Source organism: Streptomyces scabichelini (assembly GCF_011045015.1).
Taxonomy (GTDB): domain Bacteria; phylum Actinomycetota; class Actinomycetes; order Streptomycetales; family Streptomycetaceae; genus Streptomyces; species Streptomyces scabichelini.
Map to the genome: position 1 here is coordinate 1 of NZ_JAAKZY010000016.1, position 84,475 is coordinate 84,475.

At 69.4% G+C, this 84,475-nt stretch carries 79 protein-coding genes and 6 pseudogenes; 54 read left to right on the plus strand and 31 right to left on the minus strand.

Annotation, left to right across the window (positions count from 1 at the left end; translation table 11 throughout):
- The first annotated feature begins 211 nt into the window (after positions 1 to 211).
- From G5C60_RS07430 to G5C60_RS07495, 14 genes are all read left to right on the plus strand, one after another.
- Positions 212 to 1,213, plus strand: a complete 1,002-nt coding sequence (locus G5C60_RS07430) for an RNA polymerase sigma factor (RefSeq protein WP_241266574.1) — start codon at positions 212 to 214, stop codon at positions 1,211 to 1,213.
- A gap of 107 nt (positions 1,214 to 1,320) precedes the next feature.
- The gene (locus G5C60_RS07435) at positions 1,321 to 2,268 is read left to right on the plus strand and encodes an ABC transporter ATP-binding protein (protein ID WP_165255980.1); all 948 of its coding nucleotides are present in this window, start codon (positions 1,321 to 1,323) and stop codon (positions 2,266 to 2,268) included.
- The gene (locus G5C60_RS07440; protein ID WP_165255982.1) at positions 2,265 to 3,035 is read left to right on the plus strand and encodes an MlaE family ABC transporter permease; all 771 of its coding nucleotides are present in this window, start codon (positions 2,265 to 2,267) and stop codon (positions 3,033 to 3,035) included. Before G5C60_RS07435 ends, G5C60_RS07440 begins: the two co-directional genes overlap by 4 nt.
- A gap of 3 nt (positions 3,036 to 3,038) precedes the next feature.
- Positions 3,039 to 3,875 carry an MlaE family ABC transporter permease gene (locus tag G5C60_RS07445; protein ID WP_165255985.1) on the plus strand — a complete coding sequence of 279 codons (837 nt, stop codon included), beginning with the start codon at positions 3,039 to 3,041 and terminating at the stop codon, positions 3,873 to 3,875.
- 5 nt (positions 3,876 to 3,880) lie between these two features.
- A complete protein-coding gene (locus G5C60_RS07450; protein WP_165255987.1) occupies positions 3,881 to 5,143 on the plus strand; it encodes an MCE family protein in 1,263 nt (420 codons plus the stop codon).
- Positions 5,140 to 6,192 (plus strand): MCE family protein, encoded by a 1,053-nt coding sequence (locus G5C60_RS07455; RefSeq protein WP_165255989.1) that lies wholly within the window; start codon positions 5,140 to 5,142, stop codon positions 6,190 to 6,192. The genes G5C60_RS07450 and G5C60_RS07455 overlap by 4 nt, the downstream gene beginning before the upstream one ends.
- Before the next feature lie 98 nt (positions 6,193 to 6,290).
- Entirely contained in the window at positions 6,291 to 7,271 is a 981-nt protein-coding gene (locus G5C60_RS07460) for an MCE family protein (RefSeq protein ID WP_165256107.1), read from the plus strand.
- The gene (locus tag G5C60_RS07465; protein ID WP_241266575.1) at positions 7,268 to 8,422 is read left to right on the plus strand and encodes an MCE family protein; all 1,155 of its coding nucleotides are present in this window, start codon (positions 7,268 to 7,270) and stop codon (positions 8,420 to 8,422) included. The genes G5C60_RS07460 and G5C60_RS07465 overlap by 4 nt, the downstream gene beginning before the upstream one ends.
- An 11-nt stretch (positions 8,423 to 8,433) precedes the next feature.
- Positions 8,434 to 9,735 carry an MCE family protein gene (locus G5C60_RS07470; RefSeq protein WP_165255992.1) on the plus strand — a complete coding sequence of 434 codons (1,302 nt, stop codon included), beginning with the start codon at positions 8,434 to 8,436 and terminating at the stop codon, positions 9,733 to 9,735.
- On the plus strand, positions 9,732 to 11,015 hold the full coding sequence (locus G5C60_RS07475; RefSeq protein WP_165255994.1) for an MCE family protein: 1,284 nt from the start codon (positions 9,732 to 9,734) through the stop codon (positions 11,013 to 11,015). The genes G5C60_RS07470 and G5C60_RS07475 overlap by 4 nt, the downstream gene beginning before the upstream one ends.
- Before the next feature lie 206 nt (positions 11,016 to 11,221).
- Positions 11,222 to 11,668: a hypothetical protein gene (locus G5C60_RS07480; protein ID WP_338145725.1), complete on the plus strand. Its 447-nt coding sequence runs from the start codon at positions 11,222 to 11,224 to the stop codon at positions 11,666 to 11,668.
- 88 nt (positions 11,669 to 11,756) lie between these two features.
- Complete coding sequence (locus tag G5C60_RS07485) at positions 11,757 to 12,566, plus strand: hypothetical protein (protein ID WP_165255996.1); 810 nt, start codon at positions 11,757 to 11,759, stop codon at positions 12,564 to 12,566.
- 187 nt (positions 12,567 to 12,753) lie between these two features.
- The gene (locus tag G5C60_RS07490) at positions 12,754 to 13,611 is read left to right on the plus strand and encodes a TIM barrel protein (RefSeq protein WP_165255999.1); all 858 of its coding nucleotides are present in this window, start codon (positions 12,754 to 12,756) and stop codon (positions 13,609 to 13,611) included.
- Positions 13,612 to 13,656: 45 nt separating this feature from the next.
- On the plus strand, positions 13,657 to 14,565 hold the full coding sequence (locus tag G5C60_RS07495) for a 2-hydroxy-3-oxopropionate reductase (RefSeq protein ID WP_165256001.1): 909 nt from the start codon (positions 13,657 to 13,659) through the stop codon (positions 14,563 to 14,565).
- A 441-nt stretch (positions 14,566 to 15,006) separates the two neighbouring features.
- Here G5C60_RS07495 and G5C60_RS07500 read toward each other — a convergent pair whose 3' ends face one another.
- Together G5C60_RS07500 and G5C60_RS07505 are read right to left on the minus strand one after the other, a co-directional pair.
- Positions 15,007 to 16,143, minus strand: coding sequence for an endonuclease/exonuclease/phosphatase family protein (locus G5C60_RS07500; RefSeq protein WP_165256003.1), 1,137 nt, complete (start codon positions 16,141 to 16,143; stop codon positions 15,007 to 15,009).
- A 23-nt stretch (positions 16,144 to 16,166) separates the two neighbouring features.
- Complete coding sequence (locus tag G5C60_RS07505; protein WP_206439206.1) at positions 16,167 to 16,823, minus strand: M15 family metallopeptidase; 657 nt, start codon at positions 16,821 to 16,823, stop codon at positions 16,167 to 16,169.
- 87 nt (positions 16,824 to 16,910) lie between these two features.
- On the opposite strand from G5C60_RS07505, the gene G5C60_RS07510 reads away from it, so the two are divergent.
- Positions 16,911 to 17,624, plus strand: a complete 714-nt coding sequence (locus G5C60_RS07510; protein ID WP_165256005.1) for a response regulator transcription factor — start codon at positions 16,911 to 16,913, stop codon at positions 17,622 to 17,624.
- The gene (locus G5C60_RS07515; RefSeq protein ID WP_338145726.1) at positions 17,617 to 18,726 is read left to right on the plus strand and encodes a sensor histidine kinase; all 1,110 of its coding nucleotides are present in this window, start codon (positions 17,617 to 17,619) and stop codon (positions 18,724 to 18,726) included. The genes G5C60_RS07510 and G5C60_RS07515 overlap by 8 nt, the downstream gene beginning before the upstream one ends.
- A 57-nt stretch (positions 18,727 to 18,783) precedes the next feature.
- Here the strand turns inward: G5C60_RS07515 and G5C60_RS07520 are convergent, their stop codons facing one another.
- The 7 genes from G5C60_RS07520 to G5C60_RS07550 all read right to left on the minus strand — a co-directional run bounded on the left by G5C60_RS07520 (position 18,784) and on the right by G5C60_RS07550 (position 24,474).
- The gene (locus G5C60_RS07520) at positions 18,784 to 19,071 is read right to left on the minus strand and encodes an ATP-binding protein (protein WP_165256008.1); all 288 of its coding nucleotides are present in this window, start codon (positions 19,069 to 19,071) and stop codon (positions 18,784 to 18,786) included.
- 61 nt (positions 19,072 to 19,132) lie between these two features.
- A complete protein-coding gene (locus G5C60_RS07525; RefSeq protein WP_206439207.1) occupies positions 19,133 to 19,282 on the minus strand; it encodes a hypothetical protein in 150 nt (49 codons plus the stop codon).
- A 73-nt stretch (positions 19,283 to 19,355) separates the two neighbouring features.
- Positions 19,356 to 20,255 (minus strand): aminoglycoside phosphotransferase family protein, encoded by a 900-nt coding sequence (locus tag G5C60_RS07530; RefSeq protein ID WP_165256010.1) that lies wholly within the window; start codon positions 20,253 to 20,255, stop codon positions 19,356 to 19,358.
- Positions 20,256 to 20,457: 202 nt separating this feature from the next.
- A complete protein-coding gene (locus G5C60_RS07535; protein ID WP_165256013.1) occupies positions 20,458 to 21,432 on the minus strand; it encodes a hypothetical protein in 975 nt (324 codons plus the stop codon).
- A 314-nt stretch (positions 21,433 to 21,746) separates the two neighbouring features.
- The gene (locus G5C60_RS07540) at positions 21,747 to 22,385 is read right to left on the minus strand and encodes a hypothetical protein (RefSeq protein ID WP_165256015.1); all 639 of its coding nucleotides are present in this window, start codon (positions 22,383 to 22,385) and stop codon (positions 21,747 to 21,749) included.
- A 145-nt stretch (positions 22,386 to 22,530) separates the two neighbouring features.
- Positions 22,531 to 23,304 carry a hypothetical protein gene (locus G5C60_RS07545; protein ID WP_165256018.1) on the minus strand — a complete coding sequence of 258 codons (774 nt, stop codon included), beginning with the start codon at positions 23,302 to 23,304 and terminating at the stop codon, positions 22,531 to 22,533.
- A gap of 528 nt (positions 23,305 to 23,832) precedes the next feature.
- A complete protein-coding gene (locus G5C60_RS07550; protein WP_165256021.1) occupies positions 23,833 to 24,474 on the minus strand; it encodes a TetR/AcrR family transcriptional regulator in 642 nt (213 codons plus the stop codon).
- A 105-nt stretch (positions 24,475 to 24,579) separates the two neighbouring features.
- Between G5C60_RS07550 and G5C60_RS07555 the strand changes: the two genes are divergently transcribed.
- The gene (locus tag G5C60_RS07555; protein ID WP_165256023.1) at positions 24,580 to 25,302 is read left to right on the plus strand and encodes an SDR family NAD(P)-dependent oxidoreductase; all 723 of its coding nucleotides are present in this window, start codon (positions 24,580 to 24,582) and stop codon (positions 25,300 to 25,302) included.
- A 107-nt stretch (positions 25,303 to 25,409) separates the two neighbouring features.
- On the opposite strand, the gene G5C60_RS07560 is transcribed toward G5C60_RS07555, so the two are convergent.
- Positions 25,410 to 26,921 (minus strand): glycosyltransferase family 39 protein, encoded by a 1,512-nt coding sequence (locus tag G5C60_RS07560; RefSeq protein WP_165256025.1) that lies wholly within the window; start codon positions 26,919 to 26,921, stop codon positions 25,410 to 25,412.
- Between the two features lie 700 nt (positions 26,922 to 27,621).
- On the opposite strand from G5C60_RS07560, the gene G5C60_RS07565 reads away from it, so the two are divergent.
- Complete coding sequence (locus tag G5C60_RS07565; RefSeq protein ID WP_165256027.1) at positions 27,622 to 28,770, plus strand: serine hydrolase domain-containing protein; 1,149 nt, start codon at positions 27,622 to 27,624, stop codon at positions 28,768 to 28,770.
- A gap of 112 nt (positions 28,771 to 28,882) precedes the next feature.
- On the opposite strand, the gene G5C60_RS07570 is transcribed toward G5C60_RS07565, so the two are convergent.
- Complete coding sequence (locus G5C60_RS07570; protein ID WP_165256029.1) at positions 28,883 to 29,038, minus strand: hypothetical protein; 156 nt, start codon at positions 29,036 to 29,038, stop codon at positions 28,883 to 28,885.
- Positions 29,039 to 30,095: 1,057 nt separating this feature from the next.
- On the opposite strand from G5C60_RS07570, the gene G5C60_RS07575 reads away from it, so the two are divergent.
- Positions 30,096 to 30,491 carry a MerR family transcriptional regulator gene (locus G5C60_RS07575; protein ID WP_165256117.1) on the plus strand — a complete coding sequence of 132 codons (396 nt, stop codon included), beginning with the start codon at positions 30,096 to 30,098 and terminating at the stop codon, positions 30,489 to 30,491.
- Positions 30,492 to 30,632: 141 nt separating this feature from the next.
- On the opposite strand, the gene G5C60_RS07580 is transcribed toward G5C60_RS07575, so the two are convergent.
- Entirely contained in the window at positions 30,633 to 30,803 is a 171-nt protein-coding gene (locus tag G5C60_RS07580; protein WP_206439208.1) for an SDR family oxidoreductase, read from the minus strand.
- Positions 30,804 to 30,869: 66 nt separating this feature from the next.
- Positions 30,870 to 31,448, minus strand: coding sequence for a dihydrofolate reductase family protein (locus G5C60_RS07585; protein WP_165256031.1), 579 nt, complete (start codon positions 31,446 to 31,448; stop codon positions 30,870 to 30,872).
- A 946-nt stretch (positions 31,449 to 32,394) separates the two neighbouring features.
- Here G5C60_RS07585 and G5C60_RS07590 point away from each other — a divergent pair.
- From G5C60_RS07590 to G5C60_RS07605, 4 genes and pseudogenes are all read left to right on the plus strand, one after another.
- Positions 32,395 to 33,048 (plus strand): annotated as a pseudogene (locus G5C60_RS07590) (cation:proton antiporter domain-containing protein); the annotation flags it as partial.
- Positions 33,035 to 33,244 (plus strand): CBS domain-containing protein, encoded by a 210-nt coding sequence (locus G5C60_RS07595; protein WP_165256035.1) that lies wholly within the window; start codon positions 33,035 to 33,037, stop codon positions 33,242 to 33,244. The pseudogene G5C60_RS07590 and the gene G5C60_RS07595, both read left to right, overlap by 14 nt.
- Positions 33,241 to 34,539: an SLC13 family permease gene (locus tag G5C60_RS07600; RefSeq protein ID WP_165256037.1), complete on the plus strand. Its 1,299-nt coding sequence runs from the start codon at positions 33,241 to 33,243 to the stop codon at positions 34,537 to 34,539. The genes G5C60_RS07595 and G5C60_RS07600 overlap by 4 nt, the downstream gene beginning before the upstream one ends.
- A 58-nt stretch (positions 34,540 to 34,597) precedes the next feature.
- A complete protein-coding gene (locus G5C60_RS07605; protein WP_165256039.1) occupies positions 34,598 to 34,897 on the plus strand; it encodes a hypothetical protein in 300 nt (99 codons plus the stop codon).
- Positions 34,898 to 34,917: 20 nt separating this feature from the next.
- Here G5C60_RS07605 and G5C60_RS07610 read toward each other — a convergent pair whose 3' ends face one another.
- From G5C60_RS07610 to G5C60_RS07635, 5 genes and pseudogenes are all read right to left on the minus strand, one after another.
- Positions 34,918 to 35,301 (minus strand): hypothetical protein, encoded by a 384-nt coding sequence (locus G5C60_RS07610; RefSeq protein ID WP_165256041.1) that lies wholly within the window; start codon positions 35,299 to 35,301, stop codon positions 34,918 to 34,920.
- Positions 35,301 to 36,527: a hypothetical protein gene (locus G5C60_RS07615; protein WP_165256043.1), complete on the minus strand. Its 1,227-nt coding sequence runs from the start codon at positions 36,525 to 36,527 to the stop codon at positions 35,301 to 35,303. Before G5C60_RS07615 ends, G5C60_RS07610 begins: the two co-directional genes overlap by 1 nt.
- Before the next feature lie 36 nt (positions 36,528 to 36,563).
- On the minus strand, positions 36,564 to 37,058 hold the full coding sequence (locus G5C60_RS07620; protein WP_165256045.1) for a DUF1682 domain-containing protein: 495 nt from the start codon (positions 37,056 to 37,058) through the stop codon (positions 36,564 to 36,566).
- A 485-nt stretch (positions 37,059 to 37,543) separates the two neighbouring features.
- Entirely contained in the window at positions 37,544 to 39,109 is a 1,566-nt protein-coding gene (locus G5C60_RS07630; protein ID WP_165256047.1) for an oxidoreductase, read from the minus strand.
- 99 nt (positions 39,110 to 39,208) lie between these two features.
- A pseudogene (locus G5C60_RS07635) lies at positions 39,209 to 39,433 on the minus strand (SPFH domain-containing protein); the annotation flags it as partial.
- Positions 39,434 to 39,640: 207 nt separating this feature from the next.
- Here G5C60_RS07635 and G5C60_RS07640 point away from each other — a divergent pair.
- The gene (locus G5C60_RS07640; protein ID WP_165256049.1) at positions 39,641 to 40,087 is read left to right on the plus strand and encodes a hypothetical protein; all 447 of its coding nucleotides are present in this window, start codon (positions 39,641 to 39,643) and stop codon (positions 40,085 to 40,087) included.
- A gap of 53 nt (positions 40,088 to 40,140) precedes the next feature.
- Positions 40,141 to 40,980 (plus strand): transposase family protein, encoded by an 840-nt coding sequence (locus G5C60_RS07645; RefSeq protein ID WP_165256051.1) that lies wholly within the window; start codon positions 40,141 to 40,143, stop codon positions 40,978 to 40,980.
- A 496-nt stretch (positions 40,981 to 41,476) separates the two neighbouring features.
- Here G5C60_RS07645 and G5C60_RS07650 read toward each other — a convergent pair whose 3' ends face one another.
- Complete coding sequence (locus G5C60_RS07650; protein ID WP_165256053.1) at positions 41,477 to 41,869, minus strand: nuclear transport factor 2 family protein; 393 nt, start codon at positions 41,867 to 41,869, stop codon at positions 41,477 to 41,479.
- 125 nt (positions 41,870 to 41,994) lie between these two features.
- Here G5C60_RS07650 and G5C60_RS07655 point away from each other — a divergent pair, with 125 nt between their 5' ends.
- On the plus strand, positions 41,995 to 42,570 hold the full coding sequence (locus tag G5C60_RS07655) for a PadR family transcriptional regulator (protein ID WP_165256055.1): 576 nt from the start codon (positions 41,995 to 41,997) through the stop codon (positions 42,568 to 42,570).
- Positions 42,571 to 42,642: 72 nt separating this feature from the next.
- Here G5C60_RS07655 and G5C60_RS07660 read toward each other — a convergent pair whose 3' ends face one another.
- The 4 genes and pseudogenes from G5C60_RS07660 to G5C60_RS07675 form a co-directional block, all read right to left on the minus strand.
- Positions 42,643 to 42,984, minus strand: a complete 342-nt coding sequence (locus G5C60_RS07660) for a hypothetical protein (RefSeq protein WP_165256057.1) — start codon at positions 42,982 to 42,984, stop codon at positions 42,643 to 42,645.
- A 69-nt stretch (positions 42,985 to 43,053) separates the two neighbouring features.
- Entirely contained in the window at positions 43,054 to 43,860 is an 807-nt protein-coding gene (locus G5C60_RS07665; RefSeq protein WP_165256059.1) for a GDSL-type esterase/lipase family protein, read from the minus strand.
- 158 nt (positions 43,861 to 44,018) lie between these two features.
- Positions 44,019 to 44,316, minus strand: a pseudogene (locus G5C60_RS07670) (SPFH domain-containing protein); the annotation flags it as partial.
- Positions 44,317 to 44,447: 131 nt separating this feature from the next.
- Entirely contained in the window at positions 44,448 to 45,194 is a 747-nt protein-coding gene (locus G5C60_RS07675) for a phosphotransferase family protein (protein WP_165256061.1), read from the minus strand.
- Between the two features lie 202 nt (positions 45,195 to 45,396).
- Here G5C60_RS07675 and G5C60_RS53565 point away from each other — a divergent pair, with 202 nt between their 5' ends.
- On the plus strand, positions 45,397 to 45,627 hold the full coding sequence (locus G5C60_RS53565; protein WP_338145730.1) for a hypothetical protein: 231 nt from the start codon (positions 45,397 to 45,399) through the stop codon (positions 45,625 to 45,627).
- Here the strand turns inward: G5C60_RS53565 and G5C60_RS07685 are convergent.
- A pseudogene (locus G5C60_RS07685) lies at positions 45,569 to 46,086 on the minus strand (sigma-70 family RNA polymerase sigma factor); the annotation flags it as partial. The gene G5C60_RS53565 and the pseudogene G5C60_RS07685 overlap by 59 nt on opposite strands.
- Between G5C60_RS07685 and G5C60_RS07690 the strand changes: the two are divergent.
- Positions 46,031 to 46,555 (plus strand): MFS transporter, encoded by a 525-nt coding sequence (locus tag G5C60_RS07690; RefSeq protein WP_165256063.1) that lies wholly within the window; start codon positions 46,031 to 46,033, stop codon positions 46,553 to 46,555. The pseudogene G5C60_RS07685 and the gene G5C60_RS07690 sit on opposite strands and share 56 nt — an antisense overlap.
- On the opposite strand, the gene G5C60_RS07695 is transcribed toward G5C60_RS07690, so the two are convergent.
- The 3 genes from G5C60_RS07695 to G5C60_RS07705 all read right to left on the minus strand — a co-directional run bounded on the left by G5C60_RS07695 (position 46,446) and on the right by G5C60_RS07705 (position 49,668).
- A complete protein-coding gene (locus G5C60_RS07695) occupies positions 46,446 to 46,940 on the minus strand; it encodes a TfoX/Sxy family protein (RefSeq protein ID WP_165256065.1) in 495 nt (164 codons plus the stop codon). The genes G5C60_RS07690 and G5C60_RS07695 overlap by 110 nt on opposite strands.
- Before the next feature lie 371 nt (positions 46,941 to 47,311).
- Complete coding sequence (locus tag G5C60_RS07700; protein ID WP_165256067.1) at positions 47,312 to 48,607, minus strand: MFS transporter; 1,296 nt, start codon at positions 48,605 to 48,607, stop codon at positions 47,312 to 47,314.
- Positions 48,608 to 48,723: 116 nt separating this feature from the next.
- Complete coding sequence (locus G5C60_RS07705; RefSeq protein WP_165256069.1) at positions 48,724 to 49,668, minus strand: LysR family transcriptional regulator; 945 nt, start codon at positions 49,666 to 49,668, stop codon at positions 48,724 to 48,726.
- Between the two features lie 129 nt (positions 49,669 to 49,797).
- On the opposite strand from G5C60_RS07705, the gene G5C60_RS07710 reads away from it, so the two are divergent.
- From G5C60_RS07710 to G5C60_RS07755, 10 genes and pseudogenes are all read left to right on the plus strand, one after another.
- The gene (locus G5C60_RS07710; RefSeq protein ID WP_165256119.1) at positions 49,798 to 50,802 is read left to right on the plus strand and encodes a fumarylacetoacetate hydrolase family protein; all 1,005 of its coding nucleotides are present in this window, start codon (positions 49,798 to 49,800) and stop codon (positions 50,800 to 50,802) included.
- The gene (locus tag G5C60_RS07715; RefSeq protein ID WP_165256071.1) at positions 50,799 to 51,779 is read left to right on the plus strand and encodes a cyclase family protein; all 981 of its coding nucleotides are present in this window, start codon (positions 50,799 to 50,801) and stop codon (positions 51,777 to 51,779) included. Before G5C60_RS07710 ends, G5C60_RS07715 begins: the two co-directional genes overlap by 4 nt.
- Before the next feature lie 103 nt (positions 51,780 to 51,882).
- A complete protein-coding gene (locus G5C60_RS07720) occupies positions 51,883 to 53,031 on the plus strand; it encodes an FAD-dependent oxidoreductase (protein WP_165256073.1) in 1,149 nt (382 codons plus the stop codon).
- On the plus strand, positions 53,028 to 54,062 hold the full coding sequence (locus tag G5C60_RS07725) for an amidohydrolase family protein (RefSeq protein ID WP_165256075.1): 1,035 nt from the start codon (positions 53,028 to 53,030) through the stop codon (positions 54,060 to 54,062). Before G5C60_RS07720 ends, G5C60_RS07725 begins: the two co-directional genes overlap by 4 nt.
- Positions 54,063 to 54,073: 11 nt before the next feature.
- A complete protein-coding gene (locus G5C60_RS07730; RefSeq protein WP_165256077.1) occupies positions 54,074 to 55,024 on the plus strand; it encodes a VOC family protein in 951 nt (316 codons plus the stop codon).
- A 14-nt stretch (positions 55,025 to 55,038) separates the two neighbouring features.
- The gene (locus G5C60_RS07735; protein ID WP_165256079.1) at positions 55,039 to 56,004 is read left to right on the plus strand and encodes a fumarylacetoacetate hydrolase family protein; all 966 of its coding nucleotides are present in this window, start codon (positions 55,039 to 55,041) and stop codon (positions 56,002 to 56,004) included.
- Between the two features lie 11 nt (positions 56,005 to 56,015).
- Entirely contained in the window at positions 56,016 to 56,753 is a 738-nt protein-coding gene (locus G5C60_RS07740) for an SDR family NAD(P)-dependent oxidoreductase (protein ID WP_420907349.1), read from the plus strand.
- Positions 56,754 to 56,787: 34 nt separating this feature from the next.
- A complete protein-coding gene (locus G5C60_RS07745) occupies positions 56,788 to 57,570 on the plus strand; it encodes a 3-oxoacid CoA-transferase subunit A (protein ID WP_165256083.1) in 783 nt (260 codons plus the stop codon).
- Positions 57,567 to 58,202 (plus strand): CoA transferase subunit B, encoded by a 636-nt coding sequence (locus tag G5C60_RS07750; protein ID WP_165256085.1) that lies wholly within the window; start codon positions 57,567 to 57,569, stop codon positions 58,200 to 58,202. The genes G5C60_RS07745 and G5C60_RS07750 overlap by 4 nt, the downstream gene beginning before the upstream one ends.
- A gap of 179 nt (positions 58,203 to 58,381) precedes the next feature.
- Positions 58,382 to 58,702: pseudogene (locus tag G5C60_RS07755) on the plus strand (aldehyde dehydrogenase family protein); the annotation flags it as partial.
- 336 nt (positions 58,703 to 59,038) lie between these two features.
- On the opposite strand, the gene G5C60_RS07760 reads toward G5C60_RS07755, so the two are convergent.
- Together G5C60_RS07760 and G5C60_RS07765 are read right to left on the minus strand one after the other, a co-directional pair.
- The gene (locus tag G5C60_RS07760) at positions 59,039 to 60,412 is read right to left on the minus strand and encodes a hypothetical protein (RefSeq protein WP_338145727.1); all 1,374 of its coding nucleotides are present in this window, start codon (positions 60,410 to 60,412) and stop codon (positions 59,039 to 59,041) included.
- 187 nt (positions 60,413 to 60,599) lie between these two features.
- Positions 60,600 to 60,947, minus strand: coding sequence for a hypothetical protein (locus tag G5C60_RS07765; protein ID WP_241266577.1), 348 nt, complete (start codon positions 60,945 to 60,947; stop codon positions 60,600 to 60,602).
- Positions 60,948 to 61,657: 710 nt separating this feature from the next.
- Here G5C60_RS07765 and G5C60_RS07770 point away from each other — a divergent pair.
- From G5C60_RS07770 to G5C60_RS07795, 6 genes are read left to right on the plus strand one after another with little or no spacing between them, the layout of a single operon-like run.
- Positions 61,658 to 62,989, plus strand: coding sequence for an ABC transporter substrate-binding protein (locus G5C60_RS07770; protein WP_206439210.1), 1,332 nt, complete (start codon positions 61,658 to 61,660; stop codon positions 62,987 to 62,989).
- 4 nt (positions 62,990 to 62,993) lie between these two features.
- Positions 62,994 to 63,764 carry an ATP-binding cassette domain-containing protein gene (locus G5C60_RS07775; RefSeq protein ID WP_206439211.1) on the plus strand — a complete coding sequence of 257 codons (771 nt, stop codon included), beginning with the start codon at positions 62,994 to 62,996 and terminating at the stop codon, positions 63,762 to 63,764.
- Positions 63,761 to 64,516, plus strand: a complete 756-nt coding sequence (locus G5C60_RS07780) for an ABC transporter ATP-binding protein (RefSeq protein ID WP_165256087.1) — start codon at positions 63,761 to 63,763, stop codon at positions 64,514 to 64,516. The genes G5C60_RS07775 and G5C60_RS07780 overlap by 4 nt, the downstream gene beginning before the upstream one ends.
- The gene (locus G5C60_RS07785) at positions 64,513 to 65,385 is read left to right on the plus strand and encodes a branched-chain amino acid ABC transporter permease (RefSeq protein ID WP_165256089.1); all 873 of its coding nucleotides are present in this window, start codon (positions 64,513 to 64,515) and stop codon (positions 65,383 to 65,385) included. The genes G5C60_RS07780 and G5C60_RS07785 overlap by 4 nt, the downstream gene beginning before the upstream one ends.
- Positions 65,382 to 66,422 (plus strand): branched-chain amino acid ABC transporter permease, encoded by a 1,041-nt coding sequence (locus G5C60_RS07790; RefSeq protein ID WP_206439212.1) that lies wholly within the window; start codon positions 65,382 to 65,384, stop codon positions 66,420 to 66,422. The genes G5C60_RS07785 and G5C60_RS07790 overlap by 4 nt, the downstream gene beginning before the upstream one ends.
- A 45-nt stretch (positions 66,423 to 66,467) precedes the next feature.
- Complete coding sequence (locus tag G5C60_RS07795; RefSeq protein WP_206439213.1) at positions 66,468 to 66,980, plus strand: MarR family winged helix-turn-helix transcriptional regulator; 513 nt, start codon at positions 66,468 to 66,470, stop codon at positions 66,978 to 66,980.
- A gap of 133 nt (positions 66,981 to 67,113) precedes the next feature.
- Here the strand turns inward: G5C60_RS07795 and G5C60_RS53570 are convergent, their stop codons facing one another.
- Together G5C60_RS53570 and G5C60_RS07805 are read right to left on the minus strand one after the other, a co-directional pair.
- On the minus strand, positions 67,114 to 69,852 hold the full coding sequence (locus G5C60_RS53570; protein ID WP_165256091.1) for a patatin-like phospholipase family protein: 2,739 nt from the start codon (positions 69,850 to 69,852) through the stop codon (positions 67,114 to 67,116).
- A gap of 264 nt (positions 69,853 to 70,116) precedes the next feature.
- Positions 70,117 to 70,860 (minus strand): annotated as a pseudogene (locus G5C60_RS07805) (phosphotransferase family protein); the annotation flags it as partial.
- 506 nt (positions 70,861 to 71,366) lie between these two features.
- Here G5C60_RS07805 and G5C60_RS07810 point away from each other — a divergent pair.
- From G5C60_RS07810 to G5C60_RS07855, 10 genes are all read left to right on the plus strand, one after another.
- Positions 71,367 to 71,699 carry a hypothetical protein gene (locus tag G5C60_RS07810; RefSeq protein WP_165256095.1) on the plus strand — a complete coding sequence of 111 codons (333 nt, stop codon included), beginning with the start codon at positions 71,367 to 71,369 and terminating at the stop codon, positions 71,697 to 71,699.
- Between the two features lie 42 nt (positions 71,700 to 71,741).
- Entirely contained in the window at positions 71,742 to 72,053 is a 312-nt protein-coding gene (locus tag G5C60_RS07815; protein ID WP_165256097.1) for a pore-forming ESAT-6 family protein, read from the plus strand.
- Between the two features lie 103 nt (positions 72,054 to 72,156).
- A complete protein-coding gene (locus tag G5C60_RS07820; RefSeq protein ID WP_338145728.1) occupies positions 72,157 to 72,546 on the plus strand; it encodes a DUF6507 family protein in 390 nt (129 codons plus the stop codon).
- Positions 72,543 to 75,368 carry a hypothetical protein gene (locus tag G5C60_RS50965; protein WP_206439214.1) on the plus strand — a complete coding sequence of 942 codons (2,826 nt, stop codon included), beginning with the start codon at positions 72,543 to 72,545 and terminating at the stop codon, positions 75,366 to 75,368. Before G5C60_RS07820 ends, G5C60_RS50965 begins: the two co-directional genes overlap by 4 nt.
- A 1-nt stretch (position 75,369) precedes the next feature.
- Complete coding sequence (locus G5C60_RS07830; RefSeq protein ID WP_338145729.1) at positions 75,370 to 76,230, plus strand: pentapeptide repeat-containing protein; 861 nt, start codon at positions 75,370 to 75,372, stop codon at positions 76,228 to 76,230.
- Between the two features lie 54 nt (positions 76,231 to 76,284).
- Positions 76,285 to 76,563, plus strand: coding sequence for a hypothetical protein (locus tag G5C60_RS51645; RefSeq protein WP_165256099.1), 279 nt, complete (start codon positions 76,285 to 76,287; stop codon positions 76,561 to 76,563).
- A 66-nt stretch (positions 76,564 to 76,629) separates the two neighbouring features.
- Positions 76,630 to 77,967: a type VII secretion integral membrane protein EccD gene (eccD, locus tag G5C60_RS07840; protein WP_338145731.1), complete on the plus strand. Its 1,338-nt coding sequence runs from the start codon at positions 76,630 to 76,632 to the stop codon at positions 77,965 to 77,967.
- Between the two features lie 9 nt (positions 77,968 to 77,976).
- Positions 77,977 to 79,218 carry a CpaE/TadZ family protein gene (locus G5C60_RS07845; protein WP_165256101.1) on the plus strand — a complete coding sequence of 414 codons (1,242 nt, stop codon included), beginning with the start codon at positions 77,977 to 77,979 and terminating at the stop codon, positions 79,216 to 79,218.
- Positions 79,215 to 83,216 carry a type VII secretion protein EccCa gene (eccCa, locus tag G5C60_RS07850; protein ID WP_165256103.1) on the plus strand — a complete coding sequence of 1,334 codons (4,002 nt, stop codon included), beginning with the start codon at positions 79,215 to 79,217 and terminating at the stop codon, positions 83,214 to 83,216. The genes G5C60_RS07845 and eccCa overlap by 4 nt, the downstream gene beginning before the upstream one ends.
- Positions 83,213 to 84,475 (plus strand): DUF6177 family protein (locus tag G5C60_RS07855; RefSeq protein WP_165256105.1); only part of this gene is annotated, 1,263 nt, incomplete at its 3' end. The genes eccCa and G5C60_RS07855, both read left to right, overlap by 4 nt.

The following is an 84,475-nucleotide window of genomic DNA, read 5'->3' on the forward strand; positions in this document are numbered from 1 at the left end:
GTGTACCAACACCGGGCCGTATGCCCACCCTGCGACGGGCTGACGCACCGGCCCACGACCCCGCACCCCCCACCGGACCCCAGGGGCGCGGGGAACTGCGCGACCAGCCACCCACACACCCGCACCCAACAACGAACACCCCCTCCACAACCCCGGATACTGGACGGTAATGTCGCCACCCGCCGGACGGCGACAGCGCGAAGGGGCCCTCATGGCGACGGACACCGACCGATGGCAGCGAATGTGGAGCCACCGCGAGCACCTGCTCAAAGTGGCCCGGCGCAGGTCGATGAGCCTGGAGGACGCCGAAGACGCCGTACACGAAGCGATGCTGCGCGCCGCGGAACGCCCGGACCTCGACGACGAACGCCTCGCGGCCTGGCTGACGACGGTGACGATGCGCCTGTGCGTCGACCGCCACCGGCAGGTGAACCGCGAGGCCGAGGTACGCACCAGCCCCATCCTGATCGCCCCCGGACCGATACCGGTCGAGGAGGCGGTATGCGACCGCGCCGAGGCCAAGTGGCTAGCGGTACGCAGCGGCGAACTGCCCGCCCGCCAAGCGGAAGCGCTCCGCCTGAAGTCCGAGGACCTGGACGTCGGTGAGGTCGCCCTGAAGATGGGTCTGAGCTACCGAACGGTCGAGTCACTGCTGGCCCGAGCCCGAAGAACGCTGCGCAACTCGCTGGCCGGAACCCTCGGCCTCGCCCTGTTCCTGTGCGGCCGCGGCAGGCCCCGAGCCGGCGGGCACGCCCAGGCCGTGGCGGTGGCGTCCACGGCGGCGACCCTGGCGGTGGCGGGCCTGGTCCTGCCGCACGCGAACGACTGGAGCGGTGACCGCCCGCAACCGCAGCCCGCCGTCTCAGAGCCCGCGGAGGCGCTCCGGCCGGACGGCGACGGCGAGAGCCGGACGCAGAATCCGGGCGGCGCGCGCGAACATTCGGCCACGACAGCGTCGGGCCCAGAGAGCACGGACTCACCCGACGACCGGCCACTCGTACCGCTGCCCGTGTCCGTGCCATCCCTGCCGGAGGTCTCACTCTCACCCCTGCCCGAACTGCCGGCCCCGGAGGTGCCCCGACTGCCACAAGCACCGCGACTGCCATCGGTACCGAGCGCGAGCGCGCCCGACGCCCCGGACCTGCCGGAGATACCCGCACCGACCGACGCACCCACGCCCAGCGGCGTACCCACCCTGACCACACTCCCGTAGACCCCGTTAGGCCTCGTCAAAAAAATCTCCCCCTCACCGCGACGGACCCCCCGCCCCTCCCCGTAGAGCAGATGTCGGAGCTGCTCCACGGCTGAAGGGCGGAACGGATGGGTGTCGAGATCTGTGTGGAAGGGCTGACCAAGTCCTTCGGGCACCAGGTCATCTGGCAGGACGTCTCGCTGACGCTGCCCGCCGGGGAGGTCTCGGTCATGCTCGGCCCCTCGGGGACGGGCAAGTCCGTGTTCCTCAAGACGCTCGTGGGGCTGTTGAAGCCGGAGCGGGGCTCCATCACGGTCCAGGGCCGGGACATCACCAGGCTCCGCGAGCACGACCTGTACGAGGTACGGAAGCTGTTCGGCGTGCTGTTCCAGGACGGCGCGCTGTTCGGCTCGATGAACCTGTACGACAACATCGCCTTCCCGCTGCGCGAGCACACCCGTAAGCCGGAGAGCGAGGTCCGGCGGATCGTCCTGGAAAAGATGGACATGGTCGGGCTGATCGGCGCCGAGGGAAAGCTGCCCGGCGAGATCTCGGGCGGCATGCGCAAGCGCGCGGGGCTCGCCCGAGCCCTGGTCCTCGACCCCGAGATCATCCTCTTCGACGAGCCGGACTCGGGCCTCGACCCCGTACGCGTGGCCTACCTCAACCAGCTGATCGTCGACCTCAACGCCCAGATCGACGCGACCTTCCTGATCGTCACGCACGACATCGCCTCGGCCCGCCAGGTGCCGGACAACATCGGGTTGTTGTTCCGCCGCGAACTGGTCATGTTCGGGCCCCGCGAAAAGCTGCTGACGAGCGACGAGCCGGTCGTACGGCAGTTCCTGAACGGCCGGATGCAGGGGCCGATCGGCATGGCGGAGGAGAAGGACGCCGCCCAGGTGGAGCAGGAGCTGGCGCAGCTCGGTGACCACCAGGGCACAGAGACACCCGGCAGTCAGGTCATGACTCCCCGCCTGCTGCCGGGCCCAGGCATCATCCGCCCACCCCGCTGGCAGGCGATCGCGAGACGCGAGGCGGAGCTGAGCCGGCGCAGGGAGGTGGCCGACGCATGAGCCTGTCGCCGACCGGAGCGCTCAGGCAGTCCGGCAACCTGTTCGCGATGGCCCTGGACGTCCTGCGGACCATGCCCCGACGGCCCTTCCAGGCAAGGGAGTTCATCCAGCAGGCCTGGTTCGTCGCCAGCGTGACCATCCTGCCGACGGCCCTCGTCTCGATTCCGTTCGGGGCGGTCATCGCGCTGCAGATCGGCAGCCTGACGCGGCAGTTGGGCGCCCAGTCGTTCTCGGGTGCCGCCTCGGTGCTCGCCGTGCTGCGCGAGGCCTCGCCGATCGTGACCGCGCTGCTGATCGCGGGCGCGGGCGGCACGGCGATCTGCGCGGACCTCGGGGCCCGCAAGATCCGCGACGAGATCGACGCGATGCAGGTGCTGGGCATCGACCCGATCCACCGCCTGGTCGTGCCGCGCGTGCTGGCCTCGATGCTGGTCGCCGTGCTGCTCAACGGGCTGGTGTCGGTCGTCGGCGTCGCGGGCGGCTACTTCTTCAACGTCATCCTGCAGAACGGCACACCGGGCGCGTACCTCGCCTCCTTCACCACCCTCGCCCAGCTCTCCGACCTCTGGGCGGCCGAGATCAAGGCCCTCGTCTTCGGAGCGATCGCCGCGATCGTCGCCTCGTACAAGGGACTGACCGCGAAGGGCGGGCCGAAGGGCGTCGGCGACGCGGTGAACCAGTCGGTGGTGATCACCTTCATGTTGCTGTTCGTGACGAACTTCGTGATGACCGCCGTGTACTTCCAAGTCGTCCCGCAGAGGGGGTAGTCGATGCGGCTCATACGAATCGTGCGACGCCCCCTCGACCGCCCACTCCGCTCCCTCGAAGAGCTGGGTGCCCAACTCGTCTTCTACGGCCGCTCGTTGGCGTGGACGGGCCGCACCCTGCGCCGCTACAAGAAGGAGATCCTGCGGCTGCTGGCCGAGGTGAGCTTCGGGCGCGGCGCGCTCGCCGTGGTCGGCGGCACGGTCGGTGTCATCGCCTTCCTGTCGTTCTTCACCGGCACGGAGGTCGGTCTTCAGGGGTACGCGGCGCTCAACCAGCTCGGCACGTCCAACTTCGTGGCGTTCCTGTCGGCGTACTTCAACACCCGGGAGATCGCTCCACTGGTGGCCGGGCTGGCGTTGTCCGCGACGGTCGGCGCCGGGTTCACGGCGCAGCTCGGCGCGATGCGGATCAGCGAGGAGACCGACGCCCTCGAAGTCATGGGCGTGCCCTCGCTGCCGTTCCTGGTGACGACCCGGATGATCGCCGGCTTCGTCGCCGTCATCCCGCTGTACGTGGTCGGGCTGCTGTCCTCGTACTTCGCCGCCCGAACCATCACCACCGGCTACTACGGGCAGTCGGCGGGCACGTACGACCACTACTTCCAGCAGTATCTGCCGCCGGTCGACGTGTTCTGGTCCTTCGGCAAGGTGATCGTCTTCGCCGTCCTGATCATCCTGGTGCACTGCTACTACGGCTACTACGCGAGCGGCGGCCCGGCGGGCGTCGGCGTCGCGGTGGGCCGCGCCGTGCGGACCTCGATCGTCGCCATCAACATCCTGGACTTCTTCCTGAGCCTCGCGATCTGGGGCGCCAACACGACCGTACGGATCGCGGGGTGAGCGCCATGAGAGTCGCGAGTGTCGCAAGGGCATGGCGGCTGCGGTTGTACGGGCTCGTGTTCCTCACCGTGCTCGCGCTGCTGCTGTCGCTCGCCGTGGCCGTCTACCAGCAGGCGTTCACCCCGGTCGTACGCGTCACGCTGGAGGCCGACAGCCTCGGCAACCAGCTCGATCCGCGCGCCGACGTCAAGCTGCGCGGTCTGCTGGTCGGTGAGGTGCGCGCGGTGCGGGCCGACGGCGAGAAGGCCACGCTGGACCTCGCGCTCAAGCCGGAGCACGTCGCGCACATCCCCTCGGACGTGCACGCGCGGCTGCTGCCCAAGACGCTGTTCGGCGAGAAGTACGTCGACCTCGTGGCGCCCCGGGGCGCGTCCGCCCGGCCCATCCGTGCCGGGGACGTCATCACTCAGGACCGTACGAAGGTCGGCATCGAGTTGCAGCAACTGCTGAACGATCTGCTGCCGTTGCTGCGTACCGTGCAGCCGGGCAAGCTCAACTCCACGCTCTCGGCGTTCTCCACGGCGCTGGAGGGCCGCGGGGACCGGATCGGCGACAACCTCGTCCGCGTCGAGGACTATCTGCGCCGCCTCAACCCGCACATGCCGTCCCTGAAGGAGGACATCGCACGGTTCGCCGACGTCGCCGAGGTGTACGGCGACGCGGCGCCCGACCTGATGAAGATCCTGCGCAACACCGTGACCACCAGCCGCACCCTCGTCGAGAAGCGGGACCAGCTGGCCGCCGCGCTCACCGCGACCACCGGCGTCGCGGGCACCGCGGACGACTTCCTCGACGAGAACGGCGACCGGCTGATCACCCTCGGCCGGGTCTCCCGCCCGACGCTGGCGCTCTTCGCCCGCTACTCGCCCGAGTACCCCTGCCTGTTGGAAGGCCTGGTACGGCAGGAGGAGGCCGCGGAGGAGGCGTTCCGGGGCGGCGAGATGCACATCACCCTCGAGGTCGTCCGGCAGCGGCCCGCGTACGAGCCGGGTGAGGAGCCGCGCTACGGCGAGCGGTCCGGGCCCGACTGCAGAGGTCTGCCTCATCCGCGGGTGCCCGCACCGCCCAGGAAGCTCAACGACGGTACGTCGTCGGGTAGTTCGAGCGGACTGCCCGGCGGGATCGATGTGTCCGCCACCGAGGCCGAGCAGCGCGCGGTCGGCTCGCTCGTGGCGCCCGTCCTGGGAGTGCCCGCCGACGAGGTGCCGCCGGTGGCGACCCTGCTGTTCGGTCCGATGGCGCGCGGGACGGCGGTGAGCGTCGCATGAGCACAGGACGTACGAAGGCGCCGGGAGCTCGGCAGGCCGCCGCGCCGCTCGTCAAGTTCAGCCTCTTCGCGGCGGTGACGATCCTGGCGACAGCCCTGCTCGCCGCCACCATCGTCAACATCTCCTTCACCCCCGAGCACACGTACCGCGCGGTGTTCAGCGACGTCACGGGCCTGGAGGAGGGCGACGACATCCGGGTGGCCGGGGTGCGGGTCGGCGAGGTCGAGGGCATCCGGATCAAGGACCGTACGCGGGCGGAGGTGAGCTTCACGGTCAGCGCGGACCGGCCGCTGCTGCGGAGCACCGGCGCGGTCGTCCGCTACCGGAACCTGGTCGGTCAGCGGTACATCGCGCTGACCGAGGGCGCGGGCGACGGGACACGGCTGCGGCCCGGCGGCACGATCCCGCTGGCGCGGACCCGGCCCGCGCTGGATCTCAACGCGCTGCTGAACGGCTTCAAGCCGCTGTTCGCCGCGCTCAGTCCGAAGGACGTCAACCAGCTCGCCACCGAGATCATCAAGACGCTTCAGGGCGAGGGCGGCACCGTCAACAGCCTGCTCGCGCACACGGCTTCGCTCACGACCACGCTCGCGGGCCGTGACCAGCTGATCGGCTCCGTGATCGACAACCTCAACACCGTGCTGAAGACGCTCGACAAGCGCGGCGCCCGCTTCTCCGGACTGCTGGGGCAGCTGCGGCGGGTGATCTCCGGGCTGTCCGCCGACCGCAAGCCCATCGGCGACTCGCTGGTGAGCATCGGCGATCTGACCGCGGCCACCTCGGGGCTGCTGGAGGACGCCCGCCCACCCCTGAAGGACGACATCACCGAGCTGACCGATCTGACCGGAACGCTGAACAGGAACGAGAAGACCGTGGAGGGCGTGCTGAAGCGGCTGCCGAACAAGCTCAACGAGCTGACGGGGACGGCGTCCTACGGCTCGTGGTTCAACTTCTACCTCTGTGACTTCGACGGCCGGATCGTGCTGCCGAAGACCAAGCAGGTACTCACTCCTGAGCTGCACGTGGCGAGGGCGAGGTGCGGCGCATGACCCGCAAGCACCGTCCGGAACCCCTGGTGAAGGTCCGCATCGACCCGCCGAAGCTGCCGAAGCCACGTCTTCCCCGCATACGGATACGTCGCCCGCGCCTGATCCCGTTCCGGGACCGGAACCCCGTCGTCATCGGCGCCGTCGGTCTCACCACCCTCGCCCTGCTGACCGCCGCCGCGTTCAACGCCGACAGCCTTCCGCTGATCGGCGGCGGCCGGACGTACAGCGCGGCCTTCTCGGAGGCGGGCGGGCTCAAGGCGGGCGACGAGGTGCGGATCGCCGGGGTCAAGGTCGGCAAGGTCGAGGAGGTCGACCTGGACGGCGACCACGTCAAGGTCACCTTCAAGGTCAAGGGCGAGCCGGGGTTCGGCACGGCGACCGGTGCGTCGATCCGGGTCAAGACGATCCTCGGCGCGAAGTATCTCGCGCTGCATCCGAAGGGGCCGGGGCAGCTGAAGCCCGGCAGCGAGATCCCGCTGCGGCGGACGGTCGCGGCGTACGACGTCGTGCAGGCCTTCAGCGATCTGACCACCACGACCGAGGAGGTCGACACGGAGCGGCTCGCGAAGGCGCTGGACACCATCTCCACCACGTTCCAGGACTCGCCCGCCGAGGTGCGGGCGTCCATCAAGGGGCTGTCGCGGATCTCCCGGACGGTGGCCTCGCGCGACAAGGCGCTGCGCGAACTCCTTGACCACGCGAACGGGGTCACAGGGGTGCTGGCCGAGCGGTCCGAGGACTTTTCCGCACTCGTCAAGGACGGCGACAAGCTCTTCAAGGAGATCAGCAAGCGGCGCAAGGCGATCCACAACCTGCTGAAGAGCTCCGCCGCACTCGGCATCGAGCTCTCCGGCCTGGTCGAGGACAACGAGAAGGAGATCGGGCCCGCCCTCAAGGGCCTCAACACCTTCGTGAAGATGCTCGAACGCAATCAGTCGAGCCTCGACCGGAGCGTCAGGCTGCTCGCGCCCTATGTGCGGGTGTTCAGCAACACCCTCGGCAACGGCCGCTGGTTCGACAGCTACATCCAGAACCTGGTCGCGGCTCCGGTGACGCCGCGGGCGGGAGGCTCCTCATGAAGACACCGCTGATGCATGGCAGTTCGCCGCTGACCCGCCGCCTGGCCCTGGTCATCACCCTGGCCGTGGTCGCCACGCTCGCCGTCGTGCTGTGGCCGCGCCCGGAGACCGTACGCGTGACCGCGTACTTCCCGCGCACTGTCGGCATCTACCCCGGCTCGGACGTCCGTGTCCTCGGGGTCCGGATCGGTGAGGTCAAGAAGATCACGCCGGAGGGCGAGCGGGTGCGGGTGGAGCTGGAGTACGAGGAGGGGCGCAAGGTGCCGGCCGACGCCAAGGCCGCGATCATCAACTCCTCGGTGGTCAGCGACCGTTACGTACAGCTGCTGCCGGTGTACCGGGAGGGCCCGGTGCTGCGGGACGGTGGCGTGATCCCCGAGTCGCGTACGGCCGTGCCGGTCGAACTGGACCGGATCTTCGACAGTCTGCACACCACGTCCGAGGCGCTCGGCCCGAAGGGGGCGAACGAAGACGGCTCGCTGTCACGGCTGTTGGGAGTGAGCGCCGACAACCTCGACGGGCAGGGCGCGAACCTGAACCGGACGGTCGAGGACCTTTCGAAGGCGGTCACGACCCTGTCCGACGGACGGGGGGACTTGTTCGGGACCGTACGGAACCTTCAGGTGTTCACGGCCGCGCTGGCGGCCGACGACAAGAGCGTGCGGTCGTTCAACAGCAGTCTCGCCAAGGTGGCGAAGCAGCTCGCCGGGGAGCGCAAGGACCTCGCGGCGGCGCTCAAGCACCTGGGGACGGCGCTCGGTGACGTGTCCGAGTTCGTGAAGGCGAACAAGAAATCGCTGACCTCGAACGTGAAGGGGCTCAGCAAGGTCACGAAGGTCCTTGTCGCTCAACGGGCCGCGCTGGAGGAGCTGTTGGAGGTCGCGCCGACCGGTCTCTCCAATCTCCAGAACGCCTACAACGCGTCCTCCGGCACCCTCGACACCCGCAACAACCCGGACGGGCCACAGGACCCGGCCGCACTGCTGTGCTCCCTGCTGAGGACGACCGGGGACGAGGCCGGCAGGAACCCCGACTGCGGGGACCTGGAGAAGCTCTTCGACTCCCTGCCCGAGGTGCCGCGGGCCCCGGCGGTGCCGAGCACGGGCACGGTCGACCGGACGCTCGGCGGGATTCTGGGGGCGAACGCATGAGAGGGCCGCGCATGAGCATGCCCCGCAAGGGCGGGGCCGTCGCCTGGGCGGCGATCGGTTCGCTGCTGCTGTCGGGCTGCGAGTTCAACGGCTGGTACGACGTGGAGCTGCCCGGTGGCGCCGCCGCGGACGGCCACGCCTATCACGTCACGGTCGAGTTCAGGGACGTACTCGACCTGGTGCCGCAGTCGGCGGTGAAGGTCAACAACGTCACCGTGGGCGCCGTCGAGAAGGTGGAGCTGGCCGGCTGGCACGCGCGGGTACGGCTGCGGGTCGCCGACTCGGTGAAGCTGCCCGGCAACGCGGTCGCCGAGCTGCGGCAGACCAGCATGCTCGGCGAGAAGTACGTGGCGCTGTCCGCCCCGCCGGACGCCGATCCCGTGGGCCGGCTCGGTGACGGAGACCGGATCCCGCTGTCCCGCAGCGGCCGCAACCCGGAGATCGAGGAGGTGCTGTCCGCCCTGTCCGCGCTCCTCAACGGCGGCGGAGTGGCCCAGCTCAAGACGATCACCGTGGAGCTCAACAAGGCTCTGGCGGGCCGGGAGAACCGGGTCAGGTCCCTGCTCAAGGAGCTGAACACGTTCCTCGGCGGCCTTGACGGGCAGCGCAAGGACATCGTGCGCGCGCTCAAGGGCATCGACCGGCTGGCCAAACGGCTCGGCAAGGAGAAGAAGACCATCGCCCGGGCCGTCGACACCATGCCGCCCGCACTGAAGGTCCTCGCCGACCAGCGACGCGATCTCACGAAGATGCTCACCGCGCTGTCGAAGCTCGGCAAGACGGGCACCAAGGTGGTCAACGCCTCGGGGGACGACACGGTCGCGAACCTGAAGCAGCTGAGGCCGATCCTGCAACAGCTCAACAAGGCGGGCGACGATCTGCCCAACTCCCTTGAGCTGCTGACCACTTACCCGTTCCCGCGCAATGCGGTGGACGCCGTCAAGGGCGACTACGTCAACCTCAAGGTGACCGCCGACCTCGACCTGGCGGGCATCTACGGCAACCTCGCCGACAAGCCCGGAGGGTCGGGCGAGGAGGACGAGGGCCGGGACGACGAGCCCGGGGTTCCGGACCTGCCAGGCCTCCCGGACGTGCCGGACGTACCACTGCCGACTGGGCTGCCGGACACCCCGGACACCCCTGATCTGCCGGATGCGCCCGTCGAGCCCTCTGCGCCCTCCGGCGGCGGCCCGCTGTGCCCACCGGTGTGCACCAGCAGCTATGCCGCCCACGGGACCTCGGGCTCAGACGGACTTCCGTCAGGGATCGACCTGGCGCTCGCGGAGCTCATGCTGAAGGGGATACAGCCGTGATCACACGTACGGTCAAGGCTCAGCTGCTCGCCTTCGCCACCGTCACCGCCGTCGGGGTGTCGTACGTCGGCGCCGAGTACACGGGCCTGGTGGACGAACTCCTCGACCGCGGTTACACCGTGCGGGCCGACTTCGCCGACTCCGGGGGCATCTTCCGCGGCGCCGAGGTCACATATCGCGGGGTGCCGGTGGGCCGGGTCGGCGCGCTGCGCTTGTCCGGCTCCGACGGCGTCTCGGTGTCGCTCGACATCGAGGGCGACGGGCCGCGCATCCCGGCGGACACCCTGGCCGTGGTGGCGAACCGTTCGGCGGTGGGCGAGCAGTACGTCGATCTGCAGCCGCGCGACTCCGGCGGCCCGTACCTGATGGACGGCAGCACGATCCCGCGCGACAGCACACGGGTTCCGCTGCCCGTCACGGACATGGTCCTCAGTCTCGACCGGCTGGTGACCTCGGTCGGCAAGGACGATCTGCGGGTCACCGTCGACGAGTTGGGCAAGGCCTTCTCCGGCACCGGACCGCCGCTGAGCAGACTGGTGGACTCGGGCAACTCGCTCGTCGAGTCGGCGTCCGACGCGCTCCCGCAGACGGTCTCGCTGATCGAGGACTCGCGGAAGGTCCTCAAGACACAGGCCGACCAGGGCTCGTCCATCAAGTCGTTCTCGCGCGATCTGGCGGCGCTCACCGCGGAGTTGAAGTCGAGCGACGGGGACCTGCGCAAGCTGATCGGGAATGCGACACCGGCCGCGCAGGAGGTCAACTCGCTGCTGAAGTCCACCAGTCCGGATCTGCCGGTCCTGCTGGCCAACCTGATCAGCGGCGGCCAGGTCACGCTGGCCCGGCTGCCCGGCGTGGAGCAGGCCCTGGTCACCTTCCCGGTGGTGGTCGAGGGCAGTTACACCGTCATCCCGGGCGACGGCACCACTCACTTCGGCCTGGTCGTGGGCGCCGACGACCCGCCGCCGTGCACCCAGGGATACGGGACGCGTCGGCGCGACCCCGCGGACACGAGCACGCGCCCGGCGAACACCGACGCGCGCTGCACCGCTCCGCGCGGCGGCGACACCTCGGTGCGCGGCGCGCAGAACGCCCCCGGTGCGTCGGCCGGTTCCGGTTCCGGCGGTGCGGGCCGGGCGGCGTACGTCGCGCCGTACGACCCGGAGACCGGCACCGCCACCGGCCCGGACGGAACGCCCGTCGAGATCGGCTCGACCGGCGGCCAACAGACCGTGTTCGGAAAGGAGTCGTGGCAATGGCTGCTAGTGGGACCGATGGCGTGATCGGGAAGCTGCGCGCGATGGGCGGGAGCGTCCTGGCAGCGGCCGGGCGGAGCGGGGCTGGGCGCTGCAGGGCGCCCCGTCAGGGGCGCGGGGCTGTGACATATGCGGCTCCGCCGCGTGGGCGCGACCAGCCACAGACGACCCGCACTCGTCATACCGCTCTTGCCGCGAAGCGCCCGCGCAGGGCCCTGTCGGCAGGACTCGCCGTGGCAACGGCAGTGACCACCGCGCTCACCATCTGGCTGAGCATCCAGTCGTACGAGCGGCACGAGGCGGACCAACGGCGCCAGGACATCCTCGCGGCGGCCCGCCAGTCCGCACTGAACTTCACCTCGCTCGACTACCGGCGCTACGACCGGGACAGCGGGAACGTGCTGAAGGGCGCCACCGGCGACTTCAAGGAGCAGTTCGCCGCGCAGACCGAGGAGTTGACCGCGCTGGTCGCCCGAAACAAGTCGGTGTCCGAGGGCCGTGTCCTCGATGCGGGCATCGTCCGGTCCGGCGAGCGCTCGGCCCGCGTTCTGGTGGTCGCCGACAGCAAGGTGACCAACACGGCCGTGCCCGACGGGGAGGCGCGCACCTACCGGCTGCAACTCGACCTCGTCCTCAAGGACGGTCGCTGGCTGACGTCCGACGTGGAGTTCGTCGGCTGACCGGGCTCCGCCCCGCCGTACAACCCGTGCCGTACGAACAGTGCCGTACGGCCAGTCCAGTGCCGTACGACCAGTAAGGAGCAAGACCGTGGCGAACCCGACCTCCCGAGCGCGCGGCACCGGCTCGCCCGCCCGCCGCACCCTGACGGCGGCCGCCCGCGCGGCGGCCAAGCGTGCGGAACGCGTCACCGGCGGCCCCGGGGCCCCGGCCACGGCCACGGCCACGGCCCCGACGGAAGCGGGCGCCGACACGACACCGCGACGGCCGACGGAGCAGAAGTCCGGGCCCACCTTGGTCATCGAGGCCCCGGACGGCTGGGACGACCCACCCGAGCCGTCACCGGAGTTGTTCGAGGGCGAGACCGAGAGCGGCTCCGGTACCGCGACAGGGCGATCCCGCGGGGGGCTGCTGACCGCGATCCTGTCCGTCCTGCTCGTGGCGGGTCTGGTCGCGGTCGCCGTGCTCGGGTGGCAGTACCGCGAGGGGCGGCGGGCCGAGGAGGCACGGGGGCAGGCGCTCACGGCCGCGCGCAAGGCGGCGCCCGTCGTGCTGTCGTACGACTACCGGCGTCTGGACCGTGACTTCACCGCGGCGCGCGCCCATCTCACCGGGGACTTCCGCGACGAGTACCGGAAGACCACGAAGACGGTGGTCGGGCCGACGGCCAGGAAGTACGAGGGGGTGGTGAAGGCCACCGTCGTGGAGCCCGTCGGCGGCGGCACTCCCGCGGCCTCGGTCGTGTCCGCCTCACCGGACAGGGCGGTGGTGTTGCTCTTCGTCAACCAGGTGACCAGGAGCACTCAGGTCTCGGGGCCGCGCGTGGATCTGAACCGGGTGCGGATGACGCTCGACCGCACCTCCGAGGGCTGGAAGGTGAGCGCCGTCGACGCGCTCTGAGCCCTCTCCCCGGCCATGCCCTCCGCGCAGCTCGCGCGGAGGGCATCTTTTTGCGACCGCTCTTGACAGGCCTCCCCCACTCCAGGCAGCCTTTCCATCAAGCAGAATTCATATTCCGTATTACGGAATCACAAATTTATCCTTTGGTCGGACCTCGATCTCGATACGGAAGGGAGCGCCGACCCCGATGCCGGGTTCTGAATGGGGCACAGCCGCAGACCAGCGCTTCAACGTCAACCTGTCGATCCTCTTCACGGAACTCCCGCTCCTGGAGCGCCCCGCGGCCGCCGCCGAGGCGGGCTTCACCGCGGTCGAGCTGTGGTGGCCCTGGGTCGACTCGCCCACCCCGGAGCGGTCCGAACTCGATGCCCTGAAGCAGGCGATCGAGGACGCGGGCGTCCGGCTGACGGGCCTGAACTTCTACGCCGGGCAGTTGCCGGGCCCGGACCGGGGCGCGCTGTCGATCCCGGGCGAGGAGTCGGAGAGGTTCCGCGCGAACGTCGACGTGGCGGCGGACTTCGCCCGGTCCCTGGGCTGCAAGGCGCTCAACGCGCTGTACGGCAACCGGGTCGAGGGCGTGGACCCGGCCGAGCAGGACGCACTCGCCCTGCGGAATCTCGTGCTCGCGGCCCGGGCTGCCGACCGGATCGGCGCGATCCTGCTGATCGAGACTCTCAACCAGCCGGAGTCGCCGTACTACCCGCTGGTGTCCGCCCCGGCCGGCATCGGCATCGTCGACAAGGTCAACGAGGCGTCCGGCCTCGGCAACGCCAAGTTCCTCATGGACCTCTACCACCTGTCCATGAACGGCGAGGACCTGCCGTCGGTGATCGAGCGATACGCCGCGAAGACCGGCCACGTCCAGATCGCCGACAACCCGGGCCGCGGCGCCCCCGGCACGGGAACGCTGCCGCTGGAGGACCTCCTCGGCCGGCTGAGGAAGGCGGGTTACGAGGGCTGGGTGGGCCTGGAGTACAAGCCGGGCGACCGCCCCAGCGCCGAGGCCTTCGGGTGGCTGCCGCGCGAGGCGCGCGCCGCCCGCTGAGCGGCAACTCACCGACGTAGCAAGGCATTTCAGAGAGGCACCCTCATGAGCAGCAATCTTCCCAAGGTCGCGCTTCCCAAGGTCGCGTGGATAGGCCTCGGCATCATGGGCTCCCCCATGTCCGAGAACCTGGTCAAGGCGGGTTACGACGTCACCGGCCACACCCTGGAGCAGGACAAGCTCGACCGTCTGGCCGCCGCCGGTGGGACCGCGGCCGGTTCCATCGCCGAAGCCGTGCGGGACGCCGATGTCGTGATCACGATGGTGCCGGCGTCACCGCAGGTCGAGGCCATCGCGTACGGCCCTGACGGCATCCTGGAGAACGCGAGGCCGGGCGCCCTGCTGATCGACATGTCCTCCATCACCCCGCAGACCTCCGTCGACCTGGCCAAGGCCGCGGCGGCGAAGGGCATCCGCGTCCTGGACGCCCCGGTATCCGGCGGCGAGGCGGGCGCAGTCGAGGCCGTGCTGTCCATCATGGTCGGCGGCGGGCAGGCCGACTTCGACGAGGCGAAACCGATCTTCGAGGCGCTCGGCAGGACCATCGTGCTCTGCGGCCCGCACGGCTCCGGCCAGACCGTGAAGGCCGCGAACCAGCTGATCGTCGCCGTGAACATCCAGGCTTGCGCCGAGGCCGTCGTCTTCCTGGAGAAGTCGGGCGTCGACCTGAAGGCCGCCCTCGACGTCCTGAACGGCGGCCTCGCGGGCTCCACCGTGCTGACGCGCAAGAAGGACAACTTCCTGAACCGCGACTTCAAGCCGGGCTTCCGTATCGACCTCCACCACAAGGACATGGGCATCGTCACGGACGCCGCCCGCAACGTCGGCGCCGCACTGCCGGTCGGCGCCGTGGTCGCACAGCTCGTCGCCTCGCTGCGTACGCAGGGCGACGGCGGCCTGGACCACTCCGCGCTGCTGCGCGCGGTCGAGCGCCTGTCCGGCGCGCGGGTCTGACACGCCGATACCGCCGGCCGATACGACCAGCCGATACCGCGACCCGATAGCGCCACCCGATAACTCCGGGCGGCGCCGCCGCCGACATCTGTCCTGTCGCGCCCAGGTGGCGGCGCCGCCCGGACCACACACCACATCACGCAGAGAGAGCGCCGAGCACGGACGGTTCCGTGTTCGGCGCTCCCTGTGTCCCGCCCGTACTCCACCGGGCGTACGCCGCCTACGGAACCCTCAAATCAAGCTCTGAACACTGCTCCGGGGGCTTCAACTCTCCCTGGGTCCGGGCACATCCTCAGCACATGAGGCCCGCCGGCACGGGGGCGGCGGGCCTCGGCTCGGGGGAGCCATGAGCAGCGGTGCGACGGCCACAGGGGAGTTGAAGCCCCTGCGCCGCCGCACCGCTGCGGTCGCTCCCGTCTTGTCACCAGCTGATTCCGGCTGTTACCAGCTGATTCCGGCCGCCACCGGCCGGTGGTCGCTGCCGGTGGCCGGCAGCACCCATGAGCTCTCCGACTCCACGCCGCGGACCAGGATCTGGTCGATCCGCACCACCGGGAACTTCGCCGGCCAGCTGAAGCCGAAGCCGTCCCCGGCCACGTCCTGGGCCGAGCGCAGCTGCGAGGTGAGGCCGTCGAACGCGCGGTCGTCCATGGTGCCGTTCAGGTCTCCGAGCACCACCACCCGCTCGTTCCGCTCGGCGGCGACGGCCTCGCCGAGCGCCTGCGCGTTTCTGTCCCGCCCGTCCGTCGAGAAGCCCGTTCTGGGATTCACCCGTGCCGACCCCAGGTGGGCCACATACACCGCCAGCGGACCCTGGTCCGTGGCCACCGTGGTGCGCAGCGCCCGGTTGTAGGCCATCTTGACCTCGGGCGGCTTGGTGTCCCCCAGCGGCCCGACGTCCTGCTCGATGTCGACCGGCCTGGTGTCCGACAGCGGCAGCTTGCTCCACAGCCCGACCGTGCCCTGCACCGTGTGGTACGGGTACGTCTTCGCCAGCTCCTTCTCGTACGTGCCCCTGGCCTGCTCGGTCATCTCCTCCAGGGCCAGCACGTGCGCGCCGGAGGCGGCCAGGTCGCGGGCGGTGCCGGCCGGGTCGGGGTTGTCGGCGCCGACGTTGTGGCTGGCCACGGTGAGGTCGGTGCCGGGGTGGGACTTGTCGATGAGCAGCGCGCCGAAGAGGTTCAGCCACACCATGACCGGCAGCAGCAGCGCGACCACCGCGGAGGCGGAGCGGCGCCACAGCGCCCCGGCCAGCAGCACCGGGATGAACAGGCCGAACCACGGCAGGAGGGTCTCCACCAGGCTGCCGAGGTTTCCGATCCCGTTCGGGATCTTGGCGTGCAGCAGCATGAACAGGGTGAGGAGCAACGCCAGTGCCGCGAGGACCAGGCCGCGCTTCCAGGGCCCCGGCCGGGAGCCGAGGTGGATCGCCCGGCGGATGCCCGCTGACAGCGCTTCGCGCCAGATACCGGAACCGGAGCCGGTGTCCCGGCGGTCGGCGCCGCCCTGTCCGGTCTGCTCCGCCGTGTCGGCCTGCTCCCCCGTGTCGGCCTGCGCCGCCGTGTCGGCGTGCGCCATCGACTGTCCTCGTTCACTGCCGGTCACTGCTGCATCCTCGGGTCCTGGGTGGGGTCGGCGTACATCTGCGGGCAGCCGGAGTCGATCGCTTCGGTGCGCAGTTCGTAGTGCCAGGGTTCGTTCTCGTAGATCTGGCACAGCCCGTACTCGGCGCCGTGCTCGGACAGCCACGCCGTCGCACCGGATTGCCCCATGTCGACCGCGTCGCCCGACACGTGAGGAGACGTCGCCGCGGTGGCCACCCATCGGGCGGCCTCGTCTTGGGACCCGTACTTGAAGATCGCCTGGCGAAGTAGCTGATTCTGGTACTCCGGGGAACGCCAGCCGCTGGTGACGGAGAACTCGACTCCGTCGTCCGCGGCGGCCGTTGCCGCCTGGCGGAGGGCCTTGAGCAGAGCTGGATCGAGCTTGGCCACAGCCGGAATCTCGTCGTCGAAGACCGTCACGCCATCGGGGACGACACCGTCGGCCTCGCCGAGCGGCCCACGGTGCTCACCGCGAGGAGCATTCGAGAGTGATGCGGCCGAGGAGGACGAGGGGAACGAGGAGGACGAGGAAGAATTCGACACCTGGTAGCCGAGGGCTGTGATGATCACTGCCAGGGCGGCTAACAGGCCGACGACAAGGAGCCGGCGTATGCGGCGGGTCGGTGTCCGTGCTGATGGTGGGGTTGGAGTCATACCGCCACTCAAGGCAGCGCGGTGTTGCCGGCCCGTATGCGGTTTTTGATACGCCGACGATATGCGGCAACTCGTAGCCTTATCACCATGCGTGTGCTGATCGTCGAGGACGAACCCTATCTGGCAGAAGCCATCCGCGATGGCCTGCGCCTGGAGGCGATCGCGGCCGACATCGCAGGTGACGGCGACACCGCTCTGGAACTGCTGAGCATCAACGCCTACGACATCGCCGTTCTCGACCGCGACATCCCCGGACCGTCAGGTGACGAGATCGCCAAACGCATCGTCGCCTCCGGCAGCGGCATGCCGATCCTCATGCTCACCGCGGCCGACCGTCTCGACGACAAGGCCTCCGGGTTCGAACTCGGCGCCGACGACTACCTCACCAAACCGTTCGAACTCCAAGAACTCGCGCTCAGGCTCAGAGCGCTCGACCGCAGGCGCGCCCACCACAGACCACCCGTGCGGGAGATCGCGGGTCTGCGCCTTGATCCGTTCCGCAGAGAGGTGTACCGGGACGGCCGCTATGTCGCGCTGACCAGGAAGCAGTTCGCGGTGCTCGAAGTTCTCGTCGCCGCCGAAGGCGGTGTCGTCAGCGCCGAAGAACTCCTGGAGCGGGCGTGGGACGAGAACGCCGACCCGTTCACCAACGCCGTGCGCATCACCGTCTCGGCACTGCGCAAACGGCTCGGCGAGCCCTGGCTGATCGCCACGGTGCCGGGCGTCGGCTACCGCGTCGACACGCAACCGGGGGCCGGAGACGCCGGCGACACCGGAGTCGAGGGAGGAAGCCGTGGATAGGGCACCCGGGTTGAGTGTTCGCCTCAAACTCACTCTCAGCTACGCCGGATTCCTCATGGTCTCAGGCGCCTTGCTGCTCGCGGCGGTGTGGGTGTTCCTCCTGCGTTATGTCCCCGATCGCGCGAAGCTCATCGACGCCGATGACGAGCCCGAGATCGGTGTTTTCCCCATCCGGTCCGTCCTCCTGGATGTTTTCGCTCCGAGAGCAGCCGCGGTACTGGTGTTCCTGCTGGTTTTCGGTCTCCTCGGAGGGTGGATCCTCGCCGGCCGGATGCTCGCCCCGTTGACCCGCATCACCGACGCCACACGCATGGCCACCAACGGATCGCTGTCCCACCGGATCCGGCTGCCGGGCCGCAGGGACGAGTTCCGCGAACTCGCCGACGCCTTCGACACGATGCTCGCGCGGCTCGAAGCACACGTCGCCGAACAGCGGAGATTCGCAGCCAACGCCTCGCACGAGCTGCGCACCCCGCTGGCCATCTCGAAGACGCTTCTCGACGTGGCCCGCACCGACCCGAACCACGACACCGGCGAAATCATCGACCGCCTCCACGCCGTCAACACCCGAGCGATCGACCTCACCGAGGCGCTGCTCCTGCTCAGCCGCGCCAACCAGCGGTCCTTCACCCGAGAATCGGTCGACCTGTCCCTCATGGCGGAAGAAGCCATCGAAACACTCCTCCCCCTCGCGGAAAAGCAAGGCGTCACCATCGAGACCAGCGGTGACGTCTCCCCCACGAACGGATCGCAAGCGCTCCTGCTGCAGCTCGCCACGAATCTCGTGCACAACGCGATCGTCCACAACCTGCCCGAACAGGGCACCGTGTGGGTCGATACCAGCGTCCGCCCCGAGACGGTGGTGCTCACTGTCGAGAACACCGGCGAGCAGCTCAGCCCTCAGCTGGCCTCGGCACTCACCGAACCGTTCCAGCGCGGCACCGAACGCATACGCGCCGACCACGCGGGCGTAGGCCTCGGCCTGGCAATCGTCAAAACCATCACCCACGCACACGACGGAACCCTCACCCTCACCCCGCGCTCTGCCGGCGGGATCCGCATCAGTGTGGAACTACCCGCGACAGTCCCCGCACATCTCTGAACGTTTGGAAACTGCACGCCAACCGGCGTGCTCTTGCCCGGCGCAGCCGCGCATGCGCTAAGGGTGCAGGGGCAGCAGGATGCGGAAGGTGGCGCCCGTGCCAGGGGCGGTGCGGATCTCCACCTGGCCATGGTGCGGCGCGATCACTCGCCAGGCATCGCCGCCGCTCTCGGCCGGGGCCTCGAAGGGATGTCCGCTGCGTACGTCGACCGCCGACGCGTCGAGCTTCGGCAGTTCAGGTGCACTGGCGGTGGCCGGCCGGAGGACTCGTAACACGCGCCCGTCCGAGTCGAGGTAGGCCAGATGGACGTCCCCCGTCAGCTCCCGTTCCACGGTGTCACGCACCTGTGGCGCCGTATCGCCCGGTGTGCCCCTCGGCGGCCATCCGCCGCATGAGCGAAGAACGTCACCCGGCCTCGGCAGGCCGAGGCACGATGGGCTCGGCCGCATCCTCGTCCAGGAACCACGCGCGCTGGGCGGAATCGCCGTAGCTCATCATGCCGAGACAGACCCGCGAGACCTTCAGCCCGGTGGAACCCAGCCTGGTGTACTTCATGCCGTTCTCTTCTCTCAATCTCGTCACCGGTGCCCTGGTTGGGCTGCCTGCTGGTGGAACGCTATGAGCCGGATCAGCCGATGAGAGCCTCGGTGATCTGACGGGTGGTCTGCGCGGCGACCCGGGGTTCGACAGCAGCGTAGGAGGTGTAGGCGTTCAGGCCGGTGGCCAGGGCCCAGCCTCGGCCTCGGGCCCAAGTGGCGTCGTCCACGCCGAGCGCGGCGCGGAAGGCGGCCCGGGGCCCGGCCGACATCAGGGTGAAGGCGATGGTCAGGTCGCAGGCCGGGTCGCCGATGCCGAGCTCGCCGAAGTCGATGACCGCGCTGAGGCGGCCGCCCGCGGTCAGCAGGTTGCCGGTGTGGAAGTCGCCGTGGAACCAGACCGGAGGTCGATCCCATGCGGGGGCGCTGATCGCCGCGTCCCACAGGTCAGTCATGGCCACGGTGTCGAACGCGCCGTCGACCTCCGCGATGGCGGCCCGCGTCGCCCGGTCCCGTGCGACCAGAGACCGGACGGTGAGATCCTCGCGGGCGCCCTCGGCCGGGATCTCCTCGGGTGTGAACCGTTGAAGGGCCGTCAGGAATCCGGCAAGTTCGACGGCAGCCTCGTACGAGTCGGCCAGTGCCTCGACGGTCGCCACCTCGCCGTCCAGCCAGCGGGAGACCGCCCATGGCCACGGGTAGCCGAAGTCGGGTTCCCCGACCGCTACCGGGACCGGGACGGCCAGGGGCAGGTGCGGGGCGAGCCGGGGCAGCCACTCGGACTCCTTCCTGGCCTGCCCGATGGCGTCGGCATGGCGGGGCAGCCGGACGGACAGCTCCTCGCCCAGCCGGTGGATCACATGGTCCGAGCCGGCCGGGTCGAGCAGTCGCAGAGGGAGCCCGGCCCACTGCGGGAACTGCGTATCGACCAGGCGCCTGACCAACGTGGCATCGATCGCGGGGCGGGCGTCCGGAATCCCCTCGGTTGCCAAGAGCAGCTCCTGAAGTCGGCCCGCTCACTCCGTGCGGCGGGGAGTCGGGGCCATCACAGTGCGTCGGACACTCGTCTGTCGACCGGATTTCTTCACCGCCGTCATCAGATGCGGCAGCCGTCGGCAGTGGTCAACTGACCGGCTTGCGGGGCGGGCGGTCGGGACCGGGACGCCGGCAAGTGCGGTGGCGGCCGGGTGGTCTTTACGACCGGTCCTCAAGGATGTCGTGGGCCTCGCGGACCGCGTCATGGTTCCAGCGGCGCTGTTCCTCGAGCTTCTTCCGGTTCTTGGCGACGAGCTGGTTCTGGATGCGTACGTCGACGGCGTGCACGATGCGGACATAGCCGGTCTGCCGTTTGCAGCGGGCGTCGGCGACCGCGGTCTTCTTGTCCAGGGCGGATGGCTGGGTCGGGTCGTACTGCGGGTCGGCCAGTCGTTCCTCCAGCTCCTGGCGGTCGCGGTCGGGGTCGTTCTCGGCAGCCCTGGGGGTGGCGTAGGGGTAGCCGGCTTTCCGCATGCAGGCCGACCATGCCTTGTCCGCTTTCTTCCAGGCGGGGTCCCGCCAGCCCTGCCGGAGGCTCTTGCTCTCCAGGTCCAGGACCGGGTCCTTGCGGTCCTGGGGGTTCGTCCCGTAGATCGTGCGGTCTGCCTCGCCGAGACAGCCGCGCTTCGGGATCCGGTGGCCGTGGACGGTCTTCGGGTCGTCCCCGACGAAGTGGCCGGTGAGCGCGAGGTGTTCGGACAGGGTCCACTTCTTTTCCGGGTAGCGGCGCTCGTACTCGGCCTGCGCCGCCTGATAGCCGTACCGCGCGGCCTGCTCGGGGTCCTGGATGCCGTAGCGGAAGTCGTCCGAGGCGTACACGGTGGCCAGCAGCACGCCCGTGCCGGAGGGGCGCTCTGGCCAGGCGGGTACGGGGTCGACGGCGAGGTTCTTCAGGCTGTCGAACCCGAGGCGGTCCATGCACTCCTTGGCGAGCGTCCACCGGGCCCTGCCGACCGTACGGCCGTCGTCGTCGGACATGTCGTACGCGGCCAGCGGCCAGAACCTCGGATCGTCCGACGAGGTGGGGCGCGCATCGGAGGCGGGCGGGTCGGCCTGTTGCCCACACGCCGCGAGGGCGAGACCTGAGGCGAGGACCAGTAAGAGGACCGGTAAGAGGGGGGCGGCTCTGCGCATCGGGCCAGCTCATCAGGGCCCTGGGGCACCCGACCATGGTGGAGGCCACACTTCCGGGTCACAGCCGCATCACAGGTCCGGCACCGGCGACCGAGGTGGGGACCGACGGGCCGATGCCACCCGCCCCCCGGTCTGCGCTTCCGGCCCGGCCGGGGGGCGGCATCGGCCCAGTGATAGCGGCCTGCCATAGCCCCGATAACGGCACCGCTTCCGCGCCCGTACAACATGACGGGCACGACCTTATGACGGGCACGACCTTGACTTCGGTCGAGGTGCCGAAGGCGGCATTCCAGGCCCACGTTGTGAAGGAGCGATCAGTTCTGGTCACGCATCGCCGCGAGACCAGACACCGGCACGATCAATGCGTCCACTCGGAATCCCAGCTTCGCAGCGATTTCACCTCGCAGTGGCGCGTATATCTGCTCATTGAGATGCAAGATCTGAGTTCCGCACCAGAACCGAGTACGGCTCTGGAAATCCGTTTGCGTGAGTCGTTCGATGTCCTGAACGGCACGGAAGTGGAATCGCCCTAACCGCACGGCCAGGCTGCCGTCGTTTTCGTCCGCTATGATCAGTTGGAAGTTTCCGGCGCGGTCGGCATGACTTTCCTTCTCGAAAAGCACTGACGCCCGATCAGCGTCCGGCAGGAGCGCAAGAGCCTTCAGCGCTGCGGCAGTCAGCTCTCGACTCCGCTCATCACTGACAGGGGAAAGGATGTCCTGGACCACCGTACTCATTCGGTAGGGAACTGAACGCGGACGATATTTTCCGAGCCCAGCATGCTCCTTGACAACCCATCCAACCCTTTCCAGGGTTTCCCCGTACACCGAATACCAGGCCTCTGCGTCCGTGTGCCGGCCATGCTTCCTGCCGGCCACCAACTGCGCCAGGAGAACAGAATGCAGGACGTCCCTGCGGTGTTCCTCGGAAACCGCCGCGAAGAAGACGGTCAAGCACCCTCCGTCGACTACGGCACTGTCACCTTCCGCGACCGGGAACAAAGGGGCCTGCGGTTCGGGTCCCAGATCCCACGCTGTAACGCCGCCCTCGAGCTCGTGCTCAGACTCGTGCATCTCGGTCTCCTGGCGCGGTCGTCGGCTAGATCTCCAGGTCGTCGATGAACGTGTTGGCGCGATCGCCGAGCTTGGTGATGATCGCGTCGCGGACCTGTGCGTACACGTCCTCGTTCAACGTCAGCGTCGTGCGCGACTGCTGCATGTTGGTGCTGGAGCGCGGGAAGCTGAAGAACAGCACCCGAGTGACGCGCTCGGTGGTGTTGAAGAAGAAGGCGCCCATCTTCATCACCACGGTGTCGCCCTGCGAGACGCCGCAGGACGCTATCTGGAAATTACCCAGCTTGTCGCTGTGAGCGTTGCTCTCGAAGAGCACCACACGTCGGTCCCTCTCCGGAAGGGACCTCAAGGCCTCGATCGCGGCCTTGGCCACCGAGATCTCACCCGGCGCAGCAATGGCCTGGAGCAAGGCGATCACCGCGCGGTCCACGGTGAACCGAGAGCCGGCCACCGTGAGCTTGGCGAAGGAGAAGGAGGGTACAACCCAGCCGACCTGCTCCAGCACCGAGCTGTAGAACTTGTACCACCTTATGGTGTCCTCGTCGCGGTCGAACTTCTTGTTCGCCGCCAACTGGGCCAGCAGCGTGGAATTGAGGACATCGGACTTCTGCTGACCATTCAGGCCGTCCGTGAAAGCGACGATGCTGCCGGCGACTACCGCCGCTGACTGCTCTTCCTGCAGCGCCACCCCAGGCGGCAGGTAACGCATTTCCGGAGCAGCGAGTTCCAAACCGTCGATGAACTGAAGCGAGTCCGCTACCCTCTGTTTCTCCTCGACCTCTAGGTCTGAAGACGTCATAGCGCCCCCTCTGTTGCGAAATGAAAGCTCCAACCGGAGCACCACAGGGTTGAGGCGCTGCACAAGCAAAAGGAATGTGATTCTCCCCGTAGCCCCGTAGCCCCGTAACCCCCACTGCGTCCTCAGTCGGAGAACGCTCACCCGTTGCTTTGCAGCCATGCTAAACCCAGACATGAGACCGTCAAGGGCGTGGACTCATGATTCATTCCCAGACGGTCCACGCTAATACTCCAGGTGCGTTTTCAGCCACTCACGCACGTTCCACGGCTACCCTCCGCCCCCTCGCAGCACACCTTTTCCAGAAATCCCCAAAAATCTATCGACTCCAAGTCGGGCGCCACATATCCGCGTCAGCGATTCATCATCCATTGCAGCATGAAATCGCTTTCTTTGATACATGAACTATCCACCGCGTGCCCGGACAGGCTCGACGGGGGCAACAGGCCCAAGCTCAAGCGACTGCTGAGCCAACCGGCCGCCCACCCGGCCCACACGCCGCCCGGCCGACATCGCAATGACCTGCGGAGATCACGCTTCGCAGGCCGCTCCCATGACGCGGGCCAACTCCTCGGGCCGCATGGGCGGTTCGGGCAGCGGATGGGCCGCCGAGGCGCGCATCCCGTCGAGCATCATGGCGAGGTGACGCCGCCACACCTCGGGCCGGACGCCCGCGGTCGCCTCGACCGTGCGTGCGGTCCCCCAGGTCACGAACGCCATGTCCTCCAGGGTGAAGTCGGACCGCAGCGCGCGACCATGCTTGGCCCGCTCGATGATCTGCTCCATCAGCTCGTACCCGCGCAGGTGACCCTCGGTCGGGGTGGCCTGCGGCATGCGCCGGGAGACCAGGTCGTTGTAACCGCGGTCGGCGGCCTGCAGCTCGCAGATCCGCTCCAGGAAGTGCACGAGGCCCGCCCATGGGTCGGGGATCGACAGGGCGTGCTCGGCGATCCGCACGACAGTCTCGGCGCGGTCGACGAACACGGCGTTCACCAGGTCCGCGCGGTTGGGGAAGTGGTTGTACAGCGTGCCGATGCTCACCTTTGCCGTGCGGGCGATCTCGTCGAGGGCGAGGTCGAGCCCGTGCACCGCGAACAGCTGCCGGGCGGCTTGGATCAGCTGGTCGCGATTGCGCTGGGCGTCCCTGCGGAGCGGCTTGGCGCGGGTGGTCATGGCAGCATCCCATCTAAGTTGAAGGCATCCTCAACTTGTGTGTACGCTCGGCGTAGTTGAGGAGTCCCTCAATTTACTGGATCCATGAAGGAGCTGACGGCTCGCATGCCCAAGACCCTTGCCATCTTCGGTGCCGGCCCCGTCTTAGGGCTGTCCCTCGCACGCCGCTTCGGGCGCGAAGGCTTCCGCGTCGCACTCGTCGCCCGGACCCGGGAAAACCTGGAAAAGCTCGTCACCGAGCTCGCGGGTGACGGCATCGAAGCGGCCGGCTTCACCGCCGACGTCTACGACCGCGAGCAGATCGCGGCCACCGTCGCGGCCATCACCAAGGCATACGGCCAGATCGACGCCGTGGAGTTCAGCCCTGGCGGCGGCAATATGGGCGAGGGCATCGAGTCCGTACTGGACGTGGATCCGGAGAACCTCCAGCTGATCCTCGACCGCTTCCTGCTGTCGGGCGTCGCCCTGGTCCGGGCCGTGCTGCCGGCCATGACCCAGCGCGGTGACGGCGCGATCCTGTTCACCGCAGGGCAGTCCGGTATCCACCCGACGCCGTTCCTCGGCAACGCGGGCATGGCCCAGGCGGCGCTGCGGAACTACTTCCACAACCTCAACAACGTGCTCGCGGACAACGGCGTGTACGTCGGCGCGGTCAACGTCGGCGCGCTGATCGAAGGCAGCGTGCCGCACCGGGCGATCGCGTCGGCGTCCAGCCCGCTGGAATTCGAGCCCGAGGTCATCCACCCGGACGTATTCGCGGAGAAGTTCTGGGAGCTGTACAGCAAGCGTGACAAACCCGAGGCGTTGGTCGGCAGCTTCGGCCGGTAAGCCTCCCGCAGATCCCGCAGCCGCGTGTCCACTCCTCACCTGCTTGATCACGCTTCGGACAGGCTCGTTCGGGAAAAACCCGAGGCTGGACGACACCGGGGCGGAGTTCAGGAGTCACGGACGTAGAGACGCACCGTCAGGCCCCATCCGGCTTCCTCGCGCACCAGGTGGAAGTCCTCCCTCAGTGTTTTCCTCTTGACGGCGCTCGTGGTTCTTCGGTCGGGTCGTCTGGTCGACGTCGCGCGTTCGACGACCCAGACCCGCTGCTGGGCGTCCAGCAGGTGGCGGATCCTGTGCGCCGGCACCTCCGCTCCGGTGAGCGTCGCGGATCGTGCCGGCGACTGCTGGAGCAACACGTCGTTCAGGCCCGCGAAGGCACGGCGGTATACGTACGCGACTCCTCGCTTGGTTCCGGGCAGGAACACCACCGCGTCACCATCGCGGCCGTGTTCCGCAAGCAGCCGGGCGGCCGCTGTCTGGTCGTCGGTGCGGGATTCGACAGTGCGCAGCCAGACATGGGTCGGCAGTTGGGCAAAGAGGAGGGCGGCGGGCACGCCCAGGCCGAGCGCGGCTGCCAGCACCCTCCTCGGTAATCCCTGCGGTAATCGCTGCGGTAATCGCTTCACCACGTTCCTCGGCGCGGTCCGCCGGTGCTGTGCCACCAAGGCCGTAGCGCCGCAGGCCACGGCGTTCAGGCCGCCGGCGACCAGCAGTGCCAGCGCTGGGAGCGAATACAGCACATACCGCTCGTTGTAGACCGGCTGGATCAAGGAGAAAGTGAGGAGCGCGCTGGGCGGCAGCAGCAGCCAGGGCAGGGCAAAGCCCCGGATCCGCGCCGATCCTGCGGCCCGACCGTCAGCCGACAGCACCCCGCAGGCGGTGACGGTCAGGGTGACGACGGTCATGGTGGTCGTCGGCCCCGTGAATTGCCAGATCAGATCGGTCACCGTGTTCCAGGTGGGGGTGAGCAGCCAGTTCACCTGCGCTGCCTGGGCCCGGACGTACGCGATGAAGAGTGTCGCGCAAGCCACGATCGGCACGGCGATGCACAACCAACGCCGCAGGATCCGGCGCGGGGCCCGCACGGCGAGCAGACTGGCCCCGTGCGCACCCAGCATCAGCACAACGAACGGGTGCAGGAACGTTGTCGGCAATACCAGCGCCGTATAAGCGGTCCAGCGTGCGGCCGTTGGGCGCTCCAGTGCCCGGAGCAGCGCCAAAGTCGAGAAGACCACGCCCGCGGTGACCAGTGCGTAGGAGCGTCCCTCCTGGGCGTAGCGGGAGGCAAGGGGCATGGCGGCCAGCACCAGTCCGGCCGTGAGCCCGGTGGCCGGTCCGGCCAGCCTGCGACCGATGGCGGCGGTGCCCGCGGCGGCTGCGGCCATGCCGATCACGGAAGGCAGCCGCAACAGCAGCGCGTCCCCGGCGCCGGGCGGCAGCAGGAGGTGCATCACCAGGTAGTACAGCCCGTGCACGGCGTCGACGGTGTGCAGGAGCCGCAAGATGTCCGGCAGGTCGCGGGTGGCGACCTCATAGGTGGTGATCTCGTCCCACCACATTCCCCGGTCGATCCGCCACAGGCCCAGCAGCAGCATCAAGGCGGCGGGCAGGGCAGGCACGAGCACGCTCCCCGCGAGGCTGCCGCCTTCCGAGCCGCCGGGCGGCGGCTCAGGGAGAGCAGCGGGCTCGAGCGGCGAACCTGGTATGAGGCCAGCTGTCACTTGATGCTGCTCCGATGAAAGAAGTCCGGCATTCCGGATGCGTTCCGGCACCGACAGTGAAGACTTCTTCGAAGGGGAACAGGTTGTACTGGATGTCGCCGAGTCGGGCTGGATCGAGTGGCATGAAGGCGGGCCAGAGGTGTGGGAACCCTGAACATGCGCAAGAAGCGAAAGAACCCGCGGGGTGGTACGGAACAGGAGGTGGAGGCCGTTCTCGACGACCTCTCAACCCGCCGGCAGCATCCCGCCCGTCCGGTTCACCGCCTACGAGATCCGCCGACTGATCTCTGTGCTCCGTCCCGAGGCGCCACACCACGAACGCATCGCCCACGCCCTGCACTGGTCGGACTGGCGCCACTGCCACCAGGCCCTCGCCCGTGCCTGCCACCGAGCCCGCAACCCGGCCATCCGACCACCGCCACCCGGCCAGACCGAAACCACAGCGCCCTTACGCCCTTTGAGCCCGTGACGCGATCATGATCCGGTCTTCTTGAGACGTTCCGTGACGAGGCTCCGGCCACCAGAGCTGTCGACGCCGATGATTCCCGGCCCGTGCGGGAGTCTGTCGTTCGACAGCAATCTTCTGGAAGGCGGCTTCATGTCTACCCTGCACGACTTGCTGGAAGCCCATGTCGGTGCCGGTACGTTGCCGGGAGCGGTTGGCCTCGTGGCCCGGGGTGACCAGGTCGAGGTGGTGGCTGTCGGCGCGCAGGGCGCCGGCGACGGCGCCCCGATGGCGAGGGACTCCATCTTCCGGGTCGCCTCGATCACCAAGTCCGTCACCGCCGCCGCACTGCTGATCCTCGTCGAGGAGGGCAGGATCGCACTGGACGACCCGATCGGGATGTGGCTGCCGGAGCTGGCAAAGCCGATGGTCGTACGCACGCCGGTGAGCCCGGTGGACGACGTGGTGCCGGCCGACCGGCCCATCACCGTATTCGACGTGCTGGCCTCCCAGGCCGGGTACGGATTCCCCTCCGACTTCACGCTGCCGGCGGTGCAGGAGTTGTTCACGGTGCAAAAGGACGGCCGGGTGCCGAGCAACTTCCCGCCGGCCGACGAGTGGATGGCGGCGCTCGGCCGCATCCCGCTGCTGTACCAGCCGGGCGCTGCCTGGCTGTACGACACCTGCTCCCTGCTGCAGGGGGTGCTGATTTCGCGGGTCACCGGACAGCCGCTGCCGGAGTTCCTGGCGGAGCGGATCTTCAGGCCGCTGGGCATGGTGGACACCGGTTTCGAGGTGCCGGCCGCCAAGCGGGGCCGGTTCACCAGCTTCTACAGGCCAAGCGACGACGGCAGCCTGGAGCTCGCCGACGGCCCGGACGGCGAGTGGAGCAGCCTGCCCGCGCTGCCGCTCGGCAACGGCGGGCTGGCCTCGACCGCCGACGACTGGCTGGCCTTCTGCCGGATGCTGCTGGCCGGCGGGGCGGCACCCGACGGCCGCCGGGTGCTGTCGGCCGACTCCGTACGCATGATGACCACCGACCATACGAATCCGGCGCAGCGCGACATCGGCCGGTTGTTCCTGGAGGGCCAAGGCTGGGGCTTCGGCGGCTCGGTCGACCTCGACCGGACCAACCCGTGGAATGTCCCCGGCCGCTACGGCTGGGTCGGCGGCACGGGCACAGCGGCGCACGTCATCCCGGCCACAGGCGCGGTCACCATCCTGCTGACTCAGGTGGCAGCGATGGGTCCGGCGCCTGCACCGGTGATCAGGGAGTTCTGGCGGTACGCGGCGGACGCCTGACACACGCATCTCACGCCCGTAGCCTCACGGGGTGGGCCCAGCTGACAGGGTGGCGAAATCGGAACACTGCGCATAGCTGCGTAAGGTCGCAAAGAGATCTTGCCACGGTGCCCTAACCGCCCACACCGGCGGTGTCGGCGGTCTGCCCGAACTTGAGCGCGGCGCGCGGCCTCGGCTGCGGATTGCTCTTGTCACCACTGCCGGAACAGGCAGTGCGAGTCAGGCAGCCGACTGCTGCGAGCGCGGATGCTCTGATGATGTGGCGCATGATCCCCCCTCGCGTGGAGGCTCAGCTGTCCCCGAAGGAATGCCCTCACTGCCGAGGCCGAGCGCGAAAGCCGGCTCGGAGCAGTCGAGGGGCTGCCGGCCGGCCTCGCCGGGGCAGAAGACAGAACTTGCCCAGATCGATCGCCGCTGCGACAACCGCACCCGTCGTCGATCTGGACATTCCTGCACCGGTCAACCACCCGCGGAGCCACCACCGGCTCATGAACCGCCGCGTTGATCGAGTTCAGAGAATGGTGGTTCGGCGGGAACCGACTTCGCGACCTGCACGAGGCATCGCTGCCCGAGTCCACCGGACAAGGCGGTCAAGGAACTCCAACACGATCCATTGGCGCCGAGACGGAAGAAAAGGCCACGTCAACCATGCAGGCGCGGACAGCAATACGACTGTCAGGAGAGGGAGCAGGAACAACACAACGAGAAACGGGCGCAACAGCCACACGGGCATACGTCAACCTCCAGGCTCTTCCCCCGAGAGGGAGCTGTGCTGGATGGCGACGCAAACTGGGCATCCCAAGCGCATCAGCGCGTGGAATCTCCGGCCAGAGCCGACATCCAGAGACTGCTCAAGCCATACCCTCAACATCGGCCCCACAAGCGCAAGTTCGGAGAACACGGTGATCTGCGCGTCGCGGTCCACCCGCGAGGTCAAAAGCCGCCCGGTCTCGAAGTGGTCCTCCGGCAGCGGACGCGGCAGGGGTTTCTCGACGGCGAAGTACTCGCCGACGGTGCACGGGCGCCGGCCGGTGCTCCGCTGGTTGGCCTGCCAGTCCCACTCATCGAATTCGAGGGCACGCCGTGGAACTACACCCCCAGTCGAGCTCTTCTGCCGTGGTGCGTCGGCGTGGTAGCGCCAACTGCCCCTGGCACGGCGGCGAGAGGGGACAGCCGGTGATCAGCCCGGCGGACGAGACGATCACCCTGCAACGCCCGACCACCAGCAGCGACTTCTACGCCCGCCCCGCGAACGGGCGAGGACATCGCCCTCGGGAAACAACTCACCGATCAGCTGCGGAGATCGGGCCGATCGTTGAGCGGGCCTGCCCGCAGACCTTGCCGCACTGCACGGCGGGACTCCAAACCGCCCAAGGACCATCCGGCACTACGAGGAGACCGGCCTGGTCATCCCCTCCGCCCCCCGCTCCCCGGGTGGCTTCCGCCTCTACACCGAGGCCGATGTCGCTCGCCTGATGGTCATCCGCCGCATGAAGCCGCTGGGCTTCACCCTGGATGAGATGCGGGATCTGCTGGAGGTCACCGACCGCCTCGACGCCGGCGACGTGTCCGCCGGGCAGCGGGAGGAGCTCCTTGGGCGACTGCGCGGATACGAGGAGGCCGCGCACCGGCGGGTAGCGGATCTCCGCACCCAGCTGGAGCGGGCGGAGCAGTTCGCCGGCACCCTGCGCGAACGCCTCACGCGAGCGGCCGTCCTGTAGTCGACCGCGTGGCCGCCCCGGCCGCGTCTCGCGGACAACCGCGGACCAAAGCCCTCACACTCCGGCAGGGAGAGCGCGTCAACCGCCACCGTGCCCTGGGAGCCGAAGTTGGTTCGGGCTTGGGCCGGCTTCAGATTGCGGTCAGGCCGCCGGCATTTCCTGGTCGGTGAAGAACTCCGTTGTGGCGGGAGGGGCGGTGGCGCCCGGGCTGATGCTGTTGGCGCGGATGCCGTGGGGTGCGCCTTCGGCTGCCGTCCGGCGTGTCATGGCGATCACCCCGGCCTTCGCGGCGGCACCTGATAGGTGCGGCATGTCGGTCCGCGGGAGAGCTTCCGGGGCAGATTCGGCTGCTGGACCTGGTGCAGTGCATGGCCGTGTTCAGCTGTGCGGGGTGGGCCGGTAGATGAGCTCTTGGGTGCGGCCGTCGAACGTCCGGCTCTCGATCAGCTCGAGGTCGAAGTCGGCCGCGCCCTCGAAGATCGGGTCGGTCCCGGTCCGACCGCTGATCACGGGGAAGATCGTCACCTGGACGCGGTCCACGAGCCCCGCGGCCATCAGCGCCCGGTTCAACGACAGGCTGCCGTGCGAGCGCAACGGCATCTCGGACTCCTCCTTGAGCCGGGCGACGACTTCGACGGCATCGCCGGCCACGACGGTCACGTCCGGCCATGCGAACGATCCTGCGAGCGTCGTCGACACCACCGTTGTCGGCATGCTCCGCATCCGGGAGTTCACCGGGTCGAGGTCGGCCTCCGGGATCGGGCCCAGCAGCTCCACGAACTGCCGAAAAGTGTTGGCTCCGAGAACCATCCGCTGCTCTTCGCTGATCACGGCAAGGCGCTTGTCGAGGAACTCAGGGCCCTGTTTTCCCCAGTAGCCGCCCCAGTCGCCGTCGGGGCCGTAAGAGCCGTAGCCGTCCAGGGTGGAAAAGACGTCCCAGGTGTAAATGGCGGTCATGGTGCTCTCCTCGAGTACGGCTGATGGTGTGTTGTGGATACAGACGAGGAACCATGACGAAACTCATCGCACCTTGGACTCCTGGATCCAGGTCTTGAAGCGGTACACCCTCGCAGCACCAGCACTGTGGACGCTGCGGCGAGAACGCCCGCGTCGGCCCACTGGATGCCGTGCTTCAGCGGCTCGCCGCCGATGTAGTAGTGAAGGGCGGGAGGTACGCGGCCCAGTCGGCGCCGAGTTGGTCGGCGAAGGTGAGGACGCCGATGCCCGCAGTGGGGCGGCGAAGACGACGGCCCGACGGCCGGTGGCGGCGCCCAGGCCCATGGCGAGTGCACCGAACGCCACGGCCGGCAAGGCCAGGTTGACGCACTGCGCCAGGAACTCGGCCGGAACTGATGGAGGTCAGGTCGGCACCCTCCGGATGGCCGGCATCCCGGCATCGCGATCCATACCGTGGCGGCGACGCCGCAGGCTCCGGCCGTCGGGGCTCCAACCCGCTGAAGGATCACGCGGGTTCGGGGCACGGGGTGCGCGAGGAGCAGGTCGAGCGTGCCGGACTCCTCGTCGCCTGCCGTGGCGCGGGCCCCGCGCAGGTCGCCACGTCCGCTGCCGGGCCGGCCGACGGTTGAACCGATCGTATCTGCGGTCCTCGCATCCAGCCCTGCCGCCGACATTGCCGGGATCCGGCGATGTCATACAGCCCATTGTGCCTATTGGTGATCTGTCAAAAACGCGTCAAGGACGGGTAGGGTTCCCCCCGGTGTGCCGGGAAGCCTGGTCGGCGAGTAGAGGATCAATCTCTCTTCCGATCGGGGTGTCCGTCATGGTGCTCGTGGCGGTTTTCGGTGCAGCGCTGCTGGTGGCGGTGCTGTTGTCCGGCCTGGCGGCACGGACGGTGCTGTTCACCGACGGCATGCACGTGTCGCTGCCCAAGCTGCGGGCCAACCCGCTGATGGTCAGCACCCTCGTACGCTTCCGTCTGCTCGGCGCGGAGCCGAAGCTGCAGCCGCTCCTGCCGCTGGCGACCGGGATCATCCTGTACGCGGTCTGCCACCTCACCCACGCCACCCCGTACCTGGCGGCGTTCTCGGCAGGCGCGGCGCTGGTGCACGTGTCCCCGGAGGCGAAGGAGTCCTTCGAGCCGCTGGGCGAGGCACTGGCGGAGCCGGCGAAGTTCGCGGCGCTGCTGGTGTTCGGTGCGCTGCTGACTCCGCAGCTGTTCGGCGACCTGTCGTTCGGCGGCTATGTGGCGGTGGTCCTGGCGATCGTGCTGATCCGGCCGGCTTCGCTGCTGCTCTCACTGATCGGTACGAGCCTCTCCCGCAAGGAGAAGCTGGTGGCGGCCTGGTTCGGTCCGAAGGGCTTTGCATCGGTGGTCTACGGCCTGCTGGTCCTGCAGTCCGGTATCCCTCGGGCGGAAGAGGCGTTCACGCTGATAGCGGTGTGCATCGCCTTCTCGATCATCGCGCACAGCTCGACGGACGTGCCGATCGCCCGCGCCTTCGACGTGGACGAGTTGACCGGAATCCCGGCCGGGCGTGAGGACCGTGAGAACACCGACGCACCGCCGAAGGAGACCCACGCCGATGCACGCACGTGATCTGGCCGGCCCTTACCCCACCGTGTCCGCGGACGATGACGCGCTCGACGCGGCCCGCCTGCTCGTACGGGAACAGTTGCCCGCATTGCTGGTCCGCGACCGGGACGACTACCCGTACGCAGTCGTGCCGTCCGCTCACATGATCGGCGCCGTCACCGCGACCGCGCCTTTGGAGCACTTCATCGGAGGATCGTGAACGACTGGCACAGCTGGGCAGCCGTCGTCGTCTTCGTCGGCGCGTACGCCTTGATCATCAGCGAGAAGATCCACCGCGTCGCTGTTGCGCTCGGCGGCGCGGGCCTGATGCTGGCGATCAGAGCGACCGACGACAAATCGGCCTTTTACTCCGAGCACTCCGGCGTCGACTGGAACGTCATCTTCCTGCTGCTGGGCATGATGATGATCGTCGGCGTGCTGAAGAAGACAGGCATGTTCGAGTACCTGGCGATCTGGTCCGTGAAGCGGGCCCGGGCCAAACCCTTCCGGGTCATGGCCATGCTGGTCGTCATCACGGCGGTCGCCTCGGCGCTGTTGGACAACGTGACCACAGTCCTGCTCATCGCACCCGTGACGCTGCTGGTGTGCGAACGTCTGGCCCTGCCCGCCGCCCCCTTCCTCATCGCCGAGGTCATGGCCTCGAACATCGGCGGCACCGCGACCCTGGTCGGCGACCCGCCCAACATCATCATCGCCAGCCGCGCCGGCCTCACGTTCAACGACTTCCTGGTCCACCTCGCCCCGATCTCGGCGATCCTGGTCGTCGTCTTCGTCCTGCTGTGCCGCGTGATGTTCCGCAAGGCCTTCGTCTACGACGAGGACCGCGCCGCCGAGATCATGGAACTGGAGGAACGCGAGGCCATTCGCGATCCCCGGCTCCTCGTTCAGGGCCTGATCGTGCTCGCGCTGGTCGTGGCGGGCTTCGTCCTGCATCCGATGCTGCACTACGAGCCGAGCGTCGTCGCCCTGCTCGGCGCCGGGCTGCTCATCGCCATCTCGTCGGCGGAGACAGGTGACGTGCTGAAGGAGGTGGAGTGGCCCACGCTGGCGTTCTTCGCCGGGCTCTTCATCATGATCGGCGGTCTGATCGAGACCGGGGTGATCGGTGAGGTCTCCAAGTCCCTTGCCGACGCCATCGGCGACAGCGAACTCGCCGGTTCCATGACCCTGCTGGGTGCCTCCGCCGTCCTCTCCGGCATCGTCGACAACATCCCGTACGTCGCCACGATGGCCCCCATCACCAGCGACCTGGTGCAGAACATGGGCGGCGGCAGCAATCACGTCATGTGGTGGGCCCTGGCGCTCGGCGCCGACCTGGGCGGCAACGCCACCGCGATCGGCGCCAGCGCCAACGTCGTCGTCCTCGGCATCGCCGAACGCAACCGACAGCCCATCTCCTTCTGGCAGTTCACCAAGTACGGGCTTGTCGTCACCTTCGTCACCGTGGTCATCGCCCTCGCCTATGTGTGGCTGCGCTACTTCGCACTCGCCTGACCTGTCGTCGGCCGAACCGGCCACGGAACGGCCGCCTGGACCGGAAGGAGGTACGCGCATGGATGCATCGCTGATGGCCCCCGTGACCGTCGTCGCCATGGTGGTGATCCGAACCGCGCTGGTGGAGATGCGTCACCCGGGAAGCACACGTCGGCAGTGGTGCTTCCTTGCCCGCCGCCAACCCATGACTGCCGGAGCCACCGCGGCTGTGCTTCTCTCCCTCGTCGGCCGGCAGGCGGCCGGTATCGCCTCCGTGGTGTGGGCGCTCGTGGCCGGGGCACTCGTCGCCCACGTCGTCAACCTGTCCACGGCGCCGGAAGCGGACAAGACGGAGAACGGGAACGGTGGACGTCATTGAACTGGCGGGTCGCGCCGGTATCAGGCGAGGGCGGAGACCGCGGACAGTGTGGATGCGACGAGGGACACCAGCCCCGGTACACCGCCGCACTTCTCTTTGATCTTCTCCAGCAACGTCTGGGCCACGATTCGCCCGTCGGAGCTGTCCAGCGGCTGTTCTTCCACCGTGTTCAGGAAGCCGACACAGACCTCGTAGTCGTCGACGTGGGCCCGTTCGCGCTCCATCCCCTCCCGGATCCGGGAGAACATCTCGGCGATGCTCTGTAACTCGTCTTTCCCCAGGCCGGAGTTGTCCTGACTCTGCGTGGAGTGGTAGGCACCCGGCTGGTTCTGCACGTTCTGCATGGACCCGGTGTTCTGGATTCCCGAGTTGGATCCGCCGGGTTGTGCCTTGCGACCGAACATCACGTTGCCCCTCCTGCCGACTGCTGGGAGCCCACCGCCCCCGGCTGGTTCTGGACGTTGCTCATCTCGCCCGTGTTGATGATTCCGTTGTTGAGGACGACGGTGATCTGTTCCCGGTAGGCGACGGTGTCGACGTTGTGGTCGACGAGGAAGCCCTCGACTGCGGCGAGGACCCGGCCCTGCATCATGTCGATGTAGCGGCGGGCGTCGTCGTACTGGAGCATGTCGTCCATGTACCGGGTCGAGTAGACCTCCCGCAGGCTCACCGGTCCCTTTCCTGGATCCTGGGCGGGAGACTGCTCATCGTTCTTGGGCCGTTTGAACAGCCGGACCAGCACCCAACCGGCGTCCACGGCGGCCAGATAGGCGGTACGTCGCCGCCGACTCCAGCTCACCGGCGCCGCTTCCGTCTCCGCCTTGCGCAGTCGTGGGTGGATCGGGTTGACGACATGAGGGCGGACAACGACCCGCAGGTAGTGGTTCTCGTAGGCGAATCCCACAAAGAGGGAGGCCACCAGCTCGCCGTCCCAGGAGGTCATCCGCACGCACAGGAAGCGACGGGCTACCTTCGGCGCGCGCTGCGCGTCCACCGCCCGCACGCCGTCCCTGGCCAGGGTGACCAGCCCCTCCCACAGCTCGGGCGTCAGTGTGACCCAGCGCTCGGCGGCTACCGCGGCCACGCCGAATACCTCCTGCGCGCTGTCGGGGTGGAAGTCCGGCAGCGGGTCGATGGGGCGTTGCAGTTCCCGGGCCACGTGCGCGTGCAGGTCGTCCGGGGTGAACCGGACCACACCCTCGCCGGGCCTGGATCCGGCCAGCAGTTCTTCGACACTGGGCAAGGAGCGAAGGCGGCTGTTGCCGTCTGCGGAGCCTTGGTCGCCGTTCTCGTCCTCCGATTTGGCGGGCATGACGTCGATGCCGATCTGCGTCTCGAACCAGACTTTGCCCGCACCTACGAAGTGGTACTTCGCTCCTGCGGCGCGGATCTGGTTCTGATACGGCACCACCTCGCCGTACGCCCCGTCGCGAATCCGCTCGGCCGCGCTCCGAAAGCGACGGGGCACCTCGGCTCCCCATGTCGCGCTACCCCCGACATGGATCAGTTCATGGAGCCTTCGCTGGGCAAGCACCCGGTCCGTGTAGAACGCCGCCCACAGCCCCGACAGGGCTATGACCGGCGCAAGGTAGGCGAGTGGGGTCAGCACCCACAGCCCACCGGCCACCAAGGCTAGAACAATGATGGCGCGGCGCAGCCATAACAGTCACTCCGCCTGCGCGCACGCGATCAGTACGGCCTCGAGGTCGAAGCCCTGAGACGGCACCGGCCGCCCGTCTCCTGCTATCCGGCTGCGTATCCAGCGCACGTACTCGTGGCCGACAAGTACGCGCGGCTGCTTTGGATCAGCGGGCGTCTCGTCGTCCAATTCCTTCTCCAGCTCGGCCTTCTCACCCTCGGCCGCCCGTTTCGCCGCCTGCTCCAGACGCCTCAGGCGGACGTTCTCCGGGGTGAGCCTGTCACCGAACTTCTTGATCTGCTTCTTGCGCCACTTCCTCAGCTTCTCGGCGAACTCCTCGGCCCTGTCCGGCCGCAGATGTGCGGCTGCGCACAGTAACCGTGTGGGCTCTGTCATCCCGTCCGGGCCGGGCCCGGCCCGATGAGTGCCGTCCGCTCCGAACACCGGCACGGCCGGCACCTTCAGCAGTGACGCGGCTCCGTCCATCCGCCCGTCAGCGGATCTTGCAGACTCTGTTGCCATGCACCCCGCCCCCTCAGCACGAACGATCGTGCCGCATCGGAGCAGCTCTGCCTACTACGCCCGACCACCGCGTTCAGGCCTAATTTGGTTCTGCGTACGGGAGGTTGACGGGGCAGGGACGGAGCGCGGTGCACTCGGCGGCCGCCTTTGCCGGTTTGGCCGGCGTGTGGGCCGGAGCGGCCGGGCACGGTTCGATCCACAGGCTGCGTTCAGCGGAGGGCATGGTGAGGCGGCGCAGTTGGTCGGGGCCGAGAGGTAACGACGTCACCCAGCTGATCCCACTCCTCCAGGCCGTGCCGCCGGTGCGGGGCAGGCGCGGCCGGCCGCGGCACCGCCCGGACGTGGTGCGTGCGTGTGTTCGCTCACCTGCACTGGTTCCGCCGCCTTCGGATCCGCTGGGCGATACGCGGCGACATCCACGAAGCCTTCCTCGCCCCGGGCCGCGCACTGACGTGCCGGCGACGCCTGAGCTCAGCTCTTGCCCGCTAGTTCTTCTGCAGGGTGCGGGTGACACCCGCGATGACGGCGGTCGTCAGCACCCAGCCGAAGGCGATCAGCAGGTAGGCCAGCCACTGGAGGCTGTCGTTCGACCAGTACCAGGCCGTGCGCTGACCCAGACCACCGATGGGGATCAAAAGGTCGAGTGTGTAGACGAGGGGCTGGAACGGGGCGCCTTCGCCCGGTTTGACGCGGGTGGGCGAGTGCGCACCGAAGACCAGGGCGCCCAGCAAGGTCAGTATCAGGAGCCAGACGCCGGCCAGCCACGGCCGATAGCCGTAGCCGACGGTCACGTCGAGGAGATGGCCCCATGCGCGGGCTGCCGGGGACAGGGCGCGGCGCCGCTGGCGTTGCTTGGCAAGCAGGACGCGGCGGGCGTCATCGTCGTGCCCGGCCTTGCGGTACCAGGCCGCCAACTGCTCGTACGGTTGTGGGTTGTAGCCCGGACTGCTGCGTATCCATGCCACGCGTCGGGCCACAGACCCCCGGTCGCCCACGGCCTCGTAGCGCTCGTCGTTCGCGTCCGCCGTCTTGATGGAGCCGTAAATGAAGCCGTCCAGCTCCACCCGCTCCGGCCAGCTGTACTCGTTCTCGTGGAGGTACGACACCTGGGCGCCCCGCAGGTCCAGGGTGCCGGACGGGGGCCGGGCGAGGGTGAGATCGAGGTCGACGGCTTGCAGGTGCATGGCGATCAAGGCCGGGGCGTTCGCGTCGTCGGTGGGCGGGCCGTTCAGGACCGCTCCGCCGAAGGTCACGTTGTCCGTGACCTGGGTGCCGCGCAGCCGTACCGTGCCGTTCGCGGTGAATCCCGCGGAGAACTTGAGCGACGAGGCCATGGCGTTGTCGAGGGTGAGGGCCACACCGCGTGGGCCGGGTCCTTCCAGTCGGGCGCCCTGCATGGCCAGCGTGCCCGGCAACTGCGCCCCCATCAGACGGACTTCCCCGCGTGCGACGAACCCGTTTCGGCAGAAGACGCCCCCTTCCATGGCCAGACCACCGGCCGACAGGGCCCACCCGTCGGGTGCGATCAACGCGGCCCCGTTGAGGAGCAGTCCGCCGTTCACCCGGGCGTCGGTGAGCGACAGGGCGGTGCTCACGCGGTTGAAGGGTGTGGGGGCGCCGCCCTCCACCACGGTGCGCCGCAGGGAGAAGTTGCCCTCGATGCGGGCCGAATCGGCCTCGATGCCGGGTATCCGGCTGTCCGTGAACACCAGGGTCTGCGTCGACGCGCCGAGGAGATTCACCGCCTCCTCGAACCAGCATGCCTCCAGCCAGAGGGCATGGGCGAGCTGCGCACCGGCCAGATCCAGGCGTCCGGAGATCCGTGCCCCGGTGAGCCTCAGACGCGCCACCGCACCCGGTTGCCCAGTGTTCGCGCCCAGCAACAACGCGGCGACCACCGCCGCCCGCACCGTCCGCTCGGCTCCCCACCGTCCGCCGTCGGCGACCCGGTCCTCCTCCTGCGTACCCGTACGCAGGTCCACCCGCCGCCCCTCGGGGAACGCGTCCCACAGCTCACGCTCAGGGGAAGTCAACTCGTCGTAGGAAAGCACTCATGCAGAGTAGTGATCTTCCTTCATGCTCGTCCGGCCCCACTTCCAGTCGATCACGCCCCACGTCGACCGATGACGTCATGGATGCTCGGCAATCTGTCATCCGTGGTCGGCGGAGGGACGGGACGGGAGGGCGTCGGAGGCGACGCGATCCGCCTTGGCTGCGTCGGCGAGGGCGGCGGCAGCGGTTTCCGCGGCCTGAGCCGTGTCGTCGGCGGCTTGGGCGGCGCTGTCGTCCGAGGGCTTCTCTCGGGTGGCCGGCGACTGCGGCAGCACCTCGCTGAAGGCGCGGGACACGCCCTGGAGCGCGGCGGTGACCTCACTGAGCGGTGTGCATCGTGAAGTCGCAGGTCACAGGTCTGGTGTGAATGGTGAGTTGGATACTCGTGCCGGTAGGCGGCCGATGACCATGGCGTAGATCATCGGGCGGGTTCGGCTCCGGCGGGATGCCGGGTTCGGCGCCTACGACCGGCCCCGCCTACGATCCGTCAGCAGGTCGACACGCCGTGAGGACGCGGGAGGGCGCGGGGGATGCAGGAGCGGCAGTGGATCACGGCCCGTCGGAACGAACTGGAAGCTCTCACCGAGGAGTTGACCAAGAAACTCCAGGAGGTCCAGGCCGAGCAGGATGAACTGGCGATCGCTGAGCGAGTGTTGAACCGCCTGGCCGAACAGGCCCGGGCCGGCGCCGGGGCTGTCGCTCCGGTATCGGCGAAGGTGGCCGGTCGGGCAGTCCTGCTCATCCCGCACCGCAGCGACGCGGCGGCCGAGGGCGCGCTGCCCGGCGACTACCGCAAGATCCTGGCGATCGCGCGGGAGGCCGACGGCCCGGTGCAGGTCCGGGCGGTCGGCGAGCGGCTGGGGATGGACGCCTCGGTGCGCGGCAAGCTGGAACCTTTGCGGGCGAAGCTGACCAAGCTCGCCGACCGCGGCTGGCTGCACAAACGCCCTGACGGGCAGTTCACGGCACGTCCGTAACTGTGCGGGGCGGGGGCGTAACTGACAGCTCTTCGACGGCAGTTGAGTTTGGTGTGAAGAAAAACAACAGTTCCGTCGAGGGCCCTGACGGCCTCGTCTACACCGCCCGCCTGCCGCTGTCGAGCACCACCCTGAACTGGCTCGCCGACCTGATACGCGGCCACCTCAAGAAGATCGGCTCCAGGTGGCGCGCTCTGCCCGCGGGGAAGATCGCCACCATTGTGCTGGCGGTGCTGCGCTGTGACCAGCGGCCCGGCGACCTGGCCGGCGGAAACGGAGTACACCGCACCACCGTTACCCGGTGGGTCCGCGAGGTCATCGGCTTGCTCGCCGCCCGCGCCCCACGCCTGGACCGGGCCCTGAAGAAGATCGCCCGAATGGGTGGCGGCATCGTACTGCTGGACGGATCAGTGGTCCGCACCCGGCGCAGGACCGGGAAGGAGAACCGGAAGAACTACTCCGGCAAGAACAAATGCCACGGCCTGCTCGTGATCGCCTTCACCGACGACCGGGGCCGGCTGCTGTGGATCTCGGCGGCCCGCCCCGGGCGCACCTCGGAGATCACCGCTTGCCGGCACGACAAGCTCACCCAGAAACTGCGGGAAGTCGGACTCGGAGCCATCGCCGACCTGGGATTCGTCGGCCTCGACGACGGCGGCCCCGACGCCGACCCGGCGGTGATCACCGGCTACAAGGCCGCCCGGAACCGGCCTCTGACGCGAGGCCAGAAGCTGTCCAACACGGCACTGGCGGCCGTCCGGGCGCCGGTCGAGCACGGCTTTGCCCACCTCAAGAACTGGCGCGCCCTCGGCAAGGTGCGCACCGACCCTGCCTGGGCGACCGCCCTGGTCAGGGCCTTGCTGGTCCTCACGAACCGCGAAGTCGCCCGATGACCGACGATCTTCACCAAAGTCGCCTGCCAGCGACCAGCACGAGCATCCCGATGCCCACGCACACCAGCCCTGTGACCAGCAACTTCAGCTTGCACTCTCCAAACTAGGCGTTGGCTGGACACTGCTGTTTGTCAGCAGGGCGCCGCCCTCGCCGGCGAGGGTGCCCAGCCCGGCCGGGCGCAAGACGTACCGCACGTATACCGAAAGGCGTCCACGGCGCCGGCCCAGTTGGCGGGCAGGGTCACATCGTGCGGCCGGGTACCACGGCGCGATACAGGTGGTGCTCCTGGACGATCTACAGTGAGTCAGCGACGCCGAGCTTCTCGAACGGCCCGCGCAGCGTGTACGGCTGGCCTTCCGGCCGCCTCTGGACAGCTGGTGCAGCGCCGTCTCGAACTCGAAGCGGCCTCGTCGAAGGGTGGTGGCGCAGCCGCCGGGGATGTTGTGGCGCTGTGCCGGGAGGGGTTGCTCAGTCCGTCGAAGTCCGTCGTCGTGGTTACTGTTCGGCGGCCTCTCGGGCGATCTGCTCGGACAGGGCGCCTGCAGCCTCGGCGACCGCCTGGGCGGCGGAGAGCGGGCGCACCATCACCGTGATCTCGTCGATTTTCCCGTCGTCGTCGAAGTGCAGGAAGTCGCATCCCTGGAGCTGCTTGCCGGCGACAGTGGCGGTGAAGACGAAGGCGTGATTGCGGCCGTCGGGGTTGGCGATCTGACGGATGTAGGTGACGTCCTCGTAGATCAGGAGCGCGCCGCGCAGGATCGCCGCGGTGATGGCCTTGCCCGGGTACGACTCGACGGTGACGGGGCCGGTGAAGACGACGTCGTCGGCCAGCAGAGCGGCCACGGCGTCCGCGTCGCCGTTCTCGATGGCCTTGGGGAAGGGATGCATGAGCCCACCTCGGATATTCAAAAATGTTAATAGGTTTGGTTGAGACTAGAGGGACCGCTAGGGCTTGTCTACAGGGAAGGGGTGACTGTTAGTCGCGTTATTGATTAATCTGCTAGCGTGCATCCATGGCTTTGCGGAACGCGGTGATGGCCGCACTGTTGGAGGGCGAGGCGTCCGGGTACGACCTCGCGAAGGCGTTCGACGCGACGGTCGCCAACTTCTGGATGTCGACGCCTCAGCAGCTCTACCGGGAGCTGGATCGTATGGAGGCCGAAGGACTCGTCACGGCCCGCGTCGTCGAGCAGAAGCGCCGCCCCAACAAGCGACTGTTCTCCTTGACGGAGGCCGGACGGACGGCCGTCCACGCCTACACCGCCGAGCCCCTGGGTAAACCGGCGGTGATCCGGGACGAGTTGCTTGTCAAGGTGCAGTGCCTGGACGCGGGCGACATGGAAGCGGTCCGGGCCGCCATCGCCGAGCGCATGGAGTGGGCCACCGCCAAGCTGGCCCGCTACGAGCGGCTCCGGCAGCGTCTGCTCGACGGGCGCTCTGAGGAGGCGTACTTCGCCGAGGCCGAGCGCATCGGCCCGTATCTCACCCTGCTGCGCGGGATGGCGTTCGAGCGGGAGAACCTCCAGTGGGGGGACATGGCGGTGCGCAGGCTCGAACAGCGCACAGCCGCGCTCCGGGCCGACGGCTGACTGCGGCGGTCCGGCTCAACACGGTTAGTCAACAAAGTGATGACCCGGGGCCGGTGTGAGCAGCCCGGCCTCTCAGGGGTCGTTGGTCTGTGTCCGAGCCAGGACCGGCTGCGGTTCCTTGTCGGCGGGATTGCGGTGCAGTGCCTTGCGGTCGGAGAACCGGGTCACGTCGGAGCCGGAGAGGCACGCGACCGCGAGTCCCAAGCCCAGGATCACCCAGCCTCGGGGCAGTCCGGCGTCGCCCTGGGCGTCGTTGTGGAGGATGGAGCGGACGACGCCGGTGATCTGACGCAGGGGCTGGAACTCGCCGAGGGTGCGGTGTAAGCCGGGGAGTGCCTGGCGGGGGCCGTGGCGCCGGACGTCGGTGCCGCCATGGCGATGTAGAAGATCGTGATGAACAGCTCTCCCCGGCATGAGCGTGCGCACCCCCGGTGAAGCGCAGTTCAGCACGAGGAGCCGCCGGCGTCGTCGCAATCCAGAGCATCACACCGATGGGGAGGTGTCCCCAGCGGGCGCGGCCACCGGAAGCAGGGCCGGCCGCTTGGCCCGGCGGCCGTCGCCGGAGGAGCGGCCACGCAGGCGGCGGACGGCCCAAGGGCCGAGGAAGGTGCCGGCCCAGCGCAGTTCGGCACCCACGGTCCTCCAGGCAGGGATGTCCGTCCCCTCGGCCGGAAGGGGAAGGGTCCACGTATCGTCGCTGCCCGGCAGACCGAGCGCGTGGGCCACGGCAGCCGCGATGCGCGCGTGTCCCAGCGGGCCGGCGTGCAGCCGGTCAGCACTCCACAACCGCGGATCGGTCGCCGCCGCGTGCGCGGCCGTCTCCGCCACCACCACGCCGTGGCGGTCGGCGGCCTCCCGGATGCGCGCGTTGAGTGCGAGAACACGGTGACCGATCGGGCGGGCCAACGGCGTGATGCGCCCGACATCGGGAACCATGAGGGTCGCGACGGTGGCGCCCTGCGCGGTGAGGGCGGCGAACATCGCCTCGACATGGCCGGCCACCTCGTCGAGGTCGCAGCCCGGGCGCAACGCATCGTTGACCCCAGCCACCACGGTGGCAAGGTCGGGCCGCATCGCGAGAGCCGGAGCGAGCTGCTCGGCGCGCACCTGGCCGGCCTTACGGCCGCGCACCGCGAGGTTGGCGTAGAGCAGGCCAGGGCTGTGGCGGGCGACCTGCTCGGCGAGCCGGTCCGCCCAGCCCCGAAGACCACGGACGTCGTCGCCGTCGCCGAGTCCCTCGGTGTGACTGTCACCCAGGGCGACATAGCGCAGATACCCACCGCTCGACACGGGGCTGCCCGCCTCTCGTCAACGCTGCTGATGGAAGTGGCACACGGCCACCGCTAAGCAACTAGGCACCTAGTCGCATTGTTGAGTATGACGATAGCTGCAGGCTCACCTTCCTGCAAAGTGACGCCGCTCATGCCGGTGCTGAGGCCGTCGAGGGCGGTCCACCGCCGTCCACCGCCTTGGTCCGCCCCGGAGATCGTGTGGCAACTGGGGATCACCCAGAAAGTACTGCCCGAGCCTTGCGCGAGTTGGGGCAGCATCTGGAGGTACTCGTAGGCGAGCAGCTTGGGGTCGGGGTCGTTGCGATGCACGGGCCTGGAACACCTCGTCGATGGCCCGGGACCGGCCCTCGGCCTGAAGGATCGCAGCGGTACGGTTGCCCTCCGCGCGCAGGACAGCGGCCTGCTTGTCGCCTTCGGCGGTGAGAATCTGCGACTGACGTTGCCGTTCGTCACCCTCGGCTGCGCCGTCATCTGCCGGCGACGACTGCGCACCGCATTTTGTCGGGAGTATGGGCGGGCGATCGCCCCAGGGGATGGCCCGCTCGATGCGTCACGCGCATACGTAGCAGTCGGGTCCGCGCAGCCTCACATCCGGGCTCTCAGCACGTCGACCTCGCAGCCCGGCGCGAAGGGGTCGAAGCCGTGCTCGGTCAGCCAGCGAACCGCCAGCAGGCTTCGCAACGACCACCACGCGTGGATCACGTCGAGGTCGATGTCGGTGCCATAGCCGGCGATGACGTCGTCGAGGTGCTCCTCGTGTCCGAGCGTGAAGGTGGCGAGGTCGTACAGGGCATCACCCTGGCCCGCCTCGGACCAGTCGATGATGCCGGTGACCTCGTCTCCGTCGACGAAGACGTGCGCGATCTGCAGGTCGCCGTGTGTGAACGCCGCAGTCCACGGCCGGAGCGCGGCCTCGGCGACCTGGCGGTTGCGGGTGACCAGGTCGGCGGGCAGGACACCGTTCGTCACGAGCAACTCGCACTCGGCGTCGAGTTCCGCCACCAGCGCGACGACGCTCCGGCCGGCCCGGCCCGGCCGGGGCGGCAGGGGCGCCTCGTGCAGCTTCCGGATGGCGGCGCCCGCCGCGGCCCACGCCGCCGGCGACCCGGTCGACGGCCCGCCGAGGCGCCCGAGCGTCGTCCCCGGGAGTGCGGCGATCGCGAGCACGGGCGGCTTGCGCCACAGGACCTCCGGGGTCGGGACCGGCGCGAGGGACATCATCTCGGCCTCGACGTCGATGCGCGCCTGATCGGCGTCCACCTTCAAGAACACGTCACCGACGCGCAGAGTCGCGCGCTCAGAATGGGCGACGACGACTTCGACCTCATCCATGGGCGACCAGTATCCCGGGGATGATCGCCGACGTCGCCAGGTTTATGGCGTGCGATGACGCGGCTGACCGCGTCCCGCTACCCGGCGGCCTCGTACACGACACCGACCTCTGACGAGGTCCCCCGACGACAAGGTGCTCATCGCCGACAGCACCGCCCGCTAAGTGGTCCTCAAGGGCGACGCGAAGCGGGCCGGCGGCGCCATGCTCATCAAGAACGAGGATCCGGACAAGGCGCGTTCCTTTCCCAAGGGCACCGTCTTCCGCTCCACCGCCGGCGTCGAATACCGCCCTGCGGGCGTCCGAGGGGTTCATGGCGACGCTTGGCAAGAGGTGGAAGGCGGTCACCGTGGAGACCGTACGGTTCAGCCGCCCCGAGCCGGTCGGCCAGTTGGTGTTCCTGCGGCACACGGTAGGGAATGCGAGCCGCCTTGATCTTGCGTTTGGCCCGTACGAGACGCTGTGCCATCGTCGCCTCGGTCACCAGAAAGGCGTCGGCGACTTCGGCGGTAGACAGGCCGCCGAGCAGCCGGAGGGTGAGCGCGACCTGTGCCTCGGTGGACAGGGCCGGATGGCAGCAGGTGAAGATGAGACGCAGCCGGTCGTCCTGCGCGGGTTCCCCCCTCCCCCGGCATGCCGGGGTCGTCGTGAGCGGGCGAGAGCGCGGCCACCTCGCCGAGCAGTTCCCGCTCCCGTTGCCGCGCGACGCAGTCGGTCGATGGCGGCATTGCGTGCGGTCGTCGTGATCCATCCGCCCGGGTTCGGCGGCAGGCCATCGCCCGGCCACTTGCGCAGCGCGGCGGCGAACGCTTCCTGTACGGCGTCTTCGGCGACGTCGATGTCGCCGAAGACGCGCCTCTTCACCCGGATCGGCACCAGGCCGGTGATCGTCACCGGCGCGCTTGCGGCCGCCGTCGGCGTCTACTACCTCTCCCGCATCCCGGCCGACGGCTCCTATCCGGCCGATCTGCTGCCCGGGCTCCTGGTCATGTCCCTCGGGCTTGGTGCCGTCTTCGTCGGCGTCACCACCGCCGCCAACGCCGACGTGCCGCCCGACAAGGCCGGTCTGGCGGCCGGACTGCTCAACACTTCGGCCCAACTCGGCGCCGCCCTCGGTCTCGCCGTCTTCTCCGCGATCGCCACCGCCCGCACCGACCACCTGCTCGGCGGCGGATCCGGACAGACCGCCGCACTCACGGCCGGATACCAGCGCGCCCTGCTCGCCTGCGCCGCCTTCCTGCTCGCCGCCGCCGTCATCGCCCTGCGCGCCACCCACACCCGGGCCACGCCACCCGGTACGACCCCGCCCGAGCCCGCCCAGGAACCGGGCGACGAGCACACCGCCCGACAGCCGGCCGGATGAGCGCCCTCCGTACGCCCGCCGGGGCATCAGCCCCGCGAGCGTGTTCTGCCCGTTCGGGCCATTTGGGCGGCAAGGTGCGGGCGTGGGCGACAGCCCGAGAGACCCCCTCGTCGAGCGCCGCCCCGGCGAGCGCCTCGGGCGCGACGAACACCATGGACTTCATGGTCCGGCCGGTGAAATCCATGGGCCGGACGCCCAGCCGTGCCGGTGTCTCGGCGGCCCCCTCCGGACCGAGCCGGATCATGAGTTCGTCGTGGACGACGCCGCAGAACATGTGGCCACCGAGCAGGAAGGCAAGGCCGAACATCTTGCGTGCGCCGACGTCGCCGACCGGCGACAGGACTTCCCGGATCCGCTCGGCCAGAGTCTCGTCGTAGGCAACCATTTATGGCTCCGGTAGGCCGGGCCCGGCTCTCCTACCGCCGCGCCGAGGAGATCTTCGACGACAACACCCGGCTGCCGGCCAACCCGCTCGCCTCACCCGAAGACATCGAGGACCTGAACGGCTGGACCCGGCACCGACTGCGGCACTCCGCACTCACGCACGACGCGGAGAGCGGCACCTCCACCACAATGCTGCCGGCCCGCCCCCGTCACGCCTCCGTGCGGCCCCTGGAACGGTACGCACGCCCCGGCGTCGACGCGGTCGCCCAGCATGTCGTCGAGCGTGACGCCGCCGCTCGACGGAAGCGTCAGGGCTTCAAGATCGTCTCATGGCCCCTTTTGGGCGGCGCTGTCCTCGAGGGCGGCTTCCTGCTACTGGGACAACGGTGCGACGGTCGCGGCCCTGCGCCGGGCGGTCAGGAAGAGGCCTGCCGCGACGACGGCCGCGGCCAGGCCGAGCAGGCCGACGGCGGCGGCCAGAGTGCCGAGGGCGGACTCGGCCGCGATCAGCACCAGCGGGCAGATGAACTGGCCGATGAAGAACGACGCGGTCCACAGGCCGGTGCCACGGCCGCGGTCGGCGAAGTCCAGCCTGGACATGGCGATGGTGAGCAGGGAAGGCAGCAGAAGACCGGTGCCGAGGCAGTTGAGTACGGCGCCGACGATCAGCAGTGGCGCGCTGTCCGCGAGCCACATCACCGCGAAGCCGGCCGCGCACAGGGCGAAGACGAGTGGCAGCCGGGGCCCCGGGGTCCCTCGCAGCTTGGCGAAGGTGATCGCGCCGGCCACGGTGGCGGCGCTGGCGATCGCTGTGGCCAGCCCGATCACGCTGGTCGCCGTCACGCCGAGGTCGTCCAGCAGATAGGACATCTCCACCGGGACGGTGTAGAAGACGAGGGCCCCGAACACGGTGAGTCCGCAGATCCCGGCCAGCTGCCGGAAGGGGAAGGAGCGCTTCGGCGCGACCGTGGTGTCCGCGCTCTCCCCGTCTCCGTCCCCGTCCTCGGCGGCGGCACCGGTGGCCGCGGTCGGCTTCGGCAGTCCGATGGCCATGAGCGGGGCGATGAGCAGACTGACGGCGTAGATCCAGAACGGGGTCCGCCAGCCGGCCGACCCCGCGGCACCGCCGATGACGAAGAACGCGGTCGCGGAGGCGGAGGCGCACATGGTCTGGAGGGCGAGGTAGCGGTCCCGTACCCGACCGCTGTAGTAGTCGCCGATCAGCGTGGTGCAGCAGGTCATGATGGCGGCCTCGGCGACACCTACCAGGGCGCGGCTGGCCACGATGGCACCCAGCGACTCCAGCCACAGCGGAGCGGTGCCGAAGATCGCGTACAACACGGTCGCGGCGATCAGCAGGCGCTTGCGGCCGAGCCGGTCGACGATGACGCCCGCGAAGGGTGCCAGCAGGCCCAGCGCCAGCGCCGGGACGGTGAGAGCCATCGGGACCAGGGCGCCTGCGCCAGGCACATCGGCGAAGTGGTCCTGCATCTTGGGCAGCACGGGGGCGATCAGGACGGCCCCGAGGATCGGCAGACAGCTGCCGGCCATGAGGAGAGCGACGCGCAGCCGGTGCGCGGCACCGTACATCGGCAGCGCAAGGATCGCACCGGGCGGCGGCACTGTTTCCGCGTAGGCAGGCGGGGGCGGAGGCACGGAAGCGGGCATGCGGGAACTCCATGTGGCGAGGGGAGGGGACGACACGCCATCGGGACACAGAGACCCCGAGGAGAGGAGCGTGCGGAGGATCTGGCGTTGACTATGAGTGAGCGGCCAAGCCCTGCCTAGCCTCTGTCCGATCGATCTCCCGGATCGCGATCATCCTTGCCGTGGATGGTGTCCGCGACCCGGGCCGCTGTCTCCCGCAGCCAGATGTGCGCCGCGTCGTGCGTGTGGACCGGGTGCCACCACAGGGCTTCCCGGAGTGGCACGGCGTCGTAGGGCGGTTGCATGACCCGTACGGGGACGAGTCCGTCGAGCCGGTCGGCGAGATGCCCCTGGATCAGGGCGACCCGGCGGGTGCCCGCGACCAGGAGGGGCATCAACTGGAAGCTGTCGACGGAGACTTCGACGCGCGGCTCGATACCGAGCATGGCGATCTGACGGGCGGCGGGTGCGTCGTATGTGCGCTGGTACGTCACCCACGGCAGCCGGGCCAGGTCGTCGAGGGTGAGCTGCTCGCCGACCTCGGGGTTGTCGTCGGCGACGAGGTAGACCCAGCGGTCCCGGTACAGCTCCACGGCGGGAAAGTCGCCGATGATGCCGTGCGGCAGCAGCAGCCCGTCGGCGGTGCTCAGCAGCGCCCCGGTGTTCTCGGTGATGTCCGTCGGAGGCTGCTTGAAGCGCAGCCTGATCCCCGGCGCCTCGGTGTGGACGATGCGGGCGAGTTCGGCACCGAAGACGGCCACCGCGTAGTCGGAGGCGATCAGGGTGAACTCGTGCTCCTCATGGGCGGGGTCGAACACCGCCTGGCTGGTGAAGACGCGTTCGAGCAGGTCGCAGGCGGTGGCGGTGCGGTCGAGGAGGGCCAGGCCGAGGGCGGTCAGTTCGTAGCGTCCGCCGATCCTGGAGAGCAGGTCGTCGTCGAAGTGGCGGCGCAGCCGGGCCAGGGCGGCGCTCATGGCGGGCTGGCTGAGCCCGATGCGCCGGCCCGCGTTGGTGACGTTGCGCTCCTCCAGGAGGGCCCGCAGGGCGACGACGAGGTTGAGGTCCAGGCTGGCCAGGTTCACGCGAAATCCCTGTACGGAGTAGGAGACTGCGGCGCTGGGTATTCGCCGCCTGGATGCCTGGCATCCAGAGAATCGATTTCCCCGATCGCAAGGTACGCGCCAGATTAGTGGCATCGCAATCGGGAGGACATCTCCGTGAAATCCACAGCCACGTCGGCGCCTCTCTTCACCGGCCCCTTGGCCATCGGCACTCTCTCCGCTCCGGGCGGGGCCGCGTTCCCCGGCCTCGTGGTGCCGGACGGCCGCGTGCTCGACCTGCGTACGACACTGGACGAACCCGCGCTGACCACCCTCGCTCTCCTGGAGCGCTGGGATGAGGAACTGCCTCGCCTGCGCGGCCTCGCGGACGAGCCGGCCGGTGACTGGCTGCCGCTGGACGACCTGTTCGTGCACGCGCCCGTCGAGCCCCGGCAGATCTTCCAGTCCGGCGCCAACTACCGGCAGCACGTGATCGACCTAGAGGTCGCGCACCGATCCCCGGACGACCCGCGCACCGTCGAGGAGGCCCGCGCCGAGATCGCGGCGATCATGGACAAGCGAGCCGCCGAGGACCTCCCGTACGTCTTCATCGGCCTGCCGACCACGATCACCGGCCCCTACGACGACGTCGTACTGCCCGCCTGGGCCAAGAAGCCCGACTGGGAGCTGGAGCTGGCCGCGGTGATCTCCCGCCCCGCTCACCAGGTCGCGGTGGAGGAGGCCCTGGAGTACGTCGCGGGTTACACCATCGCCAACGACCTCACCGACCGGGCCACCGTCTTCCGCCGGGACATGCCCGCCATCGGCACCGACTGGCTGCGCTGCAAGAACGCTCCTGGCTTCACCCCGCTCGGCCCCTGGATCGTCCCGGCCGGGTCCGTCGCCGACCCGTCCGACCTGCGGGTCACCCTGAAGCTCAACGGCGAGACGATGCAGGACGAGTCCACCAAGGACATGATCTTCGGCGTGGCCCGGATGGTCTCGTACATTTCCCAGACCGCCCAACTCCTGCCCGGCGACCTGGTGTTGACCGGCAGCCCGGCCGGGAACGGCATGCACTGGGGTCGGCTGCTGCACGACGGCGACGTGATGGACGGATCCGTCACGGGGCTCGGTGCCCAGCGCACCCGCTGCGTCGCGGAGGTCTCCCGGTGACCCTCGACCGCACCACCGTGCCTGATGCGAAAGACGCCGAGGGCGCGATCGCCGAGGCCGCCAAGACGTACTCGAACTGGGGCCGTTGGGGCGAGGACGACGTCCTCGGCACGCTCAACTTCCTGGACGCCGAAAAGCGCCGTGAGGGCGCGGCCCTCGTCCGCGACGGGGTCAGCTTCTCGCTCTCCCAGCGTTTCGAGATGAACGGCCCGCAGAAGGGCTGGCGGCGGCGTACGAATCCGGTGCACACCATGCTCGACACCGGCACCGACGCCGCCCTGGGCAACCAGGGTTTCCCGCACGGCTTCGGCGGTGCCGACGACGTGATCGCGATGCCGCTGCAGTGCTCCACCCAGTGGGACGGCCTGGGTCACATCTTCGACCATGGCAAGGCTTGGAACGGGCGGGCCGCCGAGAAGGTCGTCACCTCCGACGGCGACCTCGTCACCGGCATCGAGCACATGGCGCCGTACGTGGCCGGACGGGGCGTCCTCCTCGATGTGGGCCTGGTCGTCGGCCGGAACGGCGAACTGCCCGACGGCTTCGCCATCACCGAGGAGCACCTGACCGCAAGCGCCGCGGCGCACGGTGTCACGGTCGGCCGCGGCGACCTCGTCCTCGTCCGCACCGGACGGCTGGCCCGCGCCAGGCGCGAGGGCTGGGGCGAGTACGCGGGCGGTCCCTCGCCCGGGCTGAGCTTCACCACCGCCGGCTGGCTGCACCGCAGCGAGATCGCCGGGATCGCCACCGACACCTGGGGCTTCGAGGTCCGGCCCAACGAGTTCGACCACGCCTTCCAGCCGCTGCACCAGGTCGCCATCCCCAACATGGGCCTGCTCATAGGCGAGATGTGGGACCTCGACGCCCTGGCCGAGCACTGCGCGGCCGACGGGCGGTACGAGTTCTGGCTCACCGCCGCTCCGCTGCCCATCACCGGAGCCGTCGGCTCCCCCGTGAACCCGATCGCCGTCAAGTAACGCCCCGGACCGGCCGAGTGGGCCGCCCCGAAGCCACACCCATCCGGCTCGCACGACCACCCCTGCCGCTCGAAGTCGTGCGGCCGCACCGCAGGGAGATCCCATGACCGACCCCCGCCCCCGCACCGTCCTCGTCATCGGCGGCGGCGCCTCCGGCAACGCCGTGACCGTGCTGCTGCGGCGAGCGGGCATCACCGTGGACCTGATCGAGGCCAAGTCCGACTGGAACGTCCTCGGCTCCGGCATCACCCTCCAGGGCAACGCGCTGCGCGTGCTGCGCGAGCTGGGCGTGTGGGACAAGGTCCGGGAGAGCGGCTACGCCTTCGACTCCGTGGGCCTGGCCACGCCCGACGGCCACGTGTTCCACGTCCAGCAGGACATCCGCACCGGCGGCGAGGACCTGCCCGCGACCATCGGCATGCAGCGGCCCCGGCTCCAGGAGATCCTGTGCGCGGCGGTCCGGGTCAGTGGTGCGACGGTCCGCCTCGGCACCACCGCCGACGAGCTGGTCCAGGACGAGACGGGTGTCACCGCCCGCTTCAGCGACGGCACCGAGGGCCGCTACGACCTCGTCATCGCGGCCGACGGTCTCAACTCCCTGACCCGCGCGGTGATCGGCATCGGTGAGAAGCCCGAGCCGACCGGCATGGCCATCTGGCGCGTCGCCGCACCACGCCCGGCGAGCGTGGAGCGCACGGACCTGGCCTTCGGCGGGCCCTGCTACATCGCCGGCTACTGCCCCACCAGCGAGAACACCATCTACGGCTATCTCGTCGAGGCCAACCGCGACCGCGCCTCCATCGACCCGGCCTCGTACGCGGACGAGATGCGGCGCCTGGCAGCCCCGTACGGCGGCGCCTGGCCCGAGATCGCCGCGAGCATCACCGACCCGGCCAAGGTCAACTACACCTGGTTCGACCGGCTGCTCGTCGAGGGGTCCTGGCACCGCGGCCGGGTCGTGCTGGTCGGTGACGCCGCCCACGCCTGCCCGCCCACCCTCGCGCAGGGCGCGGCCATGTCGCTGGAGGACGCCTCCGTGCTGGCCGAGCTGCTGACCGCGGAGGAGTCGTGGGATTCCCTCGACTCCCTCGACGACTTGCTGACCCGCTACCACGAGCGCCGCATCGACCGTGTCCGCATGGTCGTCGAGGCCTCGGTGCAGCTCGGCCAGTGGCAGCTGGACGGCGTCCGTGACGCCGACGTGCCCGGCCTGATCGGCCGCACGATGTCCGCCCTGAAGGAGACCCCGTGACGACCCCGGACACCCTGGACGCCCTGGCCACCCCGGCGACCCCCACCATCGACGTCCACGCGCACGTCCTGCTGCCGCAGGTCGAGGAGGCCGTCGCCGGACACCCCGGGCTTGCCGCCGCCCGCAGTCTCGACGCCCGCCGCAACGGCCCCGAGGCGCTCGCCGTCAGCGGCCCGATGGTCCGCGACCGCATCCCTCGACTGACCGACGTCAAGGCCCGGCTCACCGCGATGGACGCCTCCGGCGTCGACGTCCAACTGGTCTCGCCGTCCCCGTCGCACTACCACTACTGGGCCGACGAGGACCTGGCCCGCACGGTGTGGGAACTGGCCAACTCCGGCACCGCCGCGCACGTCGCCCAGGCCCCCGACCGGCTTCACGGACTGGGCCTCGTCCCGCTCCAGCACCCGGACCTCGCCGTCAAGGCCCTCGACCACGCCCTCGGCCTGGGCCTGCGCGGAGTGGAGATCTCCAGCCACGCGCCCGGGCGCGAGCTTTCGGACCCGGCGTACGAGCCGTTCTGGGCGCTCGCCGAGACGACCGGGGCGGTGCTCTTCCTGCACCCCTTCGGCTGCACGCTCGACGAGCGCCTGGACCGCTGGTACCTGTCCAACACGGTCGGCCAGCCCACCGAGAACGCCGTCGCGCTCTCCCACCTCATCTTCTCCGGCGTCCTGGACCGCCACCCCGGCCTGAAGGTGCTCGCAGCCCACGGCGGCGGCTACCTGCCCACCCACATCGGCCGCTCCGACCACGCCTGGCGGACCAGACCGGACACGCGGGGCTGCGCGTCCGAGCCGAGCAGCTACCTCAAGCGGCTGTACTTCGACTCGCTCGTCCACGACCCGCATGTCCTGCGCGAACTGATCCGGGTGGCCGGCCCCGACCGGGTCCTGCTCGGCTCGGACTTCCCCTTCGACATGGGCACCGAGGACCCGGTCGGCGCGCTGCGCGCCGCCTCGGACCTGCCCGACCCCCACTTCCACGCCGTACGCGGCGGCAACGCGGCAGCGCTGCTGCGCCTCTCCTGAGGAGCCCCGACATGACCGACGATTCGCCCAACCGCCTGCTCACCCACCTGCGGCACGTCGACCTCGCCGTGCCCGACTACGACAAGCAGCTCGACTTCTACGCCGGAGTCTGGGGCCTGACCAAGGTCGCCGAAGACTCCGGGATCTCCTTCCTGGCCGCCGAGGGCAGCCCCGAGCAGTACGTCGTACGGCTCCGCAAGGCAGACGAGAAGCGGCTCGACCTCGTGTCCTACGGCGCCGCGTCGGCCGCCGACGTGGACACGCTCGCCGGGCAACTCCTCGCGGACGGCGTGCGGTTGATCTCGCAGCCGGGCAAGGTCGACACCCCCGGCGGGGGCTACGGCTTCCGCTTCTTCGACGGCGACGGCCGCACCATCGAGGTCTCGGCGGAGGTCGAGGCCCGGAGGCACCGGCGTATCGAGGAGAAGGAGGCCATCCCGGTCCGCCTCTCGCACGTCGTCCTCAACTCCCCCGACCTGGACGCCACCCGCGCCTGGTACGAGCGCCACCTCGGCTTCCGGCTGTCCGACTCGCTCAGCTCGCCGCACATGGGCGAGGTCATGCACTTCATGCGGATCAGCAGCCAGCACCACTCGATGGCCCTCGCCAAGGGCCCGCACACCTCCCTGCACCACGTCTCGTTCGAGATGCGCGGCCTGGACGAGTACATGCGCGGCTCGGGGCGCGTGATGCGCTCCGGTGCCCGCAAGGTCTGGGGCCCGGGCCGGCACATGGCGGGCGACAACACCTTCACGTACTTCCTCGACCCGCACGGCAACACCGTCGAGTACACGACGGAGTTGGAGGAGCTCGACGAGGACACCTGGCATCCGCACGTCTACGACTTCTCCCGGCCCGAAGTCACCGACCAGTGGGGCACGGCGAACCCGATGAACGAGCTGGTCGCCAAGGAGTCTTTCAACGACGTCGACCCCGGCGTCTTCGTCGCCCCGCCGGTCTGATCCCCAGGATTGCCATGCGCTTCGCCACGTACGAACACCACGGCCGCCGCAGCGTCGCCACCGTCGAGGGCGACGGCACCCTCCACCCCTTCCCCGGCCGCGCCTCACTGCTCGACCTGCTCCGGGCGGGCCCCGCAGCCCTGCGCGAGGCGGGCAACGCCACGCGGGCCGAGCCGGACGGCCCGCATGTCTCGCAGGTGCGGCTGCTGCCGCCTCTCCAACCGCCGTCCGTACGGGACTTCGTCACCTTCGAGGAACACGTCGAGGGCGTACGACGCAGCATCGACCACACGGCCGGGGTCCCCGACGCCTGGTACGACGCGCCGACCTTCTACTTCACCAATCCGTACGCCGTCATCGGCGCCCACGACGACGTGCCCGTGCCGCCCGGCTCCTCGGTCCTGGACTTCGAACTCGAAGTCGCCGCCGTCATCGGCCGCGAGGGCCGCGACCTGACACCCGAGCGGGCCCGCGACCACATCGTCGGCTACACGGTCTTCAACGACTGGTCCGCCCGTGACCTCCAATCCGCCGAGATGAAGGTGGGGTTGGGCCCCTGCAAGGGCAAGGACACCGCCGCCACCCTCGGCCCGTACCTGGTCACCGCCGACGAACTGGAGCCGTACCGGGACACGGACGGTTTCCTGCGGCTGGCGCTGACCGCCTCGGTGAACGGCGAGGTGGTCGGCAAGGATCTGCTGTCCAACATGAGCTGGACCTTCGAGGAGATGGTCGCCTACGCCTCGCGCGGCACATACGTCCGTCCCGGCGATGTGCTCGGCTCCGGCACCTGCGGCAACGGCGGCTGCCTGGCCGAGCTGTGGGGCGTACGCGGCCGCCAGGATCCGCCACCGCTGAAGCCCGGCGACACCGTCACCCTCACCGTCGAGGGCATCGGCACCGTCTCCAACACCGTCGTGCCCGGCGCTGGACCGGTACCGGTCCCCCGGGCCCGCAAGCGTCCGCGGCTGCGCCCGTGAACGGCGTGGCCGTGAACAGGCTGGACGGCAAGGTCGTGGTCGTCACCGGAGCCGCGCGTGGGCAGGGCGCGGCCGAGGCCGAGGCGCTGACCCGGGCGGGGGCGGTGGTCGTCGCCACCGATGTGACTCAGGCTCCGGGCTGTCTGCGCCTGGACGTCACCGACGCGAAGGAATGGGCGACGCTCGCCGAAGAGCTGCGCTGCCGGTACGGAGAGGTCCACGGCCTGGTCAACAACGCCGGCATCACCTGGCGCGCGCGGCTCCAGGAGGTCACGCCCGAGGACTTCGCCCGCGTCCATGCGGTCAACGTCACCGGCCCGCTCCTTGGCATCCAGCACCTTGCACCGTTGATGCCGCCGGGCTCGTCGATCGTCAACGTCGGCTCCTCCGCCGGGCTCACCGGGCACTACCCGGTCGCGTACACGGCCAGCAAGTGGGCGCTGCGCGGCCTGTCGAAGGCGGCCTGTGTCGAGCTGGGCCCGCGAGGCATCCGCGTGAACACCGTCCATCCCGGCTTCATCGAGACCGAGATGACCGCCTCCGCCGCGCCCGCTTTCCGCGAGGCGAACATCCGCGAGACACCGCTGGCCCGCACCGGCACCGTCGACGAGATCACCCCGCTGGTGGTCTTCCTCCTCTCCGACGACGCCTCCTTCATCACCGGCGCCGAGATCCCCGTCGACGGCGGCTTCACCGCACACGGCGGCACCAAGTCCATCTCCGACGCCCTGCGGTCGGCTTCCGACTGACCTCTGACTGACCTCCGGCTGAAAGGACCCATACGTGAACAAGGTCAGCGCGAGCGCCGCCGCGGCGGTCGCCGACATCCCCGACGGTGCCTCGCTGGCAGTCGGCGGCTTCGGCCTGTCCGGCATCCCGGCCACCCTCATCGATGCCCTGCACGCCCAGGGCGCCACCGGCCTGAAGGTGGTCTCCAACAACTGCGGCGTCGACGGCCAGGGGCTGGGCGTTCTCCTCGCCGAGGGCCGCATCAGCCGCGTGACGGGCAGCTACGTCGGGGACAACAAGGAGTTCGCCCGCCAGTACCTCAGCGGTGAACTGGAGGTCGAGCTCGTCCCGCAGGGCACCCTCGCCGAGCGGCTGCGAGCCGGCGGCGCCGGCATCCCGGCCTTCTACACCCCGGCGGGCGTGGGCACACAGGTCGCCGACGGCGGTCTGCCCTGGCGCTACGCGGCCGACGGCAGCATCGCCGTCGCCTCCCCGGCGAAGGAGTCCCGCACCTTCGGCGGTCGCGACCACGTCCTCGAACACGGCATCACCACCGACTACGCCCTCGTCCGCGCCTGGCGCGGCGACACCCACGGCAACCTGGTCTTCAACAAGGCCGCCGCCAACTTCAACCCGCCGGCCGCCATGGCCGGGCGCATCACCGTGGCGGAGGTCGAGGAGCTCGTCGAGCCCGGAGCCCTCGGCCCCGACGCGATCCACGTCCCCGGCATCTTCGTGCAGCGGGTCGTGGCCCTCACCCCTGCCCAGGCCGCCGACAAGCGCATAGAGCACCTTCGAATTTCCGCGTCTTCGACACGAGGGACCGTACGCGCATGAGCTGGACTCGCGGCCAGATGGCCGCCCGCGCCGCCGCCGAGCTGACCGACGGCAGTTACGTCAACCTCGGCATCGGCCTGCCCACCCTCGTCCCGGGCCGCCTTCCGCCGGGAGTTCACGTCGTCCTGCACTCCGAGAACGGCATCCTCGGCACCGGTCCGTACCCCCGCGAGCACGAGGTCGACCCCGACCTCATCAACGCGGGCAAGGAAACCGTCACGGTCCTCCCTGGCGCCTCCTTCTTCGACTCCGCGCTCTCCTTCGGCATGATCCGCGGCGGCCACATCGACACCGCCGTCCTCGGCGCCATGCAGGTCTCCGCCACCGGCGACCTCGCCAACTGGATGATCCCCGGCAAGATGGTCAAGGGCATGGGCGGCGCCATGGACCTCGTCCACGGCGCCCAGCGCGTCATCGTCCTCATGGAACACACCGCCAAGGACGGCAGCCCCAAGATCCTCGACGAGTGCACCCTGCCCCTCACCGGCAAGGCCTGCGTCCACCGCGTCATCACCGACCTCGGCGTCATGGACGTCACCGACAATGGCCTGCTCCTCGTCGAGACCGCTCCCGGCGTCACGGCCGAGGCCATCACAGCGGTCACTGCCGCGAAGCTGCACACCGCCACCTGAGGCACGCCGCCCTGGCCGCGGCGCACAACCAGGGCAACCGGCTCACCACACAGGGTCAGGCCGTGCCGAGGCCGCGCAGGAAGGCGTCCGCGGCGAGGTCGGCCGCCTGCGGGGCATCCACTGCGCTCTGCGCCTCACGGCGAGCGCTGGCCTCGGGGTCCTTCTGCACCATGCGGCGATACGTCACCCCGACCCTCTTCGCCGACGTCGACAACTCCATGCGCATCGCCCAGGAGGAGATCTTCGGCCCGGTCCTTGCTGTCATCGCCTACGACTCCGAATACGGGCTCTCAGGCGGAATCTGGATCGCCGACCCCGAGCGGGCCCTGGCCGTCGCCCGCAAGCTGCGCACCGGAACCGTCACCGTCAACGGCTCGCCCATCAGCTTCGACGGCCCCTTCGGCGGCTACAAGGCCAGCGGCCTCGGCCGCGAATACGGCAAGGTCGGCCTCACCGGCTACGTCGAGCACAAGTCCATCACCCGGCTCCGGCAGCCGTAGCCGACCGAAGATGCGCGAACCTACCGGGCCGGCCCCCCACATTGCCGGCAGGCCGGCCCGGTACCCTCGCCGGCCTGATTCAGCCGTTCGTGAGGTGTGAGTACTCGGCCATGGAACGTGGACGACGAGTTGTGGGCGCTGATCGAGCCGCTGCCACCGGCCTGGCCGGAGAAGTCGCCGGGGCCACGGCCGGTGGCGGACCGGCTGTGTCTCCAGGGCATCCTGTACGTCCTCTGCAACACCGCATCCTGCTCGCCGAACTCAACGCGGCCGGCCGCCTCGACTGGTCGAGGGCGTGCGTGGACGGCTCCGACATCCGATCGAAAAAGGGCGCCCCTATACCGGTCCGTCGCCGGTCGACCGGCGGAAGACGGGGGCGCGGCGGCGTCGGTGGCGGCGCACCAGTGCGGGCAGCCACGGCACGGCACCGAGCACGGACAGGAGCGACAGCAGCGGGATACGCCACCAGGCCGAGAGCTGCGACGGTGGCGGAGGTTGCTCCTTGGCCACCCAGGGCCGTGCGGTCTTCGACCATGCCAGGAACGCGTCACCGACCGGGACCAGGCCCAAGGCGTACCGCTTGGTCCAAGGGGTGTGGACCGGCAGGCCGGCCAGCTCGCTGACGCCTGCCAGCGCGGCGGCGAGAGGGGCGTCGCCGTGGACCTGGGCCGCGCCGATGGTGACCACGCTCGCCGACAGGCTCACGCCGAGCGGGAGCGGGCCGGAGTCCACGTCGGCCGGGCCGTCCATGCCGTCGGGGTACTCCCGCACGGCCGGCCCGAGGCCGAGAGGCGAGGCGATGTACCGATCGCGGAAGCGCAGGTATTGCTGACGGGCGAAGACCGGGTCGATGTCGATCAGGAAGCGCTGGATGAGGCTCTGCGAGGTGCCCCTGGCCACCTCGATCGGGTCGCCGGTGTCCGGGGCGGCCCGGTGCGGGAGCAGTCCGGTGCGCGGGTCGAGCCGCTCGCGCACCTCGCGCAGCCACCGCTGGACGGTTTCGGTGAACCGGTCGGGCAGCAGGGTGTCGTGCAGCCGCAGCGATGCGATCGCCACGGTCGAGTCGACCGGCCACGCCTGACCGGGGTACGCCTCCAGATACGGCGACCGCGAGGCGTCGAAAGCCGCGCCGAGCGCGGCCGAGTCACGGGTGAACCGCCGTACCTCGGCCGGATCGCGCTGCCCGGCCGGTTGCAGGCTCAGCACCCCGCCGCGCAGCCAGTTGCTCCAGCCGCGGTGGAAAACGCCGTACGGCGGGTTGAGGCTCGGGCTGAACGGGGCACGGCCGGACGGAGAGTCCAGCTGCTCCAGCGCCGACCGTGCCTCGCGCAGTGCCGTCGAGCGCTTGCCGACCGGTTCGCGCATCCCGATCTCGACCCAGCTCAGACCGTAGAGCGCGTGCAGGAAGAAGTAGCCCTCGGGAAACATCCCCTGCGCCTCGTCGCCGGCCCCGTCGTCCAGCGCCTCACGCAGGAACGCCAGCTGCTGCCGGACCCCGGGCGGCTCGCCGTCCGTGCCCGCGGTGGCGGGCACGACCAGCCGCACCGCGCCCAGCAGGGCACAGATGCTGACCAGCACCGCGACCAGCCGACGCGACCAGCGCAGCACCCGACGCCCTGCCGACGGCGGCGAGAGACGGCCGCCGCTACGACCCGCCTCGACCTCCGCGCCGGGACCGGTGTCAGCACCGGCCTCGGTACCGATCTTCACCCCATGACTCCCTCGTCGTCATCCGGCAGTGCCACTGCCCTGCACGATGCGAGTTCCGGCAACGAGGTTCACTCCATGTCCTGCGACAGCTGGGGGCGGCGTCTTCGCCATCGTCGTGCACCTGGCCCGCCGCCCGGTCCCGCTTCTCCTGGAGAGAGACGGAGAGCCCCGTGCGAATGAGCGACATTCAGCGTTGCGAGATCAGAACGCCATGGCCCGCCGTCACGGGGACGACCTGCTCGGCCGACGGCGCCTCGGCCTTCACCGGCGTCCAGAAGTCCGACAGCGTCATCGTCGCCATGGCCTTCATACCGCCGAAGCAGGACAGCCGGGCCTGGACGGCGCGCCCCTTCCCGTCGACCCACACGTCCGCGTAGACGGGCATGTCGTCACCCAGCTTCTCGCGCAGGTCGTCCAGTCCCTGTTCGTCGTTCGTCTGTGTCGTCATGCGGAGCGTCGCGGTGGCCTGGTCGATCGTGCCCCGGTAGTGCACCGCAGGGGCGTCGTTCACCTGCTCCTTGCTCTCGTTCGACACCTGCCGCATCGCCTTCGTCTGGCGGAGCCACGATCCAGCGGGGATCCAGCAGCGGGAGCGGAACGTCCGGCCGGGGTGGCCACGCGCGGCCAAACGGCCCGCGATACAACTCGACACCGAGAGATCCGTCGCCCGACGGACATCTCAAGGCCCGGTACGCGGCCCCGACCTCGGCGCTTGGAGCTCTTCCTCCCAACGGCGGGCCGCTCGCCAGGACTTGTCCGGTCGATCAAAGTCTCGGCCGCGCCGGGATGTGAGTCGCCCGGCCCCAGCGGTCGGCCTGCTGACCACGGACAGGTCTTACTCCGCGGTGCCGAGGCGTGCGTCGAGCGTGGTCCGCACCGCTCACATGTCAGGAATCCTGAGAAAGAATTAACGCCTGCTGAGCGGACCTCGTCAAGGCCGCCGCGGCAACTTCTCTGCCCCCCAGAGGCGCCGGGCGGCCGGCACCCGAAGAGCGCGTCCGATACGTCTCGGCAACACCCTTGTCATCCGGAGTCGGCGCGTGCATCATCGTGGCCATCATCAGGGTTCCTGATATCGGGCATGCTGCCCGGCCCTACCGGGACGCGAAGGAACCCGCCACCGCTTTCCGCTGCCGGCTCTGGCTCACCCCAGCGGCTTCAGCCGCCCCTTCCCGCTTCCCCAGCAGCTTCCTCAGCAGCTTCACCACCCCCCGTTCCGCTCCCTCGACGTGCCCGGAGGCATTCATGAGCGCACCCATGAACACACCCGCGAACGGCAATTTGTCCCGAAGATCCATTCTCCGGGGGACGGCCGGAGCCGCCGGGCTGTTCACCGCAGGCGGTCTGCTGACCGCCTGCGGCGGCATCAAGGAGTCCTCGGCGCAGACCGACGCGGTGCTTCGAATCGGCTACGTCTCGCCCAGCACGGGCCCGGCCGCCGGCTTCGGCGAGGCGAACGCATTCCTGATGAAGAAGCTGCGCACCACCTTCGAAAAGGACGGGCTGCGGATCGGCGGCAAGAAGTACTCCGTCAAGATCATCGACCGCGACAGTCAGTCGAATCCGCAGACCGCCGCGCAGGTCGCGGCCGACCTGATCAACAGCGAGAAGATCGATCTGATGCTCGTCACCTCCACGCCGGAGACGGTCAACCCCGTCGCCGACGCGTGCGAGGCGGCCAAGATCCCGTGTCTGTCGACCGCCGTGCCGTGGGAGGCGTGGTACTTCGGCCGCGGCGCCACCCCCGAGAAGCCCTTCACGTACACGTACCACTTCTTCATAGGCGTCGCGGAACTCCATGCCGCGTACACCTCCCTGTGGACGAAGGGCGGGGTGGAGACCAACCGGCGGGTCGGCGTCATGTGGCCCAACGACCCCGACGGCAAGGCGATCCGGCAGGGGCTCGGGCCGCAGCTCAAGAAGAGCGGGTTCACCATCGTCGACCCGGGGGCGTACGAGGACGGGACGAACGACTACTCGGCGCAGATCGCGGCGTTCAAGAAGGCGGACGCGGAGATCTTCAACACCTTCCCGCTGCCGCCCGACTTCGCCACCTTCTGGAAGCAGGCCAGGCAGCAGGGATACCGGCCGCGCATCGCGAGCATTGCCAAGACCGGTCTCCTGCCCTCCCAGATCGAGGCGCTCGGCTCGCTCGGACACGGACTCAGCGCCGGCTTCTGGTGGTCGCCCGAGTTCCCGTTCACCTCCACCCTCACCGACCAGACCGCCCGGCAACTGGCCGACGACTACGAGAAGTCGACGGGCAAGCAGTGGACCCAGGTCATCGGGTCGAACATGGCTCTCTTCGAGGTCGCGGTCCACGCACTGAAGGCGACCTCCGACCCCAAGGACCGGGGGGAGCTCGCGGCCGCCCTCGGCAAGGCCAAGCTGACCACCGTCGCCGGTCCGCTGGACTTCACGTCCGGGCCGGTGAAGAACGTGTCCACGGAGCCGCTGGTCATGGGGCAGTGGCGCAAGGCCACGGGCGGCAGCAAGTTCGCCGTCGAGCCGGTCATCGTCGACAACGGCGCCTTCCGCGACATCCCGCTCGGAGGCGAACTTGAGCCCCTCCGCTGAGCCGGTGACCGACACCATGGGGACAGGGGAGGCCGCCGCGGCGGCCGCTCCGGCCCCGCCGGTGCTCGTGGCGAACGGCATTCACCGACGCTTCGGCAGCCTGGTCGTCCTCGAAGGCATCGACCTCACCCTCGCCCCCGGCGAAGCCCTGGGCATCGTCGGCCCGAACGGCGCCGGAAAGACGACCCTGCTCGACATCCTCTCCGGGGCCCAGGCCCCCTCCGAGGGCAGCGTCACCTTCCAGGGGCAGGACGTGACCCGCTGGAAGGTCGACCGCCGCTGCCGCAGCGGCATCGGGCGCTCCCATCAGGTGCCGCGCCCCTTCACCGGCATGACGGCCTACGAGAACGTACTGGTCGCGTCGGTGCAGGGCGGTTCGCACCGGCGCCGGGCCGCGCAGCAGCACGCACTCGGCGTACTCGAGCGCTGCGGCATGCTCGGCCAGGCCAACCGGCCCGCGGCCGCGCTCACCCTGCTGGAGCGCAAGCGGCTTGAGATGGCGCGGGCGCTGGCGACCGATCCGCAGGTGCTGCTCCTTGACGAGATCGCGGGTGGTCTCACCGACGCCGAGACGGACGAACTGATCGCCACCATCGAGCAGTTGCGCGCCGACGGCATCGCCATCGTCTGGATCGAGCACGTCATCCACGCGCTTCTGCGGGTGATCGACCGGCTGGTCTGTCTCGCGCAGGGCCGGGTCCTGGCCGAGGGCGAACCGGACGCCGTCATGTCCGATCCCCGGGTCGTCGAGGCCTACCTCGGGAGCGCGGCATGAGTCTGCTGTCGGTCGAGAATCTCGAAGTACGGCACGGTCTGCTGCGCGCCGTCCGCGACGTCTCCTTCGCCGTGGACGAGGGCGAGGTCGTGGCGGTGGTCGGGGCCAACGGTGCCGGAAAGTCCACCCTGATGCGGGCCGTCGCCGGAGCACACCAGCCGGCCGAGGGCCGTATCGGCCTGGACGGTGTGGATGTGACGGACCGGCGGGCCCACGACCGTGTCGCGGCCGGGATCGCGCTGGTCCCGGAGGGGAGGCGGCTCTTCGCCGACCTCACCGTGGAGGAGAACCTGCTCGTCGCGTCCCGGGTACGGCGTCCCGGACCCTGGGACCTGGCAGCCGTCGTGGCCGCCTTCCCACTGCTCGACGGGCTGCTGAAGCGACGCGCCGGCAACCTGTCGGGCGGCGAGCAGCAGGCCGTGGCCATCGGCAGGGCGCTGATGACCAATCCCCGGCTGCTGCTGCTCGACGAGGTCTCGCTGGGCCTCGCGCCCATCGTGATCGACAGCCTCTACGACTCGCTCGGCACGATCCTCTCCGGCGGTACGACGGTGCTGCTGGTGGAGCAGGACCTCGGCCGCGCCCTGGGGGTGGCCCGGCGCGTGCTGTGCATGCTCGAAGGCCGCGTCGTCCTGGACGAACCCGCAGACGACGTCACCCGCGAACAGGTCGTCGAGGCGTACTTCGGACTCAGCCGGGCGGCGGCACCAGACGGCGCCACGGCCGCAACCGTGCAGGAGGAGCCGGCATGAACTGGATCAACGCCATCGTGCAGGGCGTCATGCTCGGCGGTGTCTACGCGCTCTTCGCCTGTGGCCTTTCCCTGATGTTCGGCGTCATGCGGACCGTCAACCTGAGCCACGGCGACCTCGCGGTCCTCGGCGCGTTCCTGGTCGCGGTGCTGGCCGCCGCCGTCGGCATCAGCCCGTTCTTCGCGGTACTGCTCGTCCTGCCCGTGATGGGCCTGGTCGGAGTGGCGTTGCAGCGGGGCATCCTCAGCAAGGCGCTGCGCACCGGCGAGATGTCGTCGATGCTGGCCACCTTCGGTCTCGCGATCGTGCTGCAGAACGTACTGCTGGAGATCTTCAGCGCCGACTCCCGCTCCCTGGACGTCGGTTCGCTGTCCACGGCCGGCCTCCAGCTCGGGTCGTCGGTGAGCATCCCGTATCTCGGCCTGCTCACCGTGGCGGTGGCGGTCGTGCTGCTCGGCGGGCTGCAACTGCTGCTGGCCCGTACGGGCATCGGCCGGGCGATCCGCGCCACCGCCGCCGACGCGGACACCGCCGAGCTGGTCGGGGTCGACAGCCGCCGGGTGTACGCCTGGGCCGCCGCCATCGCCGTTGCCACCGCCGGTCTCGCGGGAGCGTTCTTCGCGATGCGGTCGTCGTTCAGCCCGTCCATGGGGCCGACCCAGCTGCTGTTCGCCTTCGAGGTCGTCGTGATCGGAGGGCTCGGTTCCCTGTGGGGGACGCTCGTCGGAGGCATGGTCCTCGGCGTCGCCCAGACGGTCGGCGCGCAGGTGGATCCGCGCTTCTCCATCGTCGCCGGACACGCGGTGTTCCTCGCGGTCCTGGCCTTCCGCCCGCAGGGACTGCTCGGCATGAGAAGGAGCCGCACATGACCACCGCATCACCGGTGACCCCCGCCACCACCACCGCCGCCGCCACCATCCACCGGTGGACCTCCGTCTCTCGTACGGCGTCCGGTGCCCTGGCCGCCCTGCTGCTCGCCCTGGCGTTCGCGCCCTTCGTCTTCACGCCCGAGGCGACGGCGAAGCTGACGACCCTGTTCGTCCTCGTCATCGTCGCGGCCATGTGGAACGCGCTGGCGGGCTACGCCGGTCTGGTCTCCGTCGGCCAGCAGGGCTTCATCGGCCTCGGCGCGTACGGAGTCTTCCTCTTCGTCGACCGAGGCGTCAGCCCCTTTCTCGCGGTCGTCCTGGCGGCCCTGCTCGCGGGTGCCGTCGCCGTACCCACCTCGCTGCTCGCGTTCCGGCTCACCGGCGGGCAGTTCGCCATCGGCATGTGGGCGATCGCGGAGTTCTTCCGGCTGGTCGTGGTGAACACGCCTTCGCTGGGCGGCGGTTCCGGCCGCTCGCTCACCGATCTGTCGGCCACCGATCCGGCGGTGCGGCAGGCCCAGGTGTACTGGCTCGCCCTGGCGCTGATGAGTGCGCTGCTGCTGGCCGTGTTCGTGCTGCTGCGCGGCAGGCTGGGGGCTTCGCTGGAGGCGATCCGCGACGACCCGGTGGGCGCGGCGTCCGTCGGGGTACGGGTCACCTCGGCGAAACGGCTGGTCTTCGTCCTGGCGGCGGTGGGTGGTGCCGCGGCCGGTGGACTCACCCTCGCGAGCACCCTGCGGGTGCAGCCGGACTCCATCTTCGGGGTCCACTGGTCCGCGTACATGATCTTCATGGTGGTCATCGGCGGCCTCGGCACCTTCGAGGGACCGATCATCGGAGCGATCGTGTTCTTCCTGGTGCAGGACTGGTTCGGGGACAACGGAGGCACCTGGTACCTGATCGGACTCGGTGCCCTCGCCATCGGGATGACGCTGTGGATGCCCCATGGGCTGTGGGGTACCGTGGCTCGCCGACGTGACCTGGAACTCCTACCTGTCGGCTATCGGGTGAAGACACCGGTCGTCCGACCTCGATGACGGCCTCGCCCGACCACCCCGACGACTGAGCAAGAGGTGCGCACGATGGCGGAGGCAGCCGACCGGGACCCGGCTCCGCGTCCGGCTCCGGGTGCGGGTGCGGATCCCGATCCGGACCCCGAGGGCACCAAGGGCCCGCTGACGATCTATCTCGTCAAGCAACTCGAACTGGCCATCCGCTCCTTCATGGACGAGGCCCTGCGGCCGTACGGGCTCACGACGTTCCAGTACACGGCCCTGACCGTGCTTCAGCACCGAGGCGGGCTTTCCTCGGCCCAGTTGGCCCGCCGCTCCTTCGTCCGACCCCAGACGATGCACGAGATCGTGCGCGCACTGGAGGAGCGCGGGCTGATCGAGCGCGTCCATGCCCCGGGGAACCGGCGGATCATGGAAGCCCGGCTGACGCGGGAGGGGGAGGAACTGCTGGCGGCGTGTGCGCCGGCGGTCCAGAAGCTGGAGGACCGGTTGCTGCGCGACATACCGGAGAAACGACGGTCCGTATTCCGCCAGGGCCTGGAGGACGGGCTCGCCTCCTTGACGGGACGGCACCACGGCTGACGCCGCACGGTGGGGGTTCACCAATGCCACCCACTTCTCCCGGCTCTTCCGTACACCGACAGGGCCAGGACCCGCTGTCGGCGAAGGTCGGTCGCCGGGGTGTGGCGGATCTGATTTCGAGTACGAGCCGGCGTCAGGGCGGGGGAAGAACCGGCGGAACGGGCACTTTGGGCAGAGGCGGCCCGGCGTGCGCGTAGGTTGCTTCCCAGGGCGTACTGATGGTGGGGAGCCACTTGTGCTTCTCCCATGCCTGCCAGGCCGCTTCGATACCAGAGGGGTTGGCTCGAGTGTCCTTGGTATGTTCCTGCCGCTTCTGGCAGTGGGCGCGCACCTCGAGCTTCATCCGCCGCACATCCGCAAGCGAGTCCGCCGACGGTGCGTGGGTGAGCCCGACGGACCCGAGGGTGCCTCGCTCCTCGTCCTGGAGCACCCCCTCGGACCGGTGCTCGAACTGGCCCCACGTCTCTATGCGCTTGACCGCTATCTGGAGTGACAGCATGCGCAACTGCTCACGCACGCTGTCATCGGGCTGCAGTTCGTCGTAGGCCCTCATGTAGCCGTAATCCATGTCGATCTGAATCAGTCCGCTGTCGACCTTGAACATGCTGTGGGTTTCGATCTGCGGCGCGATGACGCGAACGGGCACGTTGTAGCCGCGGAACGGCGCGAGGTCGTTCTGCCAGGTCTCGTCGAACAGGGCCTCGAAACTGCGCGCGGCGACTGCGGGGAATGCGGCGCCGGTGTAGTTGTGCGCGGCCATGCTCGCGGGTGAGGGCAGGACGGCGATGATGTCGGATGCACCGGCCAGGTCCGCGGCTGCCAAGGGTGCGTTGTCACGGACGCCGCCGTCCACGTAGTTGCCGCCGGGCAGCACCGTCGGCGGGTAGGCGATGGGGATGGATGCCGACGCCTGGAGCGCGTCCCGGAGGTTGACCGGGAAGTTGTTGTCGACGAAGCGCCCGCGTTGGTCCACGTAGCGAGTGTTCCCGGAGTCGAGGTTGACCGTCGCCACACGGAGTTCCAGGCCGGAGGAGAGGATCTTTGCAGGGTCGATCTGGGCGTCGATCTTTGCCCGGACCGGGTAGAAGAAGAAGATCGACGGTGAGCCGATCAGGTTCTGAAGGTCCGTGATGACCTTTCCGATGAGTACGCCGGCGCGGGCTGCGGCGAAGACGATGTCGGTGACGGTGAACAGCGTGCCGGCCCCGGATACGTTGCCAAGGACGTTCTTCGCCACACCTACGGCGATCTCCGCGTCGGGTGACAGCCATGAGTCCCGGCCGAGGCGCACTCCGAGCAGGTCGGCAAGATCGATACCCGCCACGTACTTGATGCCGAGCGAGGCCAGATTGTTCATGAGGCGTGAGACGAGCGGGGTGGGGACGTACAAGTCGGCAGAATCCTTCATGGCCCGCCACATGTCCTCCAGCCCCGCCAGGGCCCCGGCCCCCTCGGCCAGCTTGGCCGCGTTCAGCGCGCCGAGCGATGTGCCGCACAGCAGGTCCGGCCGGTAGCCGAAGACGTCGTAGAGGCAACGGGCCGCGCCGACCTCGAAGGCGCCTTTCGAACCTCCTCCGGCCAGGACGAGCGCCTTGCGCTCGCGCATGTCCACGTCGACGGTCCTGTTCACCGAACCACACCGATTGGTGGCCTTGAGGGTGTAGGAGCCGGTCCAGCTGCGGTTGGTGTTCACCGGCGGGAAGGCATGCTCTCCGTTGGTGGGCAGAGCGATCGGCGGAACGGGCAGCTCGGGTGGACCGACGGCGAGGATCTCCACCGTGTCGGCGTTGTCGGTCACCCAACCGAGGGTGAGCGGCCCGCGCGGACGGAGCATGACCCTGGCCGTGCCGTTGCCCAGGAACCCAATGATCTTCGGTGGCCCGCCGGCAAAATGATTACGGTCCGTCGAAGAGACGTGCGGAGCGTCCAGCCGCGGCCCGAGATCGCGCAGCTTCTGGGCGAACCCGTGCGCTGACATCCCCAGACACGCGAGTGCCTCGCCGGCGAGCTGCTCGGCGGCGGAGGCAGCGGTCTGACCCGATCCGCCGACTCCGCTCTGCAGGAATCCGACCGGCCCGTTTCCGACGCCCACCGGCGCCTTCAAGCGGATGTGGCGGTCGCTCCAGTCGGCCGGGTCGACCGCAGCGATCGCCCAACCGCCCGCATAGGCGGTGAAGTTGATGGTGAGCCCGACCGGCTGGGAGTCCCCGAAGCCGCGGCCACGTATGTCGATCCAGTCGCCGGCGCAGCCGCGCCCCGGCTGGAGCGAGTCGATGACCGCGGTCGCCGACTCCCTGGAAACGGCGGCGGCCGAACGGCGGAAGCCTGCCAGCGCGTGTCGCACACCTCCGAGGCAGGTCCGGCGAAATACCTCCTCGAAGCTGATGTTGCGATGCGGCAGCCGATCCTCCAGGAGCGCGAGGTCGAAGTGCCGCCCGAACGAACCGAAGAGACGGTCTCGCAGCAGTCTGTTCTCGACGTCCAGGCCGAAGCCCACCCGAAGCGCCAGGTCGGCCTCATGACCGTCCAGCAGCGGGTCGGTCAGCAGAATGACTGTCGTGAGGGCAATCGCCTTTCCGACGTAGTCGGCCCGCAGAACCTCCCATTCGGGCATCATCTCCGCGCCGTCGTTACCGAAGAACAGCTCCTCAGCGGTGCGCGAGGTATCGGTTCCGGTGAGATATGAATGCGAGCCGAGTTCGCGCGCGATCACCGGTCCCGCGACGCGCAGCTGTCCGACCACATCCAACTGCCCCTCAAACGTGATGGGCAGCCCGGTGAAGAGCGCTCTGGCCGCATCGGCTAACGGGGATGGCCCCTCATCACGCCCGTTCCGCTCGGCCTCGTTCGGCCCGTTCTCGGCAGCAGCCACAGCGACACCCCGTGTCCGGGCCGACGCGATGGTTGGATCCCCTTGATGGTTGGATCCCCTGGTGGAATGCGAGCGGCATCGACCACTTGTCGGGGAGTATGACCCCATTTTCCCGATCAAGCCATGATGGAAGAGTCCCGGCCTACCTCGTCTACGCCGGAAACGCGCAGGGATGTGGACCGGGAGCTGTACGTCATGCGCTCGTCAGTGCCCCTCGGTCCTCCGCGATTCGCCCGGTGCAAACCGCTCCTCCGTCTCCAGGCGCATCCGGGCTCTCAGCACGTCGACCTCGCAGCCCGGCGCGAAGGGGTCGAAGCCGTGCTCGATCAGCCAGCGAACCGCCAGCAGGCTTCGCAACGACCACCACGCGTGGATCACGTCGAGGTCGATGTCGGTGCCATAGCCGGCGATGACGTCGTCGAGGTGCTCCTCGTGTCCGAGCGTGAAGGTGGCGAGGTCGTACAGGGCATCACCCTGGCCCGCCTCGGACCAGTCGATGATGCCGGTGACCTCGTCTCCGTCGACGAAGACGTGCGCGATCTGCAGGTCGCCGTGTGTGAACGCCGCAGTCCACGGCCGGAGCGCGGCCTCGGCGACCTGGCGGTTGCGGGTGACCAGGTCGGCGGGCAGGACACCGTTCGTCACGAGCAACTCGCACTCGGCGTCGAGTTCCGCCACCAGCGCGACGACGCTCCGCCCGGCCCGGCCCGGCCGGGCCGGCAACGGCGCGTCATGCAGCTTCCGGATGGCGGCGCCCGCCGCGGCCCACGCCGCCGGCGACCCGGTCGACGGCCCGCCGAGGCGCCCGAGCGTCGTCCCCGGGAGTGCGGCGATCGCGAGCACGGACGGCTTGCGCCACACGACCTCCGGGGTCGGGACCGGCGCGAGGGACATCATCTCGGCCTCGACGTCGATGCGCGCCTGATCGGCGTCCACCTTCAAGAACACGTCACCGACGCGCAGAGTCGCGCGCTCAGAATGGGCGACGACGACTTCGACCTCATCCATGGGCGACCAGTATCCCGGGGATGATCGCCGACGTCGCCAGGTTTATGGCGTGCGATGACGCGGGTGGAGCGAGCGACACATCCGGATCCGAATTCGGATGCATCGTGCTGCTACCGCCTGGGATGTATCCCGCCAGATGAGCGACCGCCCTCGTCAGCCGGCCTCGAACCGAGGTGTGGAGACGGACCGCTACGCGCAAGGATCGCCCAGGCAGCGTCTCACCGCCTCGACTCGTACGTCATCCTGCTGCCCACTCATGGCCCAGCTATGAGAGCCGCGCTTTGAGCGGGTCGGTGCCCACGAGGTCAATAGCGAGGGTGCATGCCGTACCCAAGACACTCATGGGATAGATCACGCCACTTCACCCCAACTGCGTTGCGTCTGCAACGAGTTATGGGACAGGGTGTTCGATGTACGGTGATACTTGCGTGACGCACGAGGCCGCTGTGGCGATTCGAGGGCCGCGGCGCACATGAACTTACGCACGAACTTACGGGGGTGGGTGCATGAAGTTCGACATGGGATCTACGACCCTGTCCGACCTGGGGAAGAGCACGGTCGGCTCCAGTGATGACCTGGGCACGCTGATCACGTGGCTGATCTTGGCGGCGGAGCCGCTGGAGGGCAAGTTCAACGGCTCCGGCAAGGTCGCCTTCGACTCGTTCAAGACACGCGCGGACGAGATCACCGCGGCGCTGAACGGCTCGCTCAGCGCGATCCTGGGCGGCCAGTCCGGCATGGACGAGGCCTTCGGCACCGGTGACCTGGAACAGGGCGACAACGCCAACCAGAACATGGGCCTGGCCAACTTCGACGCCGCCCGCTTCGGCGCCCGCTGACACCCGACCAGAACGAGCGAGAACGAGGGGGACATTTCCGCGATGGGGCAGAACCAGGACCGCCGCTCGTACGACACCGGCGCCTCCAGCGACGTACAGGGCAGCCTGCAGACCGTCATCGGGAACCTGGAACGGGTACTCGGCGACCGGGACCGGGCGGTGAAGGCCGCGATGGCCGACTACCAGGCCGACGGCGTCTCCGACGAGTACCACGGCAAGGAAACCCGCTGGAACACCGCCGCCAACGAGGTCCGCGACATCATCCGCCTGGTGCGCACCACGCTGGAGCAGAACGACGGGACCGCGCAGACGACGCTGGCCAGGGCACAGGCCGCGGTGGACAACATCGGCTGACCGGCCGAATGCGGGGACGTGAGGTGCCGGGCCGCAGGTGGGCGGCGGCCCGGCGTACAGGGATGCGGATGAGCGGTTTGTGCGGGGACCAGGGGGCTTTTGCGTGACGCGTTGGGACATCTCTCCGTCCGGTGTACAGGGCGTTCTCGGCCAGGCCGCGACAGCGGCCGAGGGGCTGGCGAACACCGGCAAGGCGCTGGAGGAGACCGTGCCGAGCGCCGGGAAGTCGGCGGGCACCATCGCGGAGGGTGCGTCGGGGCCGAGTTGCGTGCAGGGGCCGGTGGCGGCGGCGCTGGGTGAGTTCATGGCGGCCTGTCAGAAGGACCTCATGTACGTGGCGGTCCGTACGGCCAACTCTTTGAACGGGGCCGCCGAAGCCACCGGCTTCTACCTCCAGGGCGATCTGGAGATGGCCGCGGAGGCACAGCGCGCGGCACTCCAGGAACCCAGGATCGACCTGCCCGGTGCGGGCGGCCGGCAGGGCGCCAAGTGAGCGCGGAGCTGATCAGCCCCGAAAGCATTCCCCAATTCACCGGTGACCTCGAGCAGTTGGGCCTGGACGCGCTGACGCTCGGCGCGGAGGCGATGGTCTTCCGTGGGTCCGGGGCGGCGGTGCACTCCACCTTCCAGGGACTGTCGGCGTTCTACGACGCTCCGGAGGCGGAGCAGTTGTTCGCCACCACCGCGCCCGTGGCCGCCAAGTCGGACGCGTTCGCGGACGACTTGGAGCAGGTGGGCAAGGCGCTGTCCGCGTACGCGGACGAGGTGCGCCCGCTGGCGGCGAGGCTGAAGAGTCTCAAGGCGCGGGCCACCACGTTCCGCGGGGACATCGCGGGCGACGACGACTGGCGTGAGGACGACGACAACGTCCAGCTCAACAACGATCTGGTGCATGACGTCAACGCCACTGTGGAGGCCTTCTGGCAGGCCGAGATCACCTGCCACAACACGATCACCGCCCTGGTCGGCGGCACGCGGCTCATCATGGAGAACGGCGCGAGCAAACGGCTGCTGCCCAAGGGCACCTCGATCTACGGCTTCACCGCCGACCTCATGAACCAGTCCCAGGACCTGCCCTGGGGCCAGACGGTCGAGAAAGAACGGCACGGGCTGGACTGGCTCGGCCACCAGATCGTCAGCTTCGGCGAGGGCTTCTTCGTCGACGGTCTGTGGACCATGGCCCAGGGGCTGTGGACGCTGGGCGGCGGCGACGGCCTGGACGCGATGGGCAAGGCCTGGGACGGCCTGGGCAAGCTCGGGGTGGGCCTGGCCGTCACGCTCACCCCGGCAGCGGGCGTCTACTGGATGCTCCCCGACGACAAACTCCCTCCCCTTCTGCGGGACTCCCGCACCGCGCTGAAGGACACCGGCAAGGCGCTGGTCGCCTACGACCAGTGGGGCACCAACCCCGCCCGCGCTTCGGGCGCTGTCACCTTCAACGTCCTGACCACCGTCTTCACCGGCGGCGCCGGTGCCGCCGCCAAGGGCGGCGCGATCTCCAAGACGGTTGCCGCCCTGGGCAAGGCCGGCCGCCTCGTCGACCCCATCACCTACATCGGCGCGGCGGCGAAGTTCGGCACGGTCAAGGTGGCCGGCCTGTTCGACAGCCTGAAGTCGGTCCGCACGGGGGCGTACACGGACGCCGTCTCCGGCGCGGGCAGAGTGCAGCCCGACGGCAGCGTCCTGCGTACGGCCGACGACGTTCCGGTCGTAGTCGGGAACCAGGTCGTATGGCCCGGCGGCGCGCGACTCAACCTGGACGACGGCTCGGTCGTCCGGGCGGACGGCACCACAGCCGCGGCCCGCGTCGAACTGTCGGCCGCGGACCGCTCCATGCTGGAGCAGAGCCTTCCGCACCGCGATCCGGTGATGGTCCACGCCGGGGACAACGCGACCGCGCACGTCGGCGACAACGCGTCGCCACAGTCAAGTCACCAGCCTTCAGGAGGTGAGACCGCCTCGGGACACAGCCGCGATCTCCCCGACGGGGCAGGCGCAGCGCACTCTCATACCTCCGCGCCGGGCGGTGGTGGCGGTGACGCCGGAGGCCCACCGGTCGGCGGAGGTTCGCATCTGCCCGACGGCCCCATGGAGCCTCGGGGCAACCTCCCCGATGGCTCCTGGGAAGGGCCGCAGGGGCTGAGGCTGAGTCCGGAAGAGAATGCTGCCACCGGCCAGTTCATGGACCGGGCCGTGGCGACCGAGCCGCGCATCACGGAGGCCATTCAAGCCGCTGCCGGACGTGTCGAGCACGGGAAGCTCAACGGTCTCGAGTACCGCTTGAAGGGGGAGGATTCCCTCAAGCGCAAGGTTGCCACAGCCCTGCTCGAGGACGCCCGACTGACGCCGGACCGCGCTCTGGCCAACACTAGGGATTCCCTTCGCTACACGGTCGAGATTCCCACCAGGGACTACTCACACGGCGTGCAGCAAGCAGTCAACGAATTGCGTGCCCGAGGCTTTGAGAATGTCACGTTCAAGAACACCTGGGGGGGCTCGGGATACAAGGGCATCAATTCCACGTGGCGGGACCCTTCGACTGGTCAGATCTTCGAGGTGCAGTTCCACACGGCTGAGAGCTTTGTCGCCAAGATGGACACCCATGTCCTCTACGAGAAGGGGCGCCTTCCGGGCATCTCCAGCGATGAGTTCGCTGCCATTCAGGCCGCGCAGAACGATCTGTTCGACAGGGTTCCAGTTCCCCGTGGAGCTGACTCGGTCCGACTCGACGAGAACCTGCCTGGCGCAAGGGCACCCGAGGCTCCCGACGTCGCCCTGGGACGGCACGGTGACGAGTCTGTGCACGGGAATGGGCCGCCGCCGGAACTCACCGCAGAGCAGCGCACATTTCATGATGCGCACCTGAATGATCTTGCACGGCAGTACAGCGACGACTTCGACCAGCTGAAGCAGGACCCTGATCACAAGGGGAAGGTGAAGCCGTCGGAAATGGACGAAGCCCGGGTTACGCTGGATCTGCGCGAAAACGGGAAAGTCCCCACCGACATCCAGCGACCTCCCGGTGCCAACCAGGGGGATCTCTATTCGCCGAGCACCGGAGAGTTCTACGACATCAAGGGCGTGCACTCGGACTGGCCGCCACTCAATAACGTCCGTGACAAGTCACTGCCGTTCAAGGGAGCGTATAACCCGGCGAACAACCAGGGGTGGGTGCGCAAGCTGGAGGATCAGATTGTCACCAAGGGGCGCATAGTTATCCTCGACATGCGCAATGCCAATCAAGCGGCGATCAACGACGTCAGGTCGATCGTCGAGCAGCACGGGTGGAGTGATCGAGTTGTCTGGTATCCGTGACGTGAACCGCATCGTCCGGATGATGCCGCCCGATGCGGAAGCCGCTGCTGCTCTACGGGAGTGGGTCGAGCAAGCGGACTCGCTTCTGGACGTCTCGGCGCTCGACCTGTCCGGGGCCGACCTGTCAGGTGCGGACCTGGCCATGGCGCTCCTGACTCAGACCGTCCTCCGAGGGGCCAAACTCGTCGGCACCGACCTTTACCGGGCGCATCTGGAGGGGGCCGTGCTCGACAAGGCCGACCTCTCCAGCGCGTCGCTGGTCAAGGCCGAACTCGATGAGGCTTCCCTCCGGGGCGCCACCTTGGACGAAGCAGACCTGGGAAGTACCAACCTCTGGGCAGTCGATGCTCGGTCGGCTCGTTTCCGGGCAGCGAAGCTCGATGGCGCTTCCTTGATCGATGTCCAGCTGGAGGGCGCCGATCTCACCAACGCGTCAGTGCGCGAGACGTCCTTGAAGGCAGTGCTCGACGAGCACACGGTCGTTCAAGGTCTCTCCGGCACGCTCTTCGGGCCTGCGGTCATCGACCAGGCAGGCATGCGGCGCGAGATCAACGGACTGGAGCTCGAGCGGTGGCTGAACGGCCGAGGAGCGAAGGTACACGTTCTCGACCCGCGCTCCGGGGACATCACGTACTACGCCAAGTTCAGTGAGGGCTACTCGCGCAGCAATCCTCAGGGCATCGTCAGGCGCCGCATGGTGAACGGCGTAGCGCATGACGAGGCGTTCACCAGGAACCTGCGCTGGGAACCGACGGAGTACCTGCGCCTCTACGAACTGGGGCACAACGAGGTCGACCACGTGGAAATCAGTGAAGCGGAAGCGGTCGCATTCATTGAAGCGGTCACGGAAGAGAACACATAGCCAGCCCGGCAGGCACAAGTCGGTCGGTAAGCGAAGAGCGGATGGCAGGTAGCCGTGGCAGCCCAGGACTACGACAGCCAATTGCTGGAGTCGGTGTCGGTTCGGCGTCGGCGGTTGCGGGATGCCGTTCTTTTCGGGACTCAGCGGCAACGGCGGTCGGTGGATGAGCGGTTGGGGAAGGTGTTCGCCGGGATTGTGGTCGCGGCGGTGTTGTGTGCCGGGTGTGTGGGGTGGTCGTTCATTTCGCATCGGGTGATGGGGAAGAGCCCGTACGGCAGCTCTGTTCCCTCGCCCTCTCCCACCGCGACGACTCCCCCAACTTCCGCCCGATGACTCGATGATAGGTTCGAACGCGTGATATCTGCGGGGTCTCTGAGCCGTTCGACGCCGTCGAACCGGATCGCTTTGAGCCGGGTCACTCTGGTCGGCGAACGGCGCCGCGTCGATCTCGTACTCCCCTCTCAGGAACCGGTCGGGCTGCTGCTGCCCGAAGTGATGCGGCTGCTGGACGACCGGGTATCGGCTCGGCCCGAGTTGCGGCATCTGGTGACCGCGGACGGTTCGGCGCTCGCGCATGACAGCACGCTGGAGTCGGCCGGGGTTCCGGACGGCGCCGTGTTGCGGTTGGTTCGGGCGGAGGACGCCCCCGCGGCGCCCGTGGTGCATGACGTCACCGATGAGGTCGCCGACGATCTGGATGTACGCGGCTGGCGGTGGACCCCGGCGGCCAGGCGCGTCGTCGCGGGAGTCGCGGCGGTCGGCTGGGCTGTCGTTGCGGGGGTCCTGGCCCGTGGCGAGTTCGCGCTGTCGACGGTGGGCAGCGCTCTGGTGGCCGTTGCCGCGGTGGCGGCACTCGCCGGGGCCCTGTTCGGGCGGGCCGGGCAACGCGGACTGGCCACCACTCTGCTCGTCGCCGGTGGAGTACTCGGGGTGTTCGGGGCGTGGACCCTGGCCGATGCCCAAGACTGGTCCGGCGCGCTGCGGCTGGCCGGCGCGGCGGTCACCGTCGTGGTGATCCTGCTTCTGCTGGGCTGGTTCACGGCGCTCGGGCGAGGCGGGCTGCTGGGTGCCGCCGCGGTGGCGGGGTGCGTGGTGTGCTGGCAGGCGGCGGTGGCGATGCAGTCCGGCGCCGGTACGGCGGTGGAGCAGGCCCGGGTGGGCGCCCTGCTGGCCGTCGTCTCCGTCGTCGTCCTCGGGCTGCTGCCGCGCCTCGCGCTCATGGCGTCCGGGCTCTCCGGCCTGGACGACCGGCGCTCCGGCGGCACGTCCGTCAGCCGGTACCAGGTGAGCGCCGCGCTGAGCGCCACGCATCGTGGCCTGGTGCTCGCCACCGTGGCGCTGGCGGTGTCGGCCATGGCGGCGGGGCTTCTCGTGCTGCGCGCGCCGTCGAAGTGGACGGTGCTGCTCGCGGTCGCCGTCACGGTGGTGCTGGTGTTGCGGGCGCGGGCCTTCCCGCTGGTCGCGGAGGTCGTGGTGCTGTTCGGGGCCGGCGCCGTGGTCGCCGTCCGGCTCGTGTGGGTGTGGCTGGAGCACTCCGGGCCTGCGGGGCCGATGGCCGTGCTCGTCACGCTGGCCGTCCTGCCGCTGGTGGTGCTGACCGTGCAGCCCGCCGAGCATGTGCGGGTGCGGCTGCGGCGCTTCGGCGACGTACTCGAGTCGGTGGGGGTCATCGCCCTGTTCCCGCTCGTCATCGGGGCGTTCGGTGTGTACGGGCGTCTGCTCGACACCTTCGCGTAGGGGAACTCCATGACTCAGGGAGGCAACTGGCAGCGGGATGTGCTGCGGCAGTTGGGGCAGCAGCAGCACGGTGCACCGGACGAAGCGACCAGGCCCACCGCCGGATCACCGGAACCCACCGCCGGACCCCCGGAGCCCACCGCGCGGCTCCGCCTGGCACACTCCACTCCCAAGCAGCCCAAGCAGCCCAAGCCGGCCCAGCCGCCCGCTCAGCCGGCTCCCGCAGCCTCCCCGAACTCCCCGCAACCGCAGCCGCAGCACCCGGCACCGGCACCGGCACCACCGTCGCAACCCGCCGTCCGGGCGGCCCGTGACCCCCGCCTTCCCTCGCACACCCCGGAGTCCGTTCCGACGATCGACCCGCGCCTCGCGCACGCCCTGGGCCGCCCTCAGCACGGGGACTCGGTGGCCCGACGCACCGGACGCACGCTCCGCAACCTCACGTCGTCCGCCGCCCGGGACGTGGCCGAAGAGACCTGGATCGCACGGGAGTTGCAGCAGCCGGTCACCACCGGGCGCGTCATCGCGGTGACGTCGATCAGAGGCGGCGTGGGCAAGTCCACGGTCTCCGCGCTGCTGGGCCGGACGTTCAACCACTACCGCCACGACCCGGTACTGACCCTGGAGGCCGATGCCGCGCTGGGCACGCTGCCGGTGCGGATGGGCGCGGAGTCGGTGCGCTGGTCGTGCGCGGATCTCGCCCAACTCCTCAGCCCGGCCATGCAGTTGACCGACATCACCGGCTACCTGGTTCCGGTGGCCGACGGCGGCTGGCTGCTCCCCGCGAGCCAGGGACGCGTCGGCGCGCCCCTGGACGTACGCACCTACCGCACGGTCACCCTCGCGCTGCGCCGCTACTTCGCGGTGACGGTGGTGGACTGCGAGACCCTGCCGGGCGAGGTGGCCCGTACCGCGATGGACACCGCGCACGCCCGGGTGGTGGTCGCGCCGATGACGGCGGAAGGCGTGAACGGCACCCGCATCGTGCTGGACTGGCTGGGACAGCTGCCGCACTCCGCACTGGCCACCACCATCGTCGCCCTGAGCGCCAACTCCCCTGATATGACGCTGGATTCCCAAGACGCTGCCGCGCATCTGCGGGAGACAGGAGTAACGGTCGTGCCCCTCCCCTACGACCGCCATCTGGCCGCAGGAGGTCCCATTCACACCGCCCTGCTGGGCCAGGCCACCCGCGACGCCACGATCCGGCTGGCCGCCGAGGCGATGCGGCGGGCGGTGACGGTGCGATGAGCCGGCAGCAGATCCACCGGCCCGCGCGCAGCACCCGGCCCCTCACCCCGGGCGTACCGCGCACGATCGAACCGCCGCCGAACCTGCCCGAGGGCAAGATGGGCAACGCGGCCACCGCGCTGCTGCCGATGGCCGGCGTGATGGGTTCGGTCATCATGATGACCGTCATCCGTTCCAGCCAGTTCGCCGCCCTCGGCGCGATCGTGCTGGTCTTCGCCCTGCTGGGCGCGGTGGCCCTGTTCCTGTCCCAGCGGGGCAAGGCCCAGCGCACCCGGCGCACCCAGCGCGAGCGCTACCTGGAGTATCTGGAGGAGTTCCGCGACGAGTTCAACACGAGCGAGCGGGAACGCCGCACGCAGGCGCGGGTGGTCGATCCGCCGCCGCAGGCGCTGTACGACCTGGTCCGCGACCCGGCGCGGCTGTGGGAGCGGCGCCGCATGGACGCCGACTTCCTGCGCGTCCGGGTGGGCGCGGGCGACGTCCCCGTGCAGCAACTGGCCCTCGGCGAGAACTCCGGCAGTGGTGTCCTGACCCCGCCGGACCCGTTCATGCTCAACGAGGCCAGAGCGCTGCTGGCCCGCTACGCCACCAGCAGCGACTTCCCGCTCACCGTGCCACTGGACCGCGCGGGCAACGTCAGCATCGTCGGCGACCGCGAAGGCGTCCTGCGCGTCGCCCGCGCCCTGGTGATCCAGACCGCGGTCACCCACGCCCCGGACGACGTGGCCATCGCGCTCGGCGTACCCGGTGAACGGCTGACGGAGTGGGAGTGGGCCAAGTGGCTGCCCCACGTCCTCGACACCCAGGAGCAGGGCGGGCCGGTCGCCGCCCGCCGGATCGCCCCGAGCCTGCCCCAACTGGCCCGGCTGTGCGCACACGATCTGCGACGCCGCGCCTCCTACGCCGCCGAAGTGCGCCGGGGCCTGTCCGACAAGAACGCCCTGCGCATGACCGACCGGCTGCTGGTCGTCAGCGACGAGCACGGCGGGACCGCCGTCGAACTGTCCCGCTCTGATGCGGCCATCGGCCTGCACGACATGGGCGTCACCGTGCTGCATCTGCTGGAGCAGCAGGTGCACGAGCCGGACCAGGTGAGCGTCCGCATCACCGTCGACGGCGACCAGATCATGGTCGAAGACCTGCGTACGCCGGACAGCCCTGTCGTGTACGGAACGTCGGACGCAGTGAGCATCGCGGGCGCGGAGGGGCTGGCCCGGATGCTGGCACCGCTGCGGCTGTCCGCGGAGTCCGCGGCCGAGGGCACCCCGGTGACCGGACCTGTGGACTTCCCCGGCCTGCTGGGCATCGAGGACCCGGCCGCACTCGATGTGGCCCGGCTGTGGGCGCCGCGCGGCGAGCGTGACTTCCTGCGCGTCCCCATCGGACTGACCGACCGGCACGAGCCGGTGCTGCTGGACCTCAAGGAGTCCTCCGAGCTCGGCATGGGCCCGCACGGCCTGTGCGTGGGCGCCACCGGCTCCGGCAAGAGCGAGCTGCTGCGCACCCTGGTCCTCGCGCTGACCGCCACCCACTCCCCCGAGGACCTGGCCCTGGTCCTGGTCGACTACAAGGGCGGCGCCACCTTCGCCCCCTTCACCGAACTCCCGCACGTCGCCGGAGTGATCACCAACCTGGAGAACCAGGCCAGCCTCGTCGAACGCGTCCACACCAGCCTGGCCGGTGAGGTCAAGCGCCGCCAGCAGGTCCTCAAGGACGCCGGGAACGTCGCCGACATCGGCCACTACGCCGCCCTGCGCACGCAAAAGCCGGACCTGGAGCCGCTGCCCCACCTGTTCGTCGTCATCGACGAGTTCGGCGAACTGATCACCGCCAAGCCCGACTTCATCGACCTGTTCCTGTCCATCGGCCGCATCGGCCGCTCCATCGGCGTCCACCTGCTGCTCTCCAGCCAGCGCATCGAGGGCGGCAAACTCAAGGGCCTGGACACCTACCTCTCCTACCGGCTGGGCCTGCGCACCTTCTCCGCCGACGAGTCCCGCACCGTGCTGGACACCACCGACGCCTTCCATCTGCCACCACTGCCGGGCTTCGGCTACCTGAAGGTCGACACCTCCACGTACGAACGCTTCAAGGCGGGTTACGTGTCCGGCGGCTACCGGGGTCCGGCGCTGCGCAAGGAGCAGGACGACGAGCCACTCGCCTGGCCCTACCCGACGTACAACACCCTCGACAGCCGGGAGAACCAGGGTGGGGAGGAGCCCGCGCCCAGCAAGCGGGAGACCGGCCCGACTGTCATGTCGGTGATGGTCGGCCGGCTGGCCGGCGCCGCGCCCCCGGCCCGCCGCATCTGGCTGCCGCCGCTGCCGGACGCCGTCACCCTGGATGCGGCCGCCGGACCGGTCCAGGTCTCCGAGCACGGACTGCACCTCGCCGGGCGCGCAGGCGCGATGCGGGTGCCGCTCGGCGTGCTCGACGACCCGGGCCGGCAATGGCAGGGCCAGTGGATGCTCGACCTGACCGTCGCCGGCGGTCACGCCGCGGTGATCGGCGGCCCGCAGTCCGGCAAGACCACGCTGCTGCGCACCCTCGCACTGTCGCTGGCCGCCACCCATACCCCGTACGACGTCGCCGTCTACGGCCTGGACCTGGTCGGCGGCGGCCTGTCCGCGCTGGCCGGGCTGCCGCACGTAGGCGGCATCGCGGGCCGCGCCGACCACGAACGCGCCGCCCGCACCGTCGCCGAAGTCCGCGCCATGCTCACCGCCCGCGAGGAACTCTTCCGCGAGCACGGCATCGACTCCGTCGACCAACTACGCCACCTGCGCGCCAAGGGCCAACTGCCGCAGCTCGGCTCCACCGACATCGTGCTGCTCATCGACGGCTTCGGCGCGCTGCGCGACGAGTTCGACGACCTCGACGACGCGGTCACCGACCTCCTCAAGCGCGGCGGCGGCTACGGCATCCACATCGTGGCCGGGATGCTCCGCTGGAACGACGTCCGCATCGCCACCCAGTCCATGTTCGGCACCCGCGTCGAACTGCGCCTCAACGACCCGGCCGACTCCAGCATCGACCGCAAACTGTCCGAGACGCTCTCCTCCGACACCCCGGGCCGAATCCTGACCGACGACAAACTCTTCGCGCAGGTCGCCCTGCCCCGGATCGACGCATCACCGTCCACCGGCGATCTCGGCCCGGCCCTGGAGGACGCGGCGCGCACCATCCGCGCCACCTGGCATGGTGAACTCGCCGCACCCGTACGCGTGTTGCCCACCCGGCTCCCTGCCGCCAAGCTGCCGTCACCGGCCGCCGAGCCCCACCGGGTCCCCATCGGCGTGGACCAGGACACGCTCGCTCCCGCCCTGCTGGACCTGTTCGGCAGCGACCAGCACCTGCTGATCCTCGGCGACAACGAATGCGGCAAGACCAACCTGCTCAAGCTCATCGCCGGTCAGCTCATCGAGCGCCACTCGGACAAGGAACTGGTCTTCGGCGTGTTCGACCCACGCCGCGGCCTGCGCGGCCTCATCCCCGAGCCCTACCGCGGCGGCTACGCCCACAACGCCAAACTCTCCGCCGCGCTGGCCACCGGCATCGCCACCGAACTGGAAAAACGCCTGCCCGAGACGGCCGACCCCGACGCCCTGAGCGCGGACCCCGCCTTCACCGGCCCGCGGATCGTCATCCTGGTCGACGACTACGACATCCTCACCACCGCCGGCCAGCAGCCGCTGGCCCCCTTCCTGCCGTACGTCTCCTCCGCCCAGGACATCGGCCTGCACTTCATCGTCGCCCGCCGCGTCGCCGGATCCTCCCGCGCCCTGTACGAACCCCTCCTGACGACGCTTCGGGAGACAGGAACCGCGGCCCTGGTCATGACCGGCGACCGTACCGAGGGCCAGCTCTTCCCCGGCCTGTACGCCTCCGCCCAGCCACCCGGCCGCGGCACCCTGGTCCGCCGCGGCCGCCGGCACCACCTCATCCAGACCGCCCTCGCGGCCGAATCCGAAGAGACCGAAGAGGCCAAGCGCCCGTGACCAAGGACGTCATCGCCCTCACCCCGAAAATGCCCGATACCTGGGCCATGCTGGCCGGGCTGTACGCGGGCGGCCCCGACCTGGAGGTGAGCGCCACCGCCGACGGCGCCGTCATCCAGCTGTGCGGCCCCGGCGGGCGCCCCCTGGTCTCCGTCGAGGCTCCGGTCCTGGTCCAGGTCCCCGGCGAAGCCGCTCGCCTCCTCGGCGACGACGTGCCCGTCCCCGACGTGCCGTTCTGGTGGACCGAGGCCCGCGCCTCCACCGCCACCCCCGAGGCCGAACGCCTCGCCGGATCCGTCTGCGGCCGCCTCAACACCCTGCTCGGCGGCACCACCTGGCCCCACGGAGCCGCCACCACCGAGGTCGTCGAGGCCGCCTCCACCGCACTCCCGGCGCCGGGCGACGCGCAACCCGCCGTGGACGTCCTCACCGAGAGCACAGCCGTCGTCCTGACGGACCGGCCCGTCGTCGCCCTGACCTCCTGGCTGTCCGACGTGCTGCGCGCCACGGCCGAGTCGGGCCGCGCACTGCAGATCGTCACCCCACCCGACGTACGGCTGAGCCTGCCCACCCGCACCAGCGTCACCAGGGTGCCCAACCGGTGGGTGGTCCAGGACCCGGAGTGCGGTTACTTCGACGGGCTGTCCGGGGCCGTACTGCGCTGGCAGGACGGCACCTTCGCCCCCGCCCTCACACGGGACGGGAAACCCGCCATGGCGAAGGCCTTCACCCGCTCCGAGCCGAAGCCGGGCGGGCGCCGGCTCATCGTCGCCTTCCGCACCCTCCGCCCGGCCGACGAACACCTCGTCCTCGGCCGGGCCCTGGAAACCGCCTGGCACGTCCTCACCGGCGCAGTCCCCGCCGGATGGGGAACCGCGGAACCCGTCAACCTCCCCTGGTCAACCCGCCGATTGACCGATCTCGCCCGCGAGCGCGCCCCCGAACCCACCCAACTGATCGCGATCGGCCACCCCGACCACCCCACGATGGCAACCCTCCGCGTCACCCGCACACAGAACGCCGTAGAGGAAGACATCACACTCACACTCGGCTACGGCGAAGACGAGACCCCACCCCTTCACGCCGTAGAAAAACTCGCCGAGGCCCTCGTCGCCGAGCACGGCCTCGCCACCATGCTCACCTCCCTGCACAACGCGAACCACGACCTCACCACGTCACCTCGGCTCGAAGCGCCGCCCATCCCCGTGGCCTTCACCCTCGGCGCTGACGACATACGTGGCATCGGCCTCACCCACGCC

Coding starts and splice junctions, on each gene's coding strand:
- G5C60_RS07430 (WP_241266574.1), top strand. CDS start 212: ATGGCGACGGACACCGACCGATGGCAGCGAATGTGGAGCCACCGCGAG.
- G5C60_RS07435 (WP_165255980.1), top strand. CDS start 1,321: ATGGGTGTCGAGATCTGTGTGGAAGGGCTGACCAAGTCCTTCGGGCAC.
- G5C60_RS07440 (WP_165255982.1), top strand. CDS start 2,265: ATGAGCCTGTCGCCGACCGGAGCGCTCAGGCAGTCCGGCAACCTGTTC.
- G5C60_RS07445 (WP_165255985.1), top strand. CDS start 3,039: ATGCGGCTCATACGAATCGTGCGACGCCCCCTCGACCGCCCACTCCGC.
- G5C60_RS07450 (WP_165255987.1), top strand. CDS start 3,881: ATGAGAGTCGCGAGTGTCGCAAGGGCATGGCGGCTGCGGTTGTACGGG.
- G5C60_RS07455 (WP_165255989.1), top strand. CDS start 5,140: ATGAGCACAGGACGTACGAAGGCGCCGGGAGCTCGGCAGGCCGCCGCG.
- G5C60_RS07465 (WP_241266575.1), top strand. CDS start 7,268: ATGAAGACACCGCTGATGCATGGCAGTTCGCCGCTGACCCGCCGCCTG.
- G5C60_RS07470 (WP_165255992.1), top strand. CDS start 8,434: ATGAGCATGCCCCGCAAGGGCGGGGCCGTCGCCTGGGCGGCGATCGGT.
- G5C60_RS07490 (WP_165255999.1), top strand. CDS start 12,754: ATGCCGGGTTCTGAATGGGGCACAGCCGCAGACCAGCGCTTCAACGTC.
- G5C60_RS07495 (WP_165256001.1), top strand. CDS start 13,657: ATGAGCAGCAATCTTCCCAAGGTCGCGCTTCCCAAGGTCGCGTGGATA.
- G5C60_RS07500 (WP_165256003.1), bottom strand. CDS start 16,143: ATGGCGCACGCCGACACGGCGGCGCAGGCCGACACGGGGGAGCAGGCC.
- G5C60_RS07505 (WP_206439206.1), bottom strand. CDS start 16,823: ATGACTCCAACCCCACCATCAGCACGGACACCGACCCGCCGCATACGC.
- G5C60_RS07510 (WP_165256005.1), top strand. CDS start 16,911: ATGCGTGTGCTGATCGTCGAGGACGAACCCTATCTGGCAGAAGCCATC.
- G5C60_RS07525 (WP_206439207.1), bottom strand. CDS start 19,282: ATGAAGTACACCAGGCTGGGTTCCACCGGGCTGAAGGTCTCGCGGGTC.
- G5C60_RS07535 (WP_165256013.1), bottom strand. CDS start 21,432: ATGCGCAGAGCCGCCCCCCTCTTACCGGTCCTCTTACTGGTCCTCGCC.
- G5C60_RS07545 (WP_165256018.1), bottom strand. CDS start 23,304: ATGACGTCTTCAGACCTAGAGGTCGAGGAGAAACAGAGGGTAGCGGAC.
- G5C60_RS07550 (WP_165256021.1), bottom strand. CDS start 24,474: ATGACCACCCGCGCCAAGCCGCTCCGCAGGGACGCCCAGCGCAATCGC.
- G5C60_RS07555 (WP_165256023.1), top strand. CDS start 24,580: ATGCCCAAGACCCTTGCCATCTTCGGTGCCGGCCCCGTCTTAGGGCTG.
- G5C60_RS07565 (WP_165256027.1), top strand. CDS start 27,622: ATGTCTACCCTGCACGACTTGCTGGAAGCCCATGTCGGTGCCGGTACG.
- G5C60_RS07570 (WP_165256029.1), bottom strand. CDS start 29,038: ATGCGCCACATCATCAGAGCATCCGCGCTCGCAGCAGTCGGCTGCCTG.
- G5C60_RS07580 (WP_206439208.1), bottom strand. CDS start 30,803: ATGCCGCACCTATCAGGTGCCGCCGCGAAGGCCGGGGTGATCGCCATG.
- G5C60_RS07585 (WP_165256031.1), bottom strand. CDS start 31,448: ATGACCGCCATTTACACCTGGGACGTCTTTTCCACCCTGGACGGCTAC.
- G5C60_RS07595 (WP_165256035.1), top strand. CDS start 33,035: ATGCACGCACGTGATCTGGCCGGCCCTTACCCCACCGTGTCCGCGGAC.
- G5C60_RS07605 (WP_165256039.1), top strand. CDS start 34,598: ATGGATGCATCGCTGATGGCCCCCGTGACCGTCGTCGCCATGGTGGTG.
- G5C60_RS07610 (WP_165256041.1), bottom strand. CDS start 35,301: ATGTTCGGTCGCAAGGCACAACCCGGCGGATCCAACTCGGGAATCCAG.
- G5C60_RS07620 (WP_165256045.1), bottom strand. CDS start 37,058: ATGGCAACAGAGTCTGCAAGATCCGCTGACGGGCGGATGGACGGAGCC.
- G5C60_RS07640 (WP_165256049.1), top strand. CDS start 39,641: ATGCAGGAGCGGCAGTGGATCACGGCCCGTCGGAACGAACTGGAAGCT.
- G5C60_RS07650 (WP_165256053.1), bottom strand. CDS start 41,869: ATGCATCCCTTCCCCAAGGCCATCGAGAACGGCGACGCGGACGCCGTG.
- G5C60_RS07655 (WP_165256055.1), top strand. CDS start 41,995: ATGGCTTTGCGGAACGCGGTGATGGCCGCACTGTTGGAGGGCGAGGCG.
- G5C60_RS07660 (WP_165256057.1), bottom strand. CDS start 42,984: ATGCCGGGGAGAGCTGTTCATCACGATCTTCTACATCGCCATGGCGGC.
- G5C60_RS07675 (WP_165256061.1), bottom strand. CDS start 45,194: ATGGATGAGGTCGAAGTCGTCGTCGCCCATTCTGAGCGCGCGACTCTG.
- G5C60_RS53565 (WP_338145730.1), top strand. CDS start 45,397: ATGCTCATCAAGAACGAGGATCCGGACAAGGCGCGTTCCTTTCCCAAG.
- G5C60_RS07690 (WP_165256063.1), top strand. CDS start 46,031: ATGTCGCCGAAGACGCGCCTCTTCACCCGGATCGGCACCAGGCCGGTG.
- G5C60_RS07695 (WP_165256065.1), bottom strand. CDS start 46,940: ATGGTTGCCTACGACGAGACTCTGGCCGAGCGGATCCGGGAAGTCCTG.
- G5C60_RS07700 (WP_165256067.1), bottom strand. CDS start 48,607: ATGCCCGCTTCCGTGCCTCCGCCCCCGCCTGCCTACGCGGAAACAGTG.
- G5C60_RS07720 (WP_165256073.1), top strand. CDS start 51,883: ATGACCGACCCCCGCCCCCGCACCGTCCTCGTCATCGGCGGCGGCGCC.
- G5C60_RS07730 (WP_165256077.1), top strand. CDS start 54,074: ATGACCGACGATTCGCCCAACCGCCTGCTCACCCACCTGCGGCACGTC.
- G5C60_RS07735 (WP_165256079.1), top strand. CDS start 55,039: ATGCGCTTCGCCACGTACGAACACCACGGCCGCCGCAGCGTCGCCACC.
- G5C60_RS07750 (WP_165256085.1), top strand. CDS start 57,567: ATGAGCTGGACTCGCGGCCAGATGGCCGCCCGCGCCGCCGCCGAGCTG.
- G5C60_RS07770 (WP_206439210.1), top strand. CDS start 61,658: ATGAGCGCACCCATGAACACACCCGCGAACGGCAATTTGTCCCGAAGA.
- G5C60_RS07780 (WP_165256087.1), top strand. CDS start 63,761: ATGAGTCTGCTGTCGGTCGAGAATCTCGAAGTACGGCACGGTCTGCTG.
- G5C60_RS07785 (WP_165256089.1), top strand. CDS start 64,513: ATGAACTGGATCAACGCCATCGTGCAGGGCGTCATGCTCGGCGGTGTC.
- G5C60_RS07790 (WP_206439212.1), top strand. CDS start 65,382: ATGACCACCGCATCACCGGTGACCCCCGCCACCACCACCGCCGCCGCC.
- G5C60_RS07795 (WP_206439213.1), top strand. CDS start 66,468: ATGGCGGAGGCAGCCGACCGGGACCCGGCTCCGCGTCCGGCTCCGGGT.
- G5C60_RS07810 (WP_165256095.1), top strand. CDS start 71,367: ATGAAGTTCGACATGGGATCTACGACCCTGTCCGACCTGGGGAAGAGC.
- G5C60_RS07815 (WP_165256097.1), top strand. CDS start 71,742: ATGGGGCAGAACCAGGACCGCCGCTCGTACGACACCGGCGCCTCCAGC.
- G5C60_RS07845 (WP_165256101.1), top strand. CDS start 77,977: ATGACTCAGGGAGGCAACTGGCAGCGGGATGTGCTGCGGCAGTTGGGG.
- eccCa (WP_165256103.1), top strand. CDS start 79,215: ATGAGCCGGCAGCAGATCCACCGGCCCGCGCGCAGCACCCGGCCCCTC.